This is a genomic window from Streptomyces sp. NPDC036815, assembly GCF_055609205.1.
Genome location: NZ_JBVJPW010000014.1, coordinates 53,471 through 168,813, shown reverse-complemented (window position 1 = coordinate 168,813; position 115,343 = coordinate 53,471). Strand labels below are relative to the sequence as shown.

The 115,343-nt window shown below is 70.9% G+C and carries 88 protein-coding genes and 4 pseudogenes (2 of these 92 running past the window's edge); 40 read left to right on the top strand and 52 right to left on the bottom strand.

The window, feature by feature from the left end; translation table 11 throughout:
• The 3 genes in view from ACZ69I_RS26450 to ACZ69I_RS26440 are tightly spaced (each overlapping or abutting the next) and all read left to right on the top strand, a layout consistent with a single transcriptional unit that may run on beyond the window.
• A protein-coding gene (locus ACZ69I_RS26450; RefSeq protein WP_470835056.1) for a branched-chain amino acid ABC transporter permease crosses the window boundary here: on the top strand, nucleotides 1-302 show its 3' end. Its footprint begins 589 nt before the window's first position; 302 of the gene's 891 nt are visible here — the last part of the coding sequence; its start codon lies beyond the left edge, outside the window; the stop codon is at nucleotides 300-302.
• Entirely contained in the window at nucleotides 295-1,401 is a 1,107-nt protein-coding gene (locus ACZ69I_RS26445) for a branched-chain amino acid ABC transporter permease (protein WP_470835054.1), read from the top strand. The genes ACZ69I_RS26450 and ACZ69I_RS26445 overlap by 8 nt, the downstream gene beginning before the upstream one ends.
• Nucleotides 1,398-2,660, top strand: a complete 1,263-nt coding sequence (locus ACZ69I_RS26440) for an ABC transporter substrate-binding protein (protein WP_470835052.1) — start codon at nucleotides 1,398-1,400, stop codon at nucleotides 2,658-2,660. The genes ACZ69I_RS26445 and ACZ69I_RS26440 overlap by 4 nt, the downstream gene beginning before the upstream one ends.
• A 91-nt stretch (nucleotides 2,661-2,751) precedes the next feature.
• On the opposite strand, the gene pssA is transcribed toward ACZ69I_RS26440, so the two are convergent.
• The 9 genes from pssA to ACZ69I_RS26395 all read right to left on the bottom strand — a co-directional run bounded on the left by pssA (nucleotide 2,752) and on the right by ACZ69I_RS26395 (nucleotide 13,660).
• The gene (pssA, locus tag ACZ69I_RS26435) at nucleotides 2,752-3,606 is read right to left on the bottom strand and encodes a CDP-diacylglycerol--serine O-phosphatidyltransferase (RefSeq protein ID WP_361731473.1); all 855 of its coding nucleotides are present in this window, start codon (nucleotides 3,604-3,606) and stop codon (nucleotides 2,752-2,754) included.
• Nucleotides 3,593-4,249 (bottom strand): phosphatidylserine decarboxylase, encoded by a 657-nt coding sequence (locus tag ACZ69I_RS26430; RefSeq protein WP_055555195.1) that lies wholly within the window; start codon nucleotides 4,247-4,249, stop codon nucleotides 3,593-3,595. The genes pssA and ACZ69I_RS26430 overlap by 14 nt, the downstream gene beginning before the upstream one ends.
• Before the next feature lie 170 nt (nucleotides 4,250-4,419).
• Complete coding sequence (locus ACZ69I_RS26425) at nucleotides 4,420-5,625, bottom strand: acyl-CoA dehydrogenase family protein (RefSeq protein ID WP_467673800.1); 1,206 nt, start codon at nucleotides 5,623-5,625, stop codon at nucleotides 4,420-4,422.
• Between the two features lie 2 nt (nucleotides 5,626-5,627).
• Entirely contained in the window at nucleotides 5,628-6,164 is a 537-nt protein-coding gene (locus tag ACZ69I_RS26420) for a MaoC family dehydratase (RefSeq protein WP_467673798.1), read from the bottom strand.
• A 5-nt stretch (nucleotides 6,165-6,169) separates the two neighbouring features.
• Nucleotides 6,170-7,135: an HpcH/HpaI aldolase/citrate lyase family protein gene (locus tag ACZ69I_RS26415; RefSeq protein ID WP_470835050.1), complete on the bottom strand. Its 966-nt coding sequence runs from the start codon at nucleotides 7,133-7,135 to the stop codon at nucleotides 6,170-6,172.
• Nucleotides 7,132-9,159 (bottom strand): protein meaA, encoded by a 2,028-nt coding sequence (locus tag ACZ69I_RS26410; RefSeq protein ID WP_467673794.1) that lies wholly within the window; start codon nucleotides 9,157-9,159, stop codon nucleotides 7,132-7,134. Before ACZ69I_RS26410 ends, ACZ69I_RS26415 begins: the two co-directional genes overlap by 4 nt.
• A 22-nt stretch (nucleotides 9,160-9,181) precedes the next feature.
• Entirely contained in the window at nucleotides 9,182-10,543 is a 1,362-nt protein-coding gene (gene ccrA / locus ACZ69I_RS26405) for a crotonyl-CoA carboxylase/reductase (protein WP_467673792.1), read from the bottom strand.
• A gap of 416 nt (nucleotides 10,544-10,959) precedes the next feature.
• Nucleotides 10,960-11,766 carry a TetR family transcriptional regulator gene (locus tag ACZ69I_RS26400; RefSeq protein ID WP_470835048.1) on the bottom strand — a complete coding sequence of 269 codons (807 nt, stop codon included), beginning with the start codon at nucleotides 11,764-11,766 and terminating at the stop codon, nucleotides 10,960-10,962.
• A 112-nt stretch (nucleotides 11,767-11,878) separates the two neighbouring features.
• Entirely contained in the window at nucleotides 11,879-13,660 is a 1,782-nt protein-coding gene (locus ACZ69I_RS26395) for a 3-hydroxyacyl-CoA dehydrogenase family protein (RefSeq protein ID WP_470835046.1), read from the bottom strand.
• Nucleotides 13,661-14,012: 352 nt separating this feature from the next.
• Between ACZ69I_RS26395 and ACZ69I_RS26390 the strand changes: the two genes are divergently transcribed.
• The gene (locus ACZ69I_RS26390) at nucleotides 14,013-14,582 is read left to right on the top strand and encodes an adenylosuccinate lyase (protein WP_470835044.1); all 570 of its coding nucleotides are present in this window, start codon (nucleotides 14,013-14,015) and stop codon (nucleotides 14,580-14,582) included.
• A 43-nt stretch (nucleotides 14,583-14,625) separates the two neighbouring features.
• Here the strand turns inward: ACZ69I_RS26390 and ACZ69I_RS26385 are convergent, their stop codons facing one another.
• The 3 genes from ACZ69I_RS26385 to ACZ69I_RS26375 all read right to left on the bottom strand — a co-directional run bounded on the left by ACZ69I_RS26385 (nucleotide 14,626) and on the right by ACZ69I_RS26375 (nucleotide 17,794).
• On the bottom strand, nucleotides 14,626-15,024 hold the full coding sequence (locus ACZ69I_RS26385; RefSeq protein WP_467673786.1) for a RidA family protein: 399 nt from the start codon (nucleotides 15,022-15,024) through the stop codon (nucleotides 14,626-14,628).
• Entirely contained in the window at nucleotides 15,021-16,640 is a 1,620-nt protein-coding gene (locus ACZ69I_RS26380; RefSeq protein ID WP_470835042.1) for an alpha/beta hydrolase, read from the bottom strand. The genes ACZ69I_RS26385 and ACZ69I_RS26380 overlap by 4 nt, the downstream gene beginning before the upstream one ends.
• Before the next feature lie 119 nt (nucleotides 16,641-16,759).
• A complete protein-coding gene (locus tag ACZ69I_RS26375) occupies nucleotides 16,760-17,794 on the bottom strand; it encodes an Rv2578c family radical SAM protein (protein ID WP_470835040.1) in 1,035 nt (344 codons plus the stop codon).
• Nucleotides 17,795-18,103: 309 nt separating this feature from the next.
• Here ACZ69I_RS26375 and ACZ69I_RS26370 point away from each other — a divergent pair, with 309 nt between their 5' ends.
• The 8 genes from ACZ69I_RS26370 (at nucleotide 18,104) to ACZ69I_RS26335 (ending at nucleotide 29,108) form a co-directional block, all read left to right on the top strand.
• Nucleotides 18,104-18,646 carry a GNAT family N-acetyltransferase gene (locus tag ACZ69I_RS26370; protein ID WP_470835038.1) on the top strand — a complete coding sequence of 181 codons (543 nt, stop codon included), beginning with the start codon at nucleotides 18,104-18,106 and terminating at the stop codon, nucleotides 18,644-18,646.
• 58 nt (nucleotides 18,647-18,704) lie between these two features.
• Entirely contained in the window at nucleotides 18,705-19,952 is a 1,248-nt protein-coding gene (locus tag ACZ69I_RS26365) for an SLC13 family permease (protein ID WP_470835037.1), read from the top strand.
• A gap of 97 nt (nucleotides 19,953-20,049) precedes the next feature.
• Nucleotides 20,050-20,493 (top strand): SRPBCC family protein, encoded by a 444-nt coding sequence (locus ACZ69I_RS26360; RefSeq protein WP_467673776.1) that lies wholly within the window; start codon nucleotides 20,050-20,052, stop codon nucleotides 20,491-20,493.
• A gap of 240 nt (nucleotides 20,494-20,733) precedes the next feature.
• Entirely contained in the window at nucleotides 20,734-23,199 is a 2,466-nt protein-coding gene (locus ACZ69I_RS26355) for an MFS transporter (RefSeq protein ID WP_467673774.1), read from the top strand.
• Nucleotides 23,200-23,343: 144 nt separating this feature from the next.
• Nucleotides 23,344-25,800 carry a SpoIIE family protein phosphatase gene (locus tag ACZ69I_RS26350; protein ID WP_470835035.1) on the top strand — a complete coding sequence of 819 codons (2,457 nt, stop codon included), beginning with the start codon at nucleotides 23,344-23,346 and terminating at the stop codon, nucleotides 25,798-25,800.
• A 149-nt stretch (nucleotides 25,801-25,949) separates the two neighbouring features.
• Nucleotides 25,950-26,672, top strand: a complete 723-nt coding sequence (locus ACZ69I_RS26345) for a class I SAM-dependent methyltransferase (RefSeq protein ID WP_470835033.1) — start codon at nucleotides 25,950-25,952, stop codon at nucleotides 26,670-26,672.
• Nucleotides 26,673-26,829: 157 nt separating this feature from the next.
• A complete protein-coding gene (locus ACZ69I_RS26340; protein WP_470835032.1) occupies nucleotides 26,830-28,305 on the top strand; it encodes a class-II fumarase/aspartase family protein in 1,476 nt (491 codons plus the stop codon).
• Entirely contained in the window at nucleotides 28,302-29,108 is an 807-nt protein-coding gene (locus ACZ69I_RS26335; RefSeq protein ID WP_470835030.1) for a methyltransferase domain-containing protein, read from the top strand. Before ACZ69I_RS26340 ends, ACZ69I_RS26335 begins: the two co-directional genes overlap by 4 nt.
• A gap of 58 nt (nucleotides 29,109-29,166) precedes the next feature.
• On the opposite strand, the gene serC is transcribed toward ACZ69I_RS26335, so the two are convergent.
• The 5 genes from serC to ACZ69I_RS26310 form a co-directional block, all read right to left on the bottom strand.
• Nucleotides 29,167-30,288, bottom strand: coding sequence for a 3-phosphoserine/phosphohydroxythreonine transaminase (serC, locus tag ACZ69I_RS26330; protein ID WP_470835028.1), 1,122 nt, complete (start codon nucleotides 30,286-30,288; stop codon nucleotides 29,167-29,169).
• A 4-nt stretch (nucleotides 30,289-30,292) separates the two neighbouring features.
• Nucleotides 30,293-31,675, bottom strand: coding sequence for a glutamate-cysteine ligase family protein (locus tag ACZ69I_RS26325; protein WP_470835027.1), 1,383 nt, complete (start codon nucleotides 31,673-31,675; stop codon nucleotides 30,293-30,295).
• Between the two features lie 65 nt (nucleotides 31,676-31,740).
• A complete protein-coding gene (locus ACZ69I_RS26320; RefSeq protein ID WP_470835026.1) occupies nucleotides 31,741-32,394 on the bottom strand; it encodes an O-methyltransferase in 654 nt (217 codons plus the stop codon).
• An 11-nt stretch (nucleotides 32,395-32,405) separates the two neighbouring features.
• The gene (locus ACZ69I_RS26315; protein ID WP_470835024.1) at nucleotides 32,406-33,569 is read right to left on the bottom strand and encodes an amidohydrolase family protein; all 1,164 of its coding nucleotides are present in this window, start codon (nucleotides 33,567-33,569) and stop codon (nucleotides 32,406-32,408) included.
• Nucleotides 33,570-33,788: 219 nt separating this feature from the next.
• Nucleotides 33,789-34,673 (bottom strand): LysR family transcriptional regulator, encoded by an 885-nt coding sequence (locus tag ACZ69I_RS26310; protein WP_470835023.1) that lies wholly within the window; start codon nucleotides 34,671-34,673, stop codon nucleotides 33,789-33,791.
• 134 nt (nucleotides 34,674-34,807) lie between these two features.
• Between ACZ69I_RS26310 and ACZ69I_RS26305 the strand changes: the two genes are divergently transcribed.
• Together ACZ69I_RS26305 and ACZ69I_RS26300 are read left to right on the top strand one after the other, a co-directional pair.
• The gene (locus tag ACZ69I_RS26305; protein WP_470835099.1) at nucleotides 34,808-35,197 is read left to right on the top strand and encodes a VOC family protein; all 390 of its coding nucleotides are present in this window, start codon (nucleotides 34,808-34,810) and stop codon (nucleotides 35,195-35,197) included.
• A gap of 24 nt (nucleotides 35,198-35,221) precedes the next feature.
• Nucleotides 35,222-36,281 (top strand): annotated as a pseudogene (locus ACZ69I_RS26300) (dihydroxy-acid dehydratase domain-containing protein); the annotation flags it as partial.
• A 55-nt stretch (nucleotides 36,282-36,336) separates the two neighbouring features.
• On the opposite strand, the gene ACZ69I_RS26295 reads toward ACZ69I_RS26300, so the two are convergent.
• Both ACZ69I_RS26295 and ACZ69I_RS26290 read right to left on the bottom strand, forming a co-directional pair.
• Complete coding sequence (locus ACZ69I_RS26295) at nucleotides 36,337-36,537, bottom strand: hypothetical protein (protein ID WP_470835021.1); 201 nt, start codon at nucleotides 36,535-36,537, stop codon at nucleotides 36,337-36,339.
• A gap of 47 nt (nucleotides 36,538-36,584) precedes the next feature.
• Nucleotides 36,585-38,549 (bottom strand): annotated as a pseudogene (locus ACZ69I_RS26290) (glycoside hydrolase family 48 protein); the annotation flags it as partial.
• Between the two features lie 295 nt (nucleotides 38,550-38,844).
• On the opposite strand from ACZ69I_RS26290, the gene ACZ69I_RS26285 reads away from it, so the two are divergent.
• The 3 genes from ACZ69I_RS26285 (at nucleotide 38,845) to ACZ69I_RS26275 (ending at nucleotide 42,484) form a co-directional block, all read left to right on the top strand.
• Complete coding sequence (locus ACZ69I_RS26285; RefSeq protein ID WP_470835019.1) at nucleotides 38,845-39,960, top strand: glycoside hydrolase family 5 protein; 1,116 nt, start codon at nucleotides 38,845-38,847, stop codon at nucleotides 39,958-39,960.
• Nucleotides 39,961-39,990: 30 nt separating this feature from the next.
• Nucleotides 39,991-41,349: a glycoside hydrolase family 6 protein gene (locus ACZ69I_RS26280; protein WP_470835018.1), complete on the top strand. Its 1,359-nt coding sequence runs from the start codon at nucleotides 39,991-39,993 to the stop codon at nucleotides 41,347-41,349.
• 127 nt (nucleotides 41,350-41,476) lie between these two features.
• Nucleotides 41,477-42,484 carry a LacI family DNA-binding transcriptional regulator gene (locus tag ACZ69I_RS26275; RefSeq protein WP_467673748.1) on the top strand — a complete coding sequence of 336 codons (1,008 nt, stop codon included), beginning with the start codon at nucleotides 41,477-41,479 and terminating at the stop codon, nucleotides 42,482-42,484.
• 22 nt (nucleotides 42,485-42,506) lie between these two features.
• Here ACZ69I_RS26275 and ACZ69I_RS26270 read toward each other — a convergent pair whose 3' ends face one another.
• From ACZ69I_RS26270 to ACZ69I_RS26255, 4 genes are all read right to left on the bottom strand, one after another.
• Nucleotides 42,507-43,223, bottom strand: coding sequence for a glycoside hydrolase family 12 protein (locus ACZ69I_RS26270; RefSeq protein WP_470835017.1), 717 nt, complete (start codon nucleotides 43,221-43,223; stop codon nucleotides 42,507-42,509).
• A 65-nt stretch (nucleotides 43,224-43,288) separates the two neighbouring features.
• Complete coding sequence (locus tag ACZ69I_RS26265) at nucleotides 43,289-44,224, bottom strand: carbohydrate ABC transporter permease (protein ID WP_470835015.1); 936 nt, start codon at nucleotides 44,222-44,224, stop codon at nucleotides 43,289-43,291.
• On the bottom strand, nucleotides 44,221-45,246 hold the full coding sequence (locus tag ACZ69I_RS26260; protein WP_470835013.1) for an ABC transporter permease: 1,026 nt from the start codon (nucleotides 45,244-45,246) through the stop codon (nucleotides 44,221-44,223). Before ACZ69I_RS26260 ends, ACZ69I_RS26265 begins: the two co-directional genes overlap by 4 nt.
• Before the next feature lies 1 nt (nucleotide 45,247).
• Nucleotides 45,248-46,951: an extracellular solute-binding protein gene (locus ACZ69I_RS26255; RefSeq protein WP_470835011.1), complete on the bottom strand. Its 1,704-nt coding sequence runs from the start codon at nucleotides 46,949-46,951 to the stop codon at nucleotides 45,248-45,250.
• A gap of 359 nt (nucleotides 46,952-47,310) precedes the next feature.
• Between ACZ69I_RS26255 and ACZ69I_RS26250 the strand changes: the two genes are divergently transcribed.
• The 5 genes from ACZ69I_RS26250 (at nucleotide 47,311) to ACZ69I_RS26230 (ending at nucleotide 55,099) form a co-directional block, all read left to right on the top strand.
• Nucleotides 47,311-50,442, top strand: a complete 3,132-nt coding sequence (locus tag ACZ69I_RS26250; RefSeq protein ID WP_470835009.1) for a glycoside hydrolase family 3 C-terminal domain-containing protein — start codon at nucleotides 47,311-47,313, stop codon at nucleotides 50,440-50,442.
• Complete coding sequence (yicI, locus tag ACZ69I_RS26245) at nucleotides 50,439-52,742, top strand: alpha-xylosidase (RefSeq protein ID WP_470835007.1); 2,304 nt, start codon at nucleotides 50,439-50,441, stop codon at nucleotides 52,740-52,742. The genes ACZ69I_RS26250 and yicI overlap by 4 nt, the downstream gene beginning before the upstream one ends.
• A complete protein-coding gene (locus tag ACZ69I_RS26240; protein ID WP_470835005.1) occupies nucleotides 52,714-53,301 on the top strand; it encodes a SigE family RNA polymerase sigma factor in 588 nt (195 codons plus the stop codon). Before yicI ends, ACZ69I_RS26240 begins: the two co-directional genes overlap by 29 nt.
• Nucleotides 53,298-54,167, top strand: a complete 870-nt coding sequence (locus ACZ69I_RS26235; protein ID WP_470835004.1) for a hypothetical protein — start codon at nucleotides 53,298-53,300, stop codon at nucleotides 54,165-54,167. The genes ACZ69I_RS26240 and ACZ69I_RS26235 overlap by 4 nt, the downstream gene beginning before the upstream one ends.
• 101 nt (nucleotides 54,168-54,268) lie before the next feature.
• Complete coding sequence (locus tag ACZ69I_RS26230) at nucleotides 54,269-55,099, top strand: pectate lyase (protein WP_470835003.1); 831 nt, start codon at nucleotides 54,269-54,271, stop codon at nucleotides 55,097-55,099.
• An 18-nt stretch (nucleotides 55,100-55,117) separates the two neighbouring features.
• On the opposite strand, the gene ACZ69I_RS26225 is transcribed toward ACZ69I_RS26230, so the two are convergent.
• Both ACZ69I_RS26225 and ACZ69I_RS26220 read right to left on the bottom strand, forming a co-directional pair.
• Nucleotides 55,118-57,406, bottom strand: coding sequence for a tetratricopeptide repeat protein (locus ACZ69I_RS26225; RefSeq protein ID WP_470835002.1), 2,289 nt, complete (start codon nucleotides 57,404-57,406; stop codon nucleotides 55,118-55,120).
• Complete coding sequence (locus tag ACZ69I_RS26220; RefSeq protein WP_470835000.1) at nucleotides 57,403-57,837, bottom strand: hypothetical protein; 435 nt, start codon at nucleotides 57,835-57,837, stop codon at nucleotides 57,403-57,405. The genes ACZ69I_RS26225 and ACZ69I_RS26220 overlap by 4 nt, the downstream gene beginning before the upstream one ends.
• A gap of 138 nt (nucleotides 57,838-57,975) precedes the next feature.
• Here ACZ69I_RS26220 and ACZ69I_RS26215 point away from each other — a divergent pair, with 138 nt between their 5' ends.
• The 3 genes from ACZ69I_RS26215 (at nucleotide 57,976) to ACZ69I_RS26205 (ending at nucleotide 62,835) form a co-directional block, all read left to right on the top strand.
• Nucleotides 57,976-58,911, top strand: a complete 936-nt coding sequence (locus ACZ69I_RS26215) for an alpha/beta hydrolase (RefSeq protein WP_470834998.1) — start codon at nucleotides 57,976-57,978, stop codon at nucleotides 58,909-58,911.
• A gap of 164 nt (nucleotides 58,912-59,075) precedes the next feature.
• Nucleotides 59,076-61,622 (top strand): alpha-L-arabinofuranosidase C-terminal domain-containing protein, encoded by a 2,547-nt coding sequence (locus ACZ69I_RS26210; RefSeq protein WP_470834997.1) that lies wholly within the window; start codon nucleotides 59,076-59,078, stop codon nucleotides 61,620-61,622.
• A gap of 70 nt (nucleotides 61,623-61,692) precedes the next feature.
• Nucleotides 61,693-62,835 carry a glycoside hydrolase family 43 protein gene (locus ACZ69I_RS26205; RefSeq protein ID WP_470834995.1) on the top strand — a complete coding sequence of 381 codons (1,143 nt, stop codon included), beginning with the start codon at nucleotides 61,693-61,695 and terminating at the stop codon, nucleotides 62,833-62,835.
• Here ACZ69I_RS26205 and ACZ69I_RS26200 read toward each other — a convergent pair.
• From ACZ69I_RS26200 to ACZ69I_RS26170, 7 genes are all read right to left on the bottom strand, one after another.
• Nucleotides 62,779-63,927: an aldose epimerase family protein gene (locus ACZ69I_RS26200; RefSeq protein WP_470834993.1), complete on the bottom strand. Its 1,149-nt coding sequence runs from the start codon at nucleotides 63,925-63,927 to the stop codon at nucleotides 62,779-62,781. The two genes, ACZ69I_RS26205 and ACZ69I_RS26200, sit on opposite strands and share 57 nt — an antisense overlap.
• Before the next feature lie 47 nt (nucleotides 63,928-63,974).
• Complete coding sequence (mmsB, locus tag ACZ69I_RS26195) at nucleotides 63,975-65,207, bottom strand: multiple monosaccharide ABC transporter permease (RefSeq protein ID WP_467673718.1); 1,233 nt, start codon at nucleotides 65,205-65,207, stop codon at nucleotides 63,975-63,977.
• Nucleotides 65,208-65,215: 8 nt separating this feature from the next.
• Entirely contained in the window at nucleotides 65,216-66,760 is a 1,545-nt protein-coding gene (mmsA, locus tag ACZ69I_RS26190; protein ID WP_470835098.1) for a multiple monosaccharide ABC transporter ATP-binding protein, read from the bottom strand.
• 35 nt (nucleotides 66,761-66,795) lie between these two features.
• Nucleotides 66,796-67,911 (bottom strand): multiple monosaccharide ABC transporter substrate-binding protein, encoded by a 1,116-nt coding sequence (chvE, locus tag ACZ69I_RS26185; RefSeq protein ID WP_467673714.1) that lies wholly within the window; start codon nucleotides 67,909-67,911, stop codon nucleotides 66,796-66,798.
• A 2-nt stretch (nucleotides 67,912-67,913) separates the two neighbouring features.
• A complete protein-coding gene (locus ACZ69I_RS26180) occupies nucleotides 67,914-68,888 on the bottom strand; it encodes a hypothetical protein (protein ID WP_470834991.1) in 975 nt (324 codons plus the stop codon).
• A 97-nt stretch (nucleotides 68,889-68,985) separates the two neighbouring features.
• On the bottom strand, nucleotides 68,986-70,005 hold the full coding sequence (locus ACZ69I_RS26175) for a zinc-dependent alcohol dehydrogenase (protein ID WP_470834990.1): 1,020 nt from the start codon (nucleotides 70,003-70,005) through the stop codon (nucleotides 68,986-68,988).
• Nucleotides 70,006-70,030: 25 nt separating this feature from the next.
• Nucleotides 70,031-71,197, bottom strand: coding sequence for a mandelate racemase/muconate lactonizing enzyme family protein (locus ACZ69I_RS26170; RefSeq protein ID WP_470834989.1), 1,167 nt, complete (start codon nucleotides 71,195-71,197; stop codon nucleotides 70,031-70,033).
• Between the two features lie 197 nt (nucleotides 71,198-71,394).
• On the opposite strand from ACZ69I_RS26170, the gene ACZ69I_RS26165 reads away from it, so the two are divergent.
• Both ACZ69I_RS26165 and ACZ69I_RS26160 read left to right on the top strand, forming a co-directional pair.
• Nucleotides 71,395-72,165, top strand: coding sequence for an IclR family transcriptional regulator (locus tag ACZ69I_RS26165; protein WP_467673706.1), 771 nt, complete (start codon nucleotides 71,395-71,397; stop codon nucleotides 72,163-72,165).
• Nucleotides 72,162-73,016, top strand: coding sequence for an SMP-30/gluconolactonase/LRE family protein (locus ACZ69I_RS26160; protein WP_470834988.1), 855 nt, complete (start codon nucleotides 72,162-72,164; stop codon nucleotides 73,014-73,016). The genes ACZ69I_RS26165 and ACZ69I_RS26160 overlap by 4 nt, the downstream gene beginning before the upstream one ends.
• A 73-nt stretch (nucleotides 73,017-73,089) precedes the next feature.
• On the opposite strand, the gene ACZ69I_RS26155 is transcribed toward ACZ69I_RS26160, so the two are convergent.
• A complete protein-coding gene (locus ACZ69I_RS26155) occupies nucleotides 73,090-75,180 on the bottom strand; it encodes a M6 family metalloprotease domain-containing protein (RefSeq protein WP_470834986.1) in 2,091 nt (696 codons plus the stop codon).
• A gap of 262 nt (nucleotides 75,181-75,442) precedes the next feature.
• Here ACZ69I_RS26155 and ACZ69I_RS26150 point away from each other — a divergent pair, with 262 nt between their 5' ends.
• Nucleotides 75,443-76,885 carry a tetratricopeptide repeat protein gene (locus ACZ69I_RS26150; RefSeq protein WP_470834984.1) on the top strand — a complete coding sequence of 481 codons (1,443 nt, stop codon included), beginning with the start codon at nucleotides 75,443-75,445 and terminating at the stop codon, nucleotides 76,883-76,885.
• On the opposite strand, the gene ACZ69I_RS26145 is transcribed toward ACZ69I_RS26150, so the two are convergent.
• From ACZ69I_RS26145 to ACZ69I_RS26120, 6 genes are all read right to left on the bottom strand, one after another.
• A complete protein-coding gene (locus ACZ69I_RS26145) occupies nucleotides 76,882-77,880 on the bottom strand; it encodes an ABC transporter substrate-binding protein (RefSeq protein ID WP_470834983.1) in 999 nt (332 codons plus the stop codon). The genes ACZ69I_RS26150 and ACZ69I_RS26145 overlap by 4 nt on opposite strands.
• A 94-nt stretch (nucleotides 77,881-77,974) precedes the next feature.
• Complete coding sequence (locus ACZ69I_RS26140; RefSeq protein ID WP_470834981.1) at nucleotides 77,975-78,748, bottom strand: ABC transporter ATP-binding protein; 774 nt, start codon at nucleotides 78,746-78,748, stop codon at nucleotides 77,975-77,977.
• Between the two features lies 1 nt (nucleotide 78,749).
• Nucleotides 78,750-79,850, bottom strand: coding sequence for a FecCD family ABC transporter permease (locus tag ACZ69I_RS26135; protein WP_470834980.1), 1,101 nt, complete (start codon nucleotides 79,848-79,850; stop codon nucleotides 78,750-78,752).
• Nucleotides 79,847-81,097 carry an MFS transporter gene (locus tag ACZ69I_RS26130; RefSeq protein WP_470834979.1) on the bottom strand — a complete coding sequence of 417 codons (1,251 nt, stop codon included), beginning with the start codon at nucleotides 81,095-81,097 and terminating at the stop codon, nucleotides 79,847-79,849. The genes ACZ69I_RS26135 and ACZ69I_RS26130 overlap by 4 nt, the downstream gene beginning before the upstream one ends.
• Nucleotides 81,094-81,930, bottom strand: a complete 837-nt coding sequence (locus ACZ69I_RS26125) for a Rossmann-like domain-containing protein (RefSeq protein WP_470834977.1) — start codon at nucleotides 81,928-81,930, stop codon at nucleotides 81,094-81,096. The genes ACZ69I_RS26130 and ACZ69I_RS26125 overlap by 4 nt, the downstream gene beginning before the upstream one ends.
• A gap of 67 nt (nucleotides 81,931-81,997) precedes the next feature.
• Complete coding sequence (locus tag ACZ69I_RS26120) at nucleotides 81,998-82,993, bottom strand: pyridoxal-phosphate dependent enzyme (RefSeq protein ID WP_470834975.1); 996 nt, start codon at nucleotides 82,991-82,993, stop codon at nucleotides 81,998-82,000.
• A 186-nt stretch (nucleotides 82,994-83,179) separates the two neighbouring features.
• Between ACZ69I_RS26120 and ACZ69I_RS26115 the strand changes: the two genes are divergently transcribed.
• Nucleotides 83,180-84,199, top strand: a complete 1,020-nt coding sequence (locus ACZ69I_RS26115) for a GHMP family kinase ATP-binding protein (RefSeq protein ID WP_470835097.1) — start codon at nucleotides 83,180-83,182, stop codon at nucleotides 84,197-84,199.
• Between the two features lie 16 nt (nucleotides 84,200-84,215).
• On the opposite strand, the gene ACZ69I_RS26110 is transcribed toward ACZ69I_RS26115, so the two are convergent.
• Nucleotides 84,216-85,415, bottom strand: coding sequence for a carboxylate-amine ligase (locus ACZ69I_RS26110; RefSeq protein WP_470834974.1), 1,200 nt, complete (start codon nucleotides 85,413-85,415; stop codon nucleotides 84,216-84,218).
• A gap of 98 nt (nucleotides 85,416-85,513) precedes the next feature.
• The gene (locus ACZ69I_RS26105; protein WP_470834972.1) at nucleotides 85,514-86,275 is read right to left on the bottom strand and encodes an NAD(P)H-dependent oxidoreductase; all 762 of its coding nucleotides are present in this window, start codon (nucleotides 86,273-86,275) and stop codon (nucleotides 85,514-85,516) included.
• 157 nt (nucleotides 86,276-86,432) lie between these two features.
• Here ACZ69I_RS26105 and ACZ69I_RS26100 point away from each other — a divergent pair, with 157 nt between their 5' ends.
• The 3 genes from ACZ69I_RS26100 to ACZ69I_RS26090 are packed head-to-tail and all read left to right on the top strand — an operon-like array spanning nucleotide 86,433 to nucleotide 89,526.
• Entirely contained in the window at nucleotides 86,433-86,645 is a 213-nt protein-coding gene (locus ACZ69I_RS26100) for a hypothetical protein (protein WP_467673682.1), read from the top strand.
• Entirely contained in the window at nucleotides 86,645-88,936 is a 2,292-nt protein-coding gene (locus ACZ69I_RS26095) for a heavy metal translocating P-type ATPase (protein WP_470834970.1), read from the top strand. Before ACZ69I_RS26100 ends, ACZ69I_RS26095 begins: the two co-directional genes overlap by 1 nt.
• Nucleotides 88,933-89,526, top strand: coding sequence for a copper chaperone PCu(A)C (locus tag ACZ69I_RS26090; RefSeq protein ID WP_470834968.1), 594 nt, complete (start codon nucleotides 88,933-88,935; stop codon nucleotides 89,524-89,526). Before ACZ69I_RS26095 ends, ACZ69I_RS26090 begins: the two co-directional genes overlap by 4 nt.
• A 25-nt stretch (nucleotides 89,527-89,551) precedes the next feature.
• Here ACZ69I_RS26090 and ACZ69I_RS26085 read toward each other — a convergent pair whose 3' ends face one another.
• From ACZ69I_RS26085 to ACZ69I_RS26075, 3 genes are all read right to left on the bottom strand, one after another.
• Entirely contained in the window at nucleotides 89,552-90,997 is a 1,446-nt protein-coding gene (locus ACZ69I_RS26085; RefSeq protein ID WP_470834967.1) for a M1 family metallopeptidase, read from the bottom strand.
• A 2-nt stretch (nucleotides 90,998-90,999) separates the two neighbouring features.
• The gene (locus ACZ69I_RS26080) at nucleotides 91,000-91,431 is read right to left on the bottom strand and encodes a hypothetical protein (RefSeq protein ID WP_470834965.1); all 432 of its coding nucleotides are present in this window, start codon (nucleotides 91,429-91,431) and stop codon (nucleotides 91,000-91,002) included.
• A gap of 147 nt (nucleotides 91,432-91,578) precedes the next feature.
• Nucleotides 91,579-93,633, bottom strand: coding sequence for a trypsin-like serine peptidase (locus ACZ69I_RS26075; protein WP_470834964.1), 2,055 nt, complete (start codon nucleotides 93,631-93,633; stop codon nucleotides 91,579-91,581).
• Nucleotides 93,634-93,834: 201 nt separating this feature from the next.
• On the opposite strand from ACZ69I_RS26075, the gene ACZ69I_RS26070 reads away from it, so the two are divergent.
• From ACZ69I_RS26070 to ACZ69I_RS26060, 3 genes are read left to right on the top strand one after another with little or no spacing between them, the layout of a single operon-like run.
• Nucleotides 93,835-94,584 (top strand): hypothetical protein, encoded by a 750-nt coding sequence (locus ACZ69I_RS26070; protein ID WP_470834962.1) that lies wholly within the window; start codon nucleotides 93,835-93,837, stop codon nucleotides 94,582-94,584.
• 48 nt (nucleotides 94,585-94,632) lie between these two features.
• Entirely contained in the window at nucleotides 94,633-95,301 is a 669-nt protein-coding gene (locus tag ACZ69I_RS26065; RefSeq protein ID WP_470834960.1) for a HEAT repeat domain-containing protein, read from the top strand.
• Between the two features lie 6 nt (nucleotides 95,302-95,307).
• Nucleotides 95,308-96,312: a HEAT repeat domain-containing protein gene (locus tag ACZ69I_RS26060; protein WP_470834958.1), complete on the top strand. Its 1,005-nt coding sequence runs from the start codon at nucleotides 95,308-95,310 to the stop codon at nucleotides 96,310-96,312.
• 394 nt (nucleotides 96,313-96,706) lie between these two features.
• On the opposite strand, the gene ACZ69I_RS26055 is transcribed toward ACZ69I_RS26060, so the two are convergent.
• From ACZ69I_RS26055 to ACZ69I_RS26040, 4 genes are all read right to left on the bottom strand, one after another.
• Nucleotides 96,707-96,898 carry a hypothetical protein gene (locus tag ACZ69I_RS26055; protein WP_470835096.1) on the bottom strand — a complete coding sequence of 64 codons (192 nt, stop codon included), beginning with the start codon at nucleotides 96,896-96,898 and terminating at the stop codon, nucleotides 96,707-96,709.
• A 191-nt stretch (nucleotides 96,899-97,089) separates the two neighbouring features.
• Nucleotides 97,090-97,257 (bottom strand): hypothetical protein, encoded by a 168-nt coding sequence (locus ACZ69I_RS26050; RefSeq protein WP_470834957.1) that lies wholly within the window; start codon nucleotides 97,255-97,257, stop codon nucleotides 97,090-97,092.
• 522 nt (nucleotides 97,258-97,779) lie between these two features.
• Nucleotides 97,780-98,250 carry an NUDIX domain-containing protein gene (locus ACZ69I_RS26045; RefSeq protein ID WP_470834955.1) on the bottom strand — a complete coding sequence of 157 codons (471 nt, stop codon included), beginning with the start codon at nucleotides 98,248-98,250 and terminating at the stop codon, nucleotides 97,780-97,782.
• 2 nt (nucleotides 98,251-98,252) lie between these two features.
• The gene (locus ACZ69I_RS26040; RefSeq protein WP_470835094.1) at nucleotides 98,253-98,972 is read right to left on the bottom strand and encodes an XRE family transcriptional regulator; all 720 of its coding nucleotides are present in this window, start codon (nucleotides 98,970-98,972) and stop codon (nucleotides 98,253-98,255) included.
• 273 nt (nucleotides 98,973-99,245) lie between these two features.
• Between ACZ69I_RS26040 and ACZ69I_RS26035 the strand changes: the two genes are divergently transcribed.
• The 3 genes and pseudogenes from ACZ69I_RS26035 to ACZ69I_RS26025 all read left to right on the top strand — a co-directional run.
• Entirely contained in the window at nucleotides 99,246-99,497 is a 252-nt protein-coding gene (locus ACZ69I_RS26035) for a hypothetical protein (RefSeq protein WP_470835093.1), read from the top strand.
• Nucleotides 99,485-99,736, top strand: coding sequence for a DUF7848 domain-containing protein (locus ACZ69I_RS26030; protein ID WP_470834953.1), 252 nt, complete (start codon nucleotides 99,485-99,487; stop codon nucleotides 99,734-99,736). Before ACZ69I_RS26035 ends, ACZ69I_RS26030 begins: the two co-directional genes overlap by 13 nt.
• 145 nt (nucleotides 99,737-99,881) lie before the next feature.
• A pseudogene (locus tag ACZ69I_RS26025) lies at nucleotides 99,882-100,625 on the top strand (tyrosine-type recombinase/integrase); the annotation flags it as partial.
• 101 nt (nucleotides 100,626-100,726) lie between these two features.
• Here ACZ69I_RS26025 and ACZ69I_RS26020 read toward each other — a convergent pair.
• The 4 genes and pseudogenes from ACZ69I_RS26020 to ACZ69I_RS26005 form a co-directional block, all read right to left on the bottom strand.
• A complete protein-coding gene (locus tag ACZ69I_RS26020) occupies nucleotides 100,727-101,212 on the bottom strand; it encodes a hypothetical protein (protein WP_470834951.1) in 486 nt (161 codons plus the stop codon).
• 2 nt (nucleotides 101,213-101,214) lie between these two features.
• Complete coding sequence (locus ACZ69I_RS26015; protein WP_470835092.1) at nucleotides 101,215-108,069, bottom strand: polymorphic toxin-type HINT domain-containing protein; 6,855 nt, start codon at nucleotides 108,067-108,069, stop codon at nucleotides 101,215-101,217.
• Nucleotides 108,070-108,299: 230 nt separating this feature from the next.
• Nucleotides 108,300-112,583 (bottom strand): LamG-like jellyroll fold domain-containing protein, encoded by a 4,284-nt coding sequence (locus ACZ69I_RS26010; RefSeq protein WP_470834950.1) that lies wholly within the window; start codon nucleotides 112,581-112,583, stop codon nucleotides 108,300-108,302.
• A 326-nt stretch (nucleotides 112,584-112,909) separates the two neighbouring features.
• Nucleotides 112,910-113,758 (bottom strand): annotated as a pseudogene (locus tag ACZ69I_RS26005) (IS5 family transposase).
• Between the two features lie 153 nt (nucleotides 113,759-113,911).
• Here ACZ69I_RS26005 and ACZ69I_RS26000 point away from each other — a divergent pair.
• Both ACZ69I_RS26000 and ACZ69I_RS25995 read left to right on the top strand, forming a co-directional pair.
• Nucleotides 113,912-114,745 carry a M55 family metallopeptidase gene (locus tag ACZ69I_RS26000; RefSeq protein ID WP_470834948.1) on the top strand — a complete coding sequence of 278 codons (834 nt, stop codon included), beginning with the start codon at nucleotides 113,912-113,914 and terminating at the stop codon, nucleotides 114,743-114,745.
• Nucleotides 114,738-115,343 carry the 5' end (the start) of a M20/M25/M40 family metallo-hydrolase gene (locus ACZ69I_RS25995; protein ID WP_470834947.1) on the top strand. Its footprint extends 795 nt past the window's final position, so 606 of the gene's 1,401 nt are visible here — the first part of the coding sequence; it begins with the start codon at nucleotides 114,738-114,740; its stop codon lies off the right edge, out of view. The genes ACZ69I_RS26000 and ACZ69I_RS25995 overlap by 8 nt, the downstream gene beginning before the upstream one ends.

Here is a 115,343-nt window from a genome sequence, read left to right as displayed (position 1 = left end):
TCGCCGCCGTGGCCGCGCTGTTCCTCACCGTCTTCCCGACACCCGGCCTGGAACGCACCACGTCCCTGGCCGCCCTGAAGGCGTTCCCCGCCGCGATCCTCGGCGGCCTCGACTCCACCACCGGCGCCCTCGTCGGCGGACTCGTGGTGGGCGTGACGGAGTCCCTGGCCACCGGCTACCAGAGCGACCTGACCTTCCTGGGGCGGGGCCTCGGCGACCTCGCGCCCTACCTCGTCATGACCGCGATCCTGCTGATCCGGCCCGCGGGGCTCTTCGGCACGAAGGAGCTCGCCCGTGTCTGACCCCCGCACCCGGGCCGCACGCTTCCCCGGCCACGCCCTGGTCACGAGCCGTCGTACGTACCTGTGGGCGGCCGGAGCCGTCCTGCTCCTCGCCCTGCCGTTCTACCTCGACCGCTTCTGGCTCCAGGCGGGCCTCTTCGCGATGGCCGCCGCCATCGGCGCGATCGGCATCAACCTCCTCACCGGCGCCACGGGCCAGCTCTCCATGGGGCACGCCTTCTTCCTCGCCGTCGGGGCCTACGGGTACTGCGCCCTCGCCGGAGACGGGGACGACGGCCTGACCGGGCTCGGCCTGCCCAGCTGGCTCGCAGCGGCCCTCGCGGTGGCCGTCGCCGGGCTCGCGGGCGGCCTCTTCAGCCCCATCGCGGGCCGCCTGCACGGCGCCTACCTCGGCATCGCGACGCTCGCGCTGATCTTCATCGGCCAGCACGTGCTCTTCAACGCGCACGATCTGACGGGCGGCTCCAACGGGCGTGACGTGCCGCCCCTGGACCTCTTCGGCCTCACCTTCGACGAGCACGAGGTCGTGGTCGCCGCCGTGCCGTTCGGCTCCGCCGAGAAGCTCTGGTACGCGGGCCTCGTGCTGCTCCTGGGCTGCGGGCTGTTCGCCCGCGGGGTGCTGCGGGGCCGCCCCGGCCGCGCCATGAACGCGATCAGGGACCACAAGGTCGCCGCGGGCGTGATCGGCGTACCGGTGGCCCGCTACCGCGCCGGGGTCTTCGTCCTGTCGTCGATGTACGCGGGCCTCGCCGGGGTGCTGCTCGCCCTGGTCTTCCAGCGCACCGTGCCCGACTACTTCGGCATGACGCTCTCCCTGGAGTACCTCGCGATGATCGTCATCGGCGGCCTGGGCTCGGTGGCCGGGGCGGTGGCGGGCGCCGCCCTCGTCTCCCTGCTGCCCCAGCTGCTCAGCCGGTACAGCGACGCGCTGCCCCTCGTCTCCGCGCCCGGCACCGGCGGGATCTCACCGGGCGAGGCGTCCCGGTATCTGTACGGCGCCGCCGTCGTGGCGGTGGTGCTCTTCCTGCCCGGCGGCCTGGTGAGGCTCGCCGCCCGGCGCGGCACGACAAGTCCAGGCACTCCAGGGGAGGAAGCATGAACACACTGACCAGGGCCACGGCGGCCGGCACCGCTCTCGCCGCGCTGCTCGCGCTCACCGCGTGCAGCTCGAAGGCGAAGGACGACGACGGCGGCGGCGAGAGCGCGGGAGGGGTGAAGACCGGCGTCGGCGTGACGGACAAGAGCATCGATCTCGGCGTGCTCACCGACATGACCGGCGTCTACGCCACCCTCGGCAAGAGCGTCACCCAAGCCCAGCAGCTCTACGTGGACCAGGCCAACGCGGACGGCGGCATCTGCGGCCGCAAGCTGAAGCTCACCGTCCGCGACCACGGCTACGACCCGCAGAAGGCCGTCGCCGCCTACACCGAGCTGGAGCCGAAGGTCCTCGGCTTCGCCCAGTTCATCGGCTCCCCGTTCGTCGCGGCAGTCAAGCAGCGCGTGGCCCAGAACAAGGGCCTCGTCCTGCCGCAGGCCTGGTCGGCGAACCTGCTCGGCAGCCCGTACGTGCGCGTGATCGGCTCCACGTACGACCTGGAGACGATCAACGCGATCGACTTCCTGATGAAGGAGAAGGGGCTCGAGAAGGGCGACAAGCTGGGCCACGTCTACTTCGAGGGCGACTACGGGGAGAGCGCCCTCAAGGGCTCCAAGCACATGGCCGCGGAGGCCGGGCTCACGGTCGTCGAGCAGAAGATCAAGCCCACCGACAACGACATGACCGCCCAGGTGTCCGCCCTGAAGAAGGCGGGCGTCAAGGCCGTCGTGATCAGCGCGGGCCCCCGCCAGGCCGCGTCCCTGGCCGGCGTCGCCGCGGCGGGCCGCTTCGACGTCCCGGTCATCGGCAACAACTCGGCGTTCGCCCCCCAGCTCCTCGCCACCCAGTCGGGCCCCGCCCTGACGAAGAACTACTACGTGGCCTCACCCACGCTCCCCATCGGCGCGGACACGCCGGAGGCGAAGAAGCTCGTCGCCGACTACCGGAAGGCCCACCCGAAGGACTCCCTCGACAACGGCGTCGTAGCGGGCTGGACGGCGGCGTCCGTCTTCGGCGAGGCCCTGAAGGCGGCGTGCAAGGAGAAGGACCTCACACGCGAGGGCGTCGGTAAGGCCCTCCTGACGCTCGACGCCTTCGACGCGGGTTTCGGCGTCCCCCAGAACTTCAGCGACCCGAAGACCCCCTCGTCGAAGGAGAGCGTCATCCTCCAACCGGACAAGAAGGCCACGGGCGGCATGAAGGTGGTCCGGCGGCCGAGCGCGGCGGACGCGGCGCAGGATTTCAGCCCGTCCGGCGATTGAGGACGAGCCCGAAGGGCGATGGACGGCAAGCAAAGGGGGCCTGAACCAAACGGTTCAGGCCCCCGGTGCTACGTACGGAACAAGCAAGCCACTACGGCAACTGAGTAGCCCGCGCCTCACGACGGTTGTCGCGGAAGTTGTTCACCCGTCGAGCCGTGGCGAAGAGGGGAATCACCGCGCCGAGGACGAGCTGGAGCGCGCAGCCGGTCTGCAGGAGCAGCTGGCCGCCCGGGGCCTCGAAGGCCCAGGCCGCGAGGAGACCCATGGCCGAGACGATCCACGCGAGCATGGCCACCGCGAGGGGGCCCCGCGGCTTCGGGTACTCGACGCGGCTGACCATGAGCCAGGCCGTGCCGATGATCGCGAGGAGCGTCGCCACGAAGGGCAGCTCCAGAAGCACGATCGAGACGACCGTGAGCGCTCCGAAGGGCGACGGCATGCCCTGGAAGGTGCCGTCCTTCACGGTCACGCAACTGAACCGCGCAAGCCTCAGCACCACCGCAAGCAGCACGACGATCGCACCGACCGCCGCCACCCGCTGGTGGGCGTCGTCGGCGACCATGCCGTAGACGAGGACGAAGTACGCCGGGGCCAGACCGAAGCTGATCAGGTCCGACAGGTTGTCCAGCTCCGCGCCCATCGGCGAGGACCGCAGCTTGCGGGCCACGAGCCCGTCGAAGAGGTCGAAGACGGCCGCGCAGAGCATGAGGATCACGGCGGTCGCGGCGGAGTGCCGCGCCATGCCGCTCTCGTTGCTGCCCTGGAGGTGCGGGATGAGGATGCCCGTGGTGGTGAAGTACACCGCCATGAACCCGCACGTGGCGTTACCGAGCGTGAGGGTGTCCGCTATCGAGAGGCGGAGTGAGAGAGGCATCTCCTCGTCGGCCTCGTCCTCCACCGCCTCGGGCACCCAGCCCGCTTGTGTTTCCGGATCAACCACGGTCAATGCGAGTCACCCCAGCCACGGTCTTCTGACCGACCTCGACGTCCACCTCGACACCCTCGGGGAGGTAGATGTCGACGCGCGAGCCGAAGCGGATCAGACCGATCCGCTCGCCCTGCTCCACCTTCGAGCCCTGCGGCACGTACGGCACGATGCGCCGTGCGACAGCGCCCGCGATCTGGATCATCTCGATGTCGCCGAGCTCGGTGTCGAAGTGCCAGACAACACGTTCGTTGTTCTCGCTCTCCTTGTTGAACGCCGGGACGAACCCGCCGGGGATGTGCTCCACGGACGTCACGGTGCCCGCGAGGGGCGCACGGTTGACGTGGACGTTCAGCGGGCTCATGAAGATGGCGACGCGGGTACGCCCGTCCTTCCACGGCATGATGCTCTGCACCACGCCGTCGGCGGGGGAGATGACCCGGCCCTGAGCGATCTCGCGCTCGGGGTCGCGGAAGAACCACAGCATGCCCGCCGCCAGAGCGGTGGCGGGTACGGCGACGGCCGCGGCGCCCTTGGAGCGACGCGCGCGGGCGAGACTGAGTGCCGCGGTTGCGACGGTCGGCAGGAGCCACGGCGATGCTCCGCGAGCAAGGCGTCCCTGAAGAATGCCGTCGCGTGGTGCAGAGGTTTGGCTGTGGGGCATGGATGACCTTCGTAGCGGATGATGCCGCGCAGTGAACGGGGGACGGCGGCTTTTTCCGGATGCTATCGGTTGCGAGCCACAACTGGGCAAGCCAGGAAGCCGAGTCGGCGGCCGAAGAGTGTTGACAGGGTGTGATCTTCTTCTCGGCGAAAACCGACCAAAACGGGCATCTAGCCCTGGAATCGATACTCTTCGAGTAGACGTCGGCCAATGATCATTTTCTGGATCTCGGCGGTACCTTCACCGATGAGCAGCATCGGAGCCTCCCGGTACAGGCGCTCGATCTCGTACTCCTTCGAAAAGCCGTAACCGCCGTGAATCCGGAACGCATCCTCCACGACTTCCTTGCAGTACTCGGAGGCGAGGTACTTCGCCATCCCTGCTTCGAGGTCGTTTCGTTCCCCCGAGTCCTTTTTGCGCGCTGCATTCACCATCATCGCATGGGCGGCCTCGACCTTGGTAGCCATCTCGGCCAGCTTGAACTGGATCGCCTGGTGCTGGGCGATCGCCTTGCCGAAAGTGTGGCGTTGTTGGGCATACGAGACACCCAGCTCAAATGCACGCTGAGCGACACCGCAGCCACGGGCCGCGACATTGACGCGGCCGACCTCGACGCCGTCCATCATTTGGTAAAAACCTCGGCCGGTGGTCCCGCCGAGCACACGATTGGCCGGAATTCGCAGGCCGTCCATGATGAGTTCGGTCGTGTCGACGCCCTTGTAACCCATCTTGTCGATCTTGCCGGGGATGGTGAGGCCGGGCCGGACCTCTCCGAAGCCGGGCTCTTTCTCGACAAGGAACGTCGTCATCGACTTGTGCGGCGCCGTGCCCTCGGGGTGTCCTTCGTCACTCCGGCACAGGACGGCCACCAGAGTCGACGTCCCGCCGTTGGTGAGCCACATCTTCTGACCGTTGAGGACGTACTCGTCGCCGTCCCTGACGCCCTTGGACGTGATCGCCGACACGTCCGAGCCGAGCCCCGGCTCCGACATCGAGAACGCGCCGCGCACCTCGCCGGCCGCCATCCGCGGCAGGAAGGTCTCCTTCTGCTCCTGCGTGCCGTGCTGCTTGAGCATGTAGGCGACGATGAAGTGGGTGTTGATGATGCCGGAGACCGACATCCAGCCACGCGCTATCTCCTCGACGCACAGCGCGTACGTGAGCAACGACTCGCCCAGACCGCCGTACTCCTCCGGGATCATGAGCCCGAAGAGGCCCAGTTCCTTGAGGCCGTCGACGATGCGCTGCGGGTACTCGTCACGGTGCTCCAGCTCCGTGGCGACCGGAATGATCTCCTTGTCGACGAAGTCCCGGACGGTGGACAGGATCTCCTGCTGGATGTCGGTGAGACCGGCGGTCTGCGCGAGTCGGCTCATGGCTACTTCTCCTGCGTCTTCTGTGTCTTCTTCGGGGCGTCCCGCAGCTCCGGCCGGCCGGGCTGTTCGCCGCCGCGCTCCTTGATGTACGTCTCGGTGGGCACCATCACCTTGCGGCGGAACACGCAGACCAGCGTGCCGTCCTGCTTGTAGCCCTTGGTCTCCACGTGCACGATCCCGCGGTCCGACTTGGACTTCGAGGGGGTCTTGTCCAGGACCGTCGTCTCGCCGTAGATGGTGTCGCCGTGGAAGGTCGGCGCCACGTGCTTGAGCGACTCGACCTCCAGGTTGGCGATCGCCTTGCCCGAGACGTCCGGGACGGACATGCCGAGCAGCAGCGAGTAGATGTAGTTGCCCACGACGACGTTCTTCCCGAAGTCCGTCGTCCGCTCCGCGTAGTTGGTGTCCATGTGGAGCGGGTGGTGGTTCATGGTGAGCAGGCAGAAGAGGTGGTCGTCGTACTCGGTGACCGTCTTTCCGGGCCAGTGCTTGTACACGGCGCCGACTTCGAACTCTTCGTAGGTGCGGCCGAACTGCATGTGTCTTACGCCTCCGGGGCCTCGAACTTGGACGTGCGCTGCATGCCCGCCGCACGGCCCTTCCCGGAGATGACCAGCGCCATCTTCCGGCTCGCCTCGTCGATCATCTCGTCGCCGAGCATCGCCGAGCCCTTCTTGCCGCCCGCCTCGGACGTGCAGTACTCGTACGCGTCCAGGATGAGTTCGGCGTGGTCGAAGTCCTCCTGGGAGGGCGAGAACACCTCGTTGGCGGCCTCGACCTGGCCGGGGTGCAGGACCCACTTGCCGTCGAAGCCGAGCGCGGCGGCGCGGTTGGCGACCTCGCGGTAGCCGTCGACGTTCTTGATCTGGAGGTAGGGGCCGTCGATCGCCTGGAGGTTGTTGGCGCGGGCCGCCATCAGGATCTTCATCAGGATGAAGTGGTAGGCGTCCGCCGGGTAGCCGGGCGGCTGCTCGCCGACGACCAGGGACTTCATGTTGATCGACGCCATGAAGTCGGCCGGGCCGAAGATGATCGTCTCGACGCGCGGGGAGGCCTCCGCGATCGCGTTGACGTTGTTGAGGCCCTGCGCGTTCTCGATCTGCGCCTCGATGCCGATCTTGCCGACCTCGAAGCCCATCGTCTTCTCGATCTGGGTCAGGAGGAGGTCGAGGGCGACGATCTGGTCGGCGGTCTGGACCTTCGGCAGCATGATGCAGTCGAGGTTCTGGCCGGCGCCCTCGACGACCGTGACGACGTCGCGGTACGTCCACTCGGTCGTCCAGTCGTTGACGCGCACGACCCGCGTCTTGCCCGTCCAGTCGCCCTCGTTCAGGAACTTCACGATGGTGTGCCGGGCCTCGGGCTTGGCGAGCGGCGCGCAGGCGTCCTCCAGGTCCAGGAAGACCTGGTCGGCAGGGAGTCCCTGGGCCTTCTCCAGGAAGCGCGGGTTCGAACCCGGGACCGCGAGACAGGAGCGGCGCGGACGCAGACGGTTCACGGGGTGGGTCATGCGGGGACCTCCAGAGGGTCGAGCTTGTTCGCTTTCCGGATCTCGTCGACGATACGGCCGATGATCTCGGTGATGCCGAAGTCCTTGGGGGTGAACACGGCGGCCACTCCCGCCGCCTTCAGATCCTCGGCGTCGCTGTTGGGGATGATGCCGCCGGCGATGACGGGAATGTCGGGCGCACCGGCCTCCCGGAGCCGCACGAGGACGTCGGGCACGAGCTCCGCGTGCGAGCCCGAGAGGATCGACAGGCCCACCGCGTGCACGTCCTCGGCGAGGGCCGCGTCGACGATCTGCTCGGGCGTGAGGCGGATGCCCTGGTAGACGACCTCGAAGCCGGCGTCCCTGGCGCGCACGGCGATCTGCTCGGCTCCGTTGGAGTGCCCGTCGAGGCCGGGCTTGCCGACCAGGAAGCGGAGCCTGCCGCCGCCGAGGTCCTCGGCCGTCCGCGCGACCTTCTCGCGGACCAGGGCGAGCGGCGAGCCCTCCTCCGCGGCGACCGCCACCGGAGCGCTGGAGACGCCCGTGGGCGCCCGGAACTCCCCGAAGACCTCCCGCAGGGCCCCCGACCACTCACCGGTCGTCACACCGGCGCGTGCGCACTCCAGAGTGGCCTCCATGAGGTTGCCCGTGCCGGCGGCCACCTCCTTGAGCCGCTCCAGGGCCTTGCAGGGGCGCGGGTGGTTGAACGGCGGCTGGTAGCGGTTGTCGCGCCAGTGCGCGAGGGCGCTGACGACGCGGGCCTCGACCGCCGGGTCGACCGTCATGATCGCCGCGTCCAGGTCGGCGGTGAGCGGGTTCGGCTCGGTGGACTCGTAGGAGTTCACGCCGATGATCTTCTCTTCGCCGGACTCGATGCGGGCCCTGCGCTCGGCGTGCGAGGAGACGAGCTGCGACTTGAGGTAGCCGGACTCGACGGCGGCCATCGCGCCGCCCATCTTCTCGATCCGGTCCATCTCGGCGAGGGAGTCCTCGACGAGCGACTCCACCTTGGCCTCGATGACGTGCGAGCCCGCGAAGATGTCCTCGTACTCCAGGAGGTCGCTCTCGTGCGCGAGGACCTGCTGGATGCGCAGCGACCACTGCTGGTCCCAGGGCCGGGGCAGGCCGAGGGCCTCGTTCCAGGCGGGCAGCTGCACGGCACGCGCGCGTGCGTCCTTGGAGAGGGTGACGGCCAGCATCTCCAGGACGATGCGCTGGACGTTGTTCTCCGGCTGGGCCTCGGTCAGGCCCAGCGAGTTGACCTGCACGCCGTAGCGGAACCGGCGGTGTTTCGGGTTCTCGATGCCGTACCGCTCGCGCGTGACCTGATCCCAGATCCGCCCGAACGCCCGCATCTTGCACATCTCCTCGATGAAGCGGACACCCGCGTTCACGAAGAAGGAGATGCGGGCCACGACGTCCCCGAACTTCTCCTCGGGGACCTGCCCCGAGTCGCGTACGGCATCGAGAACCGCGACGGCGGTGGACATCGCGTACGCGATCTCCTGGACCGGTGTGGCCCCCGCCTCCTGGAGGTGGTAGCTGCAGATGTTGATGGGGTTCCACTTGGGGATGTGGGCCACCGTGTACGTGATCATGTCGGTGGTCAGACGCAGCGAAGGACCCGGCGGGAAGACGTGCGTCCCGCGCGAGAGGTACTCCTTGACGATGTCGTTCTGCGTCGTCCCCTGGAGCTGGGTGATGTCCGCACCCTGCTCCTCGGCGACCACCTGGTAGAGCGCCAGGAGCCACATGGCGGTGGCGTTGATCGTCATCGAGGTGTTCATCTGCTCCAGGGGGATGTCCTGGAACAGCCGCCGCATGTCACCGAGGTGCGAGACCGGTACGCCGACCCGGCCCACCTCGCCGCGGGCGAGGATGTGGTCGGGGTCGTAGCCGGTCTGCGTGGGCAGGTCGAAGGCGACCGAGAGTCCCGTCTGCCCCTTGGCGAGGTTGCGCCGGTACAGCTCGTTGGACGCCTCCGCCGTGGAGTGACCGGCGTAGGTCCGCATCAGCCACGGCCGGTCCTTCTGGCGCTCTGTCATGTTCCGCTGCTCCTCAGTGGGTTCAGACGTTGCGGAAGCGGTTGATCGCGTCGATGTGCTTGGCGCGCATCTCGGGGTCGCGCACGCCCAGGCCCTCTTCGGGCGCGAGGGCGAGCACGCCGACCTTGCCCTGGTGGAGGTTGCGGTGGACGTCGTAGGCCGCTTGGCCGGTGTCCTCCAGGCGGTACGTCTTGGAGAGCGTGGGGTGGATCTTGCCCTTGGCGATCAGGCGGTTGGCCTCCCACGCCTCGCGGTAGTTGGCGAAGTGCGAGCCGATGATGCGCTTGAGGGACATCCACAGGTAGCGGTTGTCGTACTCGTGCATGTAGCCCGAGGTCGAGGCGCAGGTGGTGATGGTGCCGCCCTTGCGGGTGACGTAGACCGAGGCGCCGAAGGTCTCGCGGCCGGGGTGCTCGAAGACGATGTCGATGTCCTCGCCGCCGGTGAGCTCGCGGATGCGCTTGCCGAAGCGCTTCCACTCCTTGGGGTCCTGGGTCTGCTCGTCCTTCCAGAACTTGTACCCCTCGGCGTTGCGGTCGATGATCGCGTCGGCGCCCATCGCCCGGCAGATCTCGGCCTTCTGGGGGCTGGAGACGACACAGATCGGATTGGCGCCGCCCGCGAGCGCGAACTGCGTGGCGTAGCTGCCGAGTCCGCCGCTCGCGCCCCAGATGAGCACGTTGTCGCCCTGCTTCATGCCGGCGCCGTTGCGCGAGACGAGCTGGCGGTACGCGGTGGAGTTGACCAGGCCGGGAGAGGCGGCCTCCTCCCAGCTCAGGTGGCCCGGCTTCGGCATCAGCTGGTTGGACTTGACGAGCGCGATCTCGGCGAGGCCGCCGAAGTTGGTCTCGAAGCCCCAGATGCGCTGCTCGGGGTCGAGCATCGTGTCGTTGTGTCCGTCGGAGGACTCCAGCTCGACGCTGAGGCAGTGCGCGACGACCTCGTCGCCCGGGTTCCAGGCGTTCACGCCGGGGCCGGTGCGCAGCACGACGCCCGCCAGGTCGGAGCCGATGATGTGGTGCGGCAGGTCGTGGCGCTTGGTGAGCTCACTGAGCCTGCCGTACCGCTCCAGGAAGCTGAACGTGGACACGGGCTCGAAGATCGAGGTCCACACGGAGTTGTAGTTGACCGAGGAGGCCATGACGGCCACCAGGGCCTCACCGGGGCCGAGTTCGGGGATCGGCACGTCGTCCAGGTGGAGCGACTTGCGGGGGTCCTTGTCGCGGGTGTCCAGGCCCGCGAACATCTCCGCCTCGTCCTTGTGCACGGTGATCGCACGGTACGAGTCGGGCAGGGGGAGAGCGGCGAAGTCGGCGGACGTGACCGCGGCGGAGCCGCTCGCGGTCGCGGTCTGGGCCTGAATCGCGTCCAGGATTTCCTTCACGGTTTTGCCTCCGGCGAAGAAGCGTCCGAGGGGAACGCTCTTGAGGGTTGCGTCGGGTGCTGAAGTTGCGGTGGAGGGTGTGCCGTCGGTTCGGCGAAGGGTGGTGCTCGGCGACGCCTTGGTGGGGCGTGGGAGGTGCCTGTGACGCAGGCGTCCGGGCGCACGAGCCGTGGCTTGTGGGGACAGCCGACGTACGCGAGATCTCTGCACGCCGGCCGCCCGGACACCATCAACGTATGGCACCGCGTGCCAACGGGCAAGACACTGGGTGCCATTAATTTTTGACCGATGATCGATCAGTGCAGGTCAGAGGGGGTGGGGGCACGGCGAAGGGGGCGCTACCGACTGGTAGCGCCCCCTGAAAAGGCACGGGCAAAACTGGGCAAATGGGCGACTAAGAAGGCCCGTGAAGAGCGTTATGCATGCTCGCGCAGCGCCTTCTCGATGGTCCGCATGACCTCGTCGAGAGGCGCGTCCGTGCGGGCCACCGTGACCAGGACCTCACCCTGCGCCGAGGCCGTCGCCGGGGCCGCGGCGGGCAGGGTGTCGCGGCCCGCGCCGATGCCGCTGCCGAACGTGCGGCGCACGATCGCGAAGGCGTGGTCCAGCTGGGTCTCCACGTCGCCCTGGCCACCGGCCCGCAGCCAGCGCCGCAGGACGTGGTTGTGGGCGGTGACGACGGCGGAGGCGGCGACCTCGGCGAGCAGCGGGTCGTCGTTGCCGTCGTGGTGCGCCTGCTCGTCGAAGTGGCCCAGGAGATAACGAGTGAACAGCCGCTCGTAGCGGGCCACCGAGGCGATCTCGCGCTCGCGGAGCGTGGGGACCTCGCGGGTGAGGCGGTAGCGCTCCACGGAGACCGCGGGAGACGCCGCGTACATCTTCATGACTTCCTTGATGCCCCGGCACACCGTGTCCAGCGGGTGCTCGTGCGGCGGCGCCGCGTTGAGCACCGCCTCCGCCCGGATCAGGGTGTCGTCGTGGTCCGGGAAGATCGCCTCTTCCTTGGAGCGGAAGTGCCGGAAGAAGGTCCGCCGGGCGACGCCCGCGGCCGCGGCGATCTCGTCGACGGTGGTCGCCTCGTACCCCTTGGACGCGAAGAGTTCCATGGCCGCGGCCGCCAGCTCCCGGCGCATCTTGAGCCGTTGGGCGGCGGCCCGGCTGCCCGCGGCACTCTCCGGAGCGTCGGGGCTTGCGGTGCGTGAGGACTTGGCGGCCTTGGACATGCCATGAACGTACTGCATGTGCGCGGCGAGGTGCTCCTGAGGGACGGGGCTGCCCGAGGGCCCGAGCAGCCCGCCCCAGTCCGTCCGATCCGCCAGGTGCCCCTCGGCCGGCTCAGCGCCGGGCATATTCGCGGAAGCCACGACCCGTCTTGCGGCCGAGGCAGCCCGCGGCCACCAGGTGCTCCAGGAGCGGCGCCGGGGCCAGGCCCGGGTCGCGGAACTCGCTGTGCAGGACCTTCTCGATCGCCAGCGAGACGTCCAGGCCGACGACGTCCAGGAGCTCGAAGGGGCCCATGGGGTAGCCGCCGCCGAGCTTCATCGCGGCGTCGATGTCGTCCAGCGTCGCGTAGTGCTGCTCGACCATCTTGATCGCGTTGTTGAGGTAGGGGAACAGCAGCGCGTTCACGATGAAGCCCGCGCGGTCGCCGCAGTCCACCGGGTGCTTGCGGATCTTCGCGCAGACGTCGCGGACGGTGGCGTGCACGTCGTCCGCGGTCACCACCGTGCGGACCACCTCGACCAGCTTCATCGCCGGGGCCGGGTTGAAGAAGTGCATGCCGATCACGTCGCGCGGCCGCGAGGTGGCGCGGGCGCAGGCGACGACCGGCAGCGAGGACGTCGTGGTGGCCAGGATGGCGCCCGGCTTGCAGATCTTGTCGAGCGCCGCGAAGAGCTGCCGCTTGATCTCCAGGTCCTCGGCGACGGCCTCCAGGGCAAGATCGACGTCGGCGAACGCCTCGTACGACCCGGCCGGGGTGATCCGCTCCAGCGTCAGCGCCGCGGCCTCGGCCGTCATCCTGCCCTTGTCGACGGAGCGCAGCAGGGACGTGCCGATCCGGGCCTTGGCCGTCTCGGCCTTCTCCTGCGAGCGAGCGGCCAGGACCACGTCGAACCCGGCCTTGGCGAAGACCTCCGCGATACCGGACGCCATCGTCCCGGAGCCCGCCACCCCCACCGAGCGGACCGTGCGCCCCGGCCCGCGCACCTCGTCCGCCGGCGGCGTCAGCGCGTCGCGGACCACCTCCGTGCTGCCGGGGGCGGCGTACGTGTAGAAGCCGCGGCCCGCCTTGCGCCCGGTCAGCCCCGCCTCGCTGAGCTGCTTGAGGATCGGCGCGGGCGCGTGCAGGCGGTCGTGCGACTCCGCGTACATGGCGTCGAGGACGGTGCGGGCGGTGTCCACGCCGATCAGGTCGAGCAGCGCGAGCGGGCCCATCGGCAGCCCGCAGCCCAGCTTCATCGCGGCGTCGATGTCCTCGCGGGACGCGTACTTCGCCTCGTACATCGCGGCGGCCTGGTTGAGGTAGCCGAAGAGCAGCCCGTCGGCGACGAAGCCGGGCCGGTCGCCGACCGCGACGGGCTCCTTGCCCAGGGCGTACGCGAGCTCGGTGACGGCGGTGACGGCGGCGGGCGCGGTCAGCACGGACGAGACGATCTCGACGAGCTTCATGGCCGGGGCCGGGTTGAAGAAGTGCAGCCCCAACACCCGCTCGGGGCGCGCCGATTCGGCGGCAAGGCGCGTCACGGACAGCGCGTTGGTGCCGGTCGCGATGATCGTCTCGGGGCGCACGACGGTGTCGAGCTCGCGGACGACCTGCTGCTTGATCTCGTACGACTCCGGGACGACCTCGACGACCAGGTCCGCGTCGGCCGCGGCCCGCAGGTCGGTGAAGGTGCGGAAGCGGGCGAGGATGCCGCGGCGCTCCTCCTCGGTGAGGCGCTCCCGGCGCACGGCGCGGGCGGTGGAGGCCTCCAGGGACTCGACCGCGCGGGTGGCCGCCGCCTGGCTGATGTCGATGCCGATGACCTCGCGGCCCGCACGGGCCAGGACCTCGGTGATGCCGGTGCCCATCGTGCCAAGGCCGATGACGGCGACGGTGTTCAGGGGAGTGTCCATGCGTGGACTCCAGGAAGAGAGTGACGACTGAGGGGCGCGCGCGGATACGGCGACTGCCGTACGGCGGGCGGGGAGTGGTGCGTGTCGTGTCCGGGCGGCGCGCAGGGCACGCCCGGTGAGAAGCCGACCGGCTCTGTCCCGGAGCCACGTCGTACTGAGGTACCTGAAGTACCGAACCGACCAGACACTCACGGTGGCTGCGTCACCAGGCCACCGCGAGAAAAGGAACTGCTACGGGGAGTGTGCCCCGCTCACATGAGACTAACCGGCGAGTAACGAGCGCGCCAGCCCGCGATGTTCTCCGGTGTCTGTGATCTACATCGCGACCACCCGCAAGGCTTAGGCTCTCGCCATGGATGTGGAGTTGCGGACGGTGACGGAACGCTTACGGGCCGAGGCGGGCGGATCGCGGGAGTACGAGAGGCTGGTGGCCACCGGAGACGTCGATGAGCTGGCCGAGGTGCTCGTCTCACCCGGGCGGCCCCTGTGGGCCCGGGAGTTGGTGGCGGTCAGGCTCGGCCTCGCGGGGGACCGTAGGGCCTTCGAGTCGCTCGTCCTGCTCCTCAACCACCGGGACCCGCCGCGGTGCGCCGCCGCGGCCCACGCCCTGGCGCGGCTTGGCGACCCGCGCACGGCGCGCGCGGCGGCCGCCCTCGCGACGAACGAGCTCCGGATCGCCTACGCGCTCTACCCCGTGCGCCTGCTGACCGAACTGCGCGCCCCCGAGTCGGCGCCCGCCCTGATCACCACGCTGCAGCGCAGACTGGCCCCGCACGACCCCTACGGCAAGATCGCCCTGGCGTGCGTGGAGGGCCTCGGCGCGCTGGGCGACGGCCGGGCCCGCCCGGTCCTGATGGCCGCGCGCGGCCACCCCCGCCTCGCCGCCGCGGCCTCGGCGGCGCTGGCCCGGCTGCCGGAGTGACCGGAGGGGGACGGGCGGGGCGGCGGGCCCGGACTCACCACCGCTACTCCGCCACCACCGCGAACGCCTCTATCTCCATCAGGAACTCGGGGCCGACCAGCGCCCCCACCTGCACCGCCGAGGACGCGGGGAGCCGCCGGGGGTCCAGGAAGGCGTCCCGTGCCTCCCGGACGGCCGACATGTGCGCCATGTCCGTCACGAAGTACGTCAGCTTCACGACGTCCTCGAAGGTCGCGCCCGCCGCCGCGAGGCAGCGCCGCAGGTTCTCGAAGACCTGCCGGGCCTGCGCCGCCGCGTCGCCCACGCCGACCGGCTTGCCGTCCTCGTCCAGGGACAGCTGTCCGGAGATCGCCACGAAGCGGCCCGTGCCCATGACGACGTGGGTGTACGCGGTGGCGGGGGCGACGCCCTCGGGTGCGTGGAGGTGGGTCAGTCGGCTCATGCCCCCATGGTGAACCACGGGTGTGACAACGCTCCGCGCCCGGTCCCCGACATGCCCTTCCCGGCCTTCCCGGCCTTCGCGGGCTTCGGGTCCGGCCGCGCGTCGCACACCGCGTCGACCTCGCCGTCGCCCTCCGGCACCTCGCCGTTGGCCAGGTACGCGGCCAAGTGCCGGTCCAGGCAGGCGTTTCCGCTCAGGGTGACGCCGTGGTTGCCGCCGCCCCGCTCGACCACCAGACGGGAGCCGCGCAGCTGCTCGTGCAGGGCGACGGCGCCGTCGTAGGGAGTGGCGGGGTCCTCGGTCGCCTGGAACAGCAGGACCGGCGGCAGTTCGGAGTTGGCGGTGTCCGGCGCGCTCAGGTGGTGCGTCGGCCAGAACGCGCACGGGGCGTTGTACCAGGCGTTGTTCCAGGTGGTGAACGGCGCCTTCTCGTGCGCCGCGTCGTTGTCCTCGCGCCACGTGCCCCAGTCGCGCGGCCACTGCGCGTCCCGGCACTGCACGGCCGTGTAGACGCTGTAGCTGTTCTCGCCCGCGGCGTCCACGGCGCCGAACCTCTCGTACGCCTTGACGAGCGGTGCGGTCTTCCGGCCCTTCGCGTACGCCGCGAACGCCTCGGCCAGGGGCGGCCAGTAGCCGTTGGAGTAGGCGCCGGGAATGAAGGTGTCCTCCAGCTCGGCGCCGCCCACCTTCTTGCCCGCGGGCTTCTTGGTGACCGCGTCCCGCATCGCGTACCACTTGGCCTCGACCGCGGCGGGGTCCCTGCCCAGGCCGTACGCCGCGTCGTGCCGGGCGATCCACGCCATGAACGCCTTGTGTCGGGCGTCGAAGGCGTAGTCCTGGCGGAGGTTGTCGTCGTACCAGATGCCCGTCGGGTCGACGAGGGAGTCCAGGGCCATGCGACGCACCCGGTGCGGATAGAGCTTTCCGTAGAGGGCGCCCAGGTAGGTGCCGTACGAGTAGGCGTAGTAGTTGACGCGCTCCGCGCCGAGGGCCGCGCGGATGGCGTCCATGTCCTGGACCACGCTCACCGTGTCGATGAACGGCAGGATGTCCCCGTACTTCGCGGAGCACGCCTGTCCGAACCGCCGCGCCCTGTCGAGGTTGGCGTGCTCCAGGGCGGCCGTGGTGGGGACGGTGGCGGGGCGCACGGGGGAGAAGTGTCCGGGGCGGCAGTTGAGGGCGGGCTTGCTCTTGCCCACGCCCCGGGGATCGAAGCCGATCACGTCGTACTGCGCCGCCACCTTCTTCGGCAGCTTCCTGGCGACGAACCCCGCCATGCCCAGCCCGCTGCCGCCCGGCCCGCCGGGGTTCACCAGGAGCGGCCCCTGGGAGGTCTTCGCGGTGTGCGGGACGCGCGAGAGGGCGATGGTGAGCTGTCTGCCGCCCGGGTCCTGGTGGTCGAGCGGGACCTTCAGCGAGGCGCACTGGAGCGTCGGGCTGTGCTTGGTGGCGCACTTCTTCCACGGGAGCGGGGTGTGCGCGCGGGTGTACGGCGCCGGGGCCGGGGCCGCGGTGGTGTACGAGGTGGCCGGGGCGCCCGTTGCGGGTGGCACCGCTGTGACCATTCCCGCCGCCACGGCGGCGACTGAGCAGAGTACGACGGTGCGCTTCTTCATCCGGCCTCCCAGAGCGATGGGTTCGGGCCCGGCGGGCCGCGAACCTTGCGCATGCTCCCGGAAACCGCGTCCGGAAGGGGCTGATCCGGCGCGAAATAACCCGAAAGGGGCACGGTGCCTCAGAGCAGCGTGAGCTGCGTGGGGCCGGCCGCGGCCTCCGCTGCCTGGGGAACGGGTATCCGCCGGGCCGCTCTCGCGCGCGTGGGGCCGATGCCGAACTCCTCGGCCAGCTCGTGCACGTGCCGGGTGATGCGGCGCTGGTACCACTTCGGGGCGTAGGCCCCCTCCGCGTAGAGCCGTTCGTACCGCCGCACCAGGTGCGGGTGGTGGCGCCCGAGCCAGGCCATGAACCATTCGCGTGCGCCCGGCCGCAGATGCAGGACCAGCGGGGTCACGGAGGTCGCGCCGGACGCGGCGACCGCCCGCACCGTGGCGCGCAACTGGTCGGGATGGTCGCCGAGGAACGGGATGACGGGCGCCATCAGGACGCCGCAGCCGATGCCGTTCTCGGTCAGGGTGCGGACGACGTCGAGGCGCCGCTCCGGAGCGGGCGTGCCCGGCTCGACGGTGCGCCACAGCTCCTGGTCGGTGAAGCCCACGGACACGGAGATCCCGACGTCCGTCACCGCGGCCGCCTGCCGGAGCAGTTCGAGGTCGCGCAGGATCAGCGTGCCCTTCGTCAGGATCGAGAAGGGGTTCCCGTGGTCGCGCAGCGCCTCGATGATCCCCGGCATCAGCCGGTAGCGGCCCTCCGCGCGCTGGTAGCAGTCCACGTTCGTGCCCATGGCGATGTGGTCGCCGTGCCAGCGCGGCGAGGCGAGCCGGCGCCGCAGCAGCTCGGCGGCGTTGACCTTGACGACGATCTGGCTGTCGAATCCCAGGCCGGTGTCCAGGTCCAGATAGCTGTGGGTCTTGCGCGCGAAACAGTAGACGCACGCGTGCGTGCACCCCCGGTAGGGGTTGACCGTCCATTCGAACGGCATGCGGGACGCACCCGGCACGCGGTTCACGATCGACCTGGCCCGGACCTCGTGAAAGGTGATCCCCCTGAACTCAGGGGTGTCGAAGGTCCTCGTGGTCACCGCGTCCGCGCCGAACAGCGCGGCGTCGACGGTCCCCGGACGTGGCTCGTCGGAGAGGTTCTCCCAGCGCATGACGCCTCCTCGGTAGCACTGGCCACAGAATAGAACATGTGTTCCCTTGATCGTGCGCGTCGGGATCCGGAGACGGGCGGATGGCGATGCGAGAGGGTCGGCGGGGCGTGCTTGGTAGGGTCATGTCACGCGCGAGCGCGACGCGCACCCGCACCCGCGGACGCACGCGCCACCCGGACCGCGACCAGGGAGGTTGATGAATATGGCCCGCCGGACGCCGCATCAGCATGCCCTTGTCCGGGCCCCGCGGTTCTGAGGCGACAGAGCCCACCGCGAGCGGCCCGGTCGTCCGAACGACCTGGAGTGCGCGTGTCTTCTCACCCCTCTTCCCCCTCCCTTTCCCCCTCCCTGCCCTTCGCCGGTACGGACCTGATCACCGAGCGCCTCGTGCTGCGGGACTGGTCCCTCGACGATGTCGCCGCCGTCGTCCGCGACGAGCGGCTCGGCCACTGGGCGGCGGACTTCCCCGCCGACGGCGACCGCGTCATCGCGGGCTTCGCCGCCGGACAGCCCGACGTGCCGGGAGCGCACGGCCACCGTCTGATCGTCGAGCGGGAGAGCCGCCTGGTGGTCGGCTCCATCAGCCTGCTCTGGCCGCCGAGCGAGGGCGCCGTGGAGTTCGGCTACGGCGTGGTGCCCTCGCGGCGCGGCCGCGGCTACGCCCCCGAGGCCGCCCGCGCGCTCGTGACGGCCGCCCTCGCCGTACCGGGCGTCACCGCGGTCCACGCCGACGTCGAACTGTCCAACCCGGCCTCCGTCCGCGTCCTGGAGAAGGCGGGCCTGCGCCGCTGGAGCGACGACGGGACGGTGGCCCGCTTCCGCACCGGCGGCCCCGGACCGACGCTGCCGTAGCGCGGCCCGGGGCAGGGCGGCGACCGGACCGGGCGGCGGGCGATGCATGATCGGAGGCATGCTCGTCGAGTCCCTGTCCGTCGCCGCCCTGGCCGTGGTCCTCATCTGTGCCGTCGTCCGGCCCTTCCGCTGGCCGGAGGCCGCCTTCGCCGTGCCCGCCGCCGGTCTCGTGGTCGCCTCCGGGGCGATCCCGCTCGACGACGTCGGGGACGAGGCCGCACGGCTCGGCCCGGTGATCGGCTTCCTCGCGGGCGTCCTCGTCCTCGCCAAGCTCTGCGCCGACGAGGGCCTCTTCCACGCCTGCGGCAGCTGGATGGCGCGCCGGGCCGCGGGCCGCCCCCGCCGACTGCTCGGCGCCGTCTTCGCGCTCGCCTCGGTGATCACCGCGGCCCTGAGCCTGGACGCCACCGTCGTCCTGCTGACCCCGGTCGTCTTCGCCACCGCCGCGCGCATGGGCGCCCGGCCCGCGCCGCACGTCTACGCCAGCGCCCACCTCTCCAACACCGCGTCCCTCCTGCTGCCGGTCTCGAACCTGACGAACCTCCTCGCCTTCGCCGCGACCGGCCTGAGCTTCACCCGGTTCGCACTGCTCATGACGTTGCCCTGGCTGGTCGCCATCGCGGTCGAGTACGCCGTCTTCCGGCGGTTCTTCGCCGCCGACCTCGACGCCCCCTCGCAGGGCGCCGAGGCCGCGGAGCCACCGGAGATGCCGCTGTTCGCCCTGGTGACCGTCGCGGTCACGCTCGCCGGGTTCGCGGTGGCCTCCACCGTCGGCGTCGACCCCGCCTGGGCCGCCGCGGCCGGGGCGGCCGTCCTCGCGGTCCGGTCGCTCGTACGCCGTCGTACGACACCGGTGGCGATCCTGCGCTCCGCCTCGCTGCCGTTCCTGGCCTTCGTCCTCGCCCTCGGCGTCGTCGTCAGGGCCGTCGTCGACAACGGCCTCGGCGACGCGCTGGGACGGTTCCTGCCGGACGGCACCGCGCTGCCCGCGCTGCTCGGGACCGCCGCCGTCGCCGCGCTGCTCGCCAACCTGATCAACAACCTGCCGGCCGTGCTCGCCCTAGTCCCGCTGGCGGCGCCGTCCGGTCCCGGCGGCGTCCTCGCCGTCCTGCTCGGCGTGAACATCGGACCCAACCTCACCTACGCCGGTTCCCTCGCCACGCTCCTGTGGCGCCGCATCGCCCACCAGCACGACCACCACGTGCACCTCGGGCGCTTCACCCGCCTCGGCCTCCTCACCACTCCCGCCGCCCTCGTCCTGTCCACGCTCGCGCTGTGGATCTCGCTCCGGCTCCTGCCGGGCTGACCAAGCCGCCGACCAGGGACCCGATTTGGGGGGCCGGTACGCCGGGTGGTTGGCTTTCCGTGAAGCCCCGAGGAACACACATGCTGGAGGAAGTGCAATGGCGCAGGTCGAAGCGGTCACGGAGCGGATCATCACGGCTAAGCCGGACGACGTCTTCGACGCCCTGGCCGACTACAACGGCACGCGCGAGAAGCTCCTTTCGGAGCACTTCAGCGAGTACGAGGTGCGCGAGGGCGGCGACGGCCAGGGCACCCTCGTCCACTGGAAGCTCCAGGCCACCAGCAAGCGGATCCGCGACTGCCTCCTCGACGTCAGCGAGCCCACCGAGGGCGAGCTGGTGGAGAAGGACCGCAACTCCTCCATGGTCACGACCTGGACGGTGACCCCCGCGGGCGAGGGCAAGTCCCGCGTGGTCGTCACCACCGTGTGGAACGGCGCGGGCGGCATCGGCGGCTTCTTCGAGAAGACGTTCGCGCCCAAGGGCCTCGGACGCATCTACGACAGCGTGCTCGGCAATCTCGCCGCCGAGGTCGAGAAGTAGGACCCGCGACGGGCGGGCGGCCGCGGCCGCCCGCCCGCCCCAACTCCCGTGTAACCCATCAGGGTTGCCCTCACGCTCACCGTTTCGAGTGGTTTTCCGTCCGGCTCCGTTGTACGCCGTAGGGCTCCTACCGGCGCTTACGCCCGCCGGGCCCCGCGCGAGGACGACTCGTCGCGCTTGCTCGCTGTTGTCGCGTAATGCGAGAAATGGGCGGCGCAGGCGCGACGAGGGGAGCAGGACGTGGGCGGGACGACGCTGGTGAAGGTCGCCGAACAGGACGAGCGGAGCAGGGGGCTCGACCGGGACGAGCGGCACCGCGCGGAAGGCGACGCGCCCCCGGCGCAGGACGACCGGGGCGGTGGACAGGGGCCGCCGACACCCCCGGATCCGGCGGGCCACGGCCTCAGCCCCAGCCGCGTACGGATGGTCTTCGTCGGCCTGATGCTCGCCCTGCTGCTCGCCGCGCTGGAGCAGATGATCGTCGCCACCGCGCTCCCGAAGATCGTCGGCGAGCTGCACGGCCTCGACAAGATGTCCTGGGCGATCACCGCCTACCTGCTCACCTCCACCGTCGGCCTGCCCATCTACGGCAAGCTCGGCGACCTCTTCGGGCGCAAGGGCGTCTTCCAGTTCGCCATCGTCGTCTTCGTCGTCGGCTCGGCGCTCGCCGGCTGGTCGCGGACGATGGACCAGCTCATCGCCTTCCGCGCGCTCCAGGGCGCCGGTGCGGGCGGCCTGATGATCGGCGTCCAGGCGATCATCGCGGACATCGTGCCGCCCCGGCAGCGCGGCCGCTACATGGGCCTGATCGGCGCCGCGTTCGGCCTCGCCTCGGTCGCGGGACCGCTGCTCGGCGGCTTCTTCACCGACCACGTCTCCTGGCGCTGGTGCTTCTACTTCAACGTGCCCTTCGGCCTGGTCACCCTCCTCGTCGTCACGCTCGTCCTGAAGCTGCCCAAGCCCACCGCGAGGGCCCGGCTCGACGTGCTCGGCGCGCTCCTGCTCGCCGCCGCCTCCACCTGCCTGGTGCTGCTGACCAGTTGGGGCGGTACCGAGTACGAGTGGGGCGACCGCGTGATCCTCGGGCTCGGCGCCGGGGCCGTCGTGGCGAGCGTGCTCTTCCTCGTCGCCGAGAAGTTCGCCGCAGAACCGATCATTCCGCTTCGCTTCTTCCGTGACCCGGTCTTCAACATCACCTCTCTGGTGGGCATGGTCATCGGCATCGCTCTCTTCGGAGCGGCCAGTTATCTGCCGACCTTCCTCCAGATGGTCGACGGCGCAAGCGCCACCGAGTCCGGCCTCCTGATGCTGCCGATGATGGGCGGCATCGTCGGCGCCTCGATCGTCTCCGGGCAACTCATCAGCCACACCGGGCGCTACAAGATCTACCCGATCCTCGGCGGCGTCCTGTCCGTCGTCGGCATGTGGCTGCTCTCGCGGCTCGAAGTCGACACCTCCCGGCTGCAGTACAGCATCTGGATGGCCGTTCTCGGCGCGGGCATCGGCCTGGTCATGCCGGTCCTGGTCCTCGCCGTGCAGAACGCCGTGCGCCCCGCCGACCTGGGCACCGCCACCAGCGCCAACAACTACTTCCGGCAGATCGGCGGCAGCGTCGGCGCCGCGATCTTCGGCACGCTCTTCGCCGACCGGCTCGCCGACGCGCTGCGGGACCGGATCCCCGCCGGTGCGGGCCGGTCCCTGCCCGACGCCGAGTCCATCACCCCCCAGCTCGTCCACACGCTGCCCGCACCGCTGCGCGACGGCTACATCCAGGCCTACGCCGACGCGATGCCGCGGATCTTCCTCTACCTGGTGCCGGTGCTCGTCCTCGGCATGCTGCTCGCCTTCTTCCTCAAGGAGACCCCCCTGTTGTCCAGCGCCGCCACCCCCAACGCGACCGCCGCCGAGCCCACGCCCGTACCCCAGGCCCGTACGGCGTCGTACACCGCCGGAGTCCCGGTCTGCGGCACCGTGCAGCACCCCGACGGCACCGTGGTGCCCCGCGCGGCCCTCACCCTCATCGACGTCGGCGGGCAGCAGATCGGGCGCGGCGCGAGCGGCGAGGACGGCCGGTACGCGCTGTCCACGCCCGGCACGGGCTCCTTCGTCCTCATCGCGGCCGCCGGCGGACACCAGCCGCAGGCCGTCACCGTCACCGTCGGCGAGCGGCCCGTTGAGCTCGACGTCGTCCTCGGCGGGGCGGGACGCCTCGCCGGGACCGTGGTGACCGCCGACGGCACCCCCGTCAGGGACGCCGCCGTCACCCTCACCGACGTCCGCGGCGAGGTCGTCGCCACCACCCGCAGCGGGCGCGAAGGCAGCTACGTCATCACCGAGTTGGTGGCAGGCGAGTACACGCTCGCGGCGAGCGCCCCCGCGTTCCGCCCCGCCGCGCTCCCCGTCAGCGTGCAGGCATCGCGCGAGACCCGCCAGGACGTGGAGCTCGCGGGCGGCGCCGTGCTGCGCGGCACCGTGCGGGCCAGCGGCGGACGCCCGGTCGAGGACGCGCGCGTGACCCTGCTCGACGCGGCGGGCAACGTCGTCGACACCCTGACCACCGGCGCGGACGGCACCTTCCGCTTCGTCGACCTGTCCTCCGGCGAGTACACCGTCATCGCGGCGGGCTACCCGCCGGTCGCCACCGTCCTCCAGGTCGCGGGCGGCGGCCGCACGGAGCGGGACCTCCAACTCGGTCACGAGGACTGAGGGAGTCCGGCCCCAGGGGGGCGTGCGCCGGTGGCCCGGTCCCGCCGGGCAATTCCCGCAATGCCCGGCACGGCAACCCGCGACGGCCGTACGGTGGTTGGTGGCGGCCCAGATCTTGCGCCGCCGCGGGAAGGAGCATGAGCCATGGAACAAGGCACTCCAGGTGAGCCGGTGACGCAGAGTGCCGCGTCCGGGCGCATCCCCCTCGCCGTGGTCGTGGTCGACGGAGCGGGTCTCGTCTCGCACTGGAGCATCGGCGCGCGCCGCCTCTTCGGGTACGGCAAGGAGGAGGCCGTCGGCCGCCCGGTGGGCGATCTGCTCCCGGTGCACGGCGCGATCCAGGAGGACCGCGAGCCGTACGGCGCGTACGACGACGGGCTCGGCCCCGACCTGGAGACCTCCCTCGACGGGCGCATCTCCTACCCCGCGGCGGGACGCGCCAGGCTGTCCGGACCGGGCGACACCGGCGAGCGCGGCAGGGTCGACGTGCTGTGGTGGGCGTATCCGCTGGTCGGCCCCGGCCCCGAGCGGCTCCTCGTGCTCGCCGCCGACGCCGCGCGGCTGACCGCGTCCGCGGCGCCGCAGGGAGAGCGGCAGGAGGACGACGACGAACAGGTCGAGCGCGTCGCGCCCGGCTTCGCGCTGCACACCGACTTCCCCGGCGCGGACGAACTCGCGGCCAGGCTCCCCGAGATCCTGCCGAGCATGAGCGTGGGCGAGAGCGCCCGCATCGTCTCCCAGGTCCTCGAACTGGGCTATCCCGTCCTGGAGTTCAGCCGCCACGACCGGGTGCCCGTCACCCCGGACTGGGGCGTCGCCCGCCGCGCCGAGCGCAAGGAACGCAGACAGCGCGCCGCGCGGGACGCCGCGGCCGGGCTGCCGGTTGCTCCGGGCGCGGTGGACGACGAGGCCGAGGACCTGGAGTACGCGGCGGTGCGCGAGCACCTCGAATTCCTCAACGAGGTCAGCGGGCGCATCGGCTCCTCGCTCGACCTGGCGCGGACGATCGTGGAGGTCAGCAAGGCGGTCGTGCCGCGCTTCACCGACGTCGCGGGCACCTATCTGCGCGAGCAGGTCGTCGCGGGCGAGGGGTTCCCCGAGGGCGTGCCGGACGAGACGACCATGTGGCACCGGGTCGCTCTGGAGCACACCGACGAGCCGGGGCGCTGGGACGACGTGGTGCCGGTCGGGGAGTCCATGCCCTTCCCCGTGCACACGCCGTTCTTCCAGTGCATGACTTCGGGCGACCCGGTGCTCGTGCCGCGCATCTCCGAGGAGATGGGCAACGCCATCGCCTCCCAGTTCGAGAAGCGGGACATCCGCCCGCTCATCAACCACCGCTCGATGCTCGTCGTGCCGCTGAAGGCGCGCAACGTGGTGCTCGGCTTCATGATCCTGCTCCGGCACCGGGAGCGGCCCGTCTTCAACGACATGGACCGCGTCACCGGCGCCGAACTGGCCGCCCGCGCGGGCCTCGTGCTCGACAACGCCCGCATGTACACGTACCAGGAGAGCGTCGCCGACACCCTCCAGGACAGCATGCTGCCGCACATCCAGCCCCGGATGGCCGGCTGCGACATCGCGACCCGCTACCTGCCCGGCACGCTCCTCGGGCGGGTCGGCGGCGACTGGTTCGACTCCGTCAAGCTGCCCGGTTCCAGGACCGCGCTCGTCGTCGGCGACGTGATGGGCCACGGCCTCAACTCCGCGGCCATGATGGGCCAGTTGCGTACGGCCGTGCAGACCATGGCCGCCCTCGACCTGCCGCCGGAGCAGCTCCTGCGCAACCTCGACGACCTCGCGCAGCGCCTCGGCGAGCACTATCTGGCGACGTGCCTGTACGCGGTCTACGACCCGATCGCGAGCGAGCTGCACCTGGCCAACGCCGGGCACATCCCACCCGTCCTCGTCCGCGCCGAGGACGGCCGCAGCGAACTCCTCCACCTGCCCACGGGCGCGCCCATCGGCGTCGGCGGCGTGCCCTTCGAGTCGGTCGTGGTGCGGGTGGCGCCCGGCGACCGGCTGCTGATGTGCACCGACGGCCTCGTCGAGGTCCGCGGCGAGGACATCGGCGTCGGCCTCGCCACGCTCACCGAGTCCGCCGCGCACCCCGCCGCCTCCATGGACGACGCCTGCGACACGATCATCCGGGCGCTCAACACGCGGGGCGGCCGCAAGGACGACGTGGCGCTCCTGATGGCCAGGCTCAACGGCATCGCGGCGCAGGACGTCGCGCACCAGCGTCTTGCGGTCGACCCCAGCGAGGTGGGCAGGGCCCGCGAGCTGGTCCGCGCCCAACTGCGGGCGTGGTCCCTGCAGTCCCTGAGCGACACCGCCGAGCTGCTCGTCGACGAGCTCGTCACCAACGTGGTGCGCCACTCCCGCAGCAGCCGGGTCGACCTGCGCCTGGTCCGCTCGGGCGTGCTCCTGTGCGAGGTCGAGGACGACGACCAGACACTGCCGACGCTGCTCAGCGCGGGCCCCGGCGACGAGTTCGGGCGCGGCCTGCGCGTGGTCAGCGCCCTGGCGAAGGAGTGGGGCACGAGCAGGACGCGCCAGGGCAAGACCGTCTGGTTCGAACTGAGCCTGCCACGGCGCTGAACGACGTCCGGCGGGCGCGCGCCCGGCGGTCCCGCGTCGATTGACCGGTGAAGGAAACGCGCGGGTGTCTTGTCCGCGCGCCCGGGGCGCGGTAGACCGATCTTGTCGCCGGCTTCGGCGGCCATCGTCGCACCCCGGGGAGCACGGACATGAGCGTCACGAGCCGGTACAGGGAGGCCTGGGAGGGCTTTTGGCGGGAGGCGCCCGACGATCCCGGAGCGGTCTTCTGGGACGCCGAACCCGCCCTCACCGCGGGGCTCCATCTCGCGCTCTTCGAACCGCACATGAGCGCCGCCGGACTGCCCCTCGTCGACCTCGGCTGCGGCAACGGCACCCAGACCCGCTTCTTCGCCGACCGCTTCCCGCGCGTCCTCGGCATCGACCTGTCGGCGGCCGCCCTCGACCACGCCCGGCGCGCGGACCCGGCGGGGCAGGTCGACTTCCGTCAGCTCGACGTGGCCGCGACGAGCGAGGCGGAGCAACTGCACGCGGAGGTCGGTGACGTGAACGTCTACATGCGGGGCGTCCTCCACCAGTGCGAGGCCGCCGACCGGCAGCCGCTGCTCGACAGCATCGCCACGCTGCTCGGCGACCGGGGCCGCGCCTTCCTCGTCGAACTCTCCGAGGCGGCCCGCCCCGTCCTGATGGACCTGATGAAGAGCCCCACGGGACCCCCGCCGAAGCTGGCTCCCGTCTTCGCGCACGGTCTCGCCCCCGCCGAGGCCGTCGACGCCGCGGTGGACGAGGAGGTCGAGGCGGCCGGGCTCACCATCTTCGCGAGCGCCCACCTCCCGTTGGCGTCAACGGAGTTCACATCCGACGGCACGCGCATCGAATTGCCGTCACGGTGGCTGGTGGTGGGCGCCTCGTAGCGTGCGCGGGCGTCGGTCGTGAGCCTCAATCGGCTGGAAGCGGTCTAGCACGGGGTCAGGGCCGGGTCGGATGCCTTGGCGCGTGCTGCGGAGATGGGCATGTTGGCACCGAACGGTTCTGACGGGGAAGCCGGCGACCTCCAGGATGCGAGGATCCATGACTGTTTCCGACCAGCGCCCGCAGCACGTCGGGCAGCGCGAGCCGTGTGGACACGAGCGCGCCCACATCAGCGACTCCCTTTTCCACGGCGGCGGTTACGCGACGCCGACGAGCCGGCGGATCTTCTGCGACCGGTGCCGACTGCGGCGCTGGCTGCGGGTGGAGGCGGCGCTCACCTCGTGCCAGGAGCGGCTGGGGATGGTCGCCGCCGGCACCGCGGCCGAGGTGGCCCGCGCGGGCGAGCCGGGACGCATCGACCTCGACGCCCTGGCGCCCGAGTTCCGCCGGACGGGCCACTCGCTGGTGCCGTTGCTGCGCGGCCTGGAGGCGGCGTGCGAGGGCGCGGCGGGGGAGATGGTGCATCTCGGGGCGACCACGCAGGACATCCAGGACACCGCGCAGTCCCTGGAGATGCGCGAGGTGCTCGCGGAGGTGGACGCCGGGGTACGGACGATGGCGGCGATTCTGGCCGACCTCGCGGTGGAGCACCGGGAGAGCCAGATGCCGGGGCGTACGCACGGACAGCCCGCGCTGCCGATCACGTTCGGGCTCAAGGTCGCCGGCTGGCTCGACGAGCTGCTGCGGCACGTGGAGCGGCTCGGCCAGTTGCGGCCCCGGGTCCTCACGGCCCAGCTGTCCGGCGGCGTCGGCACCATGGCGGGGTTCGGCGGGCACGGCCGCGAGCTCCTCGAACTGTTCGCCAAGGAGCTGGGTCTCGCGGTGCCCGCGGTCGGCTGGCACGCGGCCCGGGACCGGGTGGCCGAGTTCGGGACCGCCCTCGCGATGCTCACGGGGACGCTGGCGCGCATCGCCGATGAGCTGCGGGTGCTGTCGCGTCCCGAGGTCGGCGAGGTGTCGGAGGGGTGGCGGTACGGGCAGGTGGGCAGCAGCACGATGCCGCACAAGCGCAATCCGGAGCGCTCGGCCCAGGTGGTGCTGCTTGCCCGGCTCGCCCGCTCCCACGCCGCCCTCGGCATCGAGGGCATGGTGCAGGAACACGAGCGGGACTCGCGCGGCCTCCGTATGGAGTGGGTCGCGGTCGCCGACGTGTCGCACTACACCCTGGCCGCCCTCGCCACGCTGAACGACGTGCTCGCCGGCCTGCGGGTCGACAGCGGGCGGATGGCCGCGAACACGCGGGCCGCGGCCGAATCCCTCTGTACGGAGGCGGTGATGCTGGCCCTGGCCCCGTCGATCGGCAAGCAGAGCGCGCACACCCTCGTGTACGAGCTGAGCCAGCGGGCCCGGAGCGACGGCAAGCGGCTGCGTGACTGCCTGCTCGCGGACCCCATCGTCACCGCGTGGCTCTCCGCCACCGACGTGGACGCCCTCCTCGACCCCTCCCGGTACCTGGGGGAGGCACCGGAGCTGACCGATCTCCCCGTGCACCGGGCGCGGGAGTGGCTGGCCGCCACGGGGCCCGCGGAGCCCGGGCGGCCGGACCGCGCGCTCACGGAAGGCTCGCTCCCGTGACGGGGCTGCTCCGTTTCGACGGGGAGCGGGCGACCGAGGCCGACACGGAGGCGCACACCGCCGACATGGTCGCCCAGCGCCAGCACCTGCGCCGTCAGCTCGGTGTCCGGGCCGGGGACGCGGTCCTCGACGTCGGGTGCGGGCCCGGCTATCTGCTCGCGGAGCTCCGTGAGGACACCGGCCCCACGGGGCGCGTCTGCGGCATCGACATCAGCGGGTCCATGCTGGCCCTGGCCCGGGAGCGCTGCGCCGACGCCACCGCGTCCGCCACGCGGGGCGCCGTCGACCTGAGGACCGGGCGCGCGGAGAGCATCCCCTTCCCGGACGCGACGTTCGACGCGGCCGTCGCGGTGCAGGTCTACGAGTACGTGGAGGACATCGGGCGGGCGCTGGACGAGCTGTTCCGGGTGCTGCGGCCGGGGGGCCGCGCGGTGGTCCTGGACACCGACTGGGACTCGCTGGTGTGGCGCTCGGCCGATCGTGAGCGGATGCGGGACGTCCTGGAACTCTGGGAGGACCACGTCGCCCACCCCCGCCTGCCGCAGCGGCTGGGGCCGCTGCTGCGGAAGGCGGGCTTCGAGGAGGAGCCGCTGACCACGCTGACGTTCGTGGACCGGGAGTTGGACCCGGGCAGGTACAGCTACTGGCAGATCGGTTTCATCGTGGCGTTCCTCGCCGGTCACCCGGGCGCCCGTGCGGAACGGACCCGGGCCTGGAGCGGTGAGCTGCGGGAGCTGGCCGCGGCGGGCGACTACTTCTTCAGCCTGGGCCGGTACGCCTTCACCGTACGCAAACCGGCCTGACGTGGAGCGGTGACCGGCCGGGCCGGGCCGGTCACCGCCGTCGGCGGGAGGGCCGCGGTCAGCCGCGCAGGCGCTCGAACTCGCGCAGGAAGCCGACCAGGGCCCGGACGCCGTCCTCGGGCATGCCGTTGTAGAGGGAGGCCCGGACACCGCCGACGGTCCGGTGGCCGGCCAGCCCGAGCAGGCCCTCGGACGCGGCCAGGGCGAGGAACTCGCCCGTCAGCGACTCGTCGGTGAGGCGGAAGACGACGTTGGTGACGGAGCGGTGTGCGGCCCTGGCCGTGGGGCGGTAGAAGGCCGACCGGTCGAGTTCCGCGTAGAGGAGGGCGGCCTTGGTTTCGTTGCGGCGCTCGACGACGGCCAGGCCGCCCTGGTCCCGCACCCATTCCAGGACCAGCGACAGAACGAACAGGGCGAAGGTGTTCGGGGTGTTGTCGAGCGAGCGCGTCTCGGCCTGGACGGCGTAGTCGAGCAATCGGGGGGTGCCGGCCAGGGCGTGCCCGATCAGGTCGTCCCTGACGGTGACCAGGGCCATGCTGGAAGGACCCAGATTCTTCTGGAACCCGGCGTACACCACGCCGAACCGGGTGTGGTCGAGCCTGCGGGACAGGATGTCACTGGTGGCGTCGGCCACCAGCGGTGCGGGCAGATCCCGCGGGAAGTCGGTCCACCGGGTGCCGTACACCGTGTTGTTGCTGGTGAGGTGGATGAACGCGGCGTCGCTCGGACAGTCGCGCGCCGGTGTGGCCGGTATCCGGTCGAACGAGGTGGCCGCGCTGCTCGCGACGGTCCGCACGGTGCCGTAGCGCGCCCCCTCCCGGGCCGCCTGCCGGGCGAAGAGGCCCGTCTCGACGTACCCGGCGGTGCGGGCGGCGGACCGGCCGATCAGGTTGAGGGGGACGGCGGAGCACTGCATCCGCGCGCCGCCGTGCATGAAGAACAAGTGGTGGCTGCGGGGGAGCGCGCACAGGCTCCGGAAGAGCGTCTCCACGGTGTCCACGATCCCGGTGAACCGCGGTCCCTTGTGGCTGATCTCGATGACGGAGGCCCCGTCCTGCGCGTGGGCCAGGAACTCCTCGCGTATCCGCTCCGCCACCGGGCGGGGCAGCGTCGCCGGCCCGGCACAGAAGTTGTACGCGTACCGGGGCGGCGCGGCGGGTAACGGGACCTGCTCTCTCACGTCGTCACATCCTCAGCTTCTCGACCAGCGCCTCGATCCCCTCGGCGCGCAGCCAACCGACGGCGTCCGCCGCGGGGTTGGTACGGTCCCGCAGGCGCCGGGCCAGCGGCTCGAGCTCCTCGACCGGCGCGGCCTGCCCCCGCGCGAGCCCCTCCGCCGCCACGGCGAAGGCCTGCTGCCCCCACTGCTCCAGCGGGGCCCCGGCCACCTCCGCGCTCCAGCCGTCGGCCTGGACCTGGGGCATGGCCGCGCACGACCGGGCGAGGGTCCAGGGGCGGAAGAGCTGTTCGCACCGCTCGATGTTCTCCAGCCAGCCCAGGATCATGGCCAGCCAGGCGAAGGTCTCCGGCCGGCTCATGGTGGGCAGGTGCCGGACCTCGACGAAGGTGTCGCGGCCGCCGTTGCGCAGCACGGACTCGGGGCGCCCGGCCGCCACCGCGGCGAGGACCTCCGCGACACCGCATGTCTCGTCCAACTGCGTCCTGACGCGTACCGCGGGCCAGTAGAAGACGAGGCCCGACGCCAGGTCGTCGACCGTGCACGACAGGGTGCGCTTCGCGCCCTGGAAGTCGACGAAGTCCGCCTCGCCCGCGGCGGCGAACTCCGTCGTGGTCAGTTGCGGGTCCACCGGCCGGTAGATCCGGCCCGCCCTGGTCACCTCGAAGACGGGGGTGGCCCAGGCGTCCTGCATGTACTGGGCCAGGCCGCTGTAGGTCCGGCGGGGGAAGAGGAGCCGGTCGGCGAAGAACGGGTTCGACTCGGCCAGTTCCATGTAGCCGCGCATCCGCAACGACATCCAGGGCTGCACGCGTTCGCCGAACACCGCGGAGTTCGCACCCCACGCGCACAGCAGCGGCGTCATGGTGATCAGGGTGTTGCAGACCTTCATCACGTCGGGCAGCGGCACGTCGATGTTGAACTGGACGGCCGCGAAGCCCGGCCACGCGTCGGACGCGTAGTGCCCGGGGAACCGTTCGGCCTGGGCCAGCCAGAACTGGTAGTGCCCCTTGTCGGCCAGATACGCCCTGCCCAGGGTCTCGGTACGCGGCTGGCAGCCGTGGGCCAGGACGGACAGGCCTTCCGCGCCCATGGCGGGGAGCAGCAGCGCGTCGAGAGTGTCGTGCCACGCCGTCTTGGCGGCGGCGAAGCCCTCCTCCGGCGGAAGGGCCATCTCCACCGTGCAGAATCCGTAGTCGTTGCCCACGTCCAGGGTGCCGTTGCCGCGGCGGGACTTGACGCCGACCACGGATCCGCTCGTGGCGTCCGTATAGGCGGAGAAGCCCTCCTGCCGGGCGAGCCGCCCGAACAGGGCCTGCACGGAACGCTCGTCGGCCGCCATGCCCCGGGCGTCGACGGTGGGCAGTTCCGACTCGATGCCAATCTTCACGTGCAAGCCTTTGCCTCAGTGCCAACGGTGTCGGGGGAGACGTTAGTGTCCGGACTGTCAATCGCTCAGTCCATGGGAACGTTTTCACGCTTTGTAGTGACTTCGACTCCGTCGCCCAGTGCGAGCATGTGGCTCTGGGCGTCGGGAAGTTCGCCGATATGACGGCGATAGCGCGCGATCACTTCCGCGTTCTTCCGCGGTATCAGCACATTGTCGGCCACGACAAGGCCTCCAGGGCGCAGTACGGGCCAGCACGCGTCGAAGTCCCGGACGTACAGCTCCTTCCAGTGGTCGAGCAGTACGAGGTCCACCGGAGTGGAAAGGGACGGCAGCAAATCCGGGGCCTCACGAGTGGTCAGTTCCACGTGGGCGTCCAGGCCGGCCGCCGTCAGATGGGCGCGCTGCTCGTCCTGCTTGGTCTTGTCGACCTCGATGGAGTAGAGGCGCCCGCCCGTGGCGCGCACCGCTTCGGCGAGCCATACCGTGGAGTAGCCCACCGAGCCGCCGATCTCCACCACCGTCCGGGCGCGGGCCACCCTGACCAGCGTGTTCAGGAAGAGACCGACCTCGGGGCCGACGTCCAGCATGAGAGAGCCCGCGCGCTCGCGCAGCGCCGTCCCGCCTGCCGCGCGGAGCGCTTCGAGCTCCTGCTGCTCCTTGCGGGACCGCGCTTCCAGTTCACCCAGAACCGCCTCGGTCCGCGGGTCGAGAGACGGCACCGCCGGCCGCATCAGGCGGTTCCGAAGAACCGGCGGGCGTTCTCGCTCAGAATCTTCCGCTTCACCGTCTCGCTGATGTCGCCCCGGTCGGCCAGGGCCGTCACCGCCCCGGGGAACTTGGCGTCGAAGTGCGGGAAGTCGCTGGCGAACAGGAGATTGTCCGCCAGGCCCTGCTCCACGAGCGTCGGCAGCAGCGGGTCCTCCGGCTCGATGCCCAGATAGCACTGGCGCTTGAAATAGGTGCTGGGTTTCTCCGGCAGCGGTTCGCGGTCCTTGGCGAACTGCTCGACGTGGTCGTCCATGCGGTTCAGCCAGAACGGGGCCCAGCCCGCGCCGGATTCCATGAAAGCGAAGTGGAGAGCGGGATACCGCTCCATCACCCCGCCCGTGATGAGCAGCATGACGGCGGCCATGTGCTCGAAAGTATGGCTGACCAGATGGCCCTGCATGGTGTCGTGCGTACGTTCCGTGCCGATGCGTGGAATGCGGGCGACGCCGAATCCCTCGTGGAAGCAGACCGCCATCGAGTGGCGTTCGCAGAATTCCCAGAGAGCGTCGTACACCGGGTCGTCGACATTCGTCCCGGCCACCGTGTTGGGCCGCAGGATGACCGTACGGACGCCGCTTTCGAGGGCCCTGCGCGCCTCGTCGACGGCGAGCACGATGTCGTGCTGGGGCAGCGCGGCGACGGCGAGGAGGCGGCTCGCGTCGGCGGAGCAGTACTCGACCGCCCAGTCGTTGTACGCCTTGGTCACCTCGTGGGCGAAGGCGGAGCTGCGCAGGGCGGGCAGGAGTCCCAGGACCTTGGAGGGGAAGACGTAGGCCTGGGATATCCCTTCGCGGTCCATCGCCTTGAGCCGGTCCTGGGGGTCGAGGCCCCCGCGCCGCAGCGCGTCGAGCACTTCCACGGTCGCCGGGTCGTCGAGCTGCCAGCTGCCCGGTGTGTACGTGGCCCCCTGGGTCCTGCCGAACCAGGCGGCCTGGGTGGGCTTGCCGTGGAAGGTCGCCGACGGGCCCTCGATGACACGGCCCTCCGCGACCAGGACGTCGTCGTCGTACTGGGGCATCCACGCGGCGTACTTCTCCGGGATCCTGCCGCGCCACCACGCGTCGGAGTCGGGTAACACGATGTGGCTGTCGGCATCGATCACCGGGTAGTCGGGGCGGGCGACCATGAACCACTCCTCACCGTCGTCTTGCGCTGCACACGGCATGCGTAGCGGCGCATGCGCACACACCACTCCGGTGGAGTGTCTGTCCGCACGCGCTGCGTGTCCGGTCCGATAGTTCAGGATTCTTGCCTGCCACCGGAGGAGGGGGAAGTGGGCCTCCCGCCAATGGCGGGTTTGTGCCCACGGCCCTCGATCGCCCCGGCCGGGCCCCGCCCCGCGCCGTCACACGGCCGGTGGCGGTGGCCCGACGCCGAGGAGGGCGAGGAAGGCGGCGGCCGCGGGCGACGGGGTGAACCTGCTCCAGACCAGGCGCTCCACCCGTACGGGGCCGTCGCGGACCGGCACGCTCCGCAGGCCGTGCAGTTCGGCGGCGAACGAGGCGGGCAGCAGGGCGATGCCCAGTCCGTGACGGACCAGCCGGGCCATCAGCTCGACGCCGGCCTCGAAGGCGACCTCGCGCCGCAGTCCGGCCGCCGCGAACGCCTCGTCCGACTGGGCGCGGGCGACGGTGCCGTCGGCGAAGTCCACGAACACCTCGTCGGCGAGGCGGGGGAGGCCCACCTCGTCCTCCCCGGCCAGGGGGTGGTCGGGGGCGACCACGGCGACGTGCCGCCCGTGGGCGAGTTGCCTGTCGTGGACGCCTTGCGGACGGAACCCGGGCTGCACACCGAGGAACGCCGCGTCCAGGGCGCCGTCGCGCACCTGCTCCACGAGCCGCTCGCTGGACGCGGTCCGCAGGCTGATCCGCACCTGGGGGTAGCGCAGGCGGTAGTCCCGCAGCACCGCGGGGAGGTCGACGGCCGTGACCGTCGGGATCGATCCGACGGTCAGCCTGCCCCGGATCTCGCCGGTGGCGGCCGCCACCTCGGCGCGGGCCCGCTCGGCCGCTTCCAGGGCCTGGCGCGCGGCGGGCAGGAACGCCTCACCGGCGGCGGTCACCCGCACCCGCCGGCTGGTCCGCTCGAACAGCCGGGCACCCAACTCCTTCTCCAGCCGGGCCACTTGGTGACTGAGCGCGGACTGGACGACGTGGCACCGCTCGGCGGCGCGGGTGAAGCTCGCGGTCTCCGCCACCGCGACGACGTACCGCATTTGCTGGAGGTCCATTGATCCATCGTGAAACACGATGGATCACATGACAAGCATGTGTTGGACCGATGGATGACTGCTCGGCGATGCTGAACCCACCGGTCAACGACCACCACCGGCGCCGCAGGCGCCCCGAAGCCACGGAGACCCCCATGCGCGTGATCGCCTTCGACCACCTCGTCCTGAACGTCGCTGACATCGAGCGCTCGCTGGCCTTCTACACCGGTCCGCTCGGCCTCGAACCGGTACGGGTGGAGGAGTGGCGGGCGGGCGAGGTCCCCTTCCCGTCCGTGCGGGTCAGCCCCACCACCATCATCGACCTCATCACGGGGCCCGACGGACAGCGGCAGGGCTCCAACGTCGACCACATCTGCCTGGTCGTCGAGCCGCTCGACTGGCAGCAGGTCATCGACTCCGGCGTCTTCACGGTGGTGGACGGCCCGGGAGAGAGGTTCGGGGCCCGCGGCACCGCCCTCTCCCTCTACGTGCAGGACCCCGACGGCAACACCATCGAGCTGCGCTGGTACCCGCAGGACTCCTGAGCGGGCTCAACTCCTCGTAGCCCCGCCTCCTCCGTGCCCGCCGTCGACTCCGGGCACGACCGGATGGCCGCCGCGTCGGGCCTGCGCATCGTCGAACTCGTCCGCCAGGACCTGCGGTTGTCGCGGATCCTCACGCCGGACGCCTTCGAGGACGCCGTCACCACCGTCCTCGGGCTCGGCGGCTCCACCAACGCCGTCATCCACCTCATCGCGCTGGCCGGACGCGCCGGGGTGCCGCTCACCCTGGACGACTTCGACCGGATCGCCCGCACCGTGCCCGTGCTCGCCAACGTCCGGCCGCACCTACCTGATGGAGGACTTCCACGTCGCGGGCGGGCTGCCCGGCTTCCTGTCCCGGATCACCGACCTGCTCCACCTGGACCGCCCCACCGTCGCCCACGCCACCCTGCGCGAGCAGCTGGCCGGCGCCCGGGTCCACCACGACGACGTGATCCGCCCGCGCGACCGCCCCGTCGCCGGGGAGGGCGGCGTCGCCGTCCTGCGCGGCAACCTCTGCCCGGACGGCGCCGTCATCAAGCACATCGCCGCCGACCCGCGCCTGCTCCGGCACACCGGCCCCGCCGTCGTCTTCGACGACTACCGCACGCTGCAGCGCACCATCCACGACCCGGCACTCGGCATCACGCCCGACCACGTCCTCGTGCTGCGCGGCGCGGGCCCCAAGGGCGGCCCCGGCATGCCCGAGTACGGGATGCTGCCCCTGCCCGACTACCTGCTCAGGCGGGGCGTACGGGACATGGTGCGGATCTCCGACGCGCGGATGAGCGGCACCTCGTACGGTACGTGCGTGCTGCACGTCGCACCCGAGCCGCACGTGGGCGGACCGCTGGCCCTGGTGCGCACCGGCGATCCCATCACCCTCGACGTCACCCGCCGCACGCTCGAACTCGGCGTCTGCGACGCGGAGTTGGCGCGACGTCGCCATGCCTGGTCGCCGCCGCCCGTGCGCTACGAGCGGGGCTACAGCGCCCTCTACGCCGAGCAGATCACCCAGGCCGACACGGGGTGCGACTTCGCGTTCCTCGCCAGGCCCGGCGCCGTACCCGACCCCTACGCGGGCTGAACTCCGGCACCGGCCGGACGGGCCCGCCCTGTCATGTCCGACATCTCGAACACCCTCAACGAGGCGCAGGCCGAGTGCCGGGCACGGCGCCGGGGACGTCCTGCCGGACGTGCGGTGCGGCGGCGGGGGAGAAGGAGGTGGTGCCGGAGCCGGTGTCCGCGGTGGTCGCCTGGCCGCCGCCCGCGAGCAGCCCGCCGAGCAGGCCGAGCAGGGCGGGGACCGCGCGTGCTCTGCGCGCGCGTGGCAGGGAAGGCATGAGGGTCCCTTCGCACGTCCGATGGGGGTTTCACACGAGGACCGGTCTCAGGACTCCAGCAGCTCCGCGTACGCGCCCAGGGCGAGGGCGACGTCCACCTGGGCCCAGAACCGGTGGTACGTGAACGTCGGAGCAGGGCCGCCCGCCAGGTACGCCTCGACCTTCGGCCAGGCGGGGTCCCTGCGGTAGAAGGAGCGGATCGAGGAGAACGTCGACGACGGGTCGACAGCGTCCCCGTTCGGCATCCTGCCGCTCCAGCCGTTCGGCACGTACACGCCGTCGTCGAAGCGGCCGTAGTCGGCGCGCCGCTCCTCCACCGCGACGCCCCGGGCGTCCCTGTGGTGCGTCCACCGGCCGTCGAGCAGCGCCTTGGCGGTCGCCGCGGCCCTCGCGTGGCCGGACTTGGCGGCGAAGTAGACCAGGGTCCGCGCGTAGGCGCCCGCGACCCCCACGTCGTCGGTGCGGTCCACGACCGTGACGTGCAGGCCCGCGTTGGCGCCCGGACTCGACGGGTTCCAGGTGTCGGGCTGCCCGGACCAGGCGAGCGTCGAGGGGAAGAGGTACCTCCCGTCGGCGCCGACGGTCGTGTGCGCCAGCGCCCAGTCGACCCACTTGCGCAGCACGGCCCCGGCGTCCGCCGCGCCCGTCTGGTGGTAGTACTCGGCGACCCGCTCCATCGACCAGGCCTGGAAGCCGAACCACTGGTTGGACGGCGGGTCGTGGTACACGGGCTTCTCGTCGTAGTACATGCCGTAGAACGTGGGCGTCCCGGCCGGCGGCGTCGCGTAGCGGCCCTGCCAGCTGTTGGTCGCGCCGCCCGCGATCGCGCCCTCGGCGGACTGCAGCCAGCGGTAGAACTCCAGCTGCCGCTGGAGGCTTCGCGCCCAGTCCGCCCTGCCCGAGGCCGACTTGGGGGTCAGCGCCGCGTACGAGCTGAGGGCGTACGCGGCGAGCGGGTTCTGGTAGCCGCCGTGGCTGTGGCTGCAGCCGATGCGCCAGGCCCAGCCCGCCGAGGTGTCGAGGGCGCCGCCCCACGCGTAGTACCAGGAGATCAGGTAGTGCGCGCTGCTCCTGCCGCTGCCCGGCGCACAGCCGGAGGGTGACGTGCAGCCGCCGATCCGCTTGAAGTACTTGTCGAACATCGCGTACCGCAGGTAGTCGCCCATCTTCGCGGCCTTCGCGACGACCGCGGCGACCTGCGCCTGCTTGCCCTGCGCGGTGGCCCACTTGTGCGCCCAGTAGGCGGCCTGCACGGCGCGCGCGTCGGCGTCGGGGGCGTTGGTGAACTTCCACTGCCTGGCGTACGAGGAGTCACCGGTGAACAGGTCGAGGTAGCCGTTGCGGCCCCCATGGGTGAAGTCGTCGCGGCAGGGCTGGGTGACCGTCTCCCAGACCGACTCCTGGGGGCCGCGCTGGAAGGTGTTGATGTACGTCGGCGTGGCGCCCCCGCCGCCGAAGCCGTAGGTGTTGTCGACGTCCTGCAGCCAGTGCATGCCGTAGATGTCGTCGGTGCCGTACGCGCTCCTCAGCTCGGCGGCGAGCGGGTCGGACCCCGCGGCGACCGAGGGGTCGAGCCGGGCGGGGTACTGCGCGGGCTGATCGTGCTCGGGGGCGTACGTCGCGGGTCTCGCGGGCTGGTAGAAACCGTTCGTCGGCTGGTCCGCGCGCGTCGGGATCATGAATTTCTCCATGGTTTCCCATGCCGCCCCGAAACGGCTCCAGTCGCCCGTCACCTTGCCGTACATGGCCTGGAGCCAGATCAGATAGCTGTAGGCCTCGGAGGTCGTCTCGTGCCCGTGATCCGGGGCTTCCACTATCAGTGTCTCGACGGAGTGGTAAGGAATGCCCGACGGCGAGAAATAGCCGTTCGCGGGATCGGTGATCTTCGCGTGGAGGTCGAGGAAACGCTGTTCGTACGGCGTGGCCGCCGCCGTCCTCTCACCGGCGTGAGCACTCTGACCTGCTGGTCCCAGGGCCGAAACGGCGGGGGTCGCGGCCGCGGCCGCGCCGATGGACAGCAGGCGACGGCGGCTGAGTGACTGTCTGGATTCTGCGGGATCCGGTAAGGAACGCATGGGGGAGCCCTTCTTCCGAAAGCTTGTGGGAGCGCTCCCAAAGTCCTTGTGTGCTGTGGGGTTGTCAAGGGTCTCCGCGCGCATCTCCCGGTCGAATTCATTCGACGGGGAACCCCGTGGGATTCCGTCGGATTCCCCGGAAAACGCGGCAACCTTTTCCCTGAGCCGCGGTGACTTGCTCGTCAGAGAGCCGTGTCCGGTCCGTCCGAACCCGACTGACAAGGAGTCGCCCGTGCGACACCCCCAGCGGCTGTTCCGCACGCTCGCCGCCCTCGCCGTCCTGCTCGTCGCCTGCGGCCTCACGCCGCCCGCGTCCGCGCTGCCCGCGGGACCCGCACCGCCCGTCCTGCACGCCGCGGGGAACCGCCTCGTCGACGCGGCCGGAGCCCCCCACCGCCTCCTCGGAGTCAACCGCTCCGGGAGCGAGTTCGCCTGCGTCCAGGGCTGGGGCGTCTTCGACGGACCCGTCGACGACGCCTCCGTACGGGCCATCGCCGACTGGCGGGCCAACGCCGTCCGCATCCCCCTCAACGAGGAGTGCTGGCTCGGCACCGCCAACATCGACCCGCGCTACGGCGGCGCGAACTACCGGGCGGCCGTCGACGGTCTGGTCCGGCGCGTCCGGGCCCACGGCATGACACCGGTCGTCGAACTGCACTGGTCCCACGGCCGGTACACCGGCAACTCGGCCGGCTGCCACGACGTGTACGCCAGCTGCCAGAAACCGATGCCGAACGCCCGGTACACCCCGGCGTTCTGGACCTCCGTCGCCACCGCCTACAAGGACCACCCGGAGGTCGTCCTCGACCTCTTCAACGAGCCCTACCCGGACCGCGCGACCCCCACCACCGCCGCGGCGTGGGCCTGCTGGCGCGACGGCGGCACGTGCCCCGGCATCGACTACGAGGTCGCGGGCATGCAGGACCTCCTCGACGCGGTGCGTGCCACCGGGGCGAAGAACCTCGTCCTCGCGGGCGGCATCGCCTACGCCAACGACCTGAGCGGCTGGACGGCGCACGCGCCGCACGACCCGGCCGGCAATCTCGCCGCCGCCTGGCACATCTACAACTTCAACAGCTGCGCGGACGAAGGCTGTTGGCAGCGCACCCTCGCGCCGGTCGCCGGGCAGGTCCCGCTCGTCGCGGGCGAGATCGGCGAGAACACCTGCGCCCACGGATTCATCGACCGCGTCATGAAGTGGTTCGACGACCGCGGCCTTTCCTACCTCGGCTGGACCTGGAACACCTGGGACTGCGCTGCGGGCCCGGCCCTGATCAGCTCGTACGACGGCACCCCCACCCCGTTCGGCGCCGGGCTGCGCGACCGCCTGCGCGCCCTCGCGTCCTGAACCCCACACCCGAGAGGCAGCGAACACCCCATGAGCCGCACACACCGCAGATCACACACCCTGATGCTCGCCCTCACCACCGTGCTCGCCGTCAGCGGCGGCACCGCCCTCGCTCTGGACGGCGGGACCGCCGCACGCTCCGCCGCCGCCCGGGTCGACAACCCGTACGCGGGCGCCAAGGTGTACGTGAACCCAGAGTGGTCGGCGAAGGCCGCCGCCGAGCCCGGCGGGAGCGCCGTGGCGAACCGCCCCACCGGCGTCTGGCTCGACCGGATCGCCGCCATCGAGGGCGCCGGCGGCGCGATGGGCCTGCGCGACCACCTCGACGCGGCGCTCCAACAGCGCGCGAAGGTCGTGCAGTTGGTCATCTACAACCTGCCGGGCCGGGACTGCTCGGCACTCGCCTCCAACGGCGAGCTCGGCCCCACCGAGATCGACCGGTACAAGAGGGACTACATCGACCCGATCGCGCGGATCCTCGCGGACGCCAGGTACGCGAACCTGCGCATCGTCACCACCGTCGAGATCGACTCGCTGCCCAACCTCGTCACCAACACCTCGGGCCGCCCCACCGCCACCCCCGAGTGCGACGTGATGAAGGCCAACGGCAACTACGTGAAGGGCGTCGGCTACGCGCTCAAGCAGTTGGGCGCCGTCCCGAACGTCTACAACTACGTGGACGCGGGCCACCACGGCTGGATCGGCTGGGACGACAACTTCGCCGCCTCCGCGCAGCTCTTCCGCCAGGCGGCCACGGCCGAGGGCGGCACGGTCGACAACGTGCACGGCTTCATCACCAACACCGCCAACTACAGCGCCCTGAAGGAGGAGAACTTCACGATCGGCGACACGGTCGGCGGCCGGTCGGTCCGCGAGTCCAAGTGGGTCGACTGGAACCGTTACACCGACGAGCTCACCTTCGCCCAGGCCTTCCGCGCCCAGCTGGTGTCCGCCGGTTTCCGCTCCGGCATCGGCATGCTGATCGACACCTCGCGCAACGGGTGGGGCGGCGCGGCGCGGCCCACCCGGCCCGGGCCCACGACCGACGTGAACTCCTATGTGGACGGCGGCCGTTACGACCGGCGCGTACACGTCGGCAACTGGTGCAACCAGTCGGGCGCGGGCCTCGGGGAACGCCCGCAGGCCGCCCCGGAGCCCGGCATCGACGCCTACGTGTGGATGAAGCCGCCGGGCGAGTCCGACGGCGCGAGCAAGGAGATCCCGAACGGCGAGGGCAAGGGCTTCGACCGGATGTGCGACCCCACGTACGGCGGGAACGTGCGCAACAACTACAACAGGTCCGGCGCGCTGCCCGACGCCCCGCTCGCCGGGCACTGGTTCCCGGCGCAGTTCCAGGAGCTCCTGAAGAACGCGCACCCCGCGGTCTAGGGGGCACGGAGGGGCGCCCCGCCCCTGTGTACCGGAGTCGAAGCGCTTCGACTCCGGCTATGGACACGCATGGGGCGCCCCTCTAGGGTCGGTCGCACCGTCCCGTCGCCCACCCCAGGAGAGCCGCATGGTCACCCTCGCCGAGGTCGCCAGGCACGCCGGAGTCTCGGCCAGCACGGTGAGTTACGTCCTCAGCGGCAAGCGGTCCATCTCCACCGGCACCCGCGAGCGCGTCGAGCGCAGCATCCATCAGCTCGGCTACCACCCGAACGCGGGCGCCCGCGCCCTGGCCAGCAGCAGATCCAACGTCATCGCCCTGATGATGCCGCTGCGCACCGACATGTACGTGCCCGTGATGATGGAGATCGCCGTGGCCGTCGCCACCACGGCCCGCGCCCACGGGTACGACGTGCTGCTCCTGACCGGCGACGAGGGCCCCGCGGCCGTGCGCCGGGTCACCGGCAGCGGGCTCGCCGACGCCATGATCCTGATGGACGTCGAGCTGACCGACGAGCGGCTGCCGCTCCTGCGCGAGACCACGCAGCCCGCCGTGCTGATCGGCCTGCCCGCCGACCCGGCCGGACTGAGCTGCGTGGACCTCGACTTCGAGGCGACGGGCGCGCTCTGCGTCGACCACCTCGCCGATCTCGGCCACCGCGACGTCGCCGTCATCGGCGAGGCCCCGGCCGTCTACGAACGGCACACCGGCTTCGCCGAGCGCACCCTCGTCGGACTGCGCTGGCGGGCACGGGAGTTGGGCGTGCGGTTGCTGCACCGGCCCTGCGACGCGGGGTACGGGCCGACGTCCGCCACGCTCGCCCGGGTCTTCGACGAGCGCCCCGGCACCACGGGCTTCGTCGTCCAGAACGAGTCGGCCGTCGAGCCGCTGCTCGGGCTCCTGCGCCAGCGGGGCCGGGCCGTCCCCGAGGACGTGTCGGTGATCGCGGTCTGCCCGGACCAGGTCGCCCTGCAGGCGTCCGTACGGCTCACCTCCGTCGCCATCCCCGCCGAGGAGATGGGGCGCAGGGCCGTGGAGCGGGTCGTCGCCAAGCTGGCGGGGCGCGGCGCGGACGAGGTCGAACTGATCGCCCCGGAACTGACGGTGCGGGCCAGCACGGGGCAGGCTCCCGGCTGACCCGCACCCGTGCCCACGGCTCTCAGCGCCCGGAGACCCGCAGGGAGTTGGTCCTGAAGTCGAGGCCGCCGGCCGATCCGCTGATCTCGTATCCGAACTGCACGTCGCCGATGGTCTCGTCGCCCATCCAGTGCTTGGTGTTCTTGATCCACTTGAGGATGGGCAGGATGTCCACGCTCCCCGCGGAGGAGTTCGCCGTGCGCAGGAACGAGAACACCTCGTTGGCGCCGTTGTTCCCCTTGTAGACCGCCCAGGTGTGGCCGCCGAGCGTGGCGTCGCCCTGGTACGAGCCGAGGGCGCCGACGTTCCCGTGGCGGTTGACCCAGAGCATGATCTCGTAGTCGTAGTCGGTGTCCCAGATGTCGTACGAGGAGTTGTAGTCGCCCGCCCTCGGCACGGTGACGTCGTACGAGCTCGTCAGGGACGAGAGCGCGTCGATCCGCTTGCCCACCACCTTCTTGGAGTTGGGGTAGGACTTGATGCCGCTGGTGTTCGGGTGGTCGGCGCGCACGCTCCACCGGGTGCCGGAGTCGGCGGCGATGCACTGGCTGCCCGCTCCCGAACCCCAGATGTTGTTGTAGAGGGTGTAGCCGTCGAGCGTGGTGTTGCCCCACTGGTCGCAGGAGTTCCAGACGGCGGCCCGGGCGGGTGCCGCGGTCAGGCCGCACGCAACGCCCGCGGCCAGGGCGGGGGCGAGGATCAGCCGGGTCAGGGTGGTGCGGTGGCGGTTTCGTCGCATGGTCTCTCTCCAGAGGTGGGGGGGGGCACCGCGAACTCGGGGTGAGGGCGCGGATGTCGGTGTCGTCAGCCCTTGACCGCGCCGGTGAGCATGCCCTGCTTGAAGTGCCGTTGGACGAACGGCGAGAGGACGGCCACGGGGATCAGCGCGAGCACCATCACGGCCATCTGGACGGCGAGCGGGGACAGATGACCCGTGCTGATCGCCTGGCTGAGGCCGGTCGGCTTCTGCTGCTTGAGGACCAGCTGCTGCAGCACGTTCTGCAGCGGCAGCATCTCCGGGTCGCTGAGGTAGATCGACGCGTTGAACCAGGCACTCCAGTAGCCCACCGCGTAGAACAGGGTGATCACCGCGAGGACCGCGCGCGACAGCGGCAGGACGATCCGCCACAGGATGCGCAGGTCACCGGCGCCGTCGATGCGGGCACTCTCGATCAGCTCCTGTGCCGTGCCCATGAAGAACGCGCGCAGGACGAGGATGTTGAAGACGTTCAGGGCGCTCGGCAGGATCAGCGAGAGATAGGTGTCGGTGAGCCCGAGGCCCTGCACCACCAGATACGTGGGGATCAGACCGGCGCCGAAGAACATGGTGGCGACGATCAGGAGCAGGAGCGGGCGGTGCAGCACGGACCCGGGGCGCGAGAGCCCGTACGCGCACAGCACCGACACCACCATGCTGAACAGCGTTCCGGCCACCGTGACGCCCGTGCTGACCAGCGCGGCCCGCGTCACCTGGCCGCCGCCGAGCAGCTCCTGGTAGTGGATGAACGTGACGCCGCGGGGGATCACCACGAGGCCGCCCGTCTCGGTGATCGTCCGCACCGAGGAGAGGCTGGTGACGACCACCACCCAGACGGGGAAGAGCACGGCCAGGCAGACGAGCGCCAGGGTGACCCCCTTGACGGCGAGGCCGGCCCGGGTCGGCGGCTCCTCCCACGCCGGGCGCAGACCGGTCCTGCTGCCCGGCGCGATGCCGAAGTTCCGTACGTTCCGGGCACTCACCGCCTGTACACCCCCTGCTCGCCCATGAGATGGGCCGCCTTGTTGGCGCCGAGGACCAGCACGAGGCCGAAGACGCCCTTCACGATGCCGATCGCGGCGCCGTAGCCGAAGTTGCCGTTGTCGAAGCCGGTGTTCCAGACGTAGGTGTCAAGGACCTCGGACGCGGTGGGGCCCACCGCGGCGCGCTGCAGGAGGATCTGCTCGAAGCCGACCGTGAGCGCGTTGCCGACCTGGAGGACCAGGAGCAGGGCGACGACCGGACGCAGTGCGGGGAGCTGGATGTGCCACATGCGGCGCAGGCGGTCGGCGCCGTCCATGGCGGCCGCCTCGTAGAGGTCGGGGCTGACCGCGGCGAGCGCGGCGAGGAAGACGATGACGCCCCAGCCCGCGTCCTTCCAGATCATCTCGAAGGTGACCAGGAACTTGAACAGGCCCGGGTCGGTCATCAGGTCGAAGCCCTCGTGACCGTGGTCCCGGAGGACCTGGGCGACCAGGCCCGCCCCGCCGAACATCTGCTGGAAGACGGTGATGACCAGGACCCAGGAGAAGAAGTGCGGCAGGTAGAGGATCGCCTGGGCGACGGCCCGTACGCGCGGGCGCACGAAGCTGTGGACGAACAGCGCGAGCGCGATCGGCACCGGGAAGAACAGCGTCAGCTGGACCGCGAAGATCGCCAGGGTGTTCCTGACCGCCTGCCGGAACAGCTGGTCCTCGGCCATGTGCCGGAAGTGCTCGAAGCCGATCCAGGGGCTCTGGGACATCGCCCGGAACGCGTTGTCCGCGACATAGGGGTCGTAGTCCTGGAAGGCGACGACGTTGCCGATCAGCGGGACGTAGTGGAAGGCGAGGAGCAGCAGCAGCGCGGGCAGCACCATCAGGAGCAGGACGCGGTCGCGCCGCAGCCGGTGGCGCAGGGGCACGCGCGCCGCGGGGGGCCGCGCCGGAGAGGGCCGGGGCGCGGTGGGGGCGGGCGCGGGTCCGCCGGGGGCGGCCGGGCGCGCTCCGGCGGTTCCGTGCGCCATGTCAGGACGCCGGGTCGCCGGCGGCCCCGGACGCGTCGAGGAGCTTCTTGTACCAGTCCCGCAGCTCGTCGCCGCCGCCCGCCTTCCAGTCCGCGGCGGCCCGCCGCACGTCGGAGACCTTCCTGCGGCCGCGCACGACGTCCTTCTCCAGGTCCTCGAACTCGGCGTCGAGCTCGGCGTACCGGGCCGGCTCGATGATCATCATGCCGTGGAAGAGGGGCTTGCGGGTGTGGGCGCCCTGCCGCTGCTGCCATGCGACCATGCCGCGGGTGACGTCCGGCAGGTCGGGATGGGCGACGAAGGGCGCGGGCGACGCGAGGTACTCGTACGTCGAGAAGACCTCGTCGTTGCCCCGCCCCGTCTTGGTGAGCACTCCGTCCTCGAAGGTGTGGTGGACGCCCTCGACGCCGTACATGCGCAGCCGCTGCTCCTTCGAGCCGTAGGGCGCGGCGGTGAAGTCGGCGAGGGCGAGGATGTCGCGGACGGTTTCCTCGTCGGCCTTGTCGCTGACGAACGTCCAGATGTCGGCGGGCGGACGCGCGTACAGCGTGGGGGCGCCGCCGTCGGGGGCGAAGTAGTCGAAGGCCTCCATGCGGAACCTCTTGTCGTCCACCCGCTGCACCGCGGCCTTGCCGTACCAGTCGGAGAGGTCGTGGCAGTACATCCACACCTCGCCCGCGGCGCACAGGTCACCGATGTTGCCGGTCTCGGCCTTCGCGTCGGGGTGGACGAAGCCCGCCGAGTAGAGCTTGCGCGACCACTCCAGGGCTTCGAGGTACTCGTCGGTCTCGCAGCGGTTGACGAGCCTGCCGTCGACGAGCTTCCAGTAGTACGGCTTCTCCGGCAGCACACCGAAGACGGCGTACGCGGCCCAGCTCATGTCGCCGCATGCCCACACCTTGCTCCTCGGGGCGTTCAGCTGTTTGCACAGGTCGTAGAACTCCTGGGTGCTGGTGGGCGCCCGCAGTCCCTCCCGTGCGAAGAGGTCGGTGCGGTGGAAGGGGGCGATGTTCGGGGTGGTGGGGGCGGGCATCGGCAGGCCGCGCAGTCTGCCGCCGAAGACGGAACGCCGCCAGGCGCCGGTCGGGATCGCGGCCAGGTTCGGGTACTGCTTGACCTTGTCGCCGCTCAGGTAGGGGCCGAGGTCCGCGAACTTGTGGGCGATGGCGCTCGGTATCCTGCCGGTCAGCTCCCAGCCGGGCACCACCACGGCGTCCGGGACGTGGCTCGAGGCGAGGACCGCGCCCAGCTTCTGGCCGTACGTGTCGCCCTGCTGGTTCTGCCACGTGACGTGGACGCCCGCGGCCCTGTCCATCGCGGTCCAGTACGGATTTCCCTCCTTGGGCACGTTCCCCCAGAGGGGCGCCATGACGGTGAACCGGCCGCCCCTGCCCAGCCGTTCGGGCACCGACACCTTCAGCTCGGCCGCGGGCAGGGCCTTGGTGAAGCCGGCCGCGGAGCCGTTCTTCGCGGGAATGTCCGGCGTGGCGAGGTCCGACGCCACGTACGCGGGAAGCAGGTCCTTGAGCTTCTGCCCCGTCGTGGTGCCCTCGGTCTTCGAACCGCCGCCACCGCAGGCGGTGAGCAGCGGGGCGGCGCCCGTCAGGGCCAGCGCGGCGAGCCCCGACGACGAGGCGAGGAAGCCCCTGCGGGTCGGGCCGGATCCGGCCGGACCGGGGCTGGGGGAGGGGGAGTTCGGTGTCATTGCGTCAACCCTTCGTGGCGCGCCAGGACACACGGCGGTGACCGCCGGTCGGCTTCCGGAGCACGGGCGAGAGTGCGTCTTCGCCTCCTGATCGAAGCGCTTCGATGCGGAGCGAGAGTAGGTGACGTGCCGGGCCGTAACAAGCCTGTGGGCGTGAAAAGCTGGACGTGCACGCGGTGTTGGCCAGATGTGGCGTGACGGGTGGTCGAACGCGCCAGTCTCACGCGATGCCTTGACATGAACGCCATCAACACCCCAGCATCGAAGCGCTTCGAAGCCCGCCTTGTCCGCCGCTCTCGCCTCCGCGCGCCCCGTCCCGCCGTCCGATCTGCCCGCCTCCTGCCGAGGGGACCCCCCACGTGGCCGAGACCCAGCTCCCGTTCCGTGACCCCGGTCTGCCCGCGGACGAGCGGGTGGCCGACCTCCTCGCGCGCCTCACGGTGGACGAACGCCTCGCGCTGCTGCACCAGTTCGCGCCAGCGGTCGACAGGCTCGGCGTCGCCGCGTTCCGCACCGGGCAGGAAGCCCTGCACGGCGTCGCGTGGAGTGGGCCCGCGACCGTCTTCCCGCAGGCCGTCGGGCTCGGCGCGACCTGGCACGACGACCTCGTCCGGCGGGTCGGCGAGGCCATCGGCACCGAGGTCAGGGCCATGCACGCCCGCGACGACCGCGTCGGCCTGAACCTCTGGGCGCCCACCGTCAATCTCCTGCGCCACCCGCTGTGGGGCAGGAACGAGGAGGGCTACGCGGAGGACCCCCACCTCACCTCGGCCCTCGCCGTCGCCATGACGCGCGGCCTGCGCGGTGACCATCCCACCCGGTGGCGCACCGCCCCCGTCCTCAAGCACTGGCTCGCCCACAACAACGAGACGCACCGCGACACGTCGAACTCCTCCGTGCGCCCGCGCGTCCTGCACGAGTACGACCTGCGCGCCTTCCGCGCCGCCGTGGAAGCGGGCGCCGTCGCGGGCGTGATGCCCGCCTACAACCTCGTCAACGGCCGCCCCAACCACCTGTCGCCGTACCTGCGCGAGCAGTTGCGCCGCTGGACCGACCAGGACCTGCTCGTCTGCTCCGACGCGGGCGCCCCCAGCAACCTCGTCGACTCCGAGAAGTACTTCGACACCCACGAGGAGGCCCTCGCCGCCGCCCTGGTCGCCGGTGTGGACAGCTTCACCGACCACGGCACCGACTCGACGGTCACCGTGGGCCGCCTCCAACGCGCCCTGCGACGAACCCTGTTGACCTTGTCGGACATCGACACCGCGGTCCGGCGCCAGCTGTCCGTGCGGCTGCGGCTCGGCGAGTTCGACCCGGACGGCGGCCCGTACGGCGACTCCACCGCGCACGGCATCGACACCCCCGCCCACCAGGAGCTGGCCCGCGAGGCCGCCGAGCAGGCCGTCGTGCTGCTCAAGAACGACGACGGGCTGCTGCCGTTGCGCGAGGACACCCGGATCGCGGTCGTCGGACTGCTCGCCGACGTGTGCAAGACCGACTGGTACAGCGGCACCCTGATCCGCCGCAGCACCGTCCTCGACGGCCTCCGCGACCGCTTCGGCGCCGCCCGCGTGACCTTCGCGGAGGGCGCGGACCGGGTGCGCCTGCGGTGTGCGGCGGGCTGGCTGCGGGTGCCGGCCGCCCCGCGCGTCACGACGGCCGGGGTCTCCGGTACCGCCGAGCCCCTCGACCCGGCGCTGGCCACCGGCCGTACCGACCTGCCCCCGCTGACCGTCTGCGACGACCCCGCCGACGCCGCGGAGTTCGCCCTCGTCGACTGGGGCGGCGGCGCGTGGACGCTGCGGGCGCCGGACGGCCGCTACCTCTCGGTCGCCGACGACGGCCTGGTGCGCGCGTCGGCGGAGCAGCCGGGCGGCTGGGTGGTGCGGGAGACGTTCGGCCTGGTCGAGCACGGGGACGGCTACCTCATCGAGCACACGGGGACGGGTGGGTACGTGTCTGTCGCCGCCGGGGTGGTGAAGGTTGCCGCGGAGGGGGAAGTCTTCGGGGCGGGGGGTACGGGTGGGGCCGCGCGGGTGCCGGGGGGTTGCGCGGGTGCCCTCGCCGGTGCGGCGAGCGGGCCTGCCGGTCCGTCGACCGCTTCCTCCGGTCTCTCGACCGCCTCCACCGGCCCGTTGACCGCCCCTGCCGGTCCGTCGACCACCTCCTCCGGTCCGTCGCTCGCCTCCACCGGTCTCTCGACCGCCTCCACCGACCCCGAGGGCGAGGCCACCCCCGGCTCGCCCGACCCCGCGGCCCTCTTCTCCCTCGACGTCCTGGAGCGCGGTGCGGACGCCGTGGCCCGGGTGGCCACCGACGCCGGGACCGTGGTCGTCGTCGCGGGCAACGACCCGCACATCAACGGCCGCGAGACCCAGGACCGCACCACCCTCGCGCTGCCGCCCCACCAGGAGCGGCTGTGGCGCGCGGCCCGCGCCGTCAATCCGCGCACCGCGCTCGTGCTGACCTCGTCGTACCCGTACGCGGTCGCCGACGCCCACGCGGAGCTGCCCGCCCTGCTGTGGACCGCGCACGGCGGGCAGGCCGCGGGCACCGCGCTCGCCCGGGTCCTCGCCGGTGACGTCTCCCCGGCCGGGCGCCTCCCGCAGACCTGGTACGCCGCCGACTCCGACCTGCCCGGCCTGCTCGACTACGACGTCATCGGTTCGCGCCAGACCTACCTGTACGCGGACCGCGCCCCGCTCTACCCGTTCGGGCACGGGCTCGGCTACTCCTCCTTCAGGTATGGGGACCTGGTCGTGGCCCGCGACGGCGAGCGGCTCCGGGCCGCGTTCACCGTCACCAACTCGGGGCCGCGCGCCGCGGACGAGGTGGCCCAGCTCTACGTACGCGCTCCGCGGGGCGCCGCGGCGGGCCTCGCCCTGCCGCGCAGGCAACTGGTGGCGCACCGGCGCGTGCACCTCGCGGCGGGCGCCGCGCACCGCCTGGAGTGCGAGGTGCCGCTGACCGACCTCGCGTTCTGGGACGTGCGGCACGACCGCTGGGCCGTGCCGCCCGGCACGTACGAGCTGCTGGCCGGGGCCTCCAGCGAGGACATCCGGCTCACCGCGGCGGTCGAGGTGGCCGGTGCGCCGATCGCCGCCAGGCCGGTGCGGCGGGACGGCTTGGCGGCCAACGGCTACGACACGCAGCTCGGCACCGAGCTCGTCGACCGCACCAGGACGTCCGGCGACGCCGTGCGCGCGGTCACCGAGGAAGCGGGTGAACTCCTCTACCACGCCTGTGACTTCGGCGTTGGTGTGAGCGCCGTGTCGGTCGAGGCGGCGGGCGAGGGCGCCGTCGACCTCGTCGCGGGAAGCGCCGCCGCCACGGTCACGGTCCCGCCGACCGGCGGCAGGTACGCCTACGCCCGCCACGGCGCGGCCTTCGCCGCCACCGGGGTGCGCGATCTGCGCGTGCGCCTGCGCGGGCCGCTGCGGCTCGCACGGATCACCTTCACGTCCGACCGGGAGGGCGAGGGCACGGCATGAGGTTCACCGACGGATTCTGGCTGATGCGTGACGGGGTGCACGCCTCGTACGCGACCGACGTACGCGAAGTGCGGGAGAACGGCCGCGGCTTCACCGCGTACGCGGCCGTCAAGGAGGTGCGCGACCGGGGTGACACGCTCAACTCGCCCCTGATCACCGTCGACTGCTTCTCGCCCGCCGAAGGGGTGATCGGCGTCCGGGCGACCCACCACGCCGGAAAGGCGCACCGCGGCCCCGACTTCACCCTGCTGGCCACGGAGACGGCACAGGGCGCGTCCGCGACGCGGCTCCGCCGCGAGGGCACCGTCACCGAACTGAGCACCGGCCCGCTCACGCTCCGCCTGGACAGCGCGGCGCCCTGGCGCCTCACGTTCCTGGACGCCGAAGGGCACACCCTCACCGCCGTCGAGCGGCGGGGCACCGCCTTCGCGACCACCCCCGACGACGCCCACCACATGATCGGTCAACTGAGTCTGGGTGTAGGTGAGTTCATCTACGGCCTCGGGGAGCGCTTCACGCCGTTCGTCAAGAACGGCCAGAGCGTGGACATCTGGCAGGCCGACGGCGGCACCAGCAGCGAACAGGCCTACAAGAACATCCCCTTCCACCTCTCCTCGCGCGGCTACGGCGTCCTCGTGAACCACCCGGGCAAGGTCTCCTACGAGGTCGGCTCCGAATCCGTCGGGCAGCTGCAGTTCAGCGTCGAGGACCAGACCCTGGAGTTCTACGTCGTCGCAGGGCCCACGCCGAAGGACGTCCTGCGCCGCTACACCGCGCTCACCGGCCGGCCCGCCCTGCCGCCCGCCTGGTCGTTCGGGCTCTGGCTCACCACCTCCTTCTGCACCCCGTACGACGAGTCGACCGTCACCGGTTTCGTCGAAGGGATGGCGGAGCGCGGCATCCCGCTCAGCGTCTTCCACTTCGACTGCTTCTGGATGCGCGAGCACCAGTGGAGCGACTTCCGGTGGGACCCGGCCGTCTTCCCCGACCCGGCGGGCATGCTGGGCAGGCTCCGCGCGCGCGGCCTCAAGGTCAGCGTGTGGATCAACCCCTACATCGCGCAGAAGTCCCCGCTGTTCGCCGAGGCGGCAGCCGAGGGCTACCTCGTCCGGCGCCCGAACGGCGACGTCTGGCAGTGGGACCTGTGGCAGCCCGGCATGGCGCTCGTCGACTTCACCCACCCCGGCGCCCGCGCCTGGTACGCGGCCAAGCTGCGCGGCCTGCTCGACCTGGGCGTGGACTGCTTCAAGACGGACTTCGGCGAACGCGTCCCCACGGACGTCGTCTGGCACGACGGCTCGGACCCGCACCGCATGCACAACTACTACACGCAGCTCTACAACAGCACCGTCTTCGAACTCCTGGAGAAGGAGCGCGGCACCGGCGAGGCGGTCCTCTTCGCCCGCTCGGCGACCGTCGGCGGCCAGCAGTTCCCCGTCCACTGGGGCGGCGACTGCTTCGCCTCACCGGCCGCCATGGCCGAGTCGCTGCGCGGCGGCCTGTCCCTCTCGCTGAGCGGCTTCGGCTTCTGGAGCCACGACATCGGCGGCTTCGAAGGCACCCCGGACCCGGCCGTCTTCAAGCGCTGGCTCGCCTTCGGCCTGCTGTCCTCGCACAGCCGCCTGCACGGCAACGTCTCCTCCCGGGTGCCCTGGGCCTTCGGCGAGGAGGCGGTCGACGTGGCACGGAAGTTCACCCGCCTCAAGCACCGCCTGATGCCCTATCTGTACGGCGCGGCCGCCGAGGCCCACCACGAGGGCGTGCCCGTGATGCGCCCGATGGTCCTGGAGTTCCCCGACGACCCGGCCTGCCGCACGCTCGACCGGCAGTACATGCTCGGCCCCGACCTGCTCGTCGCCCCGGTCTTCACCGAGGCGGGCGACGTCGAGTTCTACGTCCCCGACGGCACCTGGACCCACCTCCTGACCGGCGAGAGCGTCCAGGGCCCCGGCTGGCGCCGCGAGACCCACGGATTCGACAGCCTGCCGCTGTACGTACGCCCCGGCGCCCTGCTCCCGCTGGGCGCCGACGACCGGCGGCCCGACGGCGACTGGCTCGACGGCCTGACGCTCCTCGCCGCCCCGGGCGGCACGCGCGAGCGCACCGAAGTCACCGTCCCCGACCGCGAGGGGCGCCCCGCGGCCGTCTTCCGTGCGACCCGCAGGGGCGCCGGGCTCACGGTCCTCGCCTCCGGTTCCCGGCGCCCCTTCCGCGTACGGACCGTGGACGGCCGTACCGCGGCCGACGGGGTGGGGGAGGTGACCCTGACCGATGTCCGCACCGACGGAGAGATCCGCTAGAGCGACGGGTGCGAAGGCGGACGCGGACGCGGCCGCCGAGTTCCACGCCTTCTTCGAGCGGCACTACGCCGAACTCGCCCGCCTAGCCCACCTGTTGACCGGCGAGGCCGACGGCGCGGACGACCTGGCGGCCGACGCCCTTCTCGCCCTCTGGCACCGCTGGGAGCGGGTGCGCGCCGCCGACCACCCCGCCGCGTACGCCAGGGGAGTCGTCGCGAACATGGCGCGCAGCCGCATCCGCAGCGCCGTGCGCGAGCGGCGCCGCGTCACGCTGTTCTGGTCGGGCCGCGACGAGGACGTCGCGGGCCCCGACGTACCGGCGGTCGTCGACGCGCGGGAGGCGCTGCGCGCGCTGCCCTTCCGCAAACGGGCCTGCGTGGTCCTGCGGCACGCCTTCGACCTCTCGGAGAAGGACACCGCACAGGCCCTCGGGATCTCGGTGGGTACGGTGAAGAGCCAGACGTCGAAGGGAATGGCTGAGCTGCAACGACGCCTCGGCCCGCACCCCGCCGTCGAGCGGGTGCGCGCGGTCACGGCGGACACGGGGGGAAGCACATGAGGGACGACGACACCGAGGTGCGCAGGAAGCTGCGCGGCGCGGCGCAGGCGCACCGGCCCGACCGGGAGCGGATGCGGGCCCGCGTCGAACGCGGCATGGCCGAGGGGGAGACGCCCGAACACCGCACCAGGACCCGCCGGGAGACGGGTGCTTCCTGGCTGCGGGTGGTGAGCGCGACCGCCGCCGTGGCCGGGGTCTTCGCGGTGGCGGGGTACGGGGTGGCGACCGCGCTGCGGGAGGCGGGAACGACCCCGCAGTCCGTGGCGACGAGCACCACCCCCCGGCCGTCGGCGCCGACGCCGGACCCCGCCCGCACCGGCAGGGCTCCGGCCCACCGCCCGAGCCCCCCGCCCCGGCCGCCCCGCCGCTCGGAGCCGATGGACCCACCGCGGAGCCAGGCGGACGACAACGGTCCGAAACACCCGGGGTCCACGCCCCCGGAGGCCCCCGCGTCGCCCGCCGACCGGCGCGGCAGCGTGCCCGCCGCCCGCCTCCTGTGGGCGGACGGCTCGATCGACCCCGGCTCCAGTACGTACTGGTCGCAGAGCGACATCACCGTCAAGGCGAGGAAGCCGCTGACCGAGCTCACCGTCGAGGTGCGCGTGGCACGGAGCGGCGAGGTCGCCGACACCGGCAACTGGCGCTCGCTGCCCGCGGCGGACTTCGACGTCTCGGTGGCGGAGCGGGACGGTTTCCTCGTCTACCGCTGGACGCTCAGGCCCGGTCGGACCGTGCCGGTCGGCGAGCACGTCTTCGCGGGGCAGTACAACCACCCGGCCGGGCAGCGGGACGCGGGCGACGACACCTGCGCGGTCCGCGCCGCCACGTCGCGCGAACGGACCTCCTGGCGCGGTGACTTCGCCTGACCCGGGCGGAGGGGAAATCCTCGCGGCGGCGGCAACCCCTCGCGGAGCGGCGGAGACCAGAGAGCGAACACGATCTCCCCCACGTACGAGGAATGGGACACATGACTCCACGAGCTGCACTGCGCAAGGGCCGCCGACGGCGCCTGACCGGGCGCAGGACCCTCGGCGCGCTGACCGCCGCACTCGCCCTGACGGGCGCGGGGATCGCCACGAACGTCATGCTGTCGCCCGCGGGCGCGGCCACCGCCTGGCCCGAGGCGAGGGGCGAACAGCCGGTGTCGAGGACCATCGAGGTCTCCGGCACCCGCGACGGCGGCCTCAAGCGCTTCTACGGCACCGGCGACCTCGGCGGCGACGGACAGGACGAGGGGCAGGACCCCCTCTTCGAGCTGGCGGACGGCGCCGTCCTGAAGAACGTCGTCCTCGGCTCCCCGGCCGCGGACGGCATCCACTGCCAGGGCAGTTGCACGCTGCAGAACGTGTGGTGGGAGGACGTCGGCGAGGACGCGGCCACCTTCAGGGGCACGTCGGCGGGGGCCACGTACACCGTCCACGGCGGCGGCGCGCGGAAGGCCGACGACAAGGTCTTCCAGCTGAACGGCGCGGGCAAACTCGTCGTGACCAAGTTCCAGGTCTCCGGCTTCGGCAAGCTGGTGCGCTCCTGCGGCAACTGCTCCAAGCAGTACAAGCGGTCCGTCATCGTCAACGACGTGGACGTCACCGCGCCGGGCAAGTCGATCGTCGGCATCAACACCAACTACGGCGACACGGCAGCGCTGCGCGACATCCGCGTCCACGGCGACCGCGACAAGAACATCGCCACGTGCGACCGCTTCACCGGCAACAACACCGGCGCCGAACCGGTGAAGACGGGGTCGGGCCCCGACGGCACCCACTGCCGTTTCACGGCCTCGGACATCAGCTACGAGTAGCCGGTGCGGGGGCAGGCCCTAGCTGCCGCCCCCTCCGGCCCCCCACCAGTACGGGTCCTCGTCGGCGGCTTCGGCGGCTTCGGCGGCCGACGGGGACCCGGTGCGGTGCCGCAGTTCGTCCAGCGCGCGGGCGGCGCTCTGTGCGTACGGGTGCGCCTCGCCGAGCAGCCGGACCTGGCCGTCGAGCACGGTCCGGTACTCGGTCCCCGCGGCGGTGAGGTCGCCGCGCCGGGCGAGGACCCAGGCCAGCGCGTGGCGGGTGTGGAGCGTCTGCGGGTGGTCGCGGCCCAGGAGCCGGGTGCGGTCGGCGAGCACGGCCCGGTACTCGGTTTCGGCGGCGGTGAGGTCGCCGCGCCGGGCGAGCATCCAGGCCAGCGCGTGGCGGGTGTAGAGGGTGTGCGGGTGGTCGTGCCCCAGGAGCCGGGTGCGGTCGGCGAACACGGCGCGGTACTCGGCCTCCGCCGCCGCCAGATCCCCTCGTTGACCGGCGATCCAGGCCAGGTTGTGCCGGGTCCACAGGGTGTCGATGTGACCGGCGCCGAGGACCCGGGACCGGCCCGCGAGGACCGCCCGGTACGCCGTCTCCGCGCCGTCCAGGTCCCCGAGCAGGTTCAGCGAGTGGGCCAGGAAGTGCCGCGTCTCCAGGAGTTGGGGGTCGGTGTCGGGCAGTGTCCGGCGCTGGATGTCGAGCAGCGCGCGGTAGTCGTCCACGGCGGTCGTGAAGTCACCGGCGATGCACGCGAGTTGCGCGCGTTCGCGGCGCAGTCGCAGGGCGGTCCGGCCGTCGGCGGGCAGCGAGGCGCAGACGACGGCGGCCCGCTCGGCGGTGACCTCGGCCAGGTCGTACAGACCGGCGTCCCTGGCGTACTCGATGCAGGCGAGGACCACGACCATGACGGTCTCCGGGTCCGGACCGGACTGCTCGGCGTCCCCCGCCCGGTCGAGCAGGCGGTGCAGATGCGCGGTGACGAGGTCCCAGAAGGGCCAGTGGGAGGGGTTGCGGGGGTCGTGCCTGGCCGCGCCGTCGCGCAGCCCTCGGGCGACCAGGTCGAGGTACGCGCCGCGGTCGCGGCGGACGTCGTCGAGCTGCCGGGTGACCTCGGCGACGAGCGGGTGCAGGGTCACGGTGTAGTGGCCGCCGCGGCCGGCGTCGCCGTCGGGGGCCCGGGTGGTGACCAGGGCGTAGTCGGCGAGCGCGTTGACGGCCTGCTGGAGGTCGGCCCCGGCCGGGAGCCGGAACAGCGGTGAACCGCGCAGGGCCGCGCAGGGCAGCACCTCCGTGTACGGGATGGGGGCGTCGCCGAAGTGTGCGAGCAGCCGGAGCAGCGGCCGGGTGTGGCCGAGCCGCTGCCCGGCCAGGAGGTCGAGGGTGACTTCCCAGGTCGCGGTGGCCCGCGGGCAGTGCAGGTGCGAGGGCCGCGCGGTGGGGCTGTCCAGGAGTTCGTGGAGGCGGTCGTCGAGCGCGAGGTGGTAGGCCCCGAAGGTGCCGGGGCACCGGGGCCCGTCCGGCCACGAGGGGTTGCGGTCCGCGCGGGAGAGATAGAGACCGGCGTGGTGGAGCAGGAGCGGCAGATGGCCGAGCCGGTCGGAGAGCGCGGCGGCCTGGACGCCTGGGCCCGCCCTGGGGGCCCGGTCCAGGAGCAGCTCCGTCGCGGCCCCCCGGGAGAGGACGTCGAGCGGGTGCAGGGTCGCACCGGAACCCCACGCCTCGTGGTTCTGGTTGCGGCTGGTGATCAGCAGTCGGCCGGGCGGCGGCGGACGGCGGATCCAGCCGTTGCCGTCCTCCACGTGGCCGCCGGGGCCCGCCAGGATCGTCAGGTCGTCGGCGTTGTCGACGATCAGCAGCCAGGGCCGCACCCGCCGTGCGAGGGCCTCCCACACCAGGTCGGGGGCGTCGCCCGAGGAGCCCGACCAGGCGAGCCTGAGCCGCTCGACCCCGACGCCCAGGCGTACGGCGAGTGCCCGCAGGTGCGCGTCGAACATGGCGGCGTCCACGGCGGACAGCAGCCACACCTCGGCGCCCCTGGCCGTCGCTTCCGCCGCGACGGCCAGGGCCACCGTCGTCTTGCCGGACCCTCCGGTGCCGCACACCACGTGCACGGTTCCGCAGGGCGCGGTGAGCAGGGCCTCGACCACGCCCTGCCTGCCCCGCACCGGGTAGGCGAGCTGCCGGGGCGCGATGGACACCTGGCCGGCGGAGCCGAAGTTCTCCCCGCGGTGGTGCACGTGCAGGTTGTTGGCGGCGGCGTAGGTGTCGCGGTCGGATCCGATCCAGATGCTCGGCTGTTCCGAGTGCGGGGCGCTCATGGTGAGGAGCGGTCTCCGTGGTGATGCGTGACCGTCATGTCGTGCCCGGAGGTGTAGGCGTCTCTTCCGGCGTGCACGTCGAAGGGCGGCGCCGCCTGTGGCCCCCGCGCGTCGGGGAGTTCGGCCCGCACGCCGTCGATCGCCTGTCGCAACGCCTGCGCCACGTCCGGGTGTTCCCGAAGCAGACCCGCCAGCTGCACCTGCCAGTAGGGGAGCAGGGCCTCCCGGGCGGCCGCCCGGTCCCGCTCCGCGGCGCGCTCCACCACGGCCGCCTGAGCCGTCAGCCGGACCTCGGCGTCGGCCGGGCCGGGATCACGCGCGAACAGCGGGAGGAAGCGGGCTCTCGCCGTCTCCCAGGCGTCCGTGGCCATCGCCCCGACCAGGGCCGCTCCACCGGCGGCCGCGAGGCCTGCCATCGCTTCGGTCGTCATAGGTCCCCCGCTCCTCCCGGAGTCGGCGCACGGTCTTCGTACCGTCTTTCGGCACGGTCATTGAGTTCATCGGGCCAGGGGCATATGACGTTACGCAATTCCCGTACTACGTGCAGTAGTTGAGACGGAGGGGCGTCCATGCCCGACGCAGGAGAGTCCAAGCCCGGCACAGGGGAGACCGAACCCGGCACAGGAGAGACCGAACCCGGCACAGGGGAGGCCGTGTTCGATCCCGTGGCGGCGGATCCGGCCCTCGGCCCGGGCGAGCCCGCCGCCACGCCCCCGCTGCACATCCCCAGCGCGGGTGAGACCTTGCTGGGGCTGCTCCACCTGCCGCCGGGCCCCGGCCCGCACCCGACAGCGGTGCTGCTGCACGGATTCCCGGGCAACGAGCGCAACTTCGACCTGGCGCAGGCGCTGCGCCGTGCGGGCTATGCCGCGGTGGTCTTCCACTACCGGGGCTCCTGGGGCGTGGGCGGGGTCTACTCCTGGCGCCACGTCCTGGAGGACAGCGCGCGCGTCGTGGCCGCGCTGCGGGAGCCCGGCGCCGTGGCCGAGTACCGGCTCGATCCGGACCGGCTCGCGGTCGTGGGGCACAGCATGGGCGGTTTCGCGGCGCTGGTGACCGCCGCCGCGGATCCACGGGTGCGCGCCGTGGCGTCCGTCGCGGGGTTCGATCTGGGCGCGGTGGGGGCCAGGTGCCGACGGGACGCCGCGGCGCGGGCCGCGTTCGTGGGCGCGTTCGCCAGGGAGTTGCTGCCGTTGCGCGGGACCAGCGGTGAGGCGCTCGTGGCGGAGGCGGAGGCCGGCGGGGCCGGGTGGGAGCTGGCCCGGCTGGCGCCGAGGCTCACCGGGCGGCCCGTGTTGCTGCTGGGCGCGGGCCGGGACCAGGTGGCGCCGGTGCGGATCCACCACGACCCCGTGGTGGCCGCGTACCGGACGCATGCGGGCCCGCGTCTCGAACACCATGTCTTCGCGACGGATCACTCCCTGTCCGACTGTCGCGTGGCGCTGGCCAGGACCGTGATCGACTTCCTGGGCCGGAGCATGGGGGCCGCGCCGGTCAGCCCCTGAGAGTCCCTTCTTCGCCGGGTTCTTGTTCGGCGGGACGAACCCAACTCCGTTTTCTGTGCGATGCGTTGACGCCGTACCTCACGCTGCCTACATTGCCGTTCGTAATCCTGATCAGTGTCCGAAATATCGAACACGACAGGGCGTGACGGAGACGGATGGTGGACATGGTGCGCAGACGCCGCAGACTCGGGCTCACTCTCGGAGCCCTCGGGTCCCTCCTCGCGGGCACGCTCGCCGCGAGCCCCGGCGCGGGTCCCGGGGGGCCCGGGGCAACGGCGGGCCCGGCCGCCGCAGCCGCCCCCGTCGACTACACGATCGACGTCGACACCGCCCGCACCGGCGCGAAGATCGACGACTCGATGTACGGCGTCTTCTACGAGGACATCAACCGCGCGGCCGACGGCGGCCTCTACGCGGAGCTCGTGCAGAACCGGTCCTTCGAGTACAGCGCCGACGACAACGCGTCCGCCACACCGCTGACGTCGTGGCAGACCTCGGGCGCCGTGCGCGTCCTGGCCGACGACGGCCGCCTGAACGCCCGCAACCGCACCTACCTCTCCCTGGCGGGCGGCGCGTCCGTCACCAACTCCGGCTACAACACCGGCATCGCCGTCGCCAAGGGCAAGCGGTACGACGTCTCGGTCTGGGCCCGTACCGACGGGGCCGCGCGGGCGCCGCTCACGCTCGCCCTCCGCGACGCCGACGGCGAGCTGGCCACGGGCCGCCGCGTCACCGCGCGCGGCGGCTGGGCCAAGTACGCGGCGTCCTTCACCGCCACCCGCACCTCCACCACCGGCCGCCTCGCCGTCGCGGCCGGCGCCCCGGTAGCCCTCGACATGATCTCCCTCTTCCCCCGCGACACCTACAAGGGCCGCGAGAACGGCCTGCGCGCGGACCTCGCCCGGAAGATCGCCGACCTGAAGCCCGGCTTCCTGCGCTTCCCCGGCGGCTGCCTGGTCAACACCGGAAGCCACGAGGCGTACGACGAGAAGTCCGGCTGGCAGCGCAAGCGCTCCTACCAGTGGAAGGACACCATCGGCCCGGTCGAGCAGCGCGCCACCAACGCCAACTTCTGGGGCTACAACCAGAGTTACGGCCTCGGCTACTACGAGTACTTCCAGTTCGCCGAGGACACCGGCGCCATGCCGCTGCCCGTCGTGCCCGCCCTGGTCACCGGCTGCGGCCAGAACAAGGCCACCGACGATCCCGCGCTGCTGAAGCGGCACATCCAGGACACCCTCGACCTCATCGAGTTCGCCAACGGCCCCGCGACGTCCGGGTGGGGAAGCAAGCGCGCCGCCATGGGCCACCCCGCGCCGTTCCACCTCACCCACCTCGAAGTCGGCAACGAGGAGAACCTCCCCGAGGAATTCTTCGCCCGCTTCGAGCGGTTCCGCGCCGCCATCGAGGCCGCGCACCCGGAGATCACGGTCGTCTCCAACTCCGGCCCCGACGACAGCGGGGCGACGTTCGACAAGGCGTGGCAGCTCAACCGGGACGCCGATGTCGCCATGGTCGACGAGCACTACTACAACAGCCCCCAGTGGTTCCTGGAGAACAACGACCGCTACGACTCCTACGACCGCAACGGCCCGAAGGTCTTCCTCGGCGAGTACGCCTCACAGGGCAACACCTTCGGCAACGCGCTCTCCGAGGCCGCGTACATGACCGGCCTGGAGCGCAACGCCGACATCGTGAAGCTCGCCTCGTACGCGCCGCTGCTCGCCAACGAGGACTACGTGCAGTGGAAGCCCAACATGATCTGGTTCGACAACGACCAGTCCTGGGGCTCGGCCGACTACGAGACGCAGAAGCTCTTCATGCGCAACGTCGGTGACGAGGTCGTGCCGTCCACCGCCTCCGCCACCCCCGCCGTCTCCGGCCCGATCACCGGCGCCGTCGGCCTCTCCACCTGGGCCACCAGCGCCGCCTACGACGACGTGCGGGTCACCGGCGCCGACGGCAGGGACCTCCTGGCCGACGACTTCTCGGCCGGGGACTCCCGGTGGACGAAGGCCGCGGGCAGGGGGAGTTGGGCCGTGCGGGACGGGGCGTACGTGCAGTCCGACGAGGGCGCCGAGGACACCCTGGTCACGGCGGGCGACCGGAGCTGGCAGAACTACGACCTGCGCGTGAAGGCCACCAAGAAGGCCGGCAAGGAGGGCTTCATGGTGGCCTTCGGCGTCAAGGACACCGGCAACCACTACTGGTGGAACCTCGGCGGTTGGAACAACACGCGCTCGGCCGTGGAGAAGACCACCGACGGCGCGAAGCAGACGATGGTCCAGGACGGCACCACCGTCGAGACGGGACGCGCGTACGACCTGCGCGTCGAGGTGCGCGGCCGCCAGGTGACGCTCTACCTCGACGGGAAGAAGTGGGGCTCCTTCACCGACGACAAGCCCGCCGAGCCGTTCCGTCAGGTCGTCACCCGCGACAAGGCGACGGGTGAACTCATCGTCAAGGTCGTCAACGCCCAGGCGGCGCAGGCCCGGACGACGATCGGCCTCGGTGACGGCGCGGGCGTCGCCGCGAAGGCCCGCGTGACCACGCTGGCCGCGGACCCCGCCGCCGAGAACACCAAGAGCGCGCGTCCCGTCGCTCCGAGAACGTCGACGTTCGACGGGGTGGACGACCGCTTCACGTACACGTTCCCCGCCCACTCGGTGACGTTCCTGCGCATCAAGGGCGGCGCGGCCGCGCGCCGTTGACCTCACGACCCCGTACACCCGACGGCGCCCGCACGGGGCGCCGGAAAGGCAGTGACCGTCCATGAACCCCATGAGCACGAACAGTGAACCGCCCCGTCGCAGAGCCCTGCTGAAGGGCACGCTCGCCGTCGGCGCCGCGGCCGCCGGCGCGCTGGTCCTCCCGCCGGGTCTCGCCCGCGCCACCGCGCGGGAGACCGCCGGGCGGGCCCCGGCCGTCAACCCGCTCGTCCGCCACCGCGCCGACCCGCACATCCACCGCCACACCGACGGCCGTTACTACTTCACGGCCACCGCCCCCGAGTACGACCGCATCGTCCTGCGCCGCTCCCGCACCTTGCGCTCCCTCGCCACCGCCGAGGAGTCCGTGGTCTGGCGACGGCACACCGACGGCGAGATGGCCGCGCACATCTGGGCGCCGGAGATCCACCACATCGACGGCAAGTGGTACCTCTACTTCGCCGCGGCCCCCTCGCACGACGTGTGGAAGATCCGCATGTGGGTCCTGGAGAACGCGCACAGCGACCCCTTCAAGGGGCGCTGGGTGGAGAAGGGGCGGATCAGCACGGCCTGGGACACCTTCTCGCTCGACGCGACCACCTTCACCCACCGCGGCACGCGCTATCTCGCCTGGGCGCAGAAGGACCCCGGCGAGGACCACAACAGCGCCGTCTTCCTGTCCAGGATGGCCGACCCCTGGACCCTGACGGGCCCTCAGATCCGGCTCACCACGCCGGAGTACGACTGGGAGTGCGTCGGGTTCAAGGTGAATGAGGGGCCCTCGTTCCTCCAGCGCCACGGCCGGGTCTTCATGACGTACTCCGCGAGCGCCACCGACGCGCACTACTGCCTGGGGCTGCTGACCGCCGCCGCGGACGGCGACCTCCTGGACCCCGCCTCCTGGACGAAGTCCCCCCGGCCCGTCTTCACCAGCAACGACACGACCAAGCAGTACGGGCCGGGGCACAACTCGTTCACGGTCGCGGAGGACGGCAGGACCGACGTCCTCGTCTACCACGCCCGCCCGTACAAGGACATCGTCGGCGATCCGCTGAACGACCCCAACCGGCACACCCGCGTCCAGCGCCTGGGCTGGCGGGCGGACGGCACCCCGGACTTCGGTGTGCCGGTGGCGGACGGTCCCGGTCCGGTGCTCGCGTCAGCGGGCGGAGAAGCTGTGGACCGTGCTCGACCGGTACCGCTCGCCGGGCCGTAGCACCGTCGAGGGGAACGACGGCTGGTTCGGCGCGTCGGGGAAGTGCTGGGTCTCCAGGCAGAGCCCGTCCCCCTGCCGGTAGAGGCGGCCGGAGGAGCCGGTGAGAGTGCCGTCGAGGAAGTTGCCGGAGTAGAACTGCACCCCGGGTTCGGTCGTCGCGATCCGCATCGTGCGACCCGAACCCGGGTCGCGCAGTGACGCGAAGGGCTCGGGGCGGGTCGTGATCCCCTTGTCCAGGACCCAGTTGTGGTCGTAGCCCTTGGCCGTAACCAGCTGCGGGTGCGCGGCGCGGATGTCCTCGCCGACGGCCTTCGCACGCCGGAAGTCGAAGGGCGTGCCCGCCACCCGCGCCAGCTCGCCGGTCGGGATCAGCCCCTTGTCCGTGGGCGTGAACCGTGCGGCGTCCAGGGCGAGTTCGTGGCCGTAGATGTCGCCGCTGCCCTCGCCCGCGAGGTTGTAGTACGTGTGGTTGGTGAGGTTCACGACCGTGGCCCTGTCGGTCGTGGCCTCGTAGTCGATCCGCCAGTCGCCGCGTGCGGTGAGCGTGTACGTCACCGTCACGCGCAGCGTGCCCGGATAGCCCATCTCGCCGTCGACGCTCACGTAGCGCAGGACGAGGCCGACGCCGGTGGCGTCCGCGAAGGGCTCCACGTCCCACACCCGGGTGTTGAAGCCCTTCGCCCCGCCGTGCAGGCTGTTCTCCCCGTCGTTGACGGAGAGCTGGTGGACGGTGCCGTCCAGGGTGAAGCGGCCGTGCGCGATGCGGTTGCCGTAGCGGCCGATGAGGGCGCCGAAGAACGTGGTGCCCGCCGCGTACTCCTCGATCGTGTCGTAGCCGAGGGAGACGTTCGCGTACCGGCCGCGGCGGTCGGGCAGTTCGAGGCTCTGCACGATGCCGCCGTAGGAGAGGACCTTCATCCGCGTGCCGCCGTTCGCCAGCGACCAGCGGTGCACCTTCGTGCCGTCGGCGAGCCGGCCGAAGAGCTCCTTCGTGGGCCGCCGCCCCGCCGTCGCGTGCGCGGTGCCCGCGGTGGCCGCGGCGATGGTGGCGGCGGCCGTCGCCGTGAGGACGGTGCGTCTGCTCGTTTCCATGGACAACTCCATCGGAGAGGGGAAGGGGGGAGGGAGGTGGTGCGGGGTCAGCGGCCGACCTTGCGCTTGTTCCACACGTCGAAGCCGACCGCCGCGAGCAGCACGAGCCCCTTGATGACCTGCTGGTAGTCCGTGCCGATCCCGACCAGGGACATGCCGTTGTTGAGGACGCCGAGGACCAGGCCGCCGATCACCGCGCCCATCACCGTGCCGACGCCGCCGCTCATCGACGCGCCGCCGATGAACGAGGCCGCGATCGCCTCCAGTTCGAAGTTCAGGCCCGCCTGCGGGGTGCCCGCGTTGAGGCGGGCCGCGTACACGCAGCCCGCGAGCGCCGCGAGCACGCCCATGTTGACGAAGACCAGGAAGGTGACCCGCTTGTCCTTGACGCCGGAGAGCATCGCGGCAGCCTTGTTGCCCCCGAGGGCGTACACGTGCCGGCCGACGACGGCGTTGCGCATCACGTAGCCGAGGCCGATCAGCAGTCCGCACATGATGAGCATGACGACGGGCACGCCGTGGAAGCTCGCCAGCGTCAGCGTGAAGGCGACCACCGCGGCCGTCATCGCCACGCACTTCGCCGCCCACAGGCCGCTCGGCAGCACCTCCAGGTCGTACGCCGTCTGCCGCTTGCGGTCGCGCCACTCGCGGATCAGCAGGAAGGCGACGGTGGCGAGACCGAGGACGAGCGTGGGGTTGTGGTACTGCGTGTACGGGCCCATCTCCGGGATGAAGCCCTTGGCGATGTTCTGGAAACCCTCGGGGAAGGGGGCGAGCGACTGACCCTCCAGGACGATCTGGGTGAGGCCCCGGAAGAGCAGCATGCCGGCCAGCGTCACGATGAACGACGGAATGCCGACGTAGGCGATGAAGAAGCCCTGCCACGCGCCCGCGACCGCCCCGATCAGGAGGGAGAGGACGAGTGCGAGCACCCACGGCATGTCGTGCTTGACCATCATCACCGCCGACATGGCGCCGACGAAGGCCACCAGTGAGCCGACGGACAGGTCGATGTGGCCCGCGATGATGACGATCATCATGCCGATGGCCAGGATGAGGATGTAGCCGTTCTGCTGGATCAGGTTGGAGACGTTGTTCGGCAGCAGCAGTGTGCCGTCGGTCCAGATCTGGAACAGCACGACGATGAAGGCCAGGGCGACGAGCATGCCGTACTGGCGCATGTTGGAGCGCACGCTCTGGATCAGCAGCGCGCGGGCCGACGGCGCGGCGGGCGCCGAGGGGGCGGACGGGTCCCGCGGGGGAGTGGTCGTGGTGGTCATGGCGGGCCTCAGCTCCTGCTGCTTCTGGTCTGGGTCATGTGGCGCATCAGGACTTCCTGGGTGGCCTCCGCGCGCGTGACCTCGCCGGTCAGGCGGCCCTCGGCCATCGTGTAGATCCGGTCGCACATCCCGAGCAGCTCCGGCAGCTCGGAGGAGATGAACAGGACCGCCTTGCCCTGTGCCGCGAGCTTGTCGATGACGGTGTAGATCTCGTACTTGGCGCCCACGTCGATGCCGCGCGTCGGCTCGTCGAGGATCAGGACCTCGGGGTCGGCGTGGATCCACTTGCTCAGGACGACCTTCTGCTGGTTGCCGCCGGAGAGGCGGCCCACCTGCTCGAAGACCGTGGGCGTCTTGATGTTCATCGACTTCCGGTAGCGCTCGGAGACCCGGCGCTCGTGGTGCTCGTCGACGACGCCGCGGCGCCTCATCCCGGGCAGCGAGGCCAGCGAGACATTCCGGTTGATGTTGTCGATGAGGTTGAGGCCGTAGCGCTTGCGGTCCTCGGTGACGTACGCGATGCCCGCGTCGACCGCTGCGGGAACCGTCTTCGTGACCACGGCCCGGCCGTTCACCGCCACGGAACCGGCGACGTACTGCCCGTACGACCGGCCGAAGACGGACATCGCGAGCTCGGTGCGGCCCGCGCCCATCAGGCCCGCGATGCCGACGATCTCGCCGCGCCGCACGGTCAGCGACACGTCGTCGACGACCGTGCGCTGGTGGTCGACCGGGTGCCGCACCGTCCAGCCCTCGACCGAAAGGGCGGGCTCGCCCGCGTCCACGCCCTCGTACGGCGTGCGGTCGGGGAAGCGGTGGTCGAGGTCGCGTCCGACCATGCCGCGGATGATGCGGTCCTCCGACAACTCCGGTGTTACCGAGCCTTTCTGGCGGACCGTCAGAGTCTCTATGGTGCGGCCGTCGCGCAGGATCGTGACCGCGTCGGTGATCTGCCGGATCTCGCCCAGCTTGTGGGAGATGATGATGCTCGCGATGCCCTGGTCGCGCAGCTCCACGATCAGGTCGAGGAGCTTGCCGCTGTCCTCGTCGTTGAGCGCGGCCGTCGGCTCGTCGAGAATGAGCAGCTTCACCTTCTTCGACAGGGCCTTGGCGATCTCCACCAGCTGCTGTTTGCCCACACCGATGTCGGAGACCGGCGTCTGCGGCTTCTCGTGCAGGCCGACCCGCTTCAGCAGGGCGCTCGCCCGGCGCAAGGTGTCGTTCCAGTCGATGAAGCCGCGCGTGGACTGCTCGTTGCCGAGGAAGATGTTCTCCGCGATCGACAAGTACGGGACGAGCGCCAGCTCCTGATGGATGATGACGATGCCCTGGCGCTCACCGGCGCGGATGTCCTTGAAGGCCACCCGCTCGCCCTCGAAGAGGATCTCGCCCTCGTAACTCCCGTGCTGGTGCACGCCGCTGAGGACCTTCATGAGCGTCGACTTGCCCGCGCCGTTCTCGCCGCAGATCGCGTGGATCTCGCCGGGGCGCACCGTCAGGTTCACGTCCGAGAGCGCCTTGACGCCCGGGAACGTCTTGGTGATCCCGCGCATCTCGAGCAGCGGCCGGGCCTCTCCCGCGCGCCCGGTCACTTGAGCTGTCCCGCCGTGAAGTACCCCTCGTCGACGAGCAGACGCGTGTTCTTCCTGTCGACGCTGACCGGCTTGAGGAGGTAGGACGGGACGGTCTTCTCGCCGTTGTCGTAGTCCTTGGTGTTGTTGACCGTCACCTTCTTGCCGGTCAGTACCGCGTCGCCCATCCGCACGGTCTGCGCGGCCAGCTTGCGGGTGTCCTTGAAGACGGTCTGCGTCTGCTCGCCCCGGATGATCGACTTCACCGAGGCGAGCTCCGCGTCCTGCCCGGTGATGACCGGCAGCGGCTGGCTCCTGCTGCCGTAACCGGCGCTCTTGAGCGCGGAGATGACGCCGATCGAGATCCCGTCGTACGGCGAGAGGACCGCGTCGACGCGCTGATCGCCGTAGCTCTTGCTGATCAGGTCGTCCATGCGCTTCTGCGCGGTGCCGCCGTCCCAGCGCAACGTCGTGGCCTGGTTCATCCTCGTCTGCTTGCTGCGGACGACGAGCTGCCCGCTCTTCAGGTACGGCTGGAGCACCTTCATGGCGCCGCTCCAGAAGTACTTGGTGTTGTTGTCGTCGGGGGAGCCCGCGAACAGCTCGATGGTGTGCTCGTCGTCGGAGTCCGGGTCGGGCTCGCCGAGCTTCAGCTTGTCGACGATGTAGCGGCCCTGCAGCTCACCGACGCGTTCGTTGTCGAAGGACGCGTAGTAGTCGACGTTCTTCGTGCCGAGGATGAGACGGTCGTACGAGATCACGGGGATGCCCGCGTCGTGCGCCTGGCGGAGCACGTCGGTGAGCGCCGAGCCGTCGATCGAGGCGACCACGAGCAGCCGGTGGCCCTTGGTGATCATGTTCTCCAACTGGGCGACCTGGTTCTCCACCTTGTCGTCGCCGTACTGGAGATCGGTCTTGTAACCGGCCTTGCGGAACTGCTCGGCCATGTTCTTGCCGTCGGCTATCCAGCGTTCGGAGGACTTGGTGGGCATGGCGAGGCCGATGGTGCCGCCCTTGCCGGTGTCCGGCTCGTAGCGGCTGCCGCCCTTGGCCTCCTGGCCGCAGGAGGCGAGCGAGACGGTGAGCAGCGCGGCCGTCAGGGCCACGCCGAGGGTGCGGGGTCGGGTGCGCATGGTCAGTCCCCTTCCGGGACGGGGAAGCGGCTCAGCTCGCCGGGGTGCCGTGAACCGATCGGCGACATCCCGCCGTCCGCGCCGTGCCGGGCGAGCAGGTCGAGGGCGAGCCGGCCGCGCCTGACCCGCTCGCGGGCCGTCGCCAGGGTGTGCTCGCGCAGATGGGCGCCGTAGGGGTAGATGCCGGTGGCCCTGGCGAGGCCGAACTTCACGTACAGGGGGGCGCCGCGCCGGATGAGCTCGGCGACCTCGTACATCCGGACGTACCCGCCGAGGTCGTCGGGCGCCTCGACGTACATGTCCATGGGGGCCCGGCTGACCCGGCGGATCTCGGTGAGGTGGGCGGGGGTCAGGTCGGACGGCACGTTGAGGGAGTCGGCGCCGAGCCGCTCGTACACGGCGTACGAGGCGGGGTTGACCGGGCCGGTCAGGGCGGACAGCTTGAGGGTGGTGCCCGCGGGCAGGATTCCGGCGGTGCGCAGCCGGTGCAGTGTCCACAGGACGCCCTCGTCGGCCACGAGCAGGCAGGTGACGCCCAGTTCGGTGGCGCGCACGGCGTCCTCGACGCAGCCCGCGAGCGCGTCGTGGCCCCGCGCGCGCAGCCCGGCGCCGCCGGAGTCGGTACGGGTGGAGGCGCCGGTGTCCCAGGTGCCGCGCGGCCCGGTGAACAGGCAGAGCTCGATGTCGCGCTCGGCGGCGCCCCCGACCATCTCGGTGATCTCGGCGTCGGACAGCATCCAGACGCCGCTGCCCTGGCTGATGCGGTGGATGGGCACGTCGAGCCGCGAGGCTTCCTTGAGCACGACGCCGAGCGCCTCGGGCCCCTCGACGGAGGGGATCTCGACGCGCCAGGTGCCGCCGTCGGGGAAGGCGTGCGGGGAGGCGTCGGCGGGGTCGGGGGCGGGGGCGGCGAGACCGAGGGCGGTGAGCGCGGGTTCGCCGGGCGGCCGGGGAGGGAGGGCGGAGGGGTCGGTCACGGGTGTCCTTGGAGTCGGATTGCTCGTCCGATATTTCGAACGAAGTTCGGTTCGTGGAGTGTGCTTCGGTGCGGCCGGGTGCCCGCAGGCAGAGAGCTCACGGCACCAGCAGGACCTTCCCGGTCCCGGGATCACCGCCCCCGACCAGCGCGACCGCCTCCCCGTACCGCTCCAGGGGAAACTCGTGCGTGATCAGGGGAGCCGGATCGATGAGCCCGAGACCGAACGCCCGTACCGCGTCCGACCAGGCGGAGGACGGCGCCCCGAAGACGGACCGCACCTCAAGTTGGCTCAGGGACAGGTGCACGGGGTCGATCCCCACCGCCCCCGCCGTGAACATCCCGGTGAGGACGACCCGTCCGCCCCTGCGGGCGAGCAGACAGGACGAGGCGGCGGTGGTGGGCGCGCCCGCCGTCTCCACGACGAGATCGAAGGAGCCGTACGCCGACTCCGCCTCTGCGGGGGCCAGGGCCCGGGTCGCCCCGAACTCCTGCGCCTGCTCGCCCCGGGCCGCGCGGGGGTCGACGACGGTGAGCTCGGCGGGGTTCGACGCGGCGAGCAGCTGTACCGCGAGGAGCCCGAGCGTGCCCGCCCCCACCACCGCCACGCGCTCGCCGGGCCGGGGCCGCCCGGTCCGCACGGCCGCCGCGATCACGGCGGACGGTTCGAGGAGGGCGGCGGCGCGCAGGTCGGCGTCGTCGGACAGCAGGTGCAACAGCCGTACGGGCACGGTGAGATGGTCGGCGAAGGCGCCGGGCTCGGTGAACCCGGTCTCGGCGTAGCCGCCGGTGCACAGGCTCGTCTCGCCGCACCGGCAACGCTCGCACACGCCGCACGCCCGGAAGCCCTCGGCGACCGTCCGGCGTCCGAGCAGCGCGGGGTCGGCGCCGCTGCCGACCGCCACCACGGTGCCGGACCACTCGTGGCCCGGGGTCACCGGGTAGCGGACGTAGGCGGCGTCGCGATGTCCTTCGTACACCTCGCGGTCGCTCAGGCAGATCCCGGCGGCGGCGACCTCGACGAGCACCTCGCCGGGGCCCGGCTCCGGACGGGCGGCGGTGACGAGGCGGTGGCTGCCGGGGCGGTCGATCACGACCGCGCGCGATGTCGCGGTCACCGCCGCTCCTCCCGGACGCGGGCGCTCACGCGCCGGTCCCGCCGGGCGCCCGCTTCTCCCAGCCCTCGGCCCACAGGTCGAACCGGGCTTGCTGCTGCGGGAATTCGGCCGCCGCGTCGGTGTCGAGCTCGACGCCGAGGCCCGGCTCGTGCGACAGGTGGAAGCAGCCCGTCTCCGGATCGACCCGCGGCGCGCCCTTCACCACCTTCTTGATGTCCGCGTCCGCGAAGTCGTTGAAGTGCTCCAGGATCTTGAAGTTCGGCGCGGTGAAACCGACCTGGAGCGAGGCGGCGGTCAGCACGGGGCCGCCCACGTTGTGCGGGGCCACCAGCATGTAGTGCGTCTCGGCGGTGGCCGCGAGCTTGCGGGTCTCCCAGATGCCGCCGATGTGGCCGACGTCGGGCTGGAGGATGTCGGCGGCCTGGCTCTCGAACAGCTCGCGGAACTCGATGCGGTCGTGGATGCGTTCGCCGGTCGCCACCGGCATGTCCACCTTGGCCGCGACCTTCGCCAGGGCCTTCAGGTTCTCCGGCGGCACGGGCTCCTCCAGCCACGCGGGCCGGAACGGCGCGAGCTCACGCGCGAGCCGGATCGCGGTGGCGGGCGAGAACCTGCCGTGCATCTCCAGCATCAGTTCGGCGTCCGGGCCGATCGCATCGCGCACGGCCTCGATCAACGAGACGGCGTACAGGCTCTGTTCGTGGTCCAGCTCGTAGTGGCCCGTCCCGAACGGGTCGATCTTCAGGGCGCGGTAGCCGCGCTCCATGACCGACCGCGCCGCCTTGTGGTACGCCTCCGGAGTGCGCTCGGTGGTGTACCAGCCGTTCGCGTACGCCTTGACCCGGTCGGTGACCTTGCCGCCGAGCAGCTGCCAGACGGGTACGCCCAGCGCCTTGCCCTTGATGTCCCAGCAGGCCGTCTCGATGACGGCGATGCCCGACATCACGATCTCGCCGGCCCGGCCGTAGTCCCCGTACTTCATCCGGCGCACGAGGTCCTCGATGGCGAACGGGTCGGATCCCTTGATGTGGTTGGCCTCCGCCTCGCGGAGGTAACCGATGAGCGCGTCGGTGCGGCCGAGCATGCGCGTCTCGCCGACACCGGTCAGGCCCTCGTCGGTGTGGACCTGGACATAGGTGAGGTTCCGCCAGGGCGTTCCGACCACATGCGTGCTGATTCCCGTAATGCGCAAGGCAGTTGTCCCTTGACTTGTTCGGTATTTCGTCACACGTTCGAAATGTTGGCGTGACGGTATTCACGGTGGCGGGAACGTGTCAATGGGCCGGACAGCACGAAGGCCATTGCGCCGCCAACTGCTCCGTGTCTACGCTGTGTTCGTCATATCGATCAGCGACCGAAATTTCGGACGCAGGGTGGAGGGCCGAACTCATGGGACGACTGGTGCCCGCGGTGACCAGGTCGCTGGACATACTCGAGCTGTTCCTGGAGGGCGACGGGACCCTGTCCGCCCCCGAGGTTACCCGGCGACTCCAGCTGCCGCGCACCACCGTGCACGAGCTGCTCACCACCCTGGCCGCCCGCTCGTACCTCGTCCAGCTCCCGGACCAGCCGGGCCGCTACCGCCTGGGGGTCCGCACCTACCAGCTCGGCAGCCGGTACGCCGAGCAGCTCGACCTCGCCGCAGAGGGCCTGCAGGTGGCCCGCGAGGTCGCCGAGACCTGCGACGAGACCGTGCACGTCGCGGTCCTGGAGGACGCCGACGTCATCTACATCGCCAAGGTCGACTCCACGCACGCCGTGCGCATGGTCTCCGCCACGGGCCGCCGCCTCCCCGCGCACTGCACCTCGGTCGGCAAGATGCTGCTCGCCTCGCTGCCCCCCGCCGAGCTCGAAGCACGGCTCCAGGGGCGGGAGTTCACGGCCATGACGCCCGACAGCATCACCGACCCCGCCGAGCTTCTGACCGCACTCGCCGGGATCCGCGAGCGGGGCGTCGCCGTCGAGCACCGGGAGTCCAACCCCGACGTCAGCTGCGTGGCGGCGCCGGTGCGCGACGGTGCGGGGCAGGTCGTCGCGGCGCTCTCCATCTCCGTGCCGATGATCCGCTGGAGCGAGGAGCGCGAGGGCGAACTGGCGGAGCTCGCCGCCAAGGGAGCGGCCGACCTGTCGCTCCGCCTCGGGCACCGGGACGGGCGATGAGCGGGCGCGCGTACGACGTGGCGGTGCGCGCCGAGGCGTCGCTCGGCGAGGGCCCCACCTGGGACGCCGCCACCGGCCGCCTCGTCTGGGTCGACATCCTCGGCTCCCGCGTCCACACGTACGCGCCGGGGGACGGCTCCCGCACGGTCATGACGACCGGGCAGCACGTCGGCGCGGCCAAGCCCCGCGTGGGCGGCGGCCTGGTGGTCAACCTTCGCGACGGCATCGGCCTGTACGGACCCGGCGGGGCGCCCTTCAGCTGGCTGGTGCGCGACCCGGTGCCGGGCCGCCGGGGCAACGACGCGGCCGTCGCGCCCGACGGCGCACTCTGGGCGGGCACCATGCGCTACGACGAGGCGCCGGGCGGCGGCAGCCTCACCCGCGTCGCCCCCGACGGCTCCGTCCGTGAACTGCTCGCCCCCGTGGCCGTCAGCAACGGCACCGGCTGGAGCCCCGACGGCCGGCTCGTCTACTACGTCGACAGCCCCACGCGCCGCATCGACGTCCTCGACCACGACGGCCGACAGGCCCTGAACAGGCGCCCGTTCGTCCGTGTCGAGGACGGGGCGGGTTTCCCCGACGGCCTCACCGTCGACGCCGAGGGCTGCGTGTGGGTCGCGCTCTGGGACGGTGCGGCGGTCCGCCGCTACACCCCCGACGGGCGCCTCGACAGGACGGTGGAGCTGCCGGTGCGCCGCCCCACGGCCTGCGCCTTCGGCGGCCCCGGCCTGTGCGACCTCTACATCACCACGGCCCGCACCGGCCTCGACCGGCCGCACCCCCTCTCGGGTTCGGTCCTGGTCGTGCCGGACGCGGGCCGCGGCCTGCCGGGCGTCGCCTTCGCGGGCTGAGCCCGGCCTCACTGGCGGATGAGCCCTTCTCGGTGGATCAGCCCTTCCCGGTGGATCAGCCCTTCCCGGTGGATCAGCCCTTCTTGGTGAGGGAGCAGGTGGCCTTCGCGGTCTTCTTCGGGTCGCTCACCGAGCGGGCGGTCAGGGTGAGTTCGCTGTGCGGGCGGGCGTCCGGCCGCGCGGTGACGGCGACGTCCACGTCGACGGTGGAGCCCGCCTTCGCGGTGGCCAGCCTGCTGGGCAGCCAGGCGGACCAGCCGCGGTCCGAGGCCTTCGCGGAGAGCCGGTAGACGTCGGAGCGGAGGTAGCGGGTGGCGTCCTCGGGGTGGCCGCCCGGCGGGTCCGTCATCGCGCGGCCCGTGTTGGTCAGTGGGAAGGTGCAGGTGGCACGGCCCTTGCCGGGGCTGCCCGCCGCCTCACCGCGGCCCAGCGCGGTGCCCCGGCGCTGCGGACCCGCGCCGTCCAGGGACTTGACGGCGATGGTGTACGACAGGACGCCCGTGCGGCCGCGCCGGATGTCGGTGACGTAGAAGTGCAGACGGTTGGCGCGGTCGACGTACTCGTAGGAGCTGCCGGAGTCCGCCCCCGCGTGGAAGAGGGCGTCGCTGAGCTGCCGGTAGTCGCCCATGGTGATTTTCTGCTGGGTGCCGTCGGGGCGTGTGAAGTCGACCATGTCGATGTCCTCGGGGTGCGCGTCGATCACCCAGGCGAACGGGGCACGGTCCTCGTTCTTGGTCTTGGTGATCAGCACCCCGTTGTCCGGGGTGAAGGAGTCCATGCCCATGCGGTCCACCACCTCGGCGGTGTAGTTCTGGTAGCCGCCGCCGTCGCACATCGGGTCGGTGTCGCGGTCGCAGGCGGGCGACAGGTCGCGGGACATGGTGATGTTGACGCCGGACAGGCCGGTGGCGCCGGGTGGCGCGGAGCGGGCGGTGACCTCGGCCACCACGACGCCGGAGTCCTTGAGCGCGTCGCGGTCCAGGCGCAGCACGTTCTTCTCGTCGACGATGCCGAGCTTGAGCTTGTCGCGCAGGATGTGGTGGGACCCCATCGAGCCGCCGTCGGTGGCCGGGATCTTCCAGCGGGTGTGCGGCCCGCCGGGCCCGTTGAACGAGCCGCGCGAGAGCATGCTCCAGATGCCGGTGTACGTACGGCTCAGGGGCGTGCCGTAGGGGTTGTTGTAGTTGTCGCCGATGCCCAGGATGTGGCTGAGCTCATGGGCGTACACCCCCATGCCCGAGCTCTCGGCCTGGGTGGAGGAGCCGGTGACGGCGTTGGGCCAGATGCGGGCCGCGGCCTGCCAGGACGTCCACGGCACGTAGCGGGTGGCGGCGGCGTTGCTGCCCGAGGCTATGGGGGAGGGCGGGCCCCACGCCCCCGGCACCTGTCCCGGCGAGCCGAACCTCATCTGGCCGAACTCCTGCCAGGTGGAGGACTCGTCCTGCCCGGCGGTGAGGAAGAAGACGAAGTCGTACTTGGCCGCCTCCGCCTCGCCGACCTGGGCGATCCAGGCGGCCCTGCCGTCGGTGCGGATGTTCTTGCCGCAGGTGGTGCCGGTCGGGCAGGCGCCGGGGTTCATGCCGGGCTCGATGCCGTACTGGAACGACTTGAACGGCATGCGGTACACGCCGAAGGCCTTGAGGTCGACGCCGACGCGTCCGCCGGAGTCCTCCATCCAGTACTCGTTGATGGTGTGCCCGTGGTTGAGGGGGCCGGGCTTGTTGAGGAAGTCCTGGTAGAACCGCGGCAGTTGGGCGCGCGGCACGTCCGATGCCGTGGGCTGGGGGTTGCCGAAGACGCTCGACCCGGGCGGTCCGCCGACCGTGAACCCCTCGTCGGGGTAGTCGAGGAGCACCAGCGCGCCCTTGAACGTCCGGTCGGTGGGTTCGACGTCGGGGTCGGCCCAGTCGGTGCCGGGCACGGAGCGGTAGTCGCTCCAGGTCATGTCGTCGGGGTTGCGCCAGTTCTGCGGGTCGATGGGCCGGGCCAGGGACGGCCGGGTCCGGTCGGTGTCGGCGGTGCTCGCGGGGGTCGCCCGGGCGGTGCCGACGGCGGCCGCCGCCAGGGTGGCGAGGACGGCGGCGACGACGGTGGTGCGTCGGGCCGGGCCGCGCCGTGGACGGGGGGTGTGTCCGTGCGTGGGGCGTCTGTGCCGGAGGAACATGGCTCACCTCGTGCCTCTTGCCGGGACATAATGGACAAGTGCATGACAAGCCGTGCGAGTGGTGCGTCACCGCTGCCAAGGTAAGCCGCCCGAAGCGGTGATGCCAGAGTGCCATCAGGGCGTTCCCGGGTGGCGCGGGGCGTTCACCGCGAAACGGTCACCGTGCGTCAAGTGCCGCGCGGCTGGGCAGAATCGGCTTCCCGCCGCCGAGCGACCGGCTCGGCGGGCCCGCCCCGCGCCTCCCCCGCGGAAGGAGCCGATCATGGCAGCCGACCGGCACGGTCACCCGATGTCGCGCACCGGCCCCGACGCCGTGGCCCACTATGAGCAGGCCCTGGACCACCTGCTGTTCTTCCGCGCCGAGGTGGCCGACGCGTCCCGGCAACTGCTCGCCGCCGCGCCCCGCTCGGTCATGGGCCGCGTCCTGGCCGCCCACCTCGGCCTGCTCGGTACGGAGGAGAAGGACGCCGCCGACGCCCGCGCCGCCTTCGAGCGCTTCGGCGAACACGTGCACCGAGGGGAGCTGACCACGCGCGAGCGGATGCACGTCGCCGCCGCCACCTCCTGGCTGCGCGGCGACCTCCACCGGGCGGGCCGGGTCCTGGGGGAGATCTCCGTCGCCTACCCGCACGACGTCCTCGCGCTGGCCGTCGGCCACCAGATCGACTTCTTCACCGGCGACGCGCCCCGGCTGCGCGACCGCATCGGGGGCGCGCTGTCCGCCTGGGACGAGACCGACCCGCACTACGGCCCCCTCCTCGGCATGTACGCCTTCGGCCTGGAGGAGTCCGGCCACTACGAACAGGCCCGTGAAACCGGCATCGAGGCCGTCGAACGCCGACCGCGCGACGTGTGGGCCATCCACGCCGTGGTGCACACCTACGAGATGCAGGGCCGGTTCGCCGACGGCATCCGCTACCTCGACGCCCGCACCGAGAACTGGGCTACGGGCAACTACCTGAACGTGCACAACTGGTGGCACTACTGCCTCTACGCCCTGGAGGCGGGCGACCTCCCCCGCGTACTGGAGATCTACGACGCGGCCCTGCACCACGCGGGTTCGACCGGCGCCGCGATGGAACTCCTCGACGCCGCCGCCCTGTTGTGGCGCCTGCACCTGGCGGGCCAGGACGCGGGCGCCCGGTGGCAGCGGCTCGCCGACGCCTGGGCCGCCCGCCACGACGGCGCGTACTACGCCTTCAACGACGTGCACGCGGTGATGGCGTACGTCGGCGCGGACCGCACGGCCGACGCCGAGCGCCTGGTGCGCGACCGCGAGGCATACGTCGCACGCGGCGGCGCCGGGCTCTCCAACCACGCCATGACCGCGGACGTCGGCCTGCCCGTGTGCCGCGCGCTGATCGCCTACGGACGGCACGCCTACGACCGGGCCGTCGACCTCCTGCTCCCCGTCCGGCACCGGCTCGGCGAGTACGGCGGGAGCCACGCCCAGCGCGACGCCGTGCACAAGACCCTGCTGGAGGCCGCACTGCGCGCCGGCCGCCACGACCTGGCCCGCACCCTGCTGAGCGAGCGGATCCAGCTGCGCCCGGTCTGCCCCTACAACTGGCTGGCCCAGGCGCGCCTCGCCGAGCAGACGGGGCGCGACGCGCAGGCCGCCGTCGCCCGCGCCAGGGCGGCCGACCAGGCGGCCCTGGGGGCGACGGCCCTAACAACTCCCGGAGGGCGCCTCGAACACCCCTAACGCTTCAGCTCCCGCAGGTACTTCCCGAACTTCTCCAGGCCGTCCACGTTGCGCGGGCCGCTGATGCCCTCGTTGTAGTCCAGGACGAAGAAGTTGTTCTTCCTGACGGCGGGCAGGTCCCTCGTGTGCGGGGACTTCTTCAGGAACTCGATCTTCTTCTCGGCGGGCCGGTCACCGTAGTCGAAGACGATGATGACCTCGGGCTCGGCCTTGGTCACCGCCTCCCAGTTGACCTGCGTCCAGCGCTCGTCGAGCCCGTCGAAGACGTTCCGGCCGCCCGCGCTCTTGATGATGTCGTTGGGCGGGACCTGGCTGCCCGCCGTGGAGGGCTGGTCGGTGCCGGAGTCGTAGAGGAAGACGGGCACGCGCCCCCCGCCCCGGGGCGCCTTCTCCTCGACGGCCGCCACCCGCTTCTTCAGCCCGGCGACGACCCGCTCCGCCCGCCGCTCGACCCGGAAGATCCTGCCGAGCCGCTCCAGGTCGCTGTACAGGGCCTTGAACGGGGTGACCTGCTGCGGAAAACCGGGGTAGTTGTAGCAGCTCTCCGTGTGCAGGAAGCTCTGGACGCCCAGCTTGTCCAGGATCTTCGGGGTGATGCCGCGCTGATCGCTGAAGCCGGAGTTCCAGCCCGCGACGACGAAGTCGGACTTGGCCTCGACGACCAGTTCCTTGTTGAGCAGGTCGTCGCTGAGCATCTTCACCTTGGCGTACTCCGACGCCCAGGGGGACTCGCTCACCGGCGGGTTGGCGGGCGGCATCACATAACCCTCGACGTGGTCGGTCAGACCGAGGCTGAACAGCTTGTCGGCGCTGCCGCCCTCGTACGCGACCGCGCGCTGCGGGACCCGGTACGGGACGGGCTCGCCGCAGCGGTCGACGGTGACCTCTTTCGATTCCGCGGCCGCGTCGTCCTGGCCGATCTCGGCGCCGCAGCCGCCGACGAGCAGCGTCAGGCCGAGTGCGGATGCGACCGCGGCGGATCTGGTGTGGGACATGGGAGTGGCGCCTTTCGAGAAGGGGGGCGGAGAGAAAGGGGGGAGGGGAGGTGGAGAGAAGGGGGGTGGAGAGAAAGGGGGGAGAGGAGGGGGATCAGCGAGAAGGTGCGAGTGAATACAGCAGCTGGGGTCCGCCCGTCAGCGGATGCGGCACGACGCTGGCCCGCACCCCGAACACGTCGGCGACCAGCTCCTCCGTGAGGACATCGCCCGGAGTCCCGGCCGCGACCAGGCGCCCCTGGGACAGCACCCCGATCCGGTCGCACGCCGCCGCCGCGAGGTTGAGGTCGTGCAGGACGACGAGGACGGTGAGCCCCGCGCCGCGCAGGTACGAGAGGACCTCCACCTGATGGCGTACGTCGAGGTGGTTGGTCGGCTCGTCGAGGACGAGGACCTCCGGCTCCTGGACGAGCGCGCGGGCGAGCAGCACGCGCTGGCGCTCGCCGCCGGACAGGGTGAGGACGCCGCGCCGGGCCAGGTGGCGGATGTCGAGCCGCTCCATCGCCCGTGCGCACAGCTCCCTTTCGCGCCCGGTGAGGGCCTGGTTGCCGCGCTGGTGCGGGGCCCGGCCGAGCGCGACGACCTCCTCGACCGTGAAGTCCAGGTCGACGGCGCCGTCCTGCGTCATCGCGGCGACGAGCTGCGCGCCGTGGCGCATCGTGAGCCGGGAGAGGTCGTCCCCGCCGACCCGGACGGTGCCCGTCGTCGGGCGCAGCGCGCGGTAGACGCAGCGCAGCGCCGTCGACTTGCCGCTGCCGTTCGGGCCGACGAGGCCGACGATCCGGCCGCTGTCCACGGTGAGCGACAGGTCGCGCACCAGGTTCCTGCCGTCGGTGACGACACTGAGGCCGTCGATGCGCAGTTCCACCTCAACGGCCTCCGAACACATAGCCCTTGCGCCGCATGAGCGCGATGAACACCGGCACGCCGACGAGCGCGGTGATGACGCCGAGCGGCAGTTCGCGGGGCGCGACCACCGTCCGGGAGAGCAGGTCGACCCAGACCATGAACACCGCGCCGGCCAGCGGTGCCACGGCGAGGACCCGGGCGTGCGTGGCGCCGACGACCATCCGCACCAGGTGCGGCATGACGAGCCCCACGAAGCTGATGGCACCGCTGACGGCGACCATCACGCCGGTGACGAGCGAGACGAGCACGAGCAGGGACCTGCGGTGCCGGTCGGCGCCGACGCCCAGGCTCGCCGCGGTCTCGTCGCCGAGCGCGAGCACGTCCAGGGCTCTGGCGTGCCGGTACAGCGCGGCGAGGCCGAGCAGGACGACGGCGGAGACGACGGGCAGCGCGCCCCACGAGGCCGCGCCGAAGCTGCCCATCGTCCAGTACAGGACCATGCCGGTCGCCTCGCTGTCCGGCGCGAAGTAGATGATCACGCTCATCAGGGCCTGGAACCCGAGCGACATCGCGACGCCGGTGAGGACCAGGCGCAGCGGCGAGAGCGATCCCCGGTCGCTCGACGCGACGTACACGAGGAAGGACGCGACGAGCGCCCCGACGAACGCGCCGGCCGACACCGCGTACACCCCGAGCGCGGCCAGGCCCCCGGTGACGGTCACGCCGACGGCGCCGACCGACGCCCCCGAGGAGACGCCGAGCACGAACGGGTCGGCGAGCGCGTTGCGCACCATCGCCTGGATGGCCGTGCCGACGGCGCTCAGACCGGCCCCCACCAGCGCGGCGAGCAGCACGCGCGGCGTCCGGATCTGCCACACGATCTGGTACGCCGTCCGCTCGTCGGCGTCGACACGGCCGCCGGTGAGCGCCGCCCACAGATAGCGGGCGGTGTCCCCCGGTGTGATCACCGCCGCGCCGAGCCCGACCGCCACCACGACGGAGGCGAGCAGGACGAGGAAGAGGGCGAGGCAGGTCAGGACGAGCGCCCAGGGGGACGCCAGGCGTTCGCGCACCCCGACGCGCCCGGCGGGCACGGCGGGCGCCTCGGCGGTCGCCGTCATGCGGGCTCCCCGTCCGGGACGGCACCGGCCCGCAGCACGAGCGCCGAGGCGCCGACCGCGACGACGACGAGCACACCGAACACGACGGCCACGCCCGGGTACCCCGCGAGCCCCAGCCCCGCGCCGCCGAGCGCCGCGCCGACCATCACGCCGAGGCTCATCCCGGCCGCGTTGACGCCCAGGGCCGAGCCGCGGAGGTCAGGACCGCACCGCCGCACGATGAGGCTCACCACGCATGCGGCGACGACGGCGTGGCTGGCCGCGTGCAGCGCGGTGAGGGCGAGCGCGAGCGGCAGCCAGTGCGCGAAGTAGAAGCCCACGACCGACACGAGGGCGCCCAACAGGCCGACGGCGAGCAGCCGTTCGGTGCCGACGCGCGGTCGGGCCGCGTTGGTGAGCCGCCCCGTGAGGAGGTTGCTGACGAAGAACGACGCGCCGCTCAGCGTCCATACGAAGGTGAAGAGCCCGGCGCTCAGGCCGAACCGCTCCTCGTAGAACGCGGCCAGATAGGCGAGGTAGCCCATGAACACCGCGGTGCGCAGGAACGCGATCAGCAGGAGCGGCACCACCCCGCGCACCGCGCTCAACGCCCTGAACGAGGCGATGTAGCCCAGGCGTTGGGGGGCACCGGTCTTCCGGGCGGCGCCCGCGTCCTTGCGGCGTGCCACGAACACCACCGCGAGCAGCAGCGAGAGGACGGCCACCCCGAGCAGGTCGCCCCGCCACCCCCAGAACAGCGCGGGCAGCGCGATGACCGGCGCGGCGAGCATGGCGGTCATGGACTGGGTGGCGGTGACCAGGGTCGCCGCACGCCCGGCCGCCCGGCCCGTGCCGAAGCGGTCGGCGGCCGCGGCGGTGAGCGCCGGGTTCAGGACCGACGTACTGGCGCCGACCAGCAGGCAGAAGACGGCGAGCAGGGCGAAGGTCCCGCCCGCGCCGAGCGCGGCCGCCGCACCGAGCAGGGCGAGCGCGCCCGCTGCCGCCCACTCCCGGGGAACCCGGTCGATGAGCGGGGCCAGCGCGGTCCCCACGAGCAGGGCGGCGAGACCGCCCAGCCCGCGCAGGCCGCCCATCGCGGCGACGCTGCTGCCCGCCCCGTCGGCGACGGGCACGAGGTAGGTGCTGAAGACGGTGAACGGCAGCAGTCCCACGGCCGAGGCGAGCAGCACCGGCCACAGCGTGCGGGCCATCCGCAGGTCGCCGGTGCCGGTGTCCGTGTCGGTGTCCTTGGTGGTGTCGACGCTCACGCGGCCGCTCCGTTCGCGAGGGCGGCGCGGTAGCGGTACATCGGGGTGGGGTCGGCGCTGAACTGGGAGAACGTGAAGGGCTCCGCGTTCAGGGCGGTGACGCCCGCGCCCAGGAAGGCGCGGGCGACGGCGCTGCCGCTCTGGGCGTAGACGATCAGCGGCACGGCGTGCTCGACGCAGTGCCGCAGGATCAGGTCGAACGTGCCGTTGCTGAGGGTCATGCCGGTGGCGACGACCACGTCGGCCGGGGCGAGGACCTCGGTCATGTCGTCGGTGACGGGCTCGCCCCACGCGGTCGTGCGCAGGTTCAGGTCGCAGGGCAGGCAGACGCCACCCCGCTTCCGTATCGCCGCGACGAGGGGGTTGACCACGCCGATCAGGGCGACCCGCGCGCCGGGCTCGATGTCGAGCAGACCGGCGACGGCGGCGTCGCGGGCCGCGGCGCGGACCTCGGGCGTACCGGCGGGCAGGGTGACGCGCTCGGCGCCTTCGGCGTCGCGGTGCGGGCGGACCCGCGCGAGGTAGGCGTCGAGCGCCGCGGTGCGCACGGGGGCGGACTCGTCGCGCAGGAGCTTGTCCAGGGAGTGTCCCGAGGCGTTCTCGCAGAAGCCCGGGGCGAGTTCGCCCGCCTCGAAGGAGCAGGCGCCGAAGGAGTCGCCCACCCGGAGCAGCAGGTAGTGGTTGTGGTAGGTGACCTCCCCACCGGCGAGCCGGGTGGTGTTGTAGAGCCAGAAGGCGCTGGTGACGGTGAGTTCTGCCGGGTCGGGGCCGTGGGCGCCGGACAGGACGGCCTCCGTGAGCTCCTCGACGGTGTGGGGCGTGGGGTGCGACATGTGGGTTCTTTCTCGGTGCTCAGGTGCTCAGGTGTTGAGGCGGTGGGGCGGTGGGGCGGTGGGGTGATCAGGAGGAGGTGGTGGGGGGCCAGGCCGTCGTGGACCAGGGGAGGTGCAGCTCGTCGAGCGAGGTGATCTCGCAGGGCTTCAACGTGTCCATGTCCGGGGCCTGTTCGTGGTGGGCGTAGGCGCTGTCCACGTACCGGTGTCCGGTGTCGGCCGCGATGAAGACGTACGTACGCGAGTCGTCCCTGCGCCGCTCCCAGCGCGCGGCCAGATGCGCGGCGCCGGCCGAGAGCCCGGCGAAGATGCCGCTGGTGCGCAGCAGGGAGACCGCTCCGGAGAGGGCGCTGTCGAAGTTCACCCAGTGCACGCGGTCGTACAGCTCGTGCCGGACGTTGCGGAACTCGATGGCGCTGCCGATCCCGGCGATGATCATGTCCGGGTCCGCGACGTGCTCGGCGCTGAAGGTCACGCTGCCGAAGGGCTGCACGCCGACCAGCGAAACGTCCCGGCCCGCCTCGCGCAGATAGCTGACGAGCGCCCCGGTCGACGCGCCCGAGCCGACGCCGCCGACCAGCGCGAGGGGACCGGCGGGCAGGTCCTTGTCGAGCTCGTCGGCGACCTCGCGGTAGCCGTAGTAGTGGATCGAGTCGTGGTACTGCCGCATCCAGTGGTACGAGGGGTTGTCCGCGAGGATCTCGGCGATCCGCCGCACCCTCGCCTCCTGGTCCAGGCGCAGGTCCCGGGAGGGCGCGACCTGTTCGAGGGTGGCCCCGAGTATCTCCAGCTGGACCCGGGTGGCACGGTCCACGGTGGTGGAGCCCACGATGTGGCACTTCATGCCGTAGCGGTGACAGGCGAGCGCGAGGGCCTGGGCGTAGATGCCGCTCGAACTGTCCACGAGCGTGTCGCCCGGCCGGACGGCGCCGGTCGTGAGCAGGTGCCGGACGGCGCCGAGGGCGGAGTGGACCTTCATGGTCTCGAACCGGAGACAGGCCAGATCCGGCTCCAGGGATATGAGATCCGGTCTCTTCACCGCTTCGGCGATGTGTGCGTGCATGACGGAGATCCCCCGTAGGGACGTGTGGGCAAGGGAAGGCCCCGGGGGAGAGCGGGCGGCCCCCGGGAACGCCGAGAGCATCACACTAGATGAAAATGATTGTCAAGAGCAGGTAGGCTCGGCACACTGTTGCCCGAGGGGTGCGGCGCCCCTGTGTGCCGCACCGTCGAGAGGAGTCGCGTGAAGCTGTTCCAGGAGGCCCGGACACGGCCTCGAACGCCGCGGGAGACGGCGCCGCCGAGGGTGGGGGTGGGGACCGCCTTCGGTACGTTCGGCGAACTGCTCCAGGGCGCGCTTCCGGAGGAGGACGGTGACTTCCTCGTGACGCTGCCCGTCGCACGCTGGACGATGGCCACGTTCCGCCCTTCGCGGCCGGGGGACGCCTCGGGGGAGATCGAGGTCCGGCCCGCGCACAAGACGAAGGCGCTCCGGCTGGCCCGCATGGTCGCGGAGTCGGCTCCGTCCCGGCCGGGTTCCCCGCGCGGCGGGGTGCTCACCGTCAGCAGCGTGATCCCCGAGGGCAAGGGGCTCGCCAGCTCCTCCGCCGACCTCGTCGCCACCGCGCGGGCGGTCGGCCGGGCTCTCGGCGTCGCCATGCCGCCCGCCAGGATCGAACGGCTCCTGTCCCGCATCGAACCCACCGACGGCGTGCTCTACCCCGCGATCGTCGCCTTCCACCACCGCAGCGTCCGGCTCCGCGCGGTCCTAGGCTCCCTGCCCGCCATGGCGGTGGTCGGCATCGACGAGGGCGGCTCGGTGGACACGGTCGACTTCAACCGCATCCCCAAACCGTTCACGGCGGCCGACCGGCACGCCTACGCGGCCCTGCTGGAACGCCTCGCCGATGCCGTGCGCCACCAGGACCTGGCGGAGGTCGGCCGGATCTCCACCCGCAGCGCCCTGATGAACCAGGCCCTGCGCCACAAAAGGGCGTTGGAGCCCATGACGGCCATCTGCCGCGACGTCGGCGGTCTGGGCGTGGCGGTGGGGCACAGCGGTACGACCCTGGGGATACTCCTCGACGCCACGGACCCCGCGTACACCCGACGTGTCACGGCGGCGGCGCGGGCGTGCGCGGAGCTGACCGGCGGGGGCCGGGCGGGCGGCGGGGTCGCGGTCTACCGGACGCTGAGTTTCGGCAACGTCCGGTGCGCGGCAGGGAGTTCGGTGCTCCCGGCGACCGGTGCGGCCGCCGGGAGCCGTTGAGGCCGGGTGGTGGCGGCTACTCGGGGACGCCGAGCCCCGGATCCGGTCTGCGTCCGCCGAGCGGGCGCGGGGCCCGGCGGCGGTCGACCCGGTGGGGGCCCGCGCCCGGGGCCGGGCCCGCGGCCGTGCGGTCGGCCAGGTCGTCGACGACGCCGAGCAGGGTGCCGGTGCGGGCGTGGGCGGCGCGCTGTCGCCCGGCGTCGCCGCCGTGCGCGACGAGCCGCCGCAACACCGCGGTCACCTGCGGGAGTTCACCCTGCTCGGCCAGGGTCGGGCGGGCGTACGCGAGGAGCTGCCTGAGCCGGTGCAGGGTGGGCACGAGCCGGCCCGTGCGGGGGTCGAGGCTGTGGCCGCTCAGGCCGTCGCGGGCGCAGCGCCAGTACGCGGCGCGCAGCAGGGACCCGTCGACGGCGGGACCGGGGTCGCCGCGCCGCACCCGTTCCAGGGCCTGGACGACCAGTGCCCGGACCAGGACGGCGAGGGCGGCCGCCTCCTCGAAGCTCGTCGTGACGTCCATCGCCCTGATCTCCACGGTGGGCAGATGCGCGCACGGGCGCACGTCCCAGTACAGCGAGCGTTCGCCGTGGGTCGCCCCGGCCGCCTGCAGCGAGGCCGCGAGCGCGTCGTAGTGGGCGGCCGAGGAGAAGTAGGGCGGAGGGCCCGCCACGGGCCACCGGGTCGTCCCCAGCGCCCGCCAGCTGCAGTAGCCGCTGTCCCGCTCCTCCCAGAAGGGGGAGTTCGCCGCCACCGCCACGAGCGTGGGCAGCCACGGCCGCAGGTGGTTGCCGACCAGGACGGCGTGGTCCCGGTCGGGGACCTCGACGTGCACGTGCAGCGCGCAGAAGGCGAAGGTGTCGTACAGCGACCGGAACGTCTCGACCTGCGCGCGGTAGTGGGGGTCGGTGTTGAGCGGGACGGGCGCCCGCATGCCGAGCAGCGGCGTGGCCGAGGCGACGAGGCGCAGGCCCTCGTCGTGCGCCGCGGCGGCGACGACCCGGCGGACCCGGCGCAGCTCGTGACGGAGTTCGCTCAGAGTCCCGCACGGTGGTGTCTTGCCCTCCACCTGGTACTGGGACGCCTCACCCGTCACCAGGTCCCCGGCCACGGGCTTCACGCGGGGCAGGACCCGGGAGGCCGCCGCGACGACGGCCCGGTGCGATGCGTCGACGAGGAAGTACTCCTCCTCGACGCCGACGGTGGGAAGGTGGTTCGCCATGCCTGTCGTGCTCCTTAGGGGAGACGGCGAGTGACGCGTGCTTGTCCACCTTCCTCGCCCCGCGGCCCGGCTGCGAGTGGGCACGGCCGGGCCGGACCTCACCGGTGCACGCCCACACCGGACAGGCCGGGCGCGACGCCGGGCCGCAGCACCAGGTCGTCGTCGTAGGCGCCGCCGTCCTCGTGGTGGTAGGGCAGCGGACTGGTGGTGCCCAGGGTGCGCAGCCGCTCGCGCAGCTCCGCCGCGCCGCGCGCGTACCCGGCGTCCGTGAGCCGGTCCGCGCCGTACACCACGAACGGCGGGAGCGCGGCCATGCCCGTGTACCAGAGCGTGCCATGGAGTAGCGGGAAGAGGACCTGATCCAGCTGGCCGTGGATCCCGCGCGGGCCGAAGCCGGACTCCCGGGCGCCGACCGACGTGACGATCAGCGCGCGCTTGCCGGCCAGGCCGCCGTCGCCGTACCGCAGGGTCCGGCCGTCGGGCCCCTTGACGCCGAAGCCGAAGCCCTGCACGAGGACGCGGTCGAACCAGCCCTTGAGGATCGCGGGCGGCCCGAACCACCAGAGCGGGAAGTGGAAGACCACCGCGTCCGCCCACGCGAGCTTCTCCTGCTCGCGGCGGATGTCCTCGCTCAACGCCCGCTCCCGGTACGCCCGTTCCTGCTCGGGACCGACGAAGAGCCGCTCGTGCGAGGCGCCCCCGAAGTCGTCGGCGTCCACCACGGCCTTCCAGCCCATGCCGTACAAGTCCGATACGCGGTGCTCGTGCCCGAGCGACTCCAGTGCGGCCAGCCCTTCGGCCATGAGGGACCCGGCGAGCGAGCGCCGTTCCGGATGTGCGCATACCCAGAGAATCTTCATGCCCCGATCGTGCGCCGCCCGCCGCGCACGCAACGAGTGGCCAGAAGGCCATGGTGCGCAAGGATCTGGCCACCCGGGAACCCGGGCCCGGTCCCGGCCGACTCCTCAAGCGGTACGGGCCGGCCGGTCCGTGCTCTCGCGCGACCCGGGAGTGGTGATGGCTGAGGACCAACGGCGAAGATTCGTGCCACCGCCCGCGCTCTGCGGCTTCCTCGTGCTGCTCGCGCTGGTCTTCGCCGTGTCGTACGCCGTCGGTACGGCCGCCGGGCCGGTCGCGCCCGGCCTGCACGACACCGGGACGGACCCCGCCGGTGACGGCGGCCGCGGCGACGGCGGCGGTACGGGCGGCACGCACGGGGGAGGTCACTGATGGGTACCGGAGCGGCCGACGCCGTCGTGACCACGGACGTGGCCGTCGGCGGCATGACCTGCGCGGCCTGCGTGAAACGGGTCGAGAAGCGGCTCGGCAGGCTGGACGGCGTGAGCGCGACGGTCAACCTGGCGACCGGCCTCGCCCGGGTGAGCCACCCGCCGCACGTCACGCCGGACGACCTCGTCGCCGCCGTGGAACAGGCCGGATACACGGCGGAACTCCCCGCACCCCCCGGGCCCGTGGACGCCCCGGCGGGCGACCGCCCCGCGCCGGACGGGGAACTGGCGGAACCGGAGGACCAGCGGGCCGCGCTCGAACGGCAGCGGCTGCTCGTCACCGCCCTGCTCGCGGTGCCGGTGCTCGTCCTGTCCATGGTCCCCGCCCTGCAGTTCCGCAACTGGCAGTGGCTGTGCTTCGCGCTCGCCGCGCCGGTCGCCGCCTGGAGCGCCTGGCCCTTCCACGTGCGTGCGCTGCGCGGCCTGCGGCATGCGACGGCGACGATGGACACCCTGGTCTCCCTGGGAGTGGCGGCGTCCTTCGGCTGGTCGGCGTACGCGCTCTTCCTCGGTGGCGCGGGCCTCCCCGGCATGACGATGCCCTTCAGCCTGCTGCCCTCCGCCGGTGACGGCACCGCGCACGTCTATCTGGAAGCGGCCGTCGGCGTACCGCTGTTCGTGCTCACCGGAAGGTTCCTGGAGGCACGGGCCCGGCACGGCACCGGCGCGGCGCTGCGCTCCCTCGCCGGACTCGCGGTCAAGGACGTCGTCCTGTACGAGGGCGGGGTCGAACGGCCGGTCCCCATCAGCGCGTTGGGCACGGGCCAGGTCTTCGTGGTGCGGCCCGGCGAGCGCGTCGCCACCGACGGCACCGTCGTGGAGGGCAGCTCCGCCCTCGACCTGTCGCTGGTCACCGGGGAGAGTGAGCCCGTGGAGGTCGGGCCGGGCTCCGAGGTGACCGGTGGGGCCGTCAACGCGGGCGGGCTGCTCCTCGTCCGCGCCACGGCGGTCGGCGCCGACACCCGGCTCGCCCGGATCGCCCGGATGGTGACCGACGCCCAGGCGGGCAAGGCGCGGGCGCAGCGGCTCGCCGACGCGGTGGCGGGCGTGTTCGTGCCCGCCGTGCTCGCCCTGGCCACGACCGTGCTCGGCTTCTGGCTCGGCGCGGGAGCCGACCCGCAGGCCGCCGTCACCGCCTGCGTGGCCGTGCTCGTCGTCGCCTGTCCCTGCGCCCTGGGTCTGGCCACGCCCACCGCCCTCATGGCCGCCACCGGCCGGGGCGCCCAACTCGGCGTCCTGGTCCGCGGACCCCAGGCCCTCGAAGCCCTGCGCCACGTCGACACCGTCGTCCTGGACAAGACCGGCACCCTCACCTCCGGGCACATGAGCGTCACCGCGGTCACGGCGGCGCCGGACGGCATCGGCCGGGAGGCGGTACTGCGGTTCGCCGGGGCCGTGGAACAGGGCTCGGAACACCCGCTGGGCCGCGCCATCACCGCGTACGCGAAGAAGGCCCTGCCCGACGGGACGCTGCCCGCTGTGCGAGGGTTCCGCGCGACGGCGGGCCGGGGTGTCCGGGGCGAGGTCGACGGCCGGTCGGTCGAAGTCCTGTCCCCCGACGACGAGTTGACCGGCGAGCTGGCCCGCGCGCTGGCGGCCGCTGAGGACGCCGCGCACACGCCCGTCCTGGTCCGCGTGGACGGCGTGCCCGAGGCGGTCCTCGCGGTCGGCGACCTGGTGCGGCCCGGCAGCTACCGCGCCGTGGACCACCTCGGGCGGCTCGGGGTGCGCCCCGTCCTCGCCACCGGGGACCGCGAGGCCACGGCCCGCGCCGTCGCCGGTGGCCTGGGCATCGACGACGTGCACGCCCGCTGCACGCCGGAGGACAAGGCGGAACTGGTACGGGAGTTGAGGGCGCGGGGCCGCCGGGTCGCGGTCATCGGCGACGGCGTGAACGACGCCGCGGCGCTGGCCGGTGCCGACCTCGGGATCGCCATGGGCGGCGGCACCGACGTGGCCATCGGGGCCGCCGACGTGACGCTCGTCCGAGGCGACATCGAGGCCGTCGCGGACGCGGTCCTCCTCGCCCGGCGCACGCTCGGCACGATCCGCGTCAATCTCCTGTGGGCCTTCGGTTACAACGCCGTCACCGTGCCGCTCGCCGCGGTCGGCCTGCTCAACCCCATGGTCGCCGCCGCGGCGATGTCGGCGAGCTCCCTGCTGGTGGTCGGCAACAGCCTGCGACTGCGCACCTGGCGGCCGCGGCCCGCCGGCCGAGGAGGAACACGATGACCGACGCGACGACCGACGCGACGACCGGTGCGGTGAGTGACGGGGTGATGGACGCGATGAGTGACGGGGTGACTGGCGCGGTGAGTGACGCGCACCCCTGGCGGCCGTCCCGGCGCAGGCTCCGCGACGGCCTCGCCGCCGCGCTCGCACCCGTGGCGGCGTGCGCCGTGGCGCTGGGCGGCCTGACCGCGTGGACGGGGTCCGGGGCCGCGGGCAGCCCGGCCCGCGTGGCGGTGGCCCGCGGGACCGTCTTCCTGCCGGCCGCCGGCCGGACCGAGACCTCCGCCTTCTTCTCGATCGCCAACTCCGGTGGTTCCGACGACCGGTTGACGTCCGTGTCCTCACCGGTGTTCGACGACGTGATGCTCAGCCGCCTCGTGGCCAACGGCCGCGGGGGCGCCACCATGGGGATGGTGAAGTCGGCCGCCGTGCCGGCCGGCGAGGGCCTCACCATGTCGCCGAGCGGCCTGGACATCATGGTGCGCACCCGCGCCCCGTTGAAGTCGGGGGACAGGGTCCCGTTCGTGCTGACCTTCCGGTACGGCGGACGGGTCGAGGCGGAGGCGGTGGTGGTCGGGCCCGGCAGCTGACCCGGGCCGGGCCCGCGGCGCCGGACTACATCTCGGGCTTCTCCGGCGAGAACAGCCAGGTGTCGAAGAGGTCCGAGAGGTCCTTGCCCGACGTCTTCTCGCACAGCGCGATGAACTGCTCGGTGTCGGCGTTCTCGTGCCGGTGCTCGCTGGTCCAGGTGCGCAGGACGGCGAAGAAGGTGCGGTCGCCGATGGCCTCCCGCAACATGTGCAGCGTCATGGCGCCCCTGCCGTACACCGGGGGGTCGGAGACCCGGGCGGCGCTCGGCGGGTCGCCGGGCGGGAAGTCCCAGATGTCCTCGCTCTCCTCGTGCGTGCCGTCGTAGAAGGAGTCGAAGGTCTGCTGGGCGCTGCGGTGCCCCTGCTCCTCGTCCCAGAGCCACTCGGCGTAGGTGGCGAAGCCCTCGTTCAGCCACATGTCCTGCCAGGCGCGGGGCGTGACGGAGTTGCCGAACCACTGGTGGGCCATCTCGTGCACGACCAGGCTCTCGTCCGGTGCCTCCTCGTAGTACGGCTTGGTCTGCGTCTCCAGGGCGTACTTGAGGTCGGGGAGGTGATCGACGACGGAGCCGGCGGAGGAGAAGGGGTAGGGGCCGAAGCGGTCCTTCGCCCAGTCGATGACCTCGGGCACCAGCTCGTGGACGTCGACGGGCCCGTCCGCCTCGTCGGGGTCGACGGCGGTGTAGAGGGGCAGACCGTCGTCCGTCGTGCCGGTGGAGACGTCGAAGACGCCCGTGACGACGGACGCGACATAGCTCGCCATCGGCTCGGGGTTGCGCCAGCGGAAGGTGGTCTTCTCGCCGTGCCGCCGCTTCTCGCGCAGCTTTCCGTTGCTGACGGCGGTGTAGTCGGACGGCACGGTGACGTCGATGTCGTACGTCGCCTTGTCCGAGGGGTGGTGGTTGCCGGGGAACCAGGTCATGGACCCGGTGGGTTCGCCGAGCGCCGCCACGCCGTCGTCCGTCTCGATCCAGCCCTCGGTGCCGCCGTCGACCGCCGTGAGCATGCGGGGCGTCCCGTCGTAGCGGACGGTGGCGTGGAAGGTCTTCCCCTTGCCGATGGGCCGGGCCGGGGTGAGCGTCAGCTTGTTCTTCTTCCTGCTGAACCGCGCGCCGGAACCGTCGATGTCGGCGTGGCGCACCTGCAGGCCCGCGAGGTCGAGGCTGAAGCGCGAGAGGTTCTGGGTCGCCCGGGCGGTGATCACCGCGGTGCCCGTCAGGTCGTTGTCGTCGGGGACGTAGTCGAGGGTGAGCGCGTAGTGCGCGACGTCGTAGCCGCCGTTGCCGAGCGAGGGGAACAGGTGGTCGTCGACGCCGGTCGCGCCCGCGCTCGCCCGGCCGTGGTCCCCGGAGCCGGACGAGGAGGAGGTGCAGGCCGCCGTCGCGGTGAGGAGCAGGGCGAGGAAGAGGGCGGAGCGGCGGGGGCGGATGGCGGACTCCTGTCCGGGGTGGCGGCGGGGGAGGAGGGGCACGGTCACAGGCGGGTGTGGCCGAGACGGTCGCCGCGTACGTCGAGCAGGACGAGGTCCCGCGCGGTGCCGTCGCCGTCGTCGCCGTCCCACCAGGTACGGAAGAGCCCGGCGAGCTCATCGGTCCGCTCCGCGTGTGCGGGCCAGTCGGTCTTCAGCTCGACGTCGTAGTCGTACGGGCCGCCTGAGTCGGGGAGGCGGACCGTGAACACCGCCCGCGCGTGGCGTGCGGTGCGGGACTCGCCGGTGTCGCGGGCCCAGGAGCGGAACTGCTGCAGGAGGCGGTGGTGGGTCTCCCGCGCGGAGTCTTCGGGGGCCGCGGGCTGCGCGGCGCTTCCGCTGCCGCACGCGGACAGGGCGAGGCAGCCGACCGCCGCGGGGAGACCCAGAGCGGGGCGTCGCCGGGGGCGGCGGTGCCTCGCGTACCAGTGCTTCATCGTCTCTCTCCGTGCGGTCGGCTGCCGTGGGGCGGGCCTGTCCCGGGTAACAGGACGTGGCCCGCCCAGGAAGAGGGGCGTACGCGCCATGAGGTTGCCGCCCCTCTCCCCGTGAATCAGCGTGAACCGGTGAGGCTCAGCCCGCTGCTACGGAGCCACGAGCTGGTTCTCCGCGCCGATGCCGGAGGCGTTGCCGTCGGCGTAGAGGGTCAGTTCACCGTCCGACCAGCGCACGATGGTGTCGTCGGCCCAGGGGTTGTCGGTGAAGTCGCCGCCGCTGACGAGCAGGGCGTGCTTCCACAGGCCGTTCGGGGCCTGCCACTTGTGCTCGCCCCAGGAGTTCCCGGTCCCGGTGAAGTCCTGGTACTGCGTGAGCTCGCCGTCGGACCAGCGCACGACGAGGTCCCAGTCGTCGTCCCCGGAGTAGTCGCCCGCGGTGATCTGGGTGGCGTGCTTCCAGGTGCCGGCCTGCGAGCTGCCCGGCGCGACGACCTCGATCTCCTTGCCGAGCTTCTTGTTGTCGCCGGTGTTCTGGTAGAGCGTGACCTCGCCGTCCGACCAGCGCACGACGAGGTCGTCCTGCCACTTGTTGCCGCCGAAGCGGCCCGCGGTCATCGCCTCGGCGTGCTTCCAGGTGGAGTTGGGCGCGACGAGCTGGACCTCGCCGTGGAAGCCCTTCTCGTCCACCGACGGGTAGAGCGTCACCTCGCCGTCGGACCAGCGGACCACGAGGTCCGAGCCGTTGTCACCGGTGAAGTCGCCCGCGACGACCTGCACGGCGTGGTTGCGCCACAGGTCGTTGGCGCCCTGGACCGGGAACTCCTTGTCGAAGTGGTTCTTGTCCTTGCCCGCGCCGCGGTAGATGCTCAGCTCGCCGTCCGACCACATGACGAACATGTCCATCCGGTCGTCGGAGACCGGGCCGTCCAGGGCGAAGTAGCCGTTGGCGATGGACTTGGCGTGCTTCCACGTGCCGGCGCCCGGCAGGACGGGGTCGGCCATCGGCGGCGGGTTGATGCTCGCCGGCTGCTTGTTCGCCTTCGCGGCCTCGTAGATCCGCTTGACGTCGTCGTCGAAGTACGACGAGTACGAGGTGTCGGAGCTGTGGCCGCCGGTCATCCAGCCGCCGGTGACGCCGATCAGCTTGGCCGACTCGCCGCCCGCGGTGATGAAGGGGCCGCCGGAGGTGCCGCCGACGTAGCCGTCGCAGTTGATCTCGGTGAAGGTGCCGCCGCGCCAGAGCCGGCCACCGCTGTCCTTGGTATTGCCCGACGTGTACTTCTTCGTCGGCGTGGTGCAGCTGAGCGGGTCCTGCTTCGGCTTGTACTTGGCGCCGCCGTACAGGTACGGGTAACCGATGGCGTGCGCGGTGTGGTTGAAGCCGGTGTTGAAGCCCATCGGGATGGCCCCGACGACGTTCTCGACGTCCTTGCCGTCGCTGCGCGGCTCGGTGGCGAGGAACGCGACGTCGACGTCGGTGTAGTCCTCCTCGCTCTTCTTGGTCCCGGTGTAGCCGGGGTCCTTGAAGATGTGACCCTTCTTGATGGGGTACATGCCGTGCGGCATCGGGTTCTTCGCGCTGTGCTGCGGCACGAATATCAGGTTCGTCTTCTGGTCGTTGCTGTCGAAGCAGTGCGCCGCCGACGCGACCAGGTTCTTGCCCGGGGACGGGACGACGGTGCCGCCGCAGAAGCGGTAGTCGTAGCGGTCCGGGTAGGTGTTGCCGGCCTTCTGCGCCCAGTAGAAGGTGCCGACTTCCTTGATGCCCTTGAAGGTGTGCGAGGGCGAGCGGAGCATGCCCTGGCGCGGCGCGGCCTGCTCGTCGTTCCCCCCGGCCCGCCCGTCCTTCTGGTCCTTCCGGTCCTTCTTGTCCTGCTCGGCCTTCTCGGCGGCCGCGGCCTCGCGGGCCTGCTGTTCCTCGACCGGCTTGGCCCGGGACATCCGCTCCGGGGTCCAGAACTTCTCGAGCTCGCGGGCCAGACCCTGGTCAGGGGCCTGGGAGGGCGACGCGGACGGGGACTTCGGGTCCGGCTTCGCGGTCCTCGACGGCGAGCCGGACGGTTCCGGGACCGGGGTCGCCGACGAGGTCGGCGTCGGCGTGGCCGCGGCGGGCGCGGGGCCCGTGGCGGACCAGGCCGGTGCCGCGGCGGCCAGGAGCGCGGCCGCGGCGGCGATCGCAGGCAGGCTGCGTTTCGTTCTCACAGTGGTGTTCCCCCACAAAAAACGGACCCCGGTCGTCCGGGGCCCGATTGGTACAGATCAATCGAGAAGGTACGTTACGCACACATCGAATGACATGTCGATTGGGGCATAAACGACCATTTGCCCTGTAAGTAGCGTAATGCGCCTGTTGGTTGATCGGAGAATGCAGTGAGGAAAACGGGGCGAGTCCAGCGAACCGGGATGTATGCGGGGGCGTTCGGGACGGCCGCGCTGCTTCTGACGGCGGGGTGCTCAGGGAGCGACGGCGACAGCGGCTCCGCACGCGAGCCGTCGAAGTCGTCCTCCCCGAGCGGCGGCGCCCGCAAGGGGGACGGGGTGTCGCGGAAGGACGACCCCAACCTGCTGAAGGGCTTCCGTACGTGGCTGAGGACGAACGACTCCCAGCGTGACGACGCCCTGGCGGGGCACGCCCTGAACGTCCGCCTCGACTACCGGTCCGACGAGCGCGCGGGCGTCGTCGAGGTCCTCACCGACTACGGCCCCTGGGGCGAGGCGGAGGACCAAGTCGGCCCACTGGCACGGGCGTTCACGCGGTGGTGGGACCGCGACCCGGCGGCCGGGAGCGCGCACTTCCTCGGCCAGGGCGGAAAGACGGCGAAGAAGACGGCGCTCTACGACGGCGACGAACCGTCCAACCTCCTGACGGACTTCCGCTCCTGGACCACCGCCCACGCCCCGGACGGCGAACGGCTCGCCCCGCACGTCACCGCACTCACCATCGGCTACGGGGCGAAGGGCTCCGGCGCCGTCACCGTCTCGACCGACTACCGCACGCACGAGGACGACGGCACCCGCAAGAACGTCGACGCCCTCGGCACGGCGTTCGCCGACTGGTGGGACGGCGACGAGGGCGCGGCGACCGTCACGGTGACCAGCGAGGACCAGGGCAGCAGCGCGGAGCGGAAGCTGGCCCGGCCCCGACGCGGTTGACCTTGACACGGTGACAACCCCTTCACTGGAGCCGAGGAGGTGGTCCCCATGGCCGGATCGGCACAGGACACCGAAGTGACACGAGGCATCGAGGGGCTGACGGACGGCCGCGCGTCGACGCGCCTGCGGGCGGCGCTGGCGATCGGCACGGCCCCGGACCCGAGGTTCCTCGACGAGCTCGTCGAACGGTGCGCGGTCGAGCCCGACTTCTCCGTACGCGAGATGCTGACCTGGGCGCTCACGCGTCACCCGCCGGCCGCGACGGTCCCGCGGCTGCTCGAAGAGGTCCGCTCGGCCCGTGCGCAGGCGCGCGGTCAGGCCCTGCACACGCTGTCCAAGATCGGGGACCGGCGGGCGTGGCCCGCGATCACTCCGGCGCTCCTGTCCGACGCCGACGACGAGGTGGCGCGCAGCGCCTGGCGGGCGGCGGTCGTGCTCGTGCCCGAGGGTGAAGTGCCGCGCCTGGCCGAGGCGTTGGCGTCCCAGCTCGGGCGCGGCGGGCGGGAGACGCAGCTGAGTCTCAGCCGCGCCCTGATCGCGCTCGGCGAGGCGACGGAGCCGGTGCTGCGCGCGGCGAAGGCGGACCCCGACCCGCGCGCACGCACGCACGCCCTCGCCACGGAACGGCTGCTGCGCGACCCCGACGCCGGATTCGAGTCCGCGATCGAAGAGGCGAAACGCGTGGTGCTCCTCGGCGGGCCGGGCCGGGAAGGATGACGAGTCGTGCTGATCGGTGAGGTGGCGCGGAGGTCCGGGGTCAGCGCCCGCATGCTCCGGCACTACGAGTCGCTCGGCCTGGTGCGGCCGACGGGCCGCACCGGCGGCGGCTACCGCGAGTACTCCGACGCCGACATCCGGCGGATCTTCCACGTCGAGAGCCTGCGCTCCCTGGGGCTCTCGCTGCGCGACGTCGGGCGCGCGCTCGACGACCCCGGCTTCGCGCCCACGGAACTCGTCGACGACCTGATCCGCCGGACCCGGGAGCGCATCGCGGCCGAGACGGAACTGCTCACCCGGCTCCGGCGGATCGACGCGGCGGAACCCGCGGGCTGGCAGGACGTCCTGCGGACCGTCGCGCTCCTCCAGGCGCTGGGTTCACCGAGCGCGGGGCAGCGCCAACGCGCGGCCCTGTCCTCGGTCGACGCGGTTCCGGTACCGGTGGAAGCACTGGTCGAGGCGGTCCTGAGCGAGACGGACCCGAACGTCGCCGGAGCCCTCCGGTGGGCCCTCGCCCGCTCCGGCGGCGGCGGATGGGAGTCGCTGGCGCGGGGGCTCGGCTCCGCGTCGGCCGAGGTGCGCCGACGCGCCGTCCAGTCCCTCGCCGAGATCCCGGACGACGCGGCGACCGCGCTGCTGCGGGACGCGCTCACGCACGCCGACGCCGTGGTCCGCCGGTACGCGGCCCTCGCGCTCGGCGCCCGCGGAGTCGCCGACGCGGTCCCGGCCCTCGTCGACATGGTCGTCCGGACGACGCACGACGTCGACGCGGCCGACGCGCTGAGCGCCCTCGCGGGCAGCGCCGCGCTGGAGGACCGGATCGCCGCCGCGCTCATCGACCGCCTCGCCGACGGCACCCTGGACCCCTCCGCGCGCCGCCGGCTGACGGAGGCGCTCGCGGACATCCCCGGAACCGCGGCGGCCCGCGCGCTCGTGGAGTTGTCACACGACGAAGACCGGACCGTCGCCCACACCGCGGCATACGTCCTCGGGATCCGCGACGCGAGGTGAGGGGCCCGAGGGGCCGCATACCGCCGTACACCTGCCGCTCAGGGGCGGACCGTCCCGCCCGAGGGCCGTCTCGCCACTGGGGAGGGGAGCCGAGTGGACAGTGCCGCGGTGTGCGCCCGGGGTGTCATGATTCCGGCGACGCTGGTGCGGCCCGCGATGTAGGCGTCCGGGCACCGCCAGGCCGGGGGCAGCCAGGTCAGGGCGGTGTGGACGAGGCCAGGTTGCGGGTGAAGAGGCCCATCAGCGAGCCGCTGGCGCGCATTTCGGCGCCGAGGACGTCGTCGACCTGACGTTCGGGGAGAGGTTGACCACGGTGGCGTCCTCGACGACGACGGCGGCGTGGACGAGGCCGCGCAGCGGGTGCCCCGTGTCCAGGTGGGGCCGATGTCGGTCTTCACCGAGCCCACCCGCACCGGTCCCGGTTTTTGCCGTAGACCGCGGCCACCGCGCCGAACTCGATGGGATCGTCCACTGCTGTGCCTGGCCCGTGCGCCATGCCGACGTCTGAGGGCTCGGCGAGTGGACGAGCCAACCGGGCGCGCGCCAACGGCCATGCCCTCAGGCCGTGGAGACTCGTCTGCCCCACCACGAACGGCGGGCCGCTCTACCCCGCCGCTGTCCGCCGACGTTGCCGTCAAACGGCATGAGACCCTCCCGAAAATCCTCGAGAAGACCTCCTTCCGGTGACTACTAAATTTCAGTCGTCCATTCCCATTCTCCGGGCCTGGCGCGCAGTCGTGTGAACCCTTGCTCCAGGCAGTCGCTGAGGCTGGAATATTAGGCACGGATAAACCCCTGCTCGCCTAAGCCCGGCCCCGAAATTACCAACGTCCAAGGCTCGCCACCTTCCGCCATCCTCTCATCATCCACCTTGAGGATCACGGTGACTCCAGAGCGGCCCAATGTCTCCATGAGCTGCTCGATATCCATCTCTTTCGCGCCCATCGATGGCCCCCCAAGGCTGCCGAGATGTCACTTACGTAATGCAGCTGACTTCGCCTACCCTGTCGATGACACTTCGGAGGTCACGGGAGTGGGACCGCTCGTGACACCGTTCCGCTGCATCAACTGCTCAACGGCAGCCTGAGCGGTTCGTTTATTTCCGTTATTGAACATGCGACTTCCTGTAATATCCCTGATCGCGACTTCCGACTTATCCCAGAAACTGTTATAGCGACTGGCGTTAGCCAGGGTGTTTGGTGGCGATCCGCTCAACAACGCTCCCCGCCGAAACCTCGGTTAATATCGGCGATCTCGTCCGGGCTGAGGCTAACCTTGAACCCACCAGTCAGACAGTTGGAATTGTGAACCAGAATCGGGGTCTGACCCATTAGCGCATAGTGCGTGTGTTACGCGAAGCCTTCGACCTGCTTTTTCGCAGTTCAAGTGCGGTTTGCTGGTCCGGTGACGTGCGCGGGCGTCCGTGGTTGGGCGGGGTTGTTGCCGTCGCTACTGCCGTCAGCCGGTTCAGCCCAGGTAGGGCCCTTTACGTTGTTCCAGGAAGTGCTGGAGCCTGAGTCGTTGGGTGTGGTGCATCGGCAACTGCTCGATCTCTTCTGGCGGCAAGAACCGGAGTTCGGTGGACTCGTCAGAGATCTCCAGCCGGCCGCCGGTGATGCGGGCGGTGAAGCAGACGTTGAACTGGCGGCGGACCTCGCCGTCGGTGTAGGCGATGATGTGTTTCGGGTCGGTGTAGGTGCCGACCAGGCCGGTGATCTCTACGTCAAGGCCGGTCTCTTCCTTGACCTCGCGGACGGCCGTGCCTGGCAGGGAGTCGGTGAGGTCCATACCGCCTCCGGGCAGGGCCCATAGGTCGTTGTCGCGGCGGCGCTGGAGGAGGATGCGCCCGTGATCGTCGGTGACGACGGCGGATGCGGCGACGACCATGCTGTTCGGCTTGGGCGCGTTCGGGTCGTCGTAGTACTCGGTGCGGGCCACGGTCAGCCTTCCTCTCGTACGGGGGTTGCCGTCGCCCATACAGCGTCGAAGCTCTCGGCGTAGGTGTCGAACAAGCCGCCCGTCTCGTGTCGGCGTAGGTGCCACACGGGGGCGGCGTACGCGTTGACGCCCCAGACGTGGGCGTTGACGAGTAGCTGATCGTCGGCGCGGTAGAGGGAGTTGTAGAGCGTGGTTTCGTGGGTGCGGACTTCGATGCCGGGGGTGCCTGCGAGCGGCCTGTAGTGCATGAGAGCGAGGCGGCAGCGGGATTCGATGCCGTGCCCGAACCGCTCCTCCTGGCCGCGGGCTTGGACGTTGTCGCTGTCGGCGTCCCCGATCGCGATGCGGACGGTGCAGCCTTCGGCGGCGCGTTCGGTGAGGAGTTCGTTCAGCCGCGGGTACGCCTCGTGGAGGAAGACGGCTGCGTAGACCAGGATGTCGATCCGTTCCCGCGCCTGGGCCATCAAGTCGGTGAACGTCGAGACGGGGATATCGGCCCGCTGCTCGTAGAGCGCCACCAACTCAGGGCTGATGGCGCGGGCGGGGCGGGCCTGGCGGAGCGCCGGCCAGAGTGCGTGCACGTCTTCTCCCAGGGCCTTGGCCGCCTGGAGGGCGGTGGCACGACGTGGGATACGCCCGAGGTTCACCCAGCGTTCGACCGACTTGGGGTCGACCTCGACCTGCTGAGCGAGTGCGGCGTACGTCCAGCCTCCCGCCGCCATGACGGCTCGTAGTCTCTCGTTCGGCACGAGTCTCCCCCTTCGTCCCAGGACGGCACTAGGGACGTTCTACACGGTGCGGGACGTCCCGAAGTGGGGTTTGGTGGAGGTTCCTTCGTCCCGGTGACCGGCGTGAGGATCGGTGCCGACCCTGCGGCACCAACAGGCCCAGGGGCACGCATCAACGCCGCCGAGGAGCGTCACCGTGCGAAAGAGCGCCACCTCATGTGTTCCCGCCCTGCGACTGGACGCCCGGTCGCGCGCCGCCTCGCCGGGGTGGTCACGATGACGGCCCCCACCCCTGATGCCGACGGGCACACCGTCTCGCCCGATGCCGGCGCCCTGGTGGTCGACCGGCGGAGCGGCAAGGTGGGCGTGGTGATGGGGCATGTGGGGCCGTATGTGCAGCTTCGGCCGCCGCGCGGTGGCCGGGAGTGGGACGTGCCGCCCGAGGACGTACGTTCGCCGACTCCGACGGAGGAGTTGAGCGCGAAGGTGGCCGTGGCCAACCGGAGGTGGGGACGGTGACGGGGACCCCTCGTTCGGTCCTGCGCTACGAGAATTGGACGCTTCAGCCCGACCGCGAGCCGGACGCGGAGCAGGTCCTGTACGCGATGCAGTGCGCCGTGGGCGGAGAGACCTCGCCGGCAAGCGAGGACTTCGCCGAACCGCAGGACTGGGTGCTGCGGCACTGCGGCCAGAACCCGTCCCACCACACCTACCGGGAGATCATCACCCGCCCCTGGCGGACCTGGCGCCAGACATGACCCGCCTCGCTCGCCCAGGCGCCGCACCGCGCTGACCCACCCGACTCCCGTCCCTGCCGGGCGCGGCCGACCGAGGCTCCCCCGCACTCGTCAGCCCCGGCAGGGACGGGCCCTCAGGATCGTGCCGGGCCCATGGTCATGAGCGCTCAAGTCCGCCCTGGAACACGCAGTCCGCGAGGACGAGCTGCCGCGCAACGTCGCCCGGAACGTCAAAGAGGACCACGCCCCGCCTCAGGCGTTTCCAGCCCCTCACCGCCGCCGAAGGCCGACGACTCCTTCATGCGGCCAACAGCGACCGGCTTCACGCCCTGTACGAACTTGCCCTGCGCACCGGGCTCCGCAAGGGCGAACTCCTCGGCCTCCACTGGGAAGACTTCGCCCTCGACGACGGAACACCGGCACTATTCACCGCTCCCTCCAGCGGACCCGCAGCCAGGGCCTGACCGTCCTGAACACCAAGACCCTGGCCTCCGAAAGGCGCATCGCCCTCCCCGCCGAATGCATCAACTCCCTCAAGATCCACCAGGAACGGCATCAGAAAGAACGCCAGGCGGCCGGAACGAGCTGGACGGACAACGGCCTCGTCTTCACCACCCCGAAGGGCAAGCCACTCGACCCCACCGACCTCACCCACCGCTTCCGCCGCCTCCTCCACAGCGCAGAACTCCGGACGATCCGCTTCCACGACCTCCGGCACTCGCCCGCGACCCTGCTCCTGGAACAAGGCGTCGACCTCGTCGTCATCAAGGAACTCCTCGGCCGCGCCCACATCGGCGTCTACGTCCACGTCCGACTCCGCCTTCAGCGCCAAGCCATCGACACCCTCGGCACCATGCTCGGCCCGGCCGACGCCCCGGACGACCCGCTTACCGCAGCCGTCGTCCGCTGACGTCGCCGTCAGCGTTGCCGTCAAACGACCGCAGAGGCCCCGCTGGAACACTCCAGTGGGGCCTCTGCATATCATTCTTCATTCTCTCCGAGACAGGCGACCTACTCCGGAGGGATTCGTTGAATAACTGGATTTGCAGACAATCCGGGAATTTCAGTGATCAGTCGAGAATGCGCCGCTCTCAGGAAAATGAGAATCTCTCGGACGAGTTCCTCGCGCCCCACGAACGCCTGCACCGGGCGCTTCGATGAGCTCACTGCGATGAGATCACCATCATGGCGCAGGCGAATAACCTCATCGCTTTCCGTAAACCCAAGCGCGGCATCCTCGCCCAACGAGATTCGCTTCGCCGCACCAGAAAGGGACAAGGCCAGGTCGACGAGCGTCACAAATCTCTTCTTTGAGACGACCTCGGTGCCATCAACCACCAGTTCGAAGTTCACCCCGAAGTACTTGTACCGGAGGTCAATCTCCGCGGCAGTACCAGGATCGCCCTGCTTGGCGGCGTCCCAGGTCCTAATCCAGGCTGAACCCGGCTCCGGGAGATAGAAGGAGAGATGAATCACGTTTTTCCTCACTTGCTGCACACCTAGTACGGAAACGCCGTTACGACTTTTCCGTCGTTAACGATTACGCGGACGCCAGTTAGCTCGCCGCCGCCATTTGCCGAACCAGCCCTCCCGACAGGGGTTCCGAAATCCCACTCGTAGATCTGGCCAGGGCGCGATGCACCTGTAACAGGATCCGGAGTATTTGGCTTAGGTGTTCCGCGATTGATTGTGTCGGCTATTCGTTGGCGAACATGCTTCGCCTTGCCGGTAAAGATTCCAGCCGCGTCGTCCACCAGTCCACCTCCGGGTCGGTGACGGTCAACGATGTGCTGCCAGTCTCCATTATCCAGAGCCGCGGTTCCGCACAAGCCATTCGAGTTATGCACCAGTACCGGCGTAGCCCCCGCCAGCACATAGTACGTGTGCAGGCCCTCGATGGTGAGGTTATAGGTGCGCTGGTGGTCCAGGTACTGACGGGTGGCGGTCACGGCGACAGTGCGGTCGTCGTCCGTGCGTAGGGTCGTGCCGGGCTTGAGGTCTCCAGCCTTGACCCAGGCCTTCTGGTCGACCGACCAGAAGGGATGCTCGTAGGTGGCGGTCAGCTTTTCGGGGCCATCAGGCGTGGCGATGGTGAGTTCGGTGAACTGCTTGTCGTCGTCCGTGACGATGGCCGCAGTGACTTCACGTTCGCTGGTCTCGCCGGTTTCCGGGTCAGTGGCCAGAACCTTGTCGCCGAGTTCGACATCCTCGATCTTCTTGGTCGAGCCGTCGGCCATGAGGACGTCGGTACCGGCCAGGAAGCACTTGCAGCCGGAAGGCGTGCCCTTCCCTGCCTTGCCTGTTGCTTCCTCTCCCTTTTCCGCCTTCTTGAGGCTCTTGGCTATTTTCTCGAATGGTTTGAGGATCTTGCCCCACGGGAGGAGATCCATTCCCGTCTCGGCGCATTCGACGGTGACCCCGGGGTGTGACCCGCAGGTTTTCCACGAGTTGAAGTCGGGAGTGAACAGATCCTTGCCCGTGTCCAGCGCATTACCGAGGAACTCCTTAGAGGCGGGGTTGCCACGGTCCAGGAACTTGAACGGATTGAAGGGGAGGGAAGCTCCTGTCTGGACCATCCGGCCGCTTCCACCGCCGGTGTACAGGGCGTTGCTCGTCGACCCGCCACCGCCCCAGTAGCCGCCGCCGATGTTCCTGCCGCCTCCGCCGCCGAAGCTGCTGCTGGCATTACTATCCGAGCGGAGGTAGGAGACAGCTCTGTTGGCCAGCTTATTGATTGCCTTACCGATACCACCGAAGATGCCGGAGATCGAGAACTTGCCCGATGGATCGGCATACACCAGAGGGCTGTTGTTGCCGTAGGCGTAGCCGTTCATCTGCTGGGGGTCCGTCAGGTCCATGACGGGGTCGACAGAGATGAAGCGGCCTGTGGCGGGGTCGTATTCGCGGGCACCGAGGTGGATCAGGCCTGTGGAGGCTGTGTCGTCGGTGCCGCCGACAAAGGTCTTCGTACCGGGCCAGGATGTGGGCTTTTCGCCGCGCGGTCCGCCGAAGGGCAGCGTGCGACGCCGGGTCGACTTCAAGTCCGCTGCAGCGATGGAGAGCTGGCCCGTTCCCTGGTGGTCGGCGGTGGTGAACGTGACCGTGCCGTCGTCCGCGGTGACGGCTTCGTGGCCGCCGCCCAGGGGGGTGTAGCGGGTGGCCTTGGCCTTCGAGGCGCCCTTGGGGAGGGTGATTTCGGTGTGGCCGAGGTAGAGGGTGGTCTCCATCGGAGTGCGGGCGATCAGGCGGTTGCCGTCGGTGTCGTAGAGGTACTCGGTGGTCTTGGTCTTGGCCTTGCCGTTCCCACTGGCGCCCGGTTCCGTGACCTTGGCCAGGTGGCCTTCGGCGTCCCAGCTCAGCTTCTGGGTGTCACCGCGCAGGGTGCGGGTGGTGGTGTTGCCGGTCGCGTCGTAGCCGTAAGAGTCCTTGGCCGCGGTTCCGCCGGGCTCCTGAGTGGTGACCGAGGTCAAGGTGTGCGGCTGTGGGGCGCCCGGCTTGGGGTACTCGTAGGTGCGCTTGACGGCCTTGTCGTTCTCGCCGGTCGCGCCGCTGGTGTCGTGGAGGGCTTCGGTGAGGCGGTTACCTGCCTTGTCGTAGGTGTAGGAGTGCCAGTACGGGGCCGGGCCGCCGATCTTGTCACCGGCCGGGGCGTCGGTGCAGGTCTTGTCGCCCTGGGTCCACGCCTCGGTCAGGCGGCGCAGGTAGTCGTAGTTGAAGCACTGGGTGTCGGTGCCGGTGCGGGACACATCCGAGACGGACAGGACGTTGCCCGCCTCGTCGTAGCGGTAAGTGTCGTGCTGGTCGACGCCCGGCTGGTCCTCGCGGTCGACGCGGGAGGTGGCCAGGCGCTGGGTGCCCCACTCGTAGGTGTTGGTGGCCCAGGTCTTCTTTCCGTCGGTGGCACCCAGCGTGTACTGGAGAGGCTTGCCCGTCAGCGAGTAGCTGGTGTCGGCCTTGAAACCGTCACCCAGGACAGACTGGGGACGCATGGTCTCCTTGTCGTAGGTGGTGTTGTAGCTGCCACCGGGCAGGGATCCCGCCTTGGAGTAGCTCACGCCTCCGACGAGACCGGAGGTCAGATACTGGGTGCCGGTCTGGTAGGTGCCGGCCAGGGCACCCTCCTTCTCCGGGATCACCATGGCGGTCTTCATCGGCCGGTAGAGGGAGTCGAGCATGGTGACCTTGGACGTGTACGCTGCCCCGTCCACGTAGCGCGTGGACTCGGTCAGCTGGCCCTTGGCCCCGTGGATGGTGTCGTAGACCCACTTCGCGCGCAGCTCGCCGGTGGGGCTGCCCTCACGGAGCTCGGTCTTGCGGCCGAGGTTGTCATAGACGTGGGCCAGGACGGTCGCGCGGGCGTCCTCGGTCGTGGTGACTTGGCCGCGGTCGTCGTACGTGGTGGTCGTCCTGCCCTTGTCCGGGTCATCAGCACTTGTCTGACGGCCCAGTTGGTCATATCCGTATGACCAGGTGTTACCGGCCGGATCCGTCACCTTCGCCAGTTCGCCGCGCGGGGTGTACGTGTACTTCGTGGTGTCGAAGTCCGCGCTGGCACTGCGCTTGTGCAGATGGCGCAGCTCCGTGGTGAGGCCGCGGGCGTCATGGAGAGTCGTGGTAGCCGTGTCCCCCTCAGGAGGTAGGACCGTAGTGCGGTCGCCGCCGTAGAGGGTCTTGCTGGTGCTCAGGACCTTGCCGCCATCACCGTTGCCGGCGATCTGCTGCTCCTGGACCGGGCGGCCCAGGCCGTCGTAGGCGGTGCGGGTCTGGGACTCGACGCTCAGCGCGTTGTCCGGCTGGAACAGGTCGCGGTTCGGGTTGCCCTCGGTGTAGTAGGGGGCGAATGTCTTGGTGGCCAGGCCGCGTGCGTCGTAGAAGGTGTCGGTGAGGATGCGGCCGCCGTCCGGGCCGACCGCCTGAGTCTGACGCTGACGCAGGAACCCGTCGTACAGCGTGTAGGAGGGGATCTGGCCGCCGTTGTTGTTCAGGGTCTGGGTGCGGACCGCGACAGGCTTGCCTTCGTCGACGAAGTACGAGAACTCGTAGCTCGGGGTCTGGCTGGCGCGGCGGTCGGGCAGCCACACCTTGGCCGAGCGGCCGAGCGCGTCGTAGGTCAACTGGGTTCGCTTGCCGTTGGTGTCCACCTTGGCCGCCTGCTGGCCACGCAGCGGCTCCAGTTCGGTGACGGCGGTCATTGCCGAGTCGGGGTCGGCTGCCTTTGCCGGAGGCGTCGTCTCCGTCATCTTGGCCGGGAAGCCAGAGGCGGGGGTGTACGCCGTGGTAGTGGTACGCCCGTCCTTGCGCAGGCTGCGGACCGGGTCCCCACTGCCGGTGACCGTGACGTCGGCCGTGAGGTCAGTGGTGGTCAGCTGGCGGCCGTAGTCGTCGAAGGTCGCGCCGGACTCCAGGTAGGTGGCCTTGGAACCGTCGTGCTTCTTCAGCGTGGCGGTCGCCGTGGCGTCGCCCTTGGTGGGGGCGTCACCATAGGTACCGCCGTCGTAGGCGGTGCGCACGTCGGAGACCACGGCCTTGGCACGGTCCGGTGTGTCAGCGCACGCGTCTGCGACCGTCTCCACGCGCGACGGCAGCATCAGGATGTTCTTGTCGCTATTGGTGGCGTATGTGGTGCGGGTGCACTGGTTGTCGGACGCCGTGGCGCTGTCACCGCGGTCGTCGACCTGCACGGGGCGTCCCGCGACGGTGTCGTAATCCGTCGACACGGACGTGGTCCGCCAGTCCTTGCCCGCACCGTCGTCCAGCGAGGTCCAGGTCTTGCTGTGGGAGATACCGGTGAAGTTGGCGGTCACCGTGCCCCAGTCACGCACCTTCTTCGCCGTCTGATGGTGCCAGGGACGGCTGACCGTCTTGGACAGCACCTTGCCGCCCGGGCCGGAGTAGGCGACGGTCTTGTACTCAACGCCTTCAGCGGACTCGTGATCGGTGATCGGGTCGCCCTCGTCGTCGCCGAGTGCAACGTCGACGGATCTTGTGCCGCCGGAGGGAGCCTTGCGGTCGCCGTCCATACCGCGCAGGAAGTAGGAATCCTGCTGGGACTTCAGCGTGTCGCCGCCGCCTTGGCCGCCGGTCTTCACGCGGACGTGACCGTAGCCGCGCCACTGGGACCAGGTCTTGAACTTCTTCTTCGTCAGACCGTCGTCATCGTCGTAGTGCCAGGCCGCGTCGCTCAGGTAGTCGTACGTCGTGACGGCATCGGGTGCGCCGCCGGTGCGGTCGGTAGTGGTCGTGGAGGTAACCACGTACTTGTTGAACCACTGCTTCTCGGCGTCGTCCTCAGAGTCTCCGCCGATGTACTGGGGGAAGCAGCGTGTGGTGTTGGACTGGGGGGTGGGCAGTGCGTCCCACTTGCACGCCGGGGCCGAGTAGTTGACGTCGACCTGGCCACCGGATTCGTCAGCGATCGTGGACAGGCGGTCCTTGATGAACGGGGCGTACCCGTCGCCTGTCTTGTCCAGGCGGTTTTCGAGCTGGGTATAGGAGAAGCTGGTGCGCGGCAGCGTCACCGCGGGCTCGGCGGTGTGGCCGGTGCGCTCGACGGAACCGAGCAGCAGCTGGTAGTCGACGTCCGCCTTGCCCCAGCGATGGCGCAGCTTCCAGGAGTCGACCTTGCTGTACGTGTCACCCTTGAGGACCTGGGTGGTCACGCCCGTCAGGCGCTTACGGGTGAAGAAGGACGGGGCCAGGCGGCCCTTGTCGCACTTGCTGCCTGCCTTGCAGTTCAGGTCCCACGGCGTGTCGTACCAGTAGAAGGCGTCCTTCTCGATGTCCTTGCAGTCCGTCTTGCTGTCGACGATGCACCGCTCCGCCGTGGTGAAGTCAACCTTGGCCAACGGCTTGCCGCCGTACATGGAGGAGGACTTCAGGCCGTACTCAATGCGCTCCAGCGAGCCGCCGCGCGTGTAGGGGGTGTCGTCTTCGGCCTTGAGGTTGCGGCCGTAGGAGTTCTTCTCCTGGTCGTAGTAGTACGCGATGGCGTTGCCGCGCGGGTCGACGACGTAGTCGAGGTTCCAGCGCCATGCCTGCTGGCACCAGGAATCGGCGAACGAGTCCTTGTGGCAGGGCTCACCGCTGTTGTTGCCGAAGACCGGCACCGTCCAGGTGGAGTTGGTGGTGGCCTTGCCGTCCTTCCAGCCCGGAAGACGGTGGTAGCCGAAGTAGTAGCGCACGCCTTGGGGATCGGTCAGACGCCAGTACTCGCCGTCGTTGTCCCCGTTGTCGCGGCTGGTGGACGTGAGCTTCTTGATGCGGCTGCCGTCGTCCTGCTGGAACTTGAACTCGTCCCCGGCCGGCACGAGTTCTCCGCCCTTGCCGTTGAACGTGATGAACGCGTTGTCGTAGTCCCAGCACTGGTCGCCGGGCTTGTTGCCCTCGGAGTTCTTCTGCCCGTCGTCGGCGCACCCCTTGTAGCGGCGCTCGATGTAGCCGGGCCACAGATCGAAGCCGTCACCGACCCAGGAGCCCTGGTTGTTCGTGTTGCCAGTGCGTCCGTCCAGCGAGCCCGAGGAGTACGACAGGCCCACATGAGGCTTCAGCTCACCCGGTACCTCCGGTACCGGCATGTCGTACGACCAGGAGAAGTCCCCGGTGCGCAGATCCGTGTCCCACTTCGCCGACGGAGACAGCGAGGTCGCCTTGTAGTCGCTGTTCTTCCCCCCTTCCTCAGCGACCGCTGCCAGCACGGTCGGACCGAAGGCGCGCAGGGTGACCGCGTTCGCGGTCAGGGTCTGCTTCTCGGTGTCGTTGACCGTGCGGACCGGCTTGGCGGTACGGCACTTGTCCTTCGAGGGGACTTCGAGGGCGCAGCTGGGCAGCTCGACCAGGGTGAGGCGGGAGGCGTAGTCACCGCCGAAGGCCTCCGCGAAGCCGGAGTAGTCGACCTTCGCCTGGACCCTGACAGCCTTGTCGGCCTTGCGCTGACCGGATTCGAGGGTGAACAGCAGGCCCTTCACTCCTGCTCGTTCGGCGGCCTTCCGGCTCAACACGCGGGCCTCGACGCCCCTGTGCGCGGCGGAATCGGGCTTCGCGGCGCTACGGCGTGCGGAGCGGGCAGCAGCATCCTTCGGAGCACCGACGGACAAGGGCAGGTCCTTGACCTGCTTCGGTGTACCAGCGGCCCTCGGTGGGGCATTCGGCACGGTCACCACGGCGGAGCCGGGGCGCGGCCAGGTGGCCTTCGGCTTCCGCGAAGGCGTCGCCGGCCCGTGGTCCGACGTGCGCGGCTCCATCTTGGCGCCGTCGCGGCCCTTGACGGGCCTCTCCGCAGAGGGAAGTCCGGGCCGTCCGCCGCTGTCAGCGGTCGCGGTCGAAGTGGTGGCTGCTTGCAGCAGCGTGCCCACCATCACGGCGGACACCGCCACTGCCACTCTTCGCCGTAGCCTCTTGTAGCCACGACGTGGTCTGGATATGCGGCCGTTCATTGCGTGAATCAGATCCCTTGTATGCCGCCCGTAGAGCGGCAGGCCTGACTGCCCGCCGGATGGGGGCAGTGTCGGTGACTGTGACTGGATACGGAAATGGCGTGCGGGCGGTGGGACCCCGCATGCGGGGCCCCACCGCGCGAGCGGTCAGCTCAGCTGTCCGTGGGGACCTCAGTTGGGATGTCGGTCCAGCGGCTGGCCAGTCGCTCGATCTGCGCGTCGGACAGGGCACCCTGGAAGATCCACACGTCGTCGACGGCTCCCGGGAAGTACTCGCCCCATGCGCCGTCGTTTTTGGTGCGGCCGACCTGGAGGGACTTGGTCGCCTTGAAGGCCAGCGTGTCCTGCGACCAGGAGACCAGGTCCTGGCAGCGGGGTTCGTCTGCCTCGCCGTCGCCGCACGCGACTTCCTGCAGCGCCCCATTCACGTACAGGCTCGCCTGCTTTGAGAACCCGTCATAGGCGACCGCCAGGTGATTCCACTCCCGCGCGTCGGTGAACTCGGTGTTGGCGATGCTCTCGACCGAGGCGTTGGAACCGTCCTTGTCCGGGATGGCCAGCTCCCACCGCCCCAGCCCCTCGGGGTCCTTCTTGTCGGGCACGAACCGCACGGTGAAGGCGCTCTGCTGGTTGCCTTCGGCACTGACGAGGGCGACCTCGCGCTTGGGCAGCGCGGCTGCCTTGGCCCAGGCGGTCACGGTGTAGCTGGTGCTGGTGCCCACCGGCACGCCGCTGGTGGCCGCGTACCCGTTGGTGCCGTTCAGCTCCAGACCGCGATCGTCGACCATGCCTTCACCGGCCTTGGCGCCGCCGTGGAGATTCATCGGCTGTTCTTCGTCGGAGGAGTCCGGTGTGGTTGCCGGGCTCGTGCCACTGACGGTCTCGAAGTTCCAGCGGCCCCTGACCAGCGGGCGCTGCTTGAACATCTGCCGCACTTCCTCCGCCGAAACCGGCCGGTCCAGCAGCCGCACGTCATCGATGGTTCCGGGGAAGTGGTTCTTGACCTGCCCTTCGTAGGAACCGGCTCCGATGTACATGGACTGGTCGGCGTAGAATGCCCCGGCCAGTTTGGTCGTGCCGGCCTCGGCTCCGTTGACGTACAGGGTCAGGGTCTTGGCGACGGTGTCGTGGACGCCCACCAGGTGCGCCCACTCACCGACGTGCGCCGTGTCCTCTTCGCGCTGCGTGGCTCGGATGGGCTTGGCGTCGGCGGCATCGGAGGAGTACTGGTTGACCGCCCACCGGTTGTAGGCGGAGGAGAAGTACAGCTCGAAACCGGGAGCCTTCTTGCCTGCCTGGGCGGCGATGATCGCGGCTCCGTCCGGCTTCTTGCTGAGCTTGGCCCAAGCCGAGACGGTGAAGCTGCGTGAGGTGTTCACATGCGGCCCGCTGCTCCGGCCGATCCGGGCGTAACCGTCGTTGCCGTCGAACTTGGCCGCCTTGCCGGACACACCCCGCATACCGGTGGTGACACCGCCCTGGTACGTGGCGGGGAGGACACCTCCGTGTCCGGTGATTTCCCTGGCGTCGGCTTCTTCGTCCAGGTCGAAGGCTGCTACCGCAGGACGGCCGGGGTCACCTGCGCTCTCGTGTGCGCGCAGCTTGTCGACCTCGTCCTGCGCGAGCGGCTTGTCGAAGAGCTGCACCTCGTCGATCGCACCCGGGAAGAAGGCCGCTGGTGCTCCGTTGTAGGAGCCCGCCCCCAGCTGGAGGCCCCGGCGGGCCTCCCACGGATCGGCGTACGGAGTCTCGCCGACGAGCTTGCCATTGACGTACAGCTCCAAGACGTCACGCACCGAGTCGTAGGAGCCCACCAGATGGGTCCACTTGTCCGTGTTCACGCCACCGGGCTTGTCCGCCATGACCCGTGCGATTCCCGCGTCCTTGGTGTCGGACTTGTACTGGTTGAACGCCCACCGGTCGTACGTCTTTGTGTAGTACAGCTCGAACCCAGGGCTGTGATTGCCCGGCTGGGTGGCGATCACCGCGGCGCCGTCGGGCATCTTCGACAGCTTCGCCCAGGCCGAGATCGCGAAGCCACGGCTGGTGTCGACGACCGGGACGTCGGTTGCGGCGTAACCGTCGCTGCCGTTGAAAGAGACCGCCGAACCGCGCACACCGGATGCACCCGGCGCGACGCCACCATGCATCTGCACGGTGCGCGGCGGCGTCGATCCCTTGGCCTCCGTGGCCCCCTTGGGCTCGTCCAACTGCCAGGACGCGCGGTCGGGCTGTCCTGCCTTGACCCGGAACTGATAGGTGCGGATCTCACTGCCGTTCCCCGCGGCATCGAAGGACTGGGCCGTGATGAAGTTCAGCCCCGGCTTACCGGGAAGCACCGACGCTGTCTTCGCGTCGCCACCAGCCGTTGTGATGTTGTTCTTCGAACTGGGGTCAGTGTTGATGCCGTACCGGTAGGTCGTCACGTCCTTCTCGGCAGCCTTCAGCTCGAACGACCCGTACTTGCCCACCCCGTCGTACCACGGGTCGTCCGGATTCTCCGGATCGGAGGCCGGATACTCGCCCGAGCTCACCGTCGGTGCCCGCGGAACCTTGGTGTCGTACACGAAATAGCAGCCCGTCGGGTCTCCCGCGTACGACCACGGCGAGTACTGCGCGCCGTCATAGACCCGTGCATACCAGTTGACCTGCTTGTTTTCCGGTATCGACTTGGGCAGGCCGATAGAGAAGTCGGAGCCGGACGACTTGGCAGACGTGCGGTCGGGCTTCCAGGTGCCAGTCTTGCCGTTACCCGCGTCCCACTTGGCCTGGAACTGGACCGACACCTTGTCCTTGTCCGGGTCAGTCACGTTGTTCGCGCGAATCGGCCCTAGCGAGCGCACACGTGCAGCCTTGTCAGGCCTCTTGCACACGCCGCCGTACGTCATGGTCAGCTGGGACATCTTCAGCTGGGCCGGCGGGCGGTTGTACTTCACGCGCAGGAACGCCTTGTCCGAGAACCGCTTCCAGGCGTACGCATCGGACTCGCTGCCCGCTCGCAGGCCGAACGTCATCGTCGACGTCTTGCCGTCTGCCGCGTCCTGCACGGCCGACTTGACCGAGAACTCGGCGTCCTTGGCCGAACAGCCGTCAAATCCGTAGGCGAAGGACTTCGACGACAGCTTCTTCTTCCAGAATCCGGAGGCGTTCTGCGAGTTCCACGTCGTGGACGAGGAGATGTCCTTGGTCTGCCACAACTCCACGGAGCGGTCCGAGCAGGATGCCGACCAGGTGTTCTTCACCACGAACTCAGCCGACAAGATCGACTTGCCGGCGAACTTCGACACCGGAATACGGTAGAACAGCCGCTTGGTGTCAAGAGGCTTGCAGTAGTACCAGTTGCAGTACCCCATGCCCGCATTGTTCTCGCCGTTGAACTTCCACTGCGGCGAGGACTCCCAGTACTTCGAGGCCATCGTCCAAGCCGAAGCGCGCGGCGAGTACCACTGTGGGTCGATGAACACCGGATACTGCGTGTTCTTGCCCTTCAGTACATCCCGGTCAGGGGTGAGCACCAATTCCTTGCCGCTGTCTGGGACCTCCACGCCGACTGGGGCGAGCTTTCCGGACTCGGTAGAGACACGCTCCTGTTCCGTCTTCGGCGATGTGTCGCCGTCTGCCCTCTCGGGTGCGGCACGGCGCAGTCGCGCGGTACCTCCAGCAGATGTGCCGTCGGTACCGGTGCTGGAGTCCCACATCATCGGCGCAGGAGCCTCGAACACCGTGCCCTTGGCGCCCTGGTCGGCCGCCTCCACGCCGCCCTCGGCGGTCTCTTTGACATCCATGCCGTCAGCGGCAAGCTTCAGCCTCAGCTCGGCCAGCTCCGAACTGGAAGCAGCCTTGGCCGACTTGACCACCAGCAACTGGGTGAAGCCATCCTCCTGAGCCCCCATTCGCAGGTCTACGTCCGGCAGCACGTCCTTATACGTGGCCTTGTTCCTGTCGAGCGTGGGCTCGGGCAACTTCCCTCGCCAGGAGAGAGCCAACTCGCGGCCCGCCTTCGTCATCCGCACCAGTGGCGCATCCCCGCCGCCAGAAAACGCCAGGCCGACCGTTGTGGCCTTCGGTGCTACCGCGCCGTCCGTGGTCTTCACAAGGTCGGTGTCGACAGGCTTCCAGCCCTCGCCAACCCGAGCCCGCACGGGACGCAGATACTCCCGGGCCTCCAGATTCCCGTCAGCCGTCGCAAATACATCGCTGGCCTCACCACGCAGGGAGGTCACTTCGACCGGCTCGCCAGTGCGTTTGGCCTCGCTCTGCGCAGCCTCTGCGGTCGGCGCTCCGTCAGATGCTGCCGCCCTTGTGGCCTTTGGCGCCGTTCCGGCTCGCGGAGCCGGCTCTGCCTGTGCGGCCGGTACGACACCGGCCAGCAGCGCCCCGGTCACCAGCCCTGCCAACGTCCCTGCAACTCCGCGCGAGCGCACGCGTCTCCACATACCTGACCTGTCTCATACACAAAGATGAAGATTCCCTTAATGGGTAATCAGACGAGGACTGTATGCAGTCGCCATATAAAGATCGACAAGGCAAACCGGGCATAAGGGGCTCGTCGGGCGATCCTGATGTGCCGTTAGTCATGGTTGCCCCTAATGTGGCGCCGACTTCATAACATTCGCAAATCGTAATAATGTTGAATAATGGTGCAAGGCCTGTCGCCGGCGCGGCGTCGGTTTCTGTCGCGCCATCGAGGTCACTACTGGCGTGCATGCAGCGACGCTGCCCTGGTGCCCGTCGTCGGCACCACGCGCACTAGGTCGTGTCTTCAAAGTGGTCGAAGCCAGAGCAGTGTGGCGGCGAGGGTGATGACGGCTTCGTATGAGGTGGCGGTCTTGTCGTAGCGGGTGGCGATGGCGCGGTAGTGCTTGAGGTGGTTTGAAGCAGCGCTCGACGACGTTGCGGCGCCGGTAGTGGTTCTTGTCGAAGCCGCAGGGGCGTTCACCGCGTCTGATGCGTCCGTTGAGCTGGTCGATGCGCTCGGGGATGGTGTGTTTGATGCCGCGTCTGCGCAGATAGGCGCGGATCGAGCGGGAGGAGTAGCCCTTGTCGGCGACGACGTGGTCGGGGCAGGTGCGGGGCCGGCCCGGGCCGGGGCCCCGAACGCGGATGCGGGCCATCACGTGCTCGAATTGGGTGCAGTCGTTGCGGTTGCCGCCGGTCAGGGTGAATGCCAAGGGCCGCCCCCGGCCGTCGCAGGCGAGGTGGATCTTGGTGGTCAGTCCTCCTCGGGATCGGCCGAGGGCGTGATCTGCCGGTTCGTCCCCCGGCCGGTCCCCTTTTTCGCGCCGGTCGCATGCTGGTGGGCCCGCACGAGCGTCGAGTCGACGGCGACCAGCCAGTCCACGTCTGCTCCTGCCTGCCGGTCGGCCTGAACCGCGGTGAGCATCCGTGTGAAGGTGCCATCCAGTGCCCACCTGCGGAAACGTGTGCAGAGCGACTGCCATGACCCGTACCGGGCGGGCACGTCCCGCCAGGCGGCACCGGCCCGGATCTTCCACACGATGCCGTTCAGCACCGTTCGGTCATCCGCGCGCGGACGACCGAACGATCCGGTCGGAAGAAGCGGGCACAGCAACCCCCACTCTTCATCAGTCAGTTCATAACGACGACTCACGGACCCATCATCCCGCGAACCCACATTGAAGACATGGCCTAGAGGTTTGCGTGCCCAGGCGCCGTAGGCCGAGAGGCTTCGATCGGCAATCGAGACTGAGTCGACACTGCTCGTCGTAGCTGGTTTTCTCCTCTCCCCGTAACGTGGCACAGCATGAAGATCCTCATCAGCGCCGACATGGAGGGCGCCACGGGAGTGACCTGGCCGGCCGACGTGCTGCCCGGCACCCCGCAGTGGGAGCGGTGCCGGGCGATGTTCACCTCGGACGTCAACGCCGCCGTGCTCGGCTTCTTCGACGGCGGCGCCGACGAGGTCCTCGTCAACGAAGCGCACTGGACCATGCGCAATCTGCTCCTGGAGGAGCTGGACGAGCGGACCGAGATGCTCACCGGCCGGCACAAGTCGCTCTCCATGGTGGAGGGCGTGCAGCACGGCGACGTCGACGGCATCGCGTTCATCGGCTACCACGCGGGCGCCGGCATGGAGGGCGTCCTCGCGCACACCTACCTCGCCAACCAGATCACCGGAGTCTGGCTCAACGGCGTACGGGCCAGCGAGGGGCTGCTCAACGCGCACGTCGTCGCCGAGTACGGCGTGCCCGTGGTTCTGGTCACCGGCGACGACCTCGCCTGCGAGGACGCCCTCGGGTACGCGCCGGGCGCCCTGAAGGTCGCCGTCAAGGACCACGTCTCGCGGTACGCCGCGGTCTGCCGCACCCCGGCCCGCACGGCCGCCGACATCCGCGCCGCGGCCAAGGACGCCGCGGCGCTCGCCGTGCGGCACGAACCGGTGGTGGGCGGCCCGTTCACCGTGGAGGTCGAGTTCGACGCCGAGCACCTGTCCATGGCCTCGACCGTCGTGCCCGGTGTGCGCCGTACGGGGGAGCGCAAGGTCGCCTATGACAGCGAGACCATGTACGAGGGGATCCGTACCTTCAAGGCGGTTACGACGATCGCCTCTGCCGCCGTGGAGGAACAGTATGGGTGACCAGTGCGGGACCAGGAGCCGGGAGCGGGGCGCGGGGCCCGACGGTGCGGTGGACGAAGGGGCGGTGGACGACGGGCACGTCGACGCGCGGGCGCTCGACGAGGTCGTGACCTTCACCTCCGAGCTCATCCGCATCGACACCACCAACCGCGGCGGCGGCGACTGCCGCGAGCGGCCCGCCGCCGAGTACGCCGCCGAACGCCTCGCGGAGGCGGGCCTGGAGCCGACGCTCCTGGAGCGCACCCCGGGCCGTACGAACGTCGTCGCCCGCATCGAGGGCACGGACCCGGCGGCCGACGCGCTGCTCGTCCACGGCCACCTGGACGTCGTGCCCGCGGAGGCCGCCGACTGGAGCGTCGACCCGTTCTCCGGGGAGGTCCGCGACGGCATCGTGTGGGGCCGTGGCGCGATCGACATGAAGAACATGGACGCGATGATCCTGTCGGTCGTGCGCAACTGGGCACGCGCCGGAGTGCGGCCCAGGCGCGACCTCGTGATCGCCTTCACCGCCGACGAGGAGGCCAGCGCCGCCGACGGCTCCGGTTTCCTCACCGAGCGGCACGCCGGGCTCTTCGCGGGGTGCACGGAAGGCATCAGC

What these genes read in the sequence shown, in the direction of transcription:
- ACZ69I_RS26440 (WP_470835052.1), top strand. Translation starts at nt 1,398, where the DNA reads ATGAACACACTGACCAGGGCCACGGCGGCCGGCACCGCTCTCGCCGCG.
- ACZ69I_RS26430 (WP_055555195.1), bottom strand. Translation starts at nt 4,249, where the DNA reads ATGCCCCACAGCCAAACCTCTGCACCACGCGACGGCATTCTTCAGGGA.
- ACZ69I_RS26425 (WP_467673800.1), bottom strand. Translation starts at nt 5,625, where the DNA reads ATGAGCCGACTCGCGCAGACCGCCGGTCTCACCGACATCCAGCAGGAG.
- ACZ69I_RS26420 (WP_467673798.1), bottom strand. Translation starts at nt 6,164, where the DNA reads ATGCAGTTCGGCCGCACCTACGAAGAGTTCGAAGTCGGCGCCGTGTAC.
- ACZ69I_RS26415 (WP_470835050.1), bottom strand. Translation starts at nt 7,135, where the DNA reads ATGACCCACCCCGTGAACCGTCTGCGTCCGCGCCGCTCCTGTCTCGCG.
- ACZ69I_RS26410 (WP_467673794.1), bottom strand. Translation starts at nt 9,159, where the DNA reads ATGACAGAGCGCCAGAAGGACCGGCCGTGGCTGATGCGGACCTACGCC.
- ACZ69I_RS26400 (WP_470835048.1), bottom strand. Translation starts at nt 11,766, where the DNA reads ATGTCCAAGGCCGCCAAGTCCTCACGCACCGCAAGCCCCGACGCTCCG.
- ACZ69I_RS26395 (WP_470835046.1), bottom strand. Translation starts at nt 13,660, where the DNA reads ATGGACACTCCCCTGAACACCGTCGCCGTCATCGGCCTTGGCACGATG.
- ACZ69I_RS26390 (WP_470835044.1), top strand. Translation starts at nt 14,013, where the DNA reads ATGGATGTGGAGTTGCGGACGGTGACGGAACGCTTACGGGCCGAGGCG.
- ACZ69I_RS26385 (WP_467673786.1), bottom strand. Translation starts at nt 15,024, where the DNA reads ATGAGCCGACTGACCCACCTCCACGCACCCGAGGGCGTCGCCCCCGCC.
- ACZ69I_RS26380 (WP_470835042.1), bottom strand. Translation starts at nt 16,640, where the DNA reads ATGAAGAAGCGCACCGTCGTACTCTGCTCAGTCGCCGCCGTGGCGGCG.
- ACZ69I_RS26375 (WP_470835040.1), bottom strand. Translation starts at nt 17,794, where the DNA reads ATGCGCTGGGAGAACCTCTCCGACGAGCCACGTCCGGGGACCGTCGAC.
- ACZ69I_RS26365 (WP_470835037.1), top strand. Translation starts at nt 18,705, where the DNA reads ATGCTCGTCGAGTCCCTGTCCGTCGCCGCCCTGGCCGTGGTCCTCATC.
- ACZ69I_RS26360 (WP_467673776.1), top strand. Translation starts at nt 20,050, where the DNA reads ATGGCGCAGGTCGAAGCGGTCACGGAGCGGATCATCACGGCTAAGCCG.
- ACZ69I_RS26350 (WP_470835035.1), top strand. Translation starts at nt 23,344, where the DNA reads ATGGAACAAGGCACTCCAGGTGAGCCGGTGACGCAGAGTGCCGCGTCC.
- ACZ69I_RS26345 (WP_470835033.1), top strand. Translation starts at nt 25,950, where the DNA reads ATGAGCGTCACGAGCCGGTACAGGGAGGCCTGGGAGGGCTTTTGGCGG.
- ACZ69I_RS26340 (WP_470835032.1), top strand. Translation starts at nt 26,830, where the DNA reads ATGACTGTTTCCGACCAGCGCCCGCAGCACGTCGGGCAGCGCGAGCCG.
- ACZ69I_RS26315 (WP_470835024.1), bottom strand. Translation starts at nt 33,569, where the DNA reads ATGGTCGCCCGCCCCGACTACCCGGTGATCGATGCCGACAGCCACATC.
- ACZ69I_RS26310 (WP_470835023.1), bottom strand. Translation starts at nt 34,673, where the DNA reads ATGGACCTCCAGCAAATGCGGTACGTCGTCGCGGTGGCGGAGACCGCG.
- ACZ69I_RS26305 (WP_470835099.1), top strand. Translation starts at nt 34,808, where the DNA reads ATGCGCGTGATCGCCTTCGACCACCTCGTCCTGAACGTCGCTGACATC.
- ACZ69I_RS26295 (WP_470835021.1), bottom strand. Translation starts at nt 36,537, where the DNA reads ATGCCTTCCCTGCCACGCGCGCGCAGAGCACGCGCGGTCCCCGCCCTG.
- ACZ69I_RS26280 (WP_470835018.1), top strand. Translation starts at nt 39,991, where the DNA reads ATGAGCCGCACACACCGCAGATCACACACCCTGATGCTCGCCCTCACC.
- ACZ69I_RS26275 (WP_467673748.1), top strand. Translation starts at nt 41,477, where the DNA reads ATGGTCACCCTCGCCGAGGTCGCCAGGCACGCCGGAGTCTCGGCCAGC.
- ACZ69I_RS26270 (WP_470835017.1), bottom strand. Translation starts at nt 43,223, where the DNA reads ATGCGACGAAACCGCCACCGCACCACCCTGACCCGGCTGATCCTCGCC.
- ACZ69I_RS26260 (WP_470835013.1), bottom strand. Translation starts at nt 45,246, where the DNA reads ATGGCGCACGGAACCGCCGGAGCGCGCCCGGCCGCCCCCGGCGGACCC.
- ACZ69I_RS26255 (WP_470835011.1), bottom strand. Translation starts at nt 46,951, where the DNA reads ATGACACCGAACTCCCCCTCCCCCAGCCCCGGTCCGGCCGGATCCGGC.
- yicI (WP_470835007.1), top strand. Translation starts at nt 50,439, where the DNA reads ATGAGGTTCACCGACGGATTCTGGCTGATGCGTGACGGGGTGCACGCC.
- ACZ69I_RS26240 (WP_470835005.1), top strand. Translation starts at nt 52,714, where the DNA reads ATGTCCGCACCGACGGAGAGATCCGCTAGAGCGACGGGTGCGAAGGCG.
- ACZ69I_RS26235 (WP_470835004.1), top strand. Translation starts at nt 53,298, where the DNA reads ATGAGGGACGACGACACCGAGGTGCGCAGGAAGCTGCGCGGCGCGGCG.
- ACZ69I_RS26230 (WP_470835003.1), top strand. Translation starts at nt 54,269, where the DNA reads ATGACTCCACGAGCTGCACTGCGCAAGGGCCGCCGACGGCGCCTGACC.
- ACZ69I_RS26225 (WP_470835002.1), bottom strand. Translation starts at nt 57,406, where the DNA reads ATGAGCGCCCCGCACTCGGAACAGCCGAGCATCTGGATCGGATCCGAC.
- ACZ69I_RS26220 (WP_470835000.1), bottom strand. Translation starts at nt 57,837, where the DNA reads ATGACGACCGAAGCGATGGCAGGCCTCGCGGCCGCCGGTGGAGCGGCC.
- ACZ69I_RS26215 (WP_470834998.1), top strand. Translation starts at nt 57,976, where the DNA reads ATGCCCGACGCAGGAGAGTCCAAGCCCGGCACAGGGGAGACCGAACCC.
- ACZ69I_RS26210 (WP_470834997.1), top strand. Translation starts at nt 59,076, where the DNA reads ATGGTGCGCAGACGCCGCAGACTCGGGCTCACTCTCGGAGCCCTCGGG.
- ACZ69I_RS26205 (WP_470834995.1), top strand. Translation starts at nt 61,693, where the DNA reads ATGAGCACGAACAGTGAACCGCCCCGTCGCAGAGCCCTGCTGAAGGGC.
- ACZ69I_RS26200 (WP_470834993.1), bottom strand. Translation starts at nt 63,927, where the DNA reads ATGGAAACGAGCAGACGCACCGTCCTCACGGCGACGGCCGCCGCCACC.
- mmsB (WP_467673718.1), bottom strand. Translation starts at nt 65,207, where the DNA reads ATGACCACCACGACCACTCCCCCGCGGGACCCGTCCGCCCCCTCGGCG.
- mmsA (WP_470835098.1), bottom strand. Translation starts at nt 66,760, where the DNA reads ATGCGCGGGATCACCAAGACGTTCCCGGGCGTCAAGGCGCTCTCGGAC.
- chvE (WP_467673714.1), bottom strand. Translation starts at nt 67,911, where the DNA reads ATGCGCACCCGACCCCGCACCCTCGGCGTGGCCCTGACGGCCGCGCTG.
- ACZ69I_RS26165 (WP_467673706.1), top strand. Translation starts at nt 71,395, where the DNA reads ATGGGACGACTGGTGCCCGCGGTGACCAGGTCGCTGGACATACTCGAG.
- ACZ69I_RS26160 (WP_470834988.1), top strand. Translation starts at nt 72,162, where the DNA reads ATGAGCGGGCGCGCGTACGACGTGGCGGTGCGCGCCGAGGCGTCGCTC.
- ACZ69I_RS26155 (WP_470834986.1), bottom strand. Translation starts at nt 75,180, where the DNA reads ATGTTCCTCCGGCACAGACGCCCCACGCACGGACACACCCCCCGTCCA.
- ACZ69I_RS26150 (WP_470834984.1), top strand. Translation starts at nt 75,443, where the DNA reads ATGGCAGCCGACCGGCACGGTCACCCGATGTCGCGCACCGGCCCCGAC.
- ACZ69I_RS26145 (WP_470834983.1), bottom strand. Translation starts at nt 77,880, where the DNA reads ATGTCCCACACCAGATCCGCCGCGGTCGCATCCGCACTCGGCCTGACG.
- ACZ69I_RS26135 (WP_470834980.1), bottom strand. Translation starts at nt 79,850, where the DNA reads ATGACGGCGACCGCCGAGGCGCCCGCCGTGCCCGCCGGGCGCGTCGGG.
- ACZ69I_RS26125 (WP_470834977.1), bottom strand. Translation starts at nt 81,930, where the DNA reads ATGTCGCACCCCACGCCCCACACCGTCGAGGAGCTCACGGAGGCCGTC.
- ACZ69I_RS26120 (WP_470834975.1), bottom strand. Translation starts at nt 82,993, where the DNA reads ATGCACGCACACATCGCCGAAGCGGTGAAGAGACCGGATCTCATATCC.
- ACZ69I_RS26110 (WP_470834974.1), bottom strand. Translation starts at nt 85,415, where the DNA reads ATGGCGAACCACCTTCCCACCGTCGGCGTCGAGGAGGAGTACTTCCTC.
- ACZ69I_RS26105 (WP_470834972.1), bottom strand. Translation starts at nt 86,275, where the DNA reads ATGAAGATTCTCTGGGTATGCGCACATCCGGAACGGCGCTCGCTCGCC.
- ACZ69I_RS26100 (WP_467673682.1), top strand. Translation starts at nt 86,433, where the DNA reads ATGGCTGAGGACCAACGGCGAAGATTCGTGCCACCGCCCGCGCTCTGC.
- ACZ69I_RS26095 (WP_470834970.1), top strand. Translation starts at nt 86,645, where the DNA reads ATGGGTACCGGAGCGGCCGACGCCGTCGTGACCACGGACGTGGCCGTC.
- ACZ69I_RS26090 (WP_470834968.1), top strand. Translation starts at nt 88,933, where the DNA reads ATGACCGACGCGACGACCGACGCGACGACCGGTGCGGTGAGTGACGGG.
- ACZ69I_RS26080 (WP_470834965.1), bottom strand. Translation starts at nt 91,431, where the DNA reads ATGAAGCACTGGTACGCGAGGCACCGCCGCCCCCGGCGACGCCCCGCT.
- ACZ69I_RS26070 (WP_470834962.1), top strand. Translation starts at nt 93,835, where the DNA reads ATGTATGCGGGGGCGTTCGGGACGGCCGCGCTGCTTCTGACGGCGGGG.
- ACZ69I_RS26065 (WP_470834960.1), top strand. Translation starts at nt 94,633, where the DNA reads ATGGCCGGATCGGCACAGGACACCGAAGTGACACGAGGCATCGAGGGG.
- ACZ69I_RS26050 (WP_470834957.1), bottom strand. Translation starts at nt 97,257, where the DNA reads ATGGGCGCGAAAGAGATGGATATCGAGCAGCTCATGGAGACATTGGGC.
- ACZ69I_RS26040 (WP_470835094.1), bottom strand. Translation starts at nt 98,972, where the DNA reads ATGGCGGCGGGAGGCTGGACGTACGCCGCACTCGCTCAGCAGGTCGAG.
- ACZ69I_RS26015 (WP_470835092.1), bottom strand. Translation starts at nt 108,069, where the DNA reads ATGGTGGGCACGCTGCTGCAAGCAGCCACCACTTCGACCGCGACCGCT.
- ACZ69I_RS26010 (WP_470834950.1), bottom strand. Translation starts at nt 112,583, where the DNA reads ATGTGGAGACGCGTGCGCTCGCGCGGAGTTGCAGGGACGTTGGCAGGG.
- ACZ69I_RS26000 (WP_470834948.1), top strand. Translation starts at nt 113,912, where the DNA reads ATGAAGATCCTCATCAGCGCCGACATGGAGGGCGCCACGGGAGTGACC.